The following is a 113446-nucleotide window of genomic DNA, read 5'->3' on the forward strand; positions in this document are numbered from 1 at the left end:
AGCAGACGGCCCGGATACTGGCCGGCCAGCGCCTGCAGCGCCGCCAGTGCGGCCGCGTTTTTCCCTGCCAGCACGATCAGCTGGAAGTCGCCCGGCAGCGCCAGCAGGCGCGCGGCGACCGTTTCAAGGCTGCCCAGTCCCGCTCCGCCGCCCATCAGCAGAATCGTCGTGCGCCGCGGGTCGAGGCCAAACGCCTGCGCGCACTGCGCACGACCGGGCGCCTGCGCAAAGGCGGGCATGATGGGGATGCCCGTCACGTGGATGCGCTCGGCGGGGATGCCTTCGTGGCGCATGCGGAACGCCACTTCGTCGGTGGCGGCAAAATAGCCCTGCATTTGCTCATGCACCCACATGCGGTGCAAGTCGAAATCGGTGACCTGTACCCACACCGGGCAGGCCAGTTGCTGCTGGCGCAGCGCGCGCGACAGCAGTTCGGCCGGCAGGAAATGCGTGCAGATGATCGCATCGGGCTGGAAGGCGGCGATCTGCGCCATCAGCGCGCGCGTGTTGAGGCGCTCGACGGCGCGACGCAATCGCTGCATCGAGCTGTCGCGCGGCGCGTCGTGGGTGGCATGGTACAGATAGCCCCACAGCGCGGGCGCCTTGTTGACCAGCTTGATATAAAAATCCGTGTACAGCTTGCGGAATGCGGGCGTGACGAAATCCATCACGTCGAGATGGCTGGCCAGCGCCGCAGGGCCGGCGCCGTCATCGCGCGCCGCGTATGCCTCGATGGCTTGCGCTGCGCGCATATGGCCGGCGCCGGCCGAGACGCTCAGGATAAGAATTTTTTTCGGTGTTTGCTGCGGCATGCGCTGGTGCTCCACTGGAAGCCCTGATCGGGAAAACAGGCACAATACCATTTTCCGCGCCGCGCACATTGCAAATTAGCAAGGCGCGCGGCTTCCCTTACTTCAGCGCCGGCGCGACATCCGTGCGCAGCACCGGGTACAGATTCAGCCGCTCATCCCACGAGGCGTGGCGGCGGGCGAAGAATTCCAGGCGCGCGGCCGGGCTTTTTGCAAACGCAGGGTCGCTGGCCAGCTTTTCGTGGAACTGCGCCGCCAGCGCCGGATCGGCCGCCAGCTGGGCGCGCGCCACGTCTTCGGCCACGTATTCTTCCATGTATTCCTTGCGCTCGAAGGCCGTATTGAAGCTGCCCCAAGCCAGCAGGGAATCGGGCGCGCGCGGCTCGAGCAGGGCCACGACCAGGCGCGCCTTGGCCTGATTGACGGGCACGTACAGCGCACCTGCACCGACTGGACGCTCCTCTTTCTGCCACTCGCCCTGCACGGCCGCCGTCTGGCGCCCCTCGAACGACTGCGCGCCGAATTTCACCAGCGTGGCGCGGAAGGTTTCGACGGGCAGCGTGCCGGGCGCGGTGGCCAGCACCTGGTACGACACGCCATGCTGGCGCAGCTTGGCCGCCACCATCTGCGCCTGCGCGGCGGGCACGAGGTAGCCGGCCTTGGGCGCAGCCTGCTGCAGGTCGGGCACGATCTCGTCGCGCAGGGGCACGTTCCAGATCTGCGGCGTGGTTTCATCGTAGCGCGTCATCAGCGCGCCCGACACCTCGGATGGCGTGCGCGTGTAGGCGTAGCCGCGAAACGCGATCATGCGGCTCTTGTCCGTCGTTTTATACGTGAGCGGCAAGGTGGCGCCGGCCAGCTGCGCGGCGCGCGCGTCCGCCTCGAGCGCCGTTTGCCGCCACTGCGCGCCATGCTGCGCCACTTGCGACAGCAGCGAGACGATGGTGTTGCGCGTGATGCGCACGCGGGTCGGATAGTCCTTCCACGAATGGGTTTCCACCAGCATGCCGAAGCGGTTGCGCAGCTGGAAATAGCCATGCGAGAAGCGCGGATTCGGCGCCGAATCGACAAAGCCCGACTGCGGATTGTCGTTCTCGGCAAACGAAATATAGAACGGTTTCGGGTCCGAGCCCTGCTTTGCCAGGTCGGCCAGGACCTGATCGCGCAAGGCCGTGCCGGCCACGCGCAGGGCCGCGTCGCCCGCATGCACGGGTTCGACCTGGATCGAGATATCGGGTTCGAACTGTGCGCCATCGGTGACGTGCAAGTCGACATAGGCCAGCGGATCCCAGGCGTTCACCAGCGCCAGCATGTGCTGCATCTCGGGCGTATCGGCCTTCATGTATTCGCGGTTCAGATTGTAGTTTTGCGCCGTGCTGCGCCAGCCCATTTCGACGGGGCCGCGCTGGTTCGGACGGTTCCACGCACCGAAGCGCTCGTGGCCGTCGACATTGAAGACGGGCACGAACAGCAGCACTTGTTTATCCAGCGCGCCGGGCGCCGCCTTGCCCCCCAAGACTTCGCGCAAGGCCAGGAAACCGGCATCCTTGCCATCGATTTCGCCCGCATGGATGCCGCCCTGCACCAGCAGCACGGGCAGCTTGCGGCGCGCCGCCTCGGCCGGCGTCAGCGCGCCCGTGTTGGAGACGGCCAGTGCCAGCATGGGGCGGTTTTCCGGCGTGCGGCCAAATTCCACGCAGCGCACCTGCTTCGGATAGCGCGCCTGGAACTGGCGGCACAGGGCTTCCACTTCCGCATAGCGGCCGGTGCTGACAAAGCCCGAGCGTTCGGCCACCGTGGTCAACGGCGCGCCGGCTTGGGCGGGAGAGGCAAAGACGGACAATATGGCGGCGGACAGCAGTGCGAGGCGTAGCATGGGGGAGGCTCCAGCGGGCAGATGGGAAGCGGGGGATTATATGGCTAAATAAGCGAAAAAAATAAAAGCCAGGATAGCAATATGCGCTCCCGGCTTTTCTATTTACCTCCAACACCGCAAAGGCTGGGGTCAGACCCTCAATGCCGCTGACTCAGAGACTTGCGCCAACGTTCGCGGGGGTCTGACCCCGGGTTTCAGCTACCGAAGTGGTAATTGAATTCGACCCATCCCTGGCGTCCCTGCGGGCTGTAGCTGCCCACCGGATAGTACGGCCAGCCGCCGCTGTCGTCGCGCTTGATCTTGTCGAATACGTTGTTGACGATCAGCGACAACGTGGCGCGGTCGTTGATGCGGTACACGGTGCTGATATTGGCCAGCGCCGTCGGCGTCAGATAGGCCTTGCCGGCGGCGTTCGGGATCTTGCTGTAGCGGCTGACCAGCAAGGTGTTCGACCAGTCGCCAGCGCTCCAGTTCACGCTCAGGTTGAGCTTGTCGCGCCAGTCCGAATTGTTCAGCGATTTGAGCTCGTCGATCTCTTCGTCGCCGACGAATTGCTGCGATTTATTGCTCAGCACCTTGGCGTAGTTGGCCTTGAAGGCAAAGCGGCCATAGTCCGTCGTGCGCAGCAAATACTTGACGCTGATGTCGATGCCGCTGCTGCTCTGCTTGGCCGCGTTGATCGGATTGACGGTGATGGTCTTGATCTCGCCGGCACGGTTCAGCGCATTGGCGGCAAAGCGCTCGACGCGGCCCAGGGTATCGACGCAGGTCGGCGAGTTGATGTCGGTCTTGCCCAGGCGGCAATCGGCTTCATCGCGCAGTATCTTGTCGGAGCTCAGGTTGGTTACCAGGTCGTCGATCTTGATATTCCAGTAGTCGACCGAGACGTCGAAATTGGATGTCGGCGACCAGACGGCGCCCACGCCGAACGACTTGCCCTTCTCCGACTGCAGATCCTTGCTGCCGTTCTGCACATAGTCGGCGCCCGGCGATTTGTTCGCGTAGTCGCAATCATCGATGGCCTGCCCAGCGACGCCGCAGCGGTAATAGTCGGTGGTGCTCGAGTAGTAACCGGTGCCGCGCGCCTTGTAGATGTAGTTCATGTCCGGCGCGCGGAAGCTGGTGGCGTAGTTGGCGCGGAACAGCAGCTCCGGCGCGGGACGCAGTTCCAGGCCGCCGTTATAGGTGAACTTGCCGTCATGGCGGCCGGCAAAGCTGTAGCGGTCGTAGCGGCCGGCCAGGGTGCCGGTCAGCTTTTCATGCAGCGGCAGGTTCACTTCCGCCCCCAGCGCATAGCGGGTGCGCGTGCCGGCCGTGATGTCGGACTTGGTGGCGACGTTGAAGTAACCTTCGTTCAGGCGCGCGTCGGGCACGTTGCTGAAGCCCTGCTTGCCCACTTCGGCGATGGTGGCGATCTTCGCCACGCCAGCGGGAAGCTGGAACAGGTCGCCGTTGGTAGCCAGACTCAGGGTATTCGTCCAGGCCTTGTCGTCGCTGTCGGAATTGCCCGTGATGCTGTCGAACTCGGCCGCCGTCACGCGGCGCGACAGGCGTGCCGGATCCGGCGCGTAGACCGGCACGCCGGCGGCATCGGTGCCCAGTTTCGGACCCAGGAAGAAGCTGTCGATATTGGCCAGCGCGCGCGGCGTGTGGCTTTCGCTCTTGTACACCGAGGCATTGTAATTGGCTTCGTATTGCCAGCTGCTGGTGCCCGGCACGCGGCCCTTGGCGCCCAGCGAGATGGCTGTGGCCAGGTCCTCCCACTTGCGGTTGTAGCGCTCCACGCCGCCCATTTCCTCGGGCGAGATGTAACGCGTCCACGCTTCGTAGCGATCGGTATTCTGGTTGCGGAAATAGCTGCTGCCCGTCGACGACGACGTCCACGTCGGGCCGCGCGTGTTGTTCTCGGTCGAGTTCTTGCCGATCAGGAAGTCGGCGAACAAGGTCGTTTCCGGCGACAGCTCATAGTTGGCGCTGCCGAACACGTTCTGGCTGCGGTTCTTGGTTTGCGTGGTCCAGTAAGTGGGGCCCACTTTCGGGCTGGCGCAATAGCTGCCGTTCTTCGCCTGATACTTGACGGTGCTGCCGCCGAACAGGTCGCCGAACTGCGTGCAGGTGTCGCCCAGGTCCACATAGGTGCCGGAAGTCCCCGCCTTTACCACGCGACGCGACGCGATATTCGTCGGCGTGCCCGAGCGGGTGGCCATGAAGTCGCGCTGCAGGCTCGACAGCGGATCGCGCTGGCTCAGCTCCACGCTGAACAAGGTATGCAGCTTGTCGAAATTGCCGCCGCCCGTCAGCTGCACGCGCTGGTTGCCGGCGCCGCCGCGCGTGGTGCCGCCCGCCTTGACGTTGATATCGAAACCTTCCGTCTGCTTTTTCAGGATGACGTTGACCACGCCGGCGATCGCGTCGGAACCATAGATGGCCGAGGCGCCGCCGTTGAGGATCTCGATGCGGTCGACAATGCTCGACGGGATATTCGCCAGGTTGGTGAAGTTGACCGTGCCTTCGTAGGCGACGGGGAAGTCGGCCAGGCGGCGGCCATTGAGCAGGATCAGGGTATGGTTCGGACCGAGGCCGCGCAAGCTGATGGTATTGGCCGACGGCGTAAACGTGTTGCCGAAGTCCTCGCCTTGCGTAAAGCCGCTGTTCTGTACCTGGTTGGTCAGCGCATCGAAGACGTTCTTGTACCCTTGCTTGGTGATTTCATCACCCGTCAGGATGGTGACGGACGATGGTCCCTCCAGGCTGGCGCGGGGAATCCGCGAACCGGTGACCACGACGGCTGGCGGGGTGGCCGCCGGCTGCTGATCCGCTGCGGGCGCTTGCGTCTGCGCGTGCGCCTGCCATGCGGAACCGCCAAGGATGGCCAGTACGGCTACGGTGAGCGGTGGTAACTTGAATTGTATAGGCATCTTTGCGCTTCTCAAGGTTAGGGAGAAGGCGAAAGATATCAAGATGCCAGCAATTACAGAACGAATGGATTCGTCTTTCTATATATCATAATTGTTATATAGAAATATTTATGAGAAGAAAGATGCCCCACCCTCATCCAGGAAGGGGGGCAACATGGGGTTTTATCATTTCAATACAGCAATTTCCTTGTAGGCCGGGCGCAGCAGCCGCGCGGCCGTTTCGGCCGGACTCGCCATCGAACCCGGCAGCCTGAGCGCGCCCGTGGCCGGGGTACAGCTGCCGCTGCTGCGGTAGCGCAACGCCGCCGCCAGCATGGCTTCGGCAGGATCGCCCAGCGCGTGCTGGTAATCGTCCGTCACGTCGCACGTTGGCGCCATGCCATCGGCAAAGTCGCCAAAGCCCTTGGCGTTGACACCCTGGAACTGCACGGCGAAATACGTGGTGCCGCAATTCGGCGTGGGATAGAAACCATAGGGCTTGCCGCACGTCGTGCCGCCGATCAGGTTGACTTGCACGTCGACGCCGCGCAAGCCGTTGATGATGGCTTCGCTGGCCGAACAGGTATTGCCCGTCGTCAGCAAGGTCACGCGCTTGAGGCCCAGCGAAGGCAAAGGCGTGCCCTTGGGCAAGGGATTCGGCCCGGCAAAGCCCTGGCTTTGCGTGTGGAATGGCACGGGCGCTTCCGGCCGCGTCTTGTCATTGGCCAGCACCTGCTCGAAGGTCTTGCCGGTGGTGACTTGTGGACCGGCAATCATGTAGGCGAGCTCGCTGGCGACATCGAGATAGCCGCCGCCGTTGTAGCGCACGTCAAGCACCAGGTCGCTGATGCCGGCCGCCTGGAAGCGGCGCATGGTCTCGACCAGCTGGCGTTCGGCCACGTTGTTGTGGGTGTTGAAGGTCAGGTAGCCCACCTTGCCCGTGGGCGTGTCGATGATGCGCTCGTTTTGCACGGCGCTCGTGCTCACTTCCACCGCCTGCAGGTTCGCCGAGAGGGGCGAGCCATTGCGGCTGAACGCCAGCGTGTGCGTGCCTTGCGCTGCAGGGAACAGGCCGGCGTTAATGATCTTCACGCTGGCAGCGTCGGGGGCATTGACGAAATCGGTGCCATCGACGGTTTGCAGCTCATCGCCGCGGCGCAAGCCCGCCAGGTCGGCCGGCGAGCCTGGCTCGACGATCGAGATCACGGCCTTGCGCGGCGGCGTGGTGCGCGTCAGCGCCAGCAACATGCCGTAACCGAGCTCCACGCCGTTGAGCGAGGCTTCCCATTCGGCCGTCGTATACGTGAAATGGAACTGGTCCTTCGGCTTGCCGGACGCCGTCGTGGCCGTTGTTTTGAGCACATCGAAATACGCCTTGGCCGTGGAAAAGCTTTGCGGCAGGTAGGTGGTCGGCACTTCGCGGTACCACAGATACGTTTCATCGATCCAGCTGCGCACCCACGTCTGCTCATCGAGCAAGCTGCCCGGCTTGTCGATGCTGCTGCCGCTGCGCGGCGCCTCGCAACGGTTCGCCACCGTGGAGGAGGCAACCAGCGCCGTCGGCCCTGTCGGAGTCACGGGCGGGACGACGGGCGCGCTGTCGCTGCTGCCGCCTCCGCCGCCGCAGGCACTCAACACACATACGAGGGAAACAGCGAGGGAGCCAAGTCGCAGGGAATGCATGAGAAACTTTCCATAAAGAAATTATCGAAAAATTATAATGCGTTTCGCCAGCAAGCGTTGCTTTCTTTGATACAAAAAAAATGGCGCCCGCAGGCGCCATTGCTACAGCGAGGAACTCACCCCATCACGCCACGGTGGCCGCCACGGGTGCTGCCACGACGGGCGGCAGCGGCGTCGGCGCATTGAAGGCGATCAAGAGACTCGCTTCCTTCTCTTTCGCCGCCTTCAAATGACGCTCCTTCACGTGGCCATAGCCGCGGATGTCTTCCGGAATGCTGGCGATCGCCACGGCTTGCGCCAGCTTGGCCGTCGTCAGCTTCGGCAGCAAGCCGCCCACCGTCGCGCGGTATTCCGCGATCAGCGCACGCTCCATCTTGCGCTCGGCCGTATGGCCGAACACGTCGAAGGCCGTGCCGCGCAAGCCCTTGAACTTGGCCAGCACGCCGAAAGCCTTCAGCATCCACGGGCCATATTCCTTCTTGATCAGATGACCCTGGGCATCCGTTTTCGCCATGATCGGCGGCGCCAGGTGGAACTTGAGCTTGATGTCGCCTTCGAACATGGACGCGATCTTCGCCTGGAAGGCGCCGTCCGTGTACAGACGCGCCACTTCGTACTCGTCCTTGTAAGCCATCAGCTTGTAGAAGTAACGGGCCACGGCTTCCGTCAGGCGCAAGTGCGGACCGTTCAGTGCGCTTTCGGCGGCGCGCACCTGGCCGACGAAGTCCAGATACTGCTGCGCATACGCGCGGTCCTGGTAAGCCGTCAGCAGGGCCACGCGCTTTTCGATGATGTCGTCGAGCGTGTCGATGCGCTTGAATTCCACCACCTTCGCTGGCGTGGTCATGCGCACCAGGCTGGCCGCATCGTGGGCGCCCGCGCGGCCCCAGTTGAAGGCCGCCTTGTTGAATGCCACCGAGACGTTGTTCAAGTCGATGGCCTTCATGATGGCCGCTTCGCTCAAGGGCACCTTGCCTTTTTGCCAGGCGTAACCGAGCATGAACATATTCGTCGCGATGGAGTCGCCCATCAGCGCCGTGGCGATCTGGCCCGCGTCGATGAAGTCGACGTGGTCGCTGCCGCAGGCCTTTTCGATTTCCATGCGCGCCGAAGCGCCGGGGAATTGCCAGTCCGGATTCTTCACGAAGGCGGCCGTCGACGAGCTGGTCGAGTTGATCATGGCCCAGCTGCGCCCCTCTCCCATGCGCGACAGGGCGTCGCGGCTGGCCGTGACGATCAAATCGCAGCCGATCACCAGGTCGGCCGCACCCGTGCCGACGCGCGTCGAGTGGATGTCTTCCTGGCGGTCCGCCAGGCGCACGTGCGACATCACGGGGCCGCCCTTTTGCGCCAGGCCGCTCATGTCCAGCACGGAACAGCCCTTGCCTTCCACGTGGGCCGCCATGGCCAGGATCTGGCCGACGGTGACGACACCCGTGCCGCCGATGCCGGTCACCAGAATACCGAACGGCTCGGCCGTCGAAGGAATGCTTGGCGTCGGCAAGGCCGGCACGGCTGGCGCATCCTTGTCGGCGGCAGCCGCCTTCTTCGGCTTTTTCAGGCCGCCGCCTTCCACCGTGACGAAACTGGGGCAGAAACCCGTCGTGCACGAGAAATCCTTGTTGCAGGACGACTGGTTGATCTGGCGCTTGCGCCCCAGTTCCGTTTCCAGCGGTTCCACCGACAGGCAGTTCGATTGCACGGAGCAGTCGCCGCAGCCTTCGCAGACGGCTTCGTTGATGACGGCGCGCTTGGCCGGGTCCGGGTATTCATTGCGTTTCCGGCGGCGGCGTTTTTCCGAGGCGCAGGTCTGGTCGTAGATCATGGCCGACACGCCCGGCATGTCGCGCAGTTCGCGCTGCACGTCCATCAGTTCCGAACGGTGGCGCACGGTGACGCCTTCGGCCCAGGCATAATCGTCCGGGTATTTTTCCGGTTCGTCCGTGACGACGATGATGGGGCCCACGCCTTCGGCGGCGATCTGGCGCGAAATGATGGCCGGAGACAGGGGGCCGTCGAATTCCTGGCCGCCCGTCATCGCCACCGCATCGTTGAACAGAATCTTGTAGGTGATGTTGACCTTGGCCGAGACGGCCGCGCGGATGGCCAGGATGCCCGAGTGGAAATACGTGCCGTCGCCGAGGTTGGTAAACACGTGCTTTTCATTCGTGAACGGCGCCTGCCCCACCCAGGTGACGCCTTCGGCGCCCATGTGGGTAAAGGTCGACGTTTCGCGGTCCATCCACAGCACCATGTAATGGCAGCCGATGCCGGCCAGCGCGCGCGAGCCTTCCGGCACCTTGGTCGAGGTATTGTGCGGGCAGCCGGAGCAGAAGAACGGCGTGCGGTCCTTTTGCGGATCGGGTTTTACGCTGATGGCCTTGAGGACGTTTTCCTTCGCTTCCAGGTAGGCGATGCGTTCCTTCACGCGCTGCTCGACGGGGTGGCCCGCGTAGTAGCGCGAAATGCGGCTGGCGATCGCGCGGGCGATCATGGCCGGGTTCAGTTCATACGTGGCCGGCAGCAGCCAGTCGCCGTGCCCCGTGCCCTTCTGGTTGCTCCACTCGCCCGTGTCGTCGAACTTGCCGACCACGCGCGGACGCTCGCCATCCTTCAGGTTATACAGCTCTTCCTTCAGCGCGTATTCGAGGATTTGCCGCTTTTCTTCCACCACGAGGATTTCGTCGAGGCCCTTGGCGAATTCATGCACGCCGTCCGCTTCCAGCGGCCAGGTCATGCCGATCTTGTACAGGCGGATGCCGATGTCGGACGCCGTCTGCTCGTCGATGCCGAGATCCGCCAGCGCCTGGCGCGTATCGAGGTAGGATTTGCCGGCCGTGATGATGCCGATGCGCGCCTTCGGGCTGTCCCAGATGATTTTATTGAGCTTGTTGGCACGCGCATACGCCAGCGCCGCATACCATTTGTAGCTGTTCATCCGTACTTCTTGTTCCAGCACCGTGTCGGGCCAGCGGATGTTCAGGCCGCCGGCCGGCATCTCGAAGTCGGTCGGCAAAGTGATCTGCACGCGGTCCGGGTCGAAATCGACGGCGGCGCCCGACTCGATGATGTCGGTCACGCATTTCATCGACACCCACAAGCCCGTGTAGCGGCTCATGGCCCACGCATGCAAGCCGTAATCGATGTATTCCTGCACCGACGACGGATACAGCACGGGAATACCGCAAGCGTTCAGGATATGGTCGGACTGGTGCGCCGTGGACGAGGATTTGGCCGCATGGTCGTCGCCGGCCAGCACCAGCACGCCGCCGTGTTTGGCGGAACCGGCGTTGTTTGCGTGCTTGAAGACGTCGCCGCAGCGGTCAACGCCGGGGCCCTTGCCGTACCACATGCCGAACACGCCATCGTACTTCGCGTCTTCGAACAGATTCGTCTGCTGCGTGCCCCAGACGGCCGTGGCGGCCAGGTCTTCGTTCAGGCCCGGGTGGAACTTGACGTGGTGTTCATCGAGGTACTTTTTTGCCTTGATCGCCGTCATGTCGACGGACGTCACAGGCGAACCGCGGTAACCGGTGATGTAGCCGGCCGTATTCAGGCCAGCTTTTACATCGCGCTCGCGCTGCAGCATGGGCAGGCGGATCAGCGCTTGCGTGCCCGTCATGAAGGCGCGGCCACGCTCGAGCGTGTATTTGTCGTTCAGGGAAATTTCGGACGCGTGCGCGCCCGGCTCAAGACTCGAGCCCTTGATTGGTGCATTCATTACTTGTCTCCATTATTCTCTGTGCTACGCGTGCAGGTCGGTTGAACTCACACGTACCGGCCGCGCTTTATGAGCAATGCCGGTGCGGAAAAATGACTTGTTTGTCGTAGACTACCACAGGAAGGCGCGCAGTTCTTTGCTGCGCTGCACTCCCGTGTTTTACCTTTTTGCTGCTTCTTTTTCTGGCAAAGTCGGCAATGTCGGATGACGCTGCGCTAATCCCACCTACAGATATTGGCCGCTTGCTGGCAATGTCGGATGACGCTGCGCCTCGGCGGCCCCGCTCATCCGACATACAGCCAGGATCAACCCTGTAGGTCGGCTTAGCCGGAACGGCGTAAGCCGACAAACAGCAGCCCCCGGCTTAGGCCGCGTTCGTATCTTTCAGCACGCCACGCTTGATCTGGTCCAGCTCGATCGACTCGAACAGCGCGCGGAAGTTGCCTTCGCCGAAGCCCTGGTCGCCCTTGCGCTGGATGATCTCGAAGAAGATCGGGCCGATCACCGTCTGCGTGAAGATCTGCAGCAGCAGTTCGCGTTCGTTTTCCGTGCTGTGGCCATCGATCAGGATGCGCAGCCGGCGCAGTTCTTCCAGCTGCTCGCCGTGGTTCGGCAGGCGGCGGTTGACCAGCTCATAGTACGTTTCAATCGTGTCCTGGAAATCGATACCCGTATCGCGCATGCCTTGCACGGACGCATAGATATTGTCCGTGCCCAGGGCGATGTGCTGGATGCCTTCGCCATGGTACTGGTCCAGGTATTCGGCGATCTGCGACTTGTCGTCCGACGATTCGTTGATCGGGATGCGGATCTTGCCGCACGGCGAGGTCATGGCCTTCGATTTGAGGCCCGTCAGCTTGCCTTCGATGTCGAAGTAGCGCACTTCGCGGAAGTTGAACAGGTTTTCATAGAAGCTTGCCCATTCCTTCATGCGGCCACGGTGCACATTGTGCGTCAGGTGGTCGATGTAGGTCAGGCCATGGCCGACGGGGTTGGCGACGGCGCCGGGAATGGCGACGAAATCGACGTCATAGATACTGATGTCGCCGATGCCGCCCGGTGCGGCCGCGTCCGGCTTGTCGGCGCCCTTGCCGCGCCAGCGGTCGACGAAGTACAGCAGCGAATCGCCCACGCCCTTGATGGCGGGGATATTCAGCTCCATCGGACCCGTTTTGTTATCGAAACCCCAGGCGCCCAGTTCCAGCGCGCGGCGGTACACGAAGGCCGCGTCGTCGACACGGATGGCGATGGCGCACACGGACGGGCCGTGATGGCGGGCAAAACGCTGCGCGAACGAATCTTGTTCGGCATTGATGATGAAATTGATGTCGCCCTGACGGTACAGGGTGACATCCTTGTGACGGTGGCGCGCGATGGCCGTGAATCCCATGTTCTCGAACAGCTTGCCCAATGCTTTTGGGTCTGGTGCTGCATACTCGACGAACTCGAAACCATCGGTACCCATCGGGTTATCCCAAGGCTGAAATTGCATGATGTCTCCTCCAAGAAGTAGCGCACAGTATAGGCGTGGGTCACGGGCATTAAATGCCAAAGATCTCCCGAACAATCATGATTTGCGCAATAATATTGCGTGAAATACGAACCACCGGAGGAAGCATGAGCAAAATTACGCTGGATAAAACGGATCGCAAGATCCTCGCCGTCCTGCAGGCCGATGGCCGCCTGTCGAATCAGGACGTGGCCGAGCAGGTCAGCCTGTCGCCGTCGCCATGCTTGCGCCGCGTCAAACGACTGGAAGAAGCGGGCGTGATCCGCCAGTACGTGGCCCTGCTGGACCCGGAAAAGATCGGCCTGGGCTTGCTGGCCTACGTGAACGTGCGGCTGGAAAAGCACAGCGACGCCACGGCCCACAGCACGGCCCGCGTGCTGGCGCCGAATCTGGTGACGAATACCTCGCCGCGCGCCGACTTCGCCGTGGCCGTGGCGCATTGGCCGGAAGTGGTGGCCTGCTATGCGATGACGGGCGAAATGGATTATCTGTTGCGCGTGCACGTGGAAGATATGGAGCACTTTTCGCGCTTCATGATGGCCACCTTGCTGCGCCACCCGGCCGTGCTGGACGTGAAATCGAGCTTTGCCTTGCAACGCATCAAGGATACGACGGCCCTGCCCTTATTGTGATGGAGGCCCGGGCTGCTTCTTGCGCCCCGGCAAGCGTTCGAACAGTTTGCTGGCGGCGCGCGCATTCGCCTTGAAGGTGTAGTCGAACATGGCGAACTGCTCCTGCACGGCTTCCTGCAGCATGCTCGTCGGGTTCGGCGGCAACAGTTTCAAATAAGCATCAGCTTCGCCATAGTCGCGCTGGATTTCCATGCCCGCCTTCTTGGCGATATGCATCATCGTCTTGTTCGACGACAAACAATGCATGTACAGGGTATCGACATCGTTGTTGCGGCAGTGAATTGCCGCCCGCTCGAACAGTTTCGAACCGACGCCCATGCCGCGCATCGATTTCGACACGGATACGCCAAACTCGGCCACCTGCTCCTTGTCCGTCACCACGCTTTTCGCCGGCGACTGGTCCTTCGGCGCGAACGCCAGATGGCCCACGCCCACCAGCTTGAACAGGCTGTTGTAGACGCCGTAGATCATGTCGCGCGAGAAATCCATCTTTTGCACGTACTGCGCGACGAGTTCATCGGGCAAGGCGCTGCCGAAGCGCAGCAAACGGTCGCTTTTCTCGAGCGACAGAAAATGCTTCATCATGCGGCGCCGGTCGCGCTCATGCAACTGCTTGACGAGCACGGTCGGACGCCCGCCGCCGCTACGGCTGAGCCAGCGGCGAAACGGGTTTTGAAACAGCTTGGGTAAGGTCACGTCGACTCCTGGAAGCGGTGCTGCGGCACGTCAGGCCGTTATTGTGCAGTGCAGCATCTGCCGTATTGTAGCCTATTCCCGCCGTTCAAGCCTGGGCCAGGAAGGCCGCCACGGCCGCCACCCGCGCCGCATGGATGACTTCGGGAATGCGTTTCGGCTCCGTACAGCCTTGCGCCAGCGCACCCGCATTCACGCCGCGCGCCGCGTCCAGCCCGCCCTGCAGCCGCGCCGCCTGGGGAAAGTCGCCGGTGACCAGTCCGTCGCAAGCCACGGCCTGCAGCAGTTGCACGAAGCGCTGCGGCTTGCGCAAGCCGTCGCAGCGTTCGCACAGACTGACGATGGCCTCGGCGCCCAAGTCCAGCGCGCCGTTGATATTGTCCAGCTCGCGCGCTGCCATGACGGCCAGTTCGCGGCACTCGTTGGGCACGCGCAGGCGCTCGCTCAGCTGCTCGATGGCATCCTTGCTCAAATGCAGCATCAAGGCGGCAAAGCGCACGGGCAAGTCATGACCTTGCGCGGCCGCGTGGTCGACGACCTGCAGCAAGCGCTCGCTGATGGTAATTTCCCCCATGATGCGCGCCAGTGCGCCGCACTCGTGCAGCACCGTCAGCATGCGCGCAGGATGGCTTTCCATCAGTCCCTTGGCCACTTCCTGCCACACGCGCTCGGCCACCAGGGCATCGACTTCGCCATCAGCCACCATCTGGCGCATCAGCGCCATGGTGGCCGGTGCGACAGTGAAAGTATGAAAACGGGCAGCAAAGCGGGCCAGACGCAGGATGCGCACGGGGTCTTCGCCGAACGCGTCGGAGACGTGACGGAAGATCTTGTTCCCGATATCCGCGATGCCGCCGAACGGGTCGGTCAACGTCCCATCCTCGGCCCGGGCGATGGCGTTGATGGTCAGATCGCGCCGCACCAGATCGTCTTCCAAGGTGACGTCGGGCGCCGTGTGGAAGACAAAACCGCGGTAGCCGGGGGCCGTCTTGCGTTCCGTGCGGGCCAAGGCGTATTCTTCCTGCGTCTTCGGGTGCAGGAAGACGGGAAAATCCTTGCCGACGGGCCGGAAACCCTGGCGCAGCATGTCTTCCGGCGTGGCGCCGACCACCACGTAATCGCGGTCTTTCACGGGCAAGCCCAGCAGTTGGTCGCGCACCGCGCCACCGACCGTGTATATCTTCATAACACTCTTTTCTTAATCAGGCAGTTCCGCGTCGTGTTTGGGCGCCGTTTCCGTTTCCGCCAGCGCTTCCGCGATCCAGCGGGCCACGGCCGGGTGCGCCTGCACGCGCTCGCAGTAGGCGTTCAGGGCTGGCGCCAGCGACACGCCATACGTGCGGAAACGCATGACGACGGGTGCGAAATACGCATCGGCGATGGAAAACTCGCCAAACAGGAACTGGTGGTGGCCAAAGCGCGACAGGCACTCTTCCCAGATTTCGCTGATGCGGCCGATGTCCGCCTGTGCGGCGGCCGTGCGGCCCCGCCCCGGCAACTTCGCCTTGATATTCATCGACATGTCCGTGCGCAAGCCCATGAAACCGGAATGCATTTCCGCGCAGACACAACGCGCCATGGCGCGCGCGGCCACGTCTTGCGGCCACATGTGTTTGTCAGGAAACTGCTCGGCCAGGTATTCGCAGATGGCCAGGCTGTCCCAGATCGTGATCTCGCCCGCCAGTAGCACGGGCACCCGGCCGCAGGCCGAATATTCGGCAATTTTGGTGGCCGTATCGCTCTGGTCGAGCAGCACGCGCACTTCATGGAACGGAATGCCGAAGGCCGTCATGGCCACCCACGGGCGCATCGACCATGACGAGTAATTCTTGTTGCCGATGATGAGGGTCAGGCCCGGCTCGCGGGCGGCGGCCAGGGTTTGCGTCAGGCTGGGATCAAGGATGGTCGTTTGCATGGTCGGCTAGCTTTAGTTGGATGATGGCAAATCGGCAGAAACGGCGCTATTCTTCGGCCCCACGGTGCCCAGGCGCGCTTTCAGCGATTGCGGGCTTTTTTCGAACAGGGCCGCGTAATACGTGGCGTTGGCCATCACGTTTTTCACGTAGCCGCGCGTTTCCGTGTAGGGAATGATCTCGGCAAAGATGGCGCCTTCCAGCGGACGCGTCATGGTGGCGCGCCAGATGCGCAAGCGCCCCGGCCCCGCGTTGTAGGCGGCGCTGGCCAGCACTTGCGAACCGTCCAGGCCACCGAGCACCATGTTCAGGTAGTTCGTGCCCAGCAAGACGTTGGTGCGCACATCGCTCAAGGTTTCCGTGACGAAATCGGTCAGGCCGATCTTCTTGGCGACATAACGGGCCGTCGACGGCATGACCTGCATCAAACCGGACGCGCCCACGTGCGACTGCGCATCCATGATGAAGCGCGATTCCTGGCGGATCAAGCCGTACACCCAGGCCTTATCCAGGCCCAGGGTTTGCGTGGCCGGATGCATGACGTCGTCGTGCGGCGTCGGATAGCGTTGCGTATAGTCCACTTCCAGGCGCGTGCGGTCCGAGGTGTTGACCATGCGGTCGAGCACATTGTTCTGGCGCGCAAATTCCGCGGCGGCCAGATGTTGCCGGTCCGTCATCGAACGCAACTCCCAGTTCCACTCGCGCGTGCCCTCGAAGCGCAAGCGCATATTGAAAAACTTCAAGGCACGCTGCAAGCCCGGATTGGCGGCCATGGCGGCGATTTCCGCCGGCGTGACGGGCTGGCCCGGCGGCGGCAAGACCAGATGGTTGCCCAGCTCTTCGTTGGCCAGCAAGCCGTAGAAATTCGATTGATCGCTGATCGTGCGGTACAGGGCGTCAGCCTGCGCATTCGGGCGGCCCGGCGTTTCCGCCTGCTGCGCGCGCGCCAGCCAGTAGACCCAAGTCGGGTCCGTGCGCAGCGAGGCCGGCATGGCCTGAATCGCCGCCTTCACCTGGGGCCAGTTGCCTTCACGCAAAGCGATACGCGCCTTCCATTGCATCTGCTCCTGGGTCAACGGTGCGCCATTGGTTTTTTGCCAATATTCAAATGCTTCCGGCGCCAGCGAATACGACGCCTGCAAGGCCAGGCTGGCCCAGCCGATGGCCTGTTCCTGCGCCGTCAGCTGCGCACTCGCCTTTTGCAGCGCCACCACGCCCAGTTTTAATGTGCTTTTCGCCATGCGGCCGACGGCCACGAGGTACATCTCGTGGTCGGCGCGACTGGCGCCCGGGCCTTTGGCCAGCACCAGCGCGGGCAGGTCGATCGCTTGCGCCATCTTCGCGTCGGAGGCACCCAGCAGCAGCGCGATGCGGCGCGCCGGGCCCGTGGCGTTGGTCTGGCCCGCCAGGCGGATCTGCGCCCACAGGTCGTTCGCGTCGAACTGGCCGTTTTGCGCCAATGCCGCGATCAGGCTGCCGCACGCTTCGCCATAGCCCGGTGGCGAGACGAGCAGCTTGCGCGCCTCGGACGCCACGTTCTGGCCCTTGGCGGCGCGCGACATCAGCGCATAGCACTTGAGCTGGGTATCGTCGTCGAGGGCGAATTGCGGATATTGTTCATCGAACACGACCCAGTCACGCTTGCGGCCGAGTTCCAGCAGCCAGTCGTTGCGGAAACGGTCGGCGATGGCGCTGCCCTTGTAGCGGTTCAGGTAATCGCGAAATTGCGCCTCGGTCAGCAGTTTGATGCGCGGTTTCAGCCGATAATAGTCAACATACGATGGAATCTGGTAATTCGTCAGGCGCCCCGCATAAAAGTCGGCTTTTTCGGCGTCATCCTTGCGCGCGGCGTCGCGCAGCAGCAGGAAGGCATCGTCCTCGCTGCGCGTGTCGGGGGCGGCTGGGGAGACGGTGGTCGATACCTGGGCCAGGGCGGCCAGGGGAGACAAGGCCGATGCAACACACAGCATCGTGCCGGCAATCCATTTCAGTGGGGAAATCAATGTACGACTCTCAATCTTAACTTGATGGTGATATGAATAGCGACCCTAGAATAACATGCGATCCGGCTACACGGCCACCCATTGCGCCACAGGAAAAAGCCGGCTTGCGCAAAGCCTTGCTGGCGGCCAGGCGCGCCCTGCCCGAGACCACGCGAGCAAGGTGGGATGCGGCCATCGCGCAGCGGCTGCTCGACTGGTGCGCGCAAGAAAACGTCAAGGAACTGGGCGTGTACTGGCCCCTGCACGGCGAGCCGGACTTGCACGAGGCATATGCGCAGCTGGCCGCGCGCGGCGTGCAATTAAGCTTGCCGGTGGTGCTGGAAAAACATGCGCCGCTGGCATTTTCCGACTGGACGCCGGGCGAGCCCATGGTCAAGGATGGCATGGGCGTGGCCGTGCCCGAGCAATTGCGCCTGCGCCCGGCGCCCGCCACCCTGCTTGTGCCCTGCCTGGGTTTTAACCAGGAACGCTTTCGCCTCGGCTATGGCGGCGGCTATTACGACCGCACCCTGGCGGCCACGCCCCGTCCGCGCACCCTCGGCGTCGCCTATGCCTGCCTGGCGGCAAATTTTCCCAACGGCGAATACGACATCGCCCTCGATCACATCGTGACCGAGGGCGATCTGCTCTAACGCATCAGAACGGTTTATTTCACCAGGCGCTGCCACAAGGCCGTCGTGGGCGCCGCCTGGTTCATGCTATAGAAATGCAAGCCTGGCGCGCCGCCTTCCAGCAAACGCTCGCACAGGCCCGTCACCACGTCCAGGCCAAAAGCCTTGATGGACGCGCTGTCGTCGCCGAAGCTGGCCAGTTTCAGACGCACCCAGCGTGGAATTTCCGCGCCGCACATGTCCGAAAAGCGCATCAGCTGCGTGTAGTTCGTGATCGGCATGATACCGGCCACGATAGGCACGTTGATGCCCATCTTCTGCGTCTGCTCGACAAACTGGAAATACGCGTCGGCATTGTAGAAGTACTGGGTGATGGCGGCATTGGCGCCGGCCTGCACCTTGCGCGCGAACGCGTTCAGGTCATCCTGCGGCGAACGGGCTTGCGGGTGCACTTCCGGATAGGCGGCCACTTCGATATGAAAATGGTCGCCCGTCTCGGCGCGGATGAATTCCACCAGCTCGTTGGCGTAGCGGAACTCGCCCGAGGCGCCGTAGCCGCTCGGCAAGTCGCCGCGCAAGGCCACGATACGCTTCACGCCGGCCGCCTTGAAGTCGGCCAGCACGGCGCGGATCGATTCGCGCGAGCCGCCGACGCAAGACAGGTGCGGCGCGGCCTGTTCGCCGGCCGCCAGGATCTCGCGCACGGTGTCCAGCGTGCCCTGCTGCGTGGTGCCGCCCGCGCCGAACGTCACCGAGAAATACTTCGGATGCAATTCAGACAACTTGACACGCGTGGCGCGCAGCTTTTCCGCCCCTTCCAGGGTTTTCGGCGGGAAAAACTCAATACTGAAATTATGCTTTTCCATCGTCATTACTCAAAAGTAAGGTCGACAAGGCCCAGGAAATGATGCTGTACAGAATGGCGCCGCCCACGGCAGACCAGAAACTGGCGACATGGAAACCATCGATCACCTGCGCCACCAGCCAGAACAGGAATCCATTGATGATCAAAATGAACAGGCCCAGCGACAAGAACGTCACGGGCAGGGTCAGCAGGATCAGCAAAGGGCGGATCAGCGCATTGACCAGCCCCAGCACGGCAGCGGCCAGCAGCGCGGTCCAGCCGCTGCTCATCGTCACCGAGTGCATCAAATACGGGACGGCAAACAGGGCTGCCGCATTGATAAACCAAATCAGTAGCAAGCGCATTTCTCTAGCCTGTCAAAAAAGAGGGGCAAGCCGGCCGCAGCCGGCTTTCAATGTAGTCCGCGAAGTATCGTTGCTTCGGGAGCCGTAGCGAGCAGACGTGCGGCGTGGCCGAGAAGCGCAGCTGTACTTTATGTACAGCGAGCATCGCCGGCCGCGCCCCGCGTCGCGCAGTAGGCTCGCGGAGCAACCAGCCAAATTAATAGCGGTAGTGCTCTGGCTTGTATGGGCCTTCCGTGCGCACGCCAATGTAGTCGGCTTGCTCTTGCGTCAGTTCCGTCAGCTGCGCATTCAACTTTTTGAGTTGCAAACGGGCGACTTTTTCATCCAGGTGTTTTGGCAGGGTGTACACGCCGACCGGGTAGTTGGCCGTGTTCGCGTACAGCTCGATCTGGGCGATCGTCTGGTTGGCAAACGACGAGCTCATCACGTACGACGGGTGGCCCGTGCCGCAACCGAGGTTGACCAGACGGCCTTCGGCCAGCAGGATGATGCGGCGGCCCGACGGGAAGATGATGTGGTCGACTTGCGGCTTGATGTTTTCCCACTCGTATTGTTTCAACGAAGCGACGTCGATTTCATTGTCGAAGTGACCAATGTTGCAGACGATGGCCTGGTCTTTCATGCGCGTCAGATGATCGTGCGTCAGGATGTGATAGTTGCCGGTGCAGGTGACGAAGATGTCGCCGTGTTCGCACGCGTAATCCATCGTGACCACGCGGTAGCCTTCCATTGCCGCCTGCAATGCGCAGATCGGGTCGACTTCCGTCACCCATACTTGCGCCGACAGGGCGCGCATGGCTTGCGCCGAACCTTTACCTACGTCACCGTAACCGGCGATGACGGCCACTTTACCGGCGATCATCACGTCGGTGGCGCGCTTGATGCCGTCGACCAGGGACTCGCGGCAGCCGTACAGGTTGTCGAATTTCGATTTCGTGACGGAATCGTTGACGTTGATCGCAGGGAAAGCCAGCTTGCCTTCCTTGTGCATCTGGTACAAACGGTGCACGCCGGTCGTCGTTTCTTCCGTCACGCCCAAGATTTCCGGCAGGCGCTTCGAGTACCAGGTCGGATCGGCCAGCAAGTGCTTCTTGATCGAGTTGAACAGGCAGATTTCTTCGTCCGAACCGGGGTTGGCCAGCACCGACAGGTCGGTTTCCGCGCGCACGCCCAGGTGCAGCAGCAGGGTCGCATCGCCGCCATCGTCGAGGATCATGTTCGAGTAGACAGCCTTGCCGTCCGCATCCGGCCATTCGAAGATGCGGTGCGTGTATTCCCAGTAGTCGTCCAGCGACTCGCCCTTGACGGCGAACACCGGCGTGCCGGCGGCAGCGATGGCGGCGGCAGCGTGATCTTGCGTGGAGTAAATGTTGCACGATGCCCAACGCACTTGCGCGCCCAGTGCTTCCAGGGTCTGGATCAGCACGGCGGTCTGGATGGTCATGTGGATGGAACCGGTGATGCGCGCGCCTTTCAGAGGCTGCGCCGCCGCGAATTCTTCGCGGATGGCCATCAGGCCAGGCATTTCCGTTTCAGCAATCTTGATTTCTTTGTCGCCCCATGCGGCCAAGGTGATATCGGCGATGGTGTAGTCGTGTTGCGATTTGAGTACGGCGTTCATCACGCCCTCCTTTCAGTTGAAAAAGGTACGTGAGCGCAGTTGCAGGATATTCCGAGCCTGGCGAATTTCTTCGTCGCAACGCTCCTCGGACGGTGGATTTTAACATCGTCAATGCCGGCGCGCCAGCTTGTTCGCCATGCATTGCCAACTAACAACATATAAAAAAAGCGCCCGCGGCCAGCTGGCCGGGGCGCTTCTTTTGCAAGCGGGCTAGATTACTTCAGGCCGGCAGCGTCGCGCAGCAGGGCGACCTTGTCCGTGCGCTCCCACGTGAATTCCGGCTCTTCGCGGCCGAAGTGGCCGTAGGCGGCGCTCTTCTGGTAGATCGGGCGCAGCAGGTCGAGCATTTGCACGATGCCTTTTGGACGCAGATCAAAGTGCGCCAGCACCAGCTTGGCGATTTCCGCGTCGGGAATTACGCCCGTGCCTTCCGTGTAGACGGTGATGTTGATCGGCTTGGCCACGCCGATGGCGTAGCTGACCTGCACCTGGCATTGACGCGCCAGGCCGGCCGCGACGATGTTTTTCGCCACATAGCGGGCCGCATACGCTGCCGAACGGTCGACTTTCGATGGGTCCTTGCCCGAGAACGCGCCGCCGCCGTGCGGGGCCGCGCCACCGTAGGTGTCGACGATGATCTTGCGCCCGGTCAAGCCGCAATCGCCTTGCGGACCGCCGATGACGAAACGGCCCGTCGGGTTGACGAGGAATTTGGTCTCCGTCAGCCATTCGCGCGGCAGGATGGGCTTGATGATTTCTTCGATGACGGCTTCTTCGATCTGCTTGTGCGAGATTTCCGGCGCATGCTGGGTCGACAGCACCACCGTGTGCACGCCGACGGGGCGGCCATCGACGTAGCGCAGGGTTACTTGCGATTTCGCATCCGGACGCAGCCATGGCAGACGGCCATCCTTGCGCAGTTGTGACTGGCGCTCGACCAGGCGGTGCGCGTAGTGGATGGCGGCGGGCATCAGCTCGGCCGTTTCATCGCAGGCGTAGCCGAACATCAGGCCCTGATCGCCGGCGCCTTGATCCAGGTCAATGCCAGCACCTTCATCGACGCCTTGCGCGATGTCCGGCGACTGCTTGTCGTAGGCCACCAGCACGGCGCAACCCTTGTAGTCGATACCGTATTCCGTGTTGTCGTAGCCGATGCGTTTGATGGTTTCGCGCGCAACTTGAATATAATCAACATTGGCGTGCGTGGTAATCTCGCCAGCCAGTACCACCAGACCCGTGTTGCACAGGGTTTCGGCGGCCACGCGGGCGCTCGGATCCTGGGCCAGGATGGCGTCAAGGATGGCGTCGGAAATTTGATCGGCAACCTTGTCGGGATGGCCTTCCGAAACGGATTCGGAAGTGAAGAGATAGTCGTTTGACATTGCAAGCTCCTGATTACTATGTGAATGTTCTGTCGCAGTAAAGAGGATTTTGCCTGCGACGCTTTAGCGATATTTATATTCCGCTTCGCAAGTTGTCTATTAACTCAGCGGTTACTGCATACGTGGTATTTTACGCTTCTTAAAAAATTTTGGCACGGCAACACGCCATTCCTGGAAACAGCTTATACATGTTAGTCCCAATTTTCCGCTTCTTGTCCGTCTTTCCCCTGCCCGTCCTGCATGGCCTTGGCGCTGTGCTGGGATGGGTGATTTACGCCATTTCCCCGTCCTACCGCCGCCGCATGCGCGAGAACATGCAAGGTGCGGGGTTTTCGCAACACTTGCACACGGCCGTGGCCGAAGCGGGCAAGAGCGTGCTGGAACTGCCCTTCATCTGGTGCGCCCCCGCCGAGCGCGTGGCGCGCCATGCGACGGTGGAAAACTGGGAACTGGTGGAAAAAGCGCTGCAGCATGGCCGCGGCATTGTCTTCCTGACACCACACCTGGGCTGCTTTGAAATCGTCGCCCAGCAGATCGCGCTGCGCACGCCGCTCACCGTGATGTACCGCCCGCCCAAGCGCGCCGCCCTGAAACCGCTGATCGAAGGGGCGCGCGCGCGCGAAAACCTGATGCTGGCGCCGGCGAACATGTCGGGTGTGCGCATCTTCGCCAAATGCCTGAAAAAGGGACAACCGATCGGCCTGCTGCCCGACCAGGTGCCGCAGGAAGGCGAAGGCGTATGGGCCGATTTCTTCGGCCGCCCCGCCTACACCATGACCCTGCCCGCCAAGCTGGCGCAGATGGGCGGCGCCGAAGTCATCATCACCTACGCGGAACGCCTGCCGGGCGGACGCGGCTATGTCGTGCATTTCGTGCCGTTTACCGAGTCGCTCGACAGCAGCTCGGCCGAACAGGCGCGCACCATCAATGCGGCCATGGAGCAATTGATCGCCCGCAGCCCGGCGCAATACCTGTGGAGCTACAACCGCTATAAAGTGCCGCGCGGCGCGCCGCCGCCCACGCCTGCCACGACCGCTGCCACCGGGGAGCAGGCATGAGACTGCTGATCGCCTTCATGTGGCTGCTGCACTGGCTGCCTCTGCCCATCCTCGGCCGCTTCGGCGTGGCCGTCGGCAGCGTGCTGTTCATCGCCATGCCCACGCGGCGCAGGATCGCCCTGACGAATCTGCGCCTGTGCATGCCGGAACTGACGGAAGCCCAGCGCGTGGCGCTGGCGCGCCAGCATTTCCAGGCCTATTCGCGCAGCGTGTGGGAACGCAGCATCCTGTGGTGGTCATCGGAAGCGCGATTGAACCGCCTGATCAAAAAGGTACCCGCCTTCCCGGGCCAGCAGATCGCCGCCAAGCCCACCATCTTGCTGTGCCCGCACTTCGTCTGCCTCGACGTGGCCGGCGCCGCCACGGCCATGGAAATTTCCGCCTCGTCGATGTACGTGCAGCAAAAAAACGCCGCCTTCGACCAGGCCTTGCGCAACGGCCGTTCGCGCTTCAAGCCGCCCAAGCTGTTTACGCGCCAGGACGGCATCAAGACGATTTTGCGCGCGCTGCGCGACGGCTTGCCCTACTTTATGTTGCCGGATATGGATTTCGGCGAAAAGGATGCGGAATTCGTGCCCTTCTTCGGCGTGCCAGCCGCCACCCTGACGGCCACGGCGCGCCTGGCGCTGGCCGCCAAGGCGCAGGTGATTCCCGTCATCGCCACTTTTTTACCCAATTACCAGGGCTGGCAAGTGACCTATTACCCGGCCTGGGACGATTATCCGGGCGACGACATCACGGCCGCCACGCGCCGCATGAACGAATTCATCGAAGAGCGCGTGCGCGAAGCGCCGGCCGAGTATTTCTGGACGCATAAACGCTTCAAGACGCGTCCGGAAGGCGAAGCCTCGTTCTATAACCAGCACAAGTGATACGGCAGAACATGAAACTCCACTTTACCAAGATGCATGGTGCGGGCAATGACTTCATCGTCATCGACGCCATCAATCAGGACATCGACTTCACGCCGGCCCAATGGCAGCGCCTGGCCGACCGCCGTTTCGGCATCGGCGCCGACCAGATCCTCGTGGTGGAGAAACCGCGCCTGCCCGGCTGCGATTTCCGCTACCGCATCTATAACAACGATGGCGGCGAAGTGGAACAATGCGGCAACGGCGCGCGCGCCTTCGTCAAGTTCGTCAGCGAAAAAGGCTTGTCCAGCAAGGCCAGCATCCGCGTGGAAACCATGGCCGGCGTCATCGCGCCGCGCCTGGAACTCGACGGCAGCATCACGGTCGACATGGGCGCGCCCGTGCTCGAGCCACAGCTGGTACCGTTCGATGCGGCCGGCCTCGCCGGTGTAGCGCAAGGCAACGACACCTTATGGCCGCTGGACCTGGCCTTGCCGGGCCACGCAGCTTCCGTGCTGGTATCCGTCGTCTCGATGGGCAATCCGCATGCCGTGCAGGTGGTCGACGATGTTGATGCGCAAGACCTGGAAGTGACGGGCCCGCTGATCGAGCACCACCCGCGCTTTCCCCGCCGGGTCAACGCCGGCTACATGCAGATCGTCGACCGCCAGCACGTGAAACTGCGCGTGTTCGAGCGGGGCGCGGGCGAAACCCTCGCGTGCGGCACGGGCGCCTGCGCCGCTGCCGTGGCCGGCATCCGTCGCGGCCTGCTCGATTCCCCCGTGCGCATCAGCGCGCGCGGCGGCGAACTGTCGATCGCCTGGCAAGGCCCCGGCCAGCCCGTCCTGATGACGGGCCCGGCAGTGACCGTGTTCGAGGGCACGATCGAGCTGTAGACGGGTGAAGGTCAGAAGTAAAAGTCAGGCGGCCAGGAACTGCTGTTCCTGTACCACATCGAGTTCCGCCAGATAGCACTTCAGGCGATACAGGCGCTGCCGGTAATTGCCTTCCGGCCCCGCCACGCCGCAATCGACGCGCTCGAACAGGCGCACTACCTGATCGAGCAGCTGGCGCTCCTGCGCCGTGCGGATCAGCACGAGGCGCCGCTTGCCACGGCCATGCGTGGCGCTGATATCGATCAACAGACAATGGCCCTGGTCGGCCGCGTGGATGTCGAGCAGCAAGGCCTCGGCACGCGACAGATGAAAGCAGCGCGCCAGTTCCAGGCGCGCCGCCAGCAGGGGGTGGTTCTGGCCCAGCTGGCGCCCATGCCCGTCGGCGTGCATGGCGGCGCACTGGCCCCAGTCGCCGGGCTCGCCTCGAGGCGCGATTTTCGCCAGCGCCGCCTCCGCTTCACGGCTGCCTTGCGCCTGCGCCTGCAGCAGCCAATACGCGGCGCGCACATCGTTGTTGACGCCATCGCGGCGGTTACGCCAGGCATGCATGCCGCACTCGAGCTGCGCCGGCCCATGCCCCAGGTCGGCCGCGCGCTCCAGGCAGAAATGCGCTTCGACGACATTGCGCTGGGAAAATTCCGGTTTCGTATAGATGCGCGACAGCACGAACCAGGCTTCGGCCAGTCCCTGCTCGCCCGCCTGCGTCAGCCAGCGCACGGCACGCTTGAAATTGGCGGCGCCGTTGCGCGTGGCCAGGCGCTGGCCGTGCGCATCCATGCGCGCATAGCCGAGTCCCAGCTCCAGCTGCGCCGTGCGGTCGCCGCCATGCGCGGCCAGCTCGCAGCACTGCCAGCCCTCGGCATCGCCGCCTGGCGCCAATGCCTGGGCGCAACGCGACAGCAACAGCACCTGCTGAGCGTCGAGGGCGATCGTGCGCGCCCCGGCGACGGCCTGGCGCTGCAACAGCTCGCGCGCCAGCGGCAAGCCTTGCGACAGAAAACCCGCATGGTTGCCCTGGCGCCAAGCCTGCTCCAGCCAGGCGTGCAGCGGCGCGTCGCCATCGAAGGCCTGCTCGCCAGCCACGCTGGTGGCCGGCCCCGGTGTTGCCGATGATTTTTCTTGTAGCGACAACAACCATTGCGCATCGGGCAAGCCGGCGCGTACGGCAGCGTCCAGCGCCACGCGCGCCTTGGCGCGCAAGGCTTCACAGTGACTGGCGGCGTTGCCCAGCACCAGTTGCGCCAGTACCAGGCCCGCCTGCACCAGGCCCGCATCGAACGCTTGCGCGTAATACGGAATCAGCGCCTTGGCTGCCGGTTGCGCGACTTCAAAAGGCACGTGGGTGCCAATCAGCCGGCACGCTTCCTCGCTATCCTCCTGGGCCGCCCGCGCCAGCCAGTGCAAGGCCGTCGGCAAGCTTTGCGGCACACCCTGTCCAAACAGATACACGCGTCCCAACGCCAGTTGGCAAGCCACGTCGCCAGCACGTGCCCCCTTGATCAATCCTAATGTTTCGCGATTTGCCATCGATTCTCGATATTGAGTCAATGATTCTAATAATAGTGAGTCGTCTCCAGGCCCATCAGTGCAGGCCGTCCCTTAGTGTAACGTCCTTGTGTCGTAAATCCGCCAAAGCGACCGCAAGAACTTGATTCAACGCAACAATCCCTCGGCCTGGACATGCCAAGATTGCAAGGCGCCGCTACGGTGGCGATGGGAGAACCTTGTCCATCGGCGCAGGACGGGCAGAAATCGCGCGTTACAAAAATACAACAGGGGCATGCAGTTATGCCGCTTTTCACCAATCTTTTTACGCATATTTGACCAATCCCGCGCGTCTTGCGCGCCGACGAATTAAGGTTCATTCATCGAAACGCGACAGTCAGCGCATTTCAATCTGCTCGGATCTCGGACGGAACTCACTTTTAAATAGGGAAGAAGACATGAAAAAATCACTCGTTGCCCTCGCACTCTTCGGCGCCTTTGCCGCAACCGCACAAGCGCAGTCGTCCGTCCAAATCTACGGCACGATCGATGCAGGTCTGGGCAAAGCGACTGGTTCGACCACCGCTGTCACGAAGCGCGACAACAACAAACTGGGCTTCAAGGGTACGGAAGATCTGGGCAATGGCTTGAAAGCTATTTTCCAACTGGAAATTCGCTATGAATCCGACACCGGCACCGTAGAAAACACGTCGGGCGTCAATTCGCGTCCGCTGTTCCAGGGTCAAAGCCGCGTCGGCCTGCAAGGCGACTTCGGTACCGTACGCCTGGGCCGTGGCCTGACCGCATACCAGGAAGTGAGCACCTCGTTCGAACCATGGTCGGGCATGCCTACGCCAGCCGGTTTTCAGACCGACCTGACCGTCGCCGGCTACACCAGCGATCCGCTGAGCGCACCAGGCAACTCGCGTAACCGCTTCTCGAACGCCGTGTTCTACAACACGCCAGTGTTCAATGGCTTCCAGCTCAACGCCACCGTTGCTGCCAAGGAAGCTAATAACAACAGCGCAGTGCCAGCGCGCGCGCCGGGCAACTCGGTAACATTTGCTTCGGGCAACCGTGCCGTGGCAGCCAACGTGGCGCCGACGTCGACCCCGTACTCGATCTCCGCAACGTACACCTCGACTGGATTTGCTGCCATGGCTGCCTACGAGCGCAATGGCTTGCAAGCCAAGCTGTGGTCGGTTGCTGCCTCGGTCAATCCTATTCCTGAGCTGAAAGTCATGCTGTCGATCCAGCACCAGAAAGATGATGACTTCAAAATCATCAATACCGGCACCAAATCGTGGGTACTGGGCGCCAACTACGACGTAGGCCCAGGCAAGATCCGCGCCGGCTATGGCCAGAAAACGCCCGATGGCGTCGTCAAAACCAAGCAAGCATCGCTGGGCTATGACTACAATCTGTCGAAGCGCACCTACGTCTATGCAGATATCTCGAACAAAAAAGCCGCTGTTGCTGACAGCATCAACTACAACGTTGCGAAAAGCGTCAACTACGTCGGCATCGGCGTACATCACAACTTCTAATGGCATCGCGCGTCTCCCGCGACGGGTGACGTGACTCGCCAGACGGAGCAAGGCGGCATGGGCAACCATGCCGCTTTTTTCATGGGCGCGCGCTTTTGCTCCATATTGCGGCGCACTCTCGGTTAGAATCAAGTGTTCATCCTTCTCTCTTCTGACACTATCAATGACCGCCACACTCGATTCCAGCACCGTCGCCCAGTACCTGAGCGAGCATCCGACGTTCTTCGAAGAGCATACCGCGCTGCTCGGCGAGGTCAAGCTGAGCAGCCCGCTGACGGGACGCACCATCTCGCTGCAGGAGCGGCAGATGGAAGTGATGCGCGACAAGTACAAGGCGCTCGAACTGCGCATGTCCAAGCTGAGCCGCCTGGCCGAGGAAAATGGCGATATCGCCAGCAAGTTCCACGGCTGGAACCAGGCCATGCTGCAAGTGCGCAACGATGCAGACATGCCGCGCGTGCTGGTCGATGCCTTGCAAAGCAATTTCGACGTGCCCTACGTCAGCCTGCGCCTGTGGCAAGTGCTGCCGGAACACGCCGACGGCTGGTTCACGGAAGATGTGACGGCCGATGTGCGCATGTTCGCCAACAGCCTGCAAACGCCGTACTGCGGCAGCAACCGCGATTTCGAAGCCGTGCACTGGCTGCAGGCGGACAAGATCGAATCGACCGTCATGATCGCCCTGCGCGCCCCGAACACCACGGGTACCTTCGGCTTGCTGGTGCTGGGCTCGCCCGACAGCGAACGCTTTACCTCCAGCATGGGCACGGACTTCCTCGTGCACATCGGCGCCACAGCCGGCGCCGCCCTGGCCGCGCTGCGCGCCGGCTCGCCGGCCTGAATCAGCCATGCATGCGGCGCGCGGCAAGGCCGAGTGGCTCGATGCCTACCTGGCGCAGCTGGCCACGCAGCGCAAGCTGTCGCCGCATACGCTGGACGCTTACGGGCGCGACTTGCGCGCCTTGCTGGAACTGAGCGGCAATACGCCGTGGACGGCGCTGGCGCACAACGACGTGCGCCGCTACACGGCCAAGCTGCACAGTGGCGGCCTCGATCCGCGCTCGATCGCGCGCAAGCTGTCGTCGTGGCGGGGCTTTTACAACTGGCTCAGCGGTGAAACGGCGCTCGACGCCAATCCCGTCGACGGCATCCGCGCGCCCAAGCGGGCCAAAACCTTGCCCAAAGCCCTGTCGGTGGACGACGCCGTGCGCCTCGTGGCGCCCGCGCAACACCAGCAAGGCGCTGCCGAGCCGGAGCAACTGTGCAACCGCGCCATGTTCGAGCTGCTGTATTCAAGCGGCTTGCGCGTGTCCGAACTGACCAGCCTGGACACCCATTACTGCAAGGCCGAGAACGGCCGGGAGGCCTCGCTGGGCTGGCTCGACATGGCCAGCTTCGAAGTCATCGTCACAGGCAAGGGCAACAAGATGCGCAAGGTGCCCGTCGGCAAGGCGGCCCTCGTGGCGCTGACGGCCTGGCTGGCCGTGCGCCCGCCAGCGGCCGATGGCAGCGCTGCCTTGTTTCTCAGCACGCGCGGCACGCGCATCTCGCCGCGTGTACTGCAGCTGCGCCTGAAGGCGCACGCGCTGGCGACCGACATTCCCGCCAACGTGCACCCGCATGTGCTGCGCCACTCGTTTGCCTCGCACGTGCTGCAATCGTCGGGCGACTTGCGCGCCGTGCAGGAAATGCTGGGCCATTCCAGCATCACCTCGACCCAGGTCTACACGGCCCTCGATTTCCAGCACCTGGCGCACGTATACGACCAGGCGCACCCGCGCGCCAAGGTCAAGTAGGCCGCGCTCGTTGGCCAGCCTGATCCATATCAAGCGGATCGGCGCGCATTTGCAAGCTTTTGCAAAATTCCGGCATAATCGTCCGCATTCTTCCGCTTGCGCGGCGGCACCATCGATTACAGCATAGGCATCTCTCATGGCACTGATTCCAACCACCATCCTCACCGGTTTCCTCGGTGCCGGCAAAACCACCTTGCTCAACCGCATACTGCAGGAAGACCATGGCATGCGCATCGCCGTGATCGAAAACGAGTTTGGCCAGGAAAACATCGACAATGACATCCTGGTGCAGGATAGCAACGAGCACATCATCGAGATGAACAACGGCTGCATCTGCTGCACCGTGCGCGGCGACCTCATCGTGGGCTTGACGGAACTGGCGCGCAAGCGCGACGCCGGCCTGCTGGCGTTCGACCGCGTCGTCATCGAAACGACGGGCCTGGCCAATCCCGGCCCCGTGGCGCAGACCTTCTTTGTCGACGAAGAAGTGGGCAGCCACTACATGCTCGACGCCATCATCACGGTGGTCGATGCGCGTCATGCGATGAAGCAACTCGATGAATACGAGGAAGCCCAGCGGCAAGTGGGCTTTGCCGACAAGCTGCTGCTGTCGAAAACCGACCTCGTCAGTGAAGACGACGTGGCCGCCCTGACGCGCCGTTTGAAACGCATCAATCCCCGCGCCCCCATCGCCAGGGTCGATTTCGGCCGCGCGCCGCTGGCCGAAGTACTCGACATTCGCGGTTTCAACCTGAATGAAAAGCTGGAACTGGACCCGGATTTCCTGGAGACAGAGACGGCGCACGTCCACGATCACGACCACGCGCACGGCCATGAGCACGCGCATGAGCACAGCGACGCCTGTGCCGCCAATTGCGGCCATGCCGACCATCACCATGCGCAGCACAGCGACGACATCGCCGCCTTTGTTTTCAAGAGCACGCAACCGTTCGACAGCGCCAAGCTCGACGAGTTCCTCGGCGGCCTGGTGCAAGTGTATGGACCGCGCATGCTGCGCTACAAGGGCGTGCTGCTGATGCAGGGCGCCGAACGCAAGGTGGTCTTCCAGGGCGTGCACCAGCTGATGGGCAGCGACCTGGGCGCCAAATGGGGCGAACACGAAGTGCGTGGCAGCAAAATGGTCTTTATTGGCAAAAATCTACCAAAAGACATTTTTATTCGCGGACTCGAACAATGTTTGGTATAAACTAGCCGGGTTTTGCAAAGTATCCTTTGCAAAGCAGAAACAAAAGGGAAAGTTAAGCACGCTTTCCCGCTGCCCGACACCGATCTTGCTGGCATAAACCAACAAGTAGCCGTCCCTGATCGGCTAGTCAACAAATCGGGATGGCAATATAAGGCAAAGCGTGCCAAAATCAGCGACGAAAACGGCCCATGTCGTTAGCCTGTCATGAAATGCTGGCAAACTGCCGCTGGCCGCATGCCAGGCATGCAAGCGATCCACCCAACACGCCCGTTGTCGCGCACAGAGCGCGATTGGCATAGAGCGGTAAAAAGTTATCAACATGGCACCATGGCCGGCCGGTAGTCCTGGCTTTCGCCGGCAAGCCAAGGTCGCACGCAGTACAGCGGGACAGCAATGCCAAGCGGAACCTGTACAGTTGCTCGGTATCGCCGCATCAACTGATCAATTTGAAAACTCTGTCGTATCGAAGGTAAGCGAAGTTATGACCAAAACTAATAAATCGACCCCGGCCGCCAACCAAGACATCCCTCTCATCAGCGAAGACCAAATTCGCGCCATGAGCGAAGATGACTACATGAATCCGGCACAACTGGCATTCTTCAAGGCGCGCCTGCAGCAGCTCGAGAAAGACCTGCTGAAAAACGCCGGCGAAACCACGGAACACTTGCGTGAAACCGTGCTCGTACCGGACCCTGCCGACCGCGCCACCATCGAGGAAGAGCATGCGCTGGAACTGCGCACGCGCGACCGCGAACGCAAATTGCTGAAGAAAGTACAGCAATCGATCGCCAGCATCGATGCCGGCGACTATGGCTGGTGCGAAGAAACGGGCGAGCCTATCGGCATCCCGCGCCTGATCGCCCGTCCGACCGCCACCCTGTCGCTGGAAGCCCAGCAACGGCGCGAACTGAAGCAAAAGCTGTACGGCGACTGATCACCCCTCCCCTGGCGCGGCCGCCCAAGCGGCCCCGCGCTGGCGATAAAAAGCACACGACTCCGGTTGCGTGCTTTTTTTTCGTCCCGCGCCGACTACACTGAAGCAAGCACGACAGCGGCACATGCCGCTTGCAATTGCCTTTTCCATCCCCACGTTTGAACCATGGGCGCGCAATCGCATGGCCTTGCACGCATCGGCACGAATCTTTTGAGGTCACTATGGAACAATTTCACGGCACCACCATCCTCTGCGTCCGGCGCGGCAAGCAAGTCGCCCTGGGTGGCGACGGCCAGGTAACGCTCGGCAACATCGTCATGAAGGGCACGGCCCGCAAAGTGCGTAAGTTGTATCAGGGCAAGGTCCTGGTCGGCTTTGCCGGCGGCACCGCCGACGCTTTTACCCTGCTCGACCGATTTGAAGGCAAGCTGGAAAAACACCAGGGCAATCTGCTGCGCGCCTCCGTCGAACTGGCCAAGGACTGGCGCACCGACCGCGTGCTGCGCCGCCTGGAAGCGATGCTGCTGGTGGCCGACAGCGAGTCGACCCTGGTCATCACGGGCAATGGCGACGTGCTGGAACCGGAAGACGGCATCGGCGCCATCGGCTCGGGCGGCACCTATGCCCAGTCCGCCGCCAAGGCGCTGCAGGAAAACACGGATTTGTCGCCGGCCGAGGTGGTCAAGAAATCGCTGACCATCGCCGCCGAGCTGTGCATTTATACGAATATGTCGCACATCATCGAGACGCTCGACTAAGCGTCCGCGAGCAAAGAATAGAAAGCCAACTATGATCATGAACATGACCCCGTCGGAAATCGTCACGGAACTCGACAAGCACGTGGTGGGCCAGGCCAAGGCCAAGCGCGCCGTCGCCATCGCCCTGCGCAACCGCTGGCGCCGCCAGCAGGTGGCCGAGCCTCTGCGCCATGAAATCACGCCCAAGAACATCCTCATGATCGGCCCCACGGGCGTCGGCAAGACGGAAATCGCGCGCCGCCTGGCCAAGCTGGCCGAGGCGCCCTTCATCAAGATCGAAGCGACCAAATTTACGGAAGTCGGTTATGTGGGCCGCGACGTCGACACCATCATCCGCGACCTGATCGACATCGGCATCAAGCAGACGCGCGCGCTGGAAATGAAAAAAGTGCGCGCGCGCGCCGAAGATGCGGCCGAAGACCGCGTGATCGACATTCTCGTGCCGCCGGCGCGCGACTTCGGCTTCACGCCGAATACGGCAGCGGCCGTGGACACGGGCAGCGGCGACAGCACGCGCCAGACCTTCCGCAAGCGCTTGCGCCAGGGCGAGCTCGATGACAAGGAAATCGAGATCGAGCTGGCCGAGGCGGGGCCGCAGATGGAAATCATGGCGCCGCCGGGCATGGAGGAAATGACGGAGCAGATCAAGTCCATGTTCTCGGGCGTGGGCGGGCAGCGCAAGAAGGCGCGCAAGGTCAAGATCAAGGAAGCCTTGAAACTGCTGGTCGAGGAAGAAGCGGCCAAGCTGCTCAACGAAGATGAGCTGAAACAGAAGGCCATCCAGAACGTCGAGCAGAACGGCATCGTGTTTTTGGACGAAATCGACAAGATCGCCTCGCGTTCGGAATCGGGCGGCGCCGACGTCTCGCGCGCCGGCGTGCAGCGCGACCTGCTGCCGCTGGTCGAGGGCACGACCGTCAACACGAAATATGGCATGATCCGCACGGACCACATCCTGTTCATCGCCTCGGGCGCCTTCCATTTGTCGAAGCCGTCGGACCTGATTCCCGAGCTGCAGGGGCGCTTCCCCATCCGCGTGGAGCTGGAATCGCTGTCGATTGCGGACTTCGAGCGCATTTTGACGAGCACCGACGCCTGCCTGACGATGCAGTACGAAGCCTTGCTGGCGACGGAAAACCTGAAACTGCAATTCGCGCCGGAAGGCATCACGCGCCTGGCGGAAATCGCCTATTCGGTCAACGAGCGCACGGAAAACATCGGCGCGCGCCGGCTGCACACGGTGATGGAAAAACTGCTGGAAGAAGTGTCGTTTACGGCCAGCGAAGGCAGCAGCAGCACGGAAAACCTGCTGGTGATCGATGCCGCGTACGTCAACGAACGCCTGGAAGCGCTGTCGGTCAACGAGGACCTGTCGCGCTACGTGCTGTAATCAAGGAGGGACCGATGGCAAACAAGGCATTGGCGACGCGGCAGAAAATGCAGTTCCGCGTCGAACCCTCGCAAAAACCGCGCAACCCCGTCGCCACGGCCGCCCTGCAGCGCACGGCCGGGGCGCACGTAAAGACCGTGTCCGGCCAGCGCCAGCAGGAAAAACGCCTGCTGGCGAAATTGCTGTTGAAAGTCGAGACGGACAAATAGGCCGCCCGCGGACACCCCCGTTGGGGCGTCCGCCATCAGGCCACTCTCTGCCGCAGCATCATCCCCTTAGAAACGGTAGGACGCGCCCAGCGAAAACATGTCGACCTTGGTCGTTTGCTTGCTGCTGTATTTGACCGGCACGCGGTCCCAGTCGAGGTGCAGCGACCAGTTCTGGTTCAGCGCATACGCCGCGCCGATGCCGTAAGTCAGGCCGATCTTGTCCTTCTTGTCCGAACCGCCGCCCAGATAATCGACCTTGCCCTGCGTGTACGCCGCGCCGGCGCGTCCGCTCAGGGTAAAGGCGTCGAACTGGTAGCCGAGCACGCCCTGGATGCCGAGGCCCGTGAACTTGCCGCGGCCAGCGCGCTTGCCGGCGTCCGTATCGAAGCCGGACTTGACCTCGCCGCCCATGTACCCCACCAGCTCAACCGAAGGCAGGGCCACGCCGCCCTGAAACGGCAACGCGTCGAAACTGTAACCCAGGTAGGCCTTGCCATTGCGCTTGCTGCTTTTGTCGCAATCGCTTTGTCCGGCGATGCAATCGAGGCCTGTGCTGGCGCGAAAGCCGTAGCTGGCGCCCGCATAGAAGGGACCCGGCGCCGGTTCGGCGGCGGCGGCGTGCAAGGGAGCGATGGCGGCCAGCGCCAGCAGCGCTGCGGGGAAACGGAAAGATGGGAACATGGATAACCTCTACAAGTGGATGGATTGCCTGGTTGTAGCGCGCTGCGCGAGCCACAAGCGGGAGTGTCATCGCTTTTGCCGAAAAGTACTATCACCTTGTGCAAAGTTCCATTAAGGGCTACATTCGGTACCGCCATCCGCTACCAAACTTACCAAAAAGGATATTCCGTGAGTTCACCTGAACTGGTTTTGCGCGTGCTGCGCACCCAACTGCGTGCCGCCGGCATCACGTACAAGGTATTGGCCGAACGCATCGGCATGAGCGAGTCGAGCGTCAAGCGCATGTTTGGCCAGCACGACATGTCGCTGTCGCGCCTGGCCCTGATCTGCAAGGCATCGGGCATCGCCATGGAAGACGTGCTGCGCGGCGCGGCCGACATCACGCCGCATGCCGACACGCTCACCCTGGTGCAGGAAAAGTCGCTGGTGGCGCATCCGCGTCTGCTGCTGGTGGCGATCTGCTGCCTCGGCCACTGGAGCCTGGAGCAGGTGGTGGAAACGTATGCGCTGACGCAGGCCGAATGCATCGGTTGCCTGGCCGAACTGGACCGGTTGGGCTTGATCGAACTCAAGCCGCTGAACCGTTACAGCCTGCGCGTCTCGAACGCTTTCCACTGGCTGGCCGACGGCCCGGTGCAACAGTACTTCCGCGAATATGTGGTGGCCGATTATTTCAGCGGGCATTTTGACGGCGCCGGTGAAACCCTGATGTGCATCCCGGCGCGCCTGTCGCTGTCGAGCGCACAGGAGCTGGTACAGAAGATCCGCCAGCTGGCCGAGGAACTGGCGCGCCTGCACCAGAACGACCGCCGCCTGCCGCCGCAGGAACGCGACGGCTTTACCCTGCTGCTGGGCTTTCGCTCATGGGAATTTGCCGCCTTCACGGCCCTGCGCCGCAGCTCGGCGTCCGCCGCCCCGGCGGCGCCTTACCAGACCGGTCCCAGGAACAGGTAAAGCGTGCTCTCGCCGCCCTTCGATGCGCCCGAGGCCACATACACGGGACCGAAGCGCGTATCGACCGAGATGAAGGCGCTGCTGGCCTGCGTGAACTTGGTGGCTTTCCAGCGCTCGCTCTGATCGAAGCCGCCGCCCATTTCCAGCGAAAAGCCGGCCCGCACGGCGCCACCCAGGGTGCTGGGCAGGGAACCGATGCGGCGCGCCATCACGAAGCGCGCCAGGGCCACGCTGCGCCCCGTCACCGACTCGAACTGCGTGCCGGACAGGCGCAGGAAGCCGCCCAGGCTGAGCGGCGCCTCGCCCCGTTGCGCGCGCGCCCATTCGCCATACACATGGCCGGCCCAATTGCCGCTGCCAAACGCCTTCAGGCCCGTGATGGCGGAGCGCCCCAGGCCCGACTCGCCCGTACCGGTGGTCGCGGAGCGCGTCCAGGTGGCGTCGAACAGCACGCCGCGCGTGGGGAAACCGGGCGAATCGAGCGTATCGACGCGGAACTGGACGAACTGGTTGGTGCCCAGCGCCCGCTCCTTGGGGTAGGACGGGTCGGCGGGGATGCTGACGTCCGCCTTGACTTCGCTGCGCGTGACGCCGAACTGCAGATCGCCCCAGAAACCGAACTGGCGCCCCAGCACCAGGCTGGCGCCCTGGCCGCTGTAGGCGACGCGCGCATTGCGCCGTCCCTTGTCGAACAGGTCGACCGCCTGGGAGGTGTACTGGAACGATGGCGCGATATACCACGGGTTGCCGGCGCCCAGCGGCTGCCAGTACTGCACCCCGAAATTGCGCGCCGTGCCGATCTGCACCATGCTGCGCAATTCGCCGCCCCAACTGTTCAAGTTCGAGCGCACATGCAGCAGCTTCAGGGCAAAGGTATTGCTGTCCCTGAAATCGCTGGCCATTTCCAGACCCACGCGCAAGCGGCTGCTGGCCCACGGCGCTTCGACCGCCTTGATGGTGACGGCGCGCTGCTCGCCTGCGTCGACCACTTCCGTCTCCACGCGCGCCACGTCGCCGCGGCCATACAACCTGGCCGCCGCCTTGAGCACATCTTCCTGGCTGACGGCCTGCCCTTCCACCAGGCCCGATTGCGCCTGCAGGATGCGCGGATTGATATCGCCTTCGCTTTCCACGGCCAGGCGCGTGAGCGGCAAGGCCACGTCCAGCAGGGCCGGCGCCGCCAGGCGCAGCTGCTCGCGCGCCGCATACTGTTCCGGCGACAGCGCCAGCGGCGCCAGGCGGGCGGCCAGTGCCTGCGCCGCCTGTTCGCCGGCGCGCATGGCGCGCGCATAGTTTTCAAAGTCGAGGAAACTGACGCCCGTCAGGTCGGGCGCCACCAGGATGTCCTGCGGCTGCAGCTCCTTGAGCGAGCGCTGCACGTTCTGCTCCGTGAGGATCTGCAGCATCTGCTGCGCCACGCCGATGGCGCTGCCCAGCTCTTTTTCCGGCGCCAGCGGCGTGCCCACGTTGACGGCAATGATGATGTCGGCGCCCATGGCGCGCGCCATGTCGACGGGCAGGTTGCGCACCAGGCCTCCGTCGACCACCAGGCGGTTGTTCACGCGCACGGGAGCAAACACGCCCGGCACGGCCAGCGAGGCGCGCATCGACAGGAACAGGGGCGTATCGACCAGCTCCACCAGCTCGCCATTGACCAGGTCCGACGCCACCGAGCGGAAAGGCAGCGGCAGCTGGCTGGCGGGACGGTCGCGCATGCCGGCCGGCAGCAGCCGGTTCAAGGCCATTTCCAGGGCCGCATTGCTGGCCGCTGCCGGCGGCGTGGAAATGCCGTTGCGGCTGGTGCCAAATTCGATGCGCGACGGCAGCAATAAATCTTCCTCCCGGCGGCGGAACGCCAGTTCGTCGCGCGGCGGCCGGTCGGCCACCACGCGCGCCCAGTTGGTCTCGCGCGCCATCTTTTCCAGGTCCGCCACGGAAGCGCCGGCCGCATACGCCCCGCCCACCACGCCGCCCATGCTGGTGCCCACCACCATGTCGATCGGCACGTGCAGCTCCTGCAGCACTTTCAATACGCCGATATGCGCGAGACCGCGCGCGCCGCCGCCCGACAGCACGAGGGCGATGCGCGGACGCGCCGGTGCCGGCGCAGAAACGGCCAGTGCGGGAGCGGAGGAAGCGGCGGCGGGAACGTCAGCGGCGGCGCCGGCTTGCGGCAAGACGCACAGCGCCGCCACGCAGCCCGCCAGGACGGCACGGATCGAGAACATGAAGACTCCTGTCGCGACGGCGGCATGGCGCCATCGGCAAAATACGATAAGAACAGCGTTAATTGGCGTTAATTCGACGGCGGCGGCGTACTGGTCGTCACCTGCGGCGGCGCCGGCATCACGGTCGCCGGACGCTGCTGTTCCATCGGCAGCGGCGGCGGCACCAGGTTCGTTGCCGGCGCGGGGGCTGGTGCCGGCGCGGGGGTGGCGGACACTGGCCCCGGCAAGGCCAGTGCCTTGTCGTCGGCCACCAGGTCGATGCGCTTGCTTACGCCGCCATCGCGCAGCAGCACGTGGCGCGCATGCACTTCCAGCACCGTCACGCCAGGCACCACCTCGGCGCCTTCCGGCAAGGCCACGGACGGCTTGCCATCGGTCGAGATGATGGCCACGCTGCCGCGGCCATTGCCGGCGGCGACCACGCCCTTGAGCTGGTAATTGCTGGCCGTGGCCACGCTGACCTGGCCGCCGAACAGCGAGGCGCCCGCCTCCACGCTGGCATCCTGCACCACCGGTACGGCCGGTGGATTGATGGGGCGCTGCGGCGCCTTGAACAGCTGCATGGCCCAGTAGGCCAGCGACACGGACAGCGCCACGACGGCGAGCAAACTTGTAAATTGAGGCAAACGCTTCATGGCTTCCTTGGTTTTCTTATCTGACGAGCTGATTGATTTCGATAATCGGCATCAGCACGGCCAGCACGATCAGCAGCACCACCACGCCCATGGCCAGGATCAGGGCCGGCTCCAGCAGGCCGGCAATGGTGAGCGTGCGGCGCTCCAGGTCCTGCTCCTGCGCGCTGGCCGCGCGTTCCAGCATGGCCGGCAGCTCGCCCGTGATTTCGCCCGCGCGTATCATGTGGATCAGCATGGGCGGAAAATGCTTTTGCGCCGACAGCGCGCGCGCCAGGCTCACGCCTTCGCGCACGGCGCCGCTGGCATCGCTCACCAGTTCCTGCATCGCCACGTTGGTCAAGGTGTCGCGGCTGGTGTCGAGCGCGCGCAGGATAGGCACGCCGGAACCCGTGGTAATGGCCAGGGTGCTGGCAAAGCGCGCCGTATTCAGGCTGCGTTCGAACTTGCCGTACAAAGGCGCCGTCAGCAGCCAGGTATGCCAGCGCCGTTTCAATGCCGGCTGCTGCAGCGCGCGGCGCCAGGCGAACCAGGCGCCGGCAAGGGCGATCGCCACGACGATGCCGTAGTTGCGCACGAAGTCCGACAGCGCCAGCATGATCACGGTCAGCATGGGCAGCTTTTGCTTGGTATTGGCGAACACGGAGACGATCTGCGGCACCACGTAGGTGAGCAGGAAAATGACGATGGAAAACGCCACCACCGTGACGATGGCCGGATAGGTAAACGCCAGCTTGACCTTCTGCACCAGCGCATTGCGCCGTTCGATATAGTCGGCCAGGCGCGAGAGCACGCGCGACAAATGGCCGATCTGCTCGCCCGACGCCACCAGCGCCCGGTAAATCTCGGCGAAATCGCGCGGATGGCGCGCCAGCACGTCGGAGAACGCGGCGCCGCCGATCACTTCCGAACGGATCGAGGCGATCAGGTCGCGCAGATACGGCCGCTCGGCCTGTTCCAGCAGCGCGGAAAAGGCCTGCTCCAGCGGCAGGCCCGCTTCGAGCAAACTGGCCAGCTGGCGCGTAAACAGGGCCAGCTCGGTGCTGGACAGGCGCTCGCCGAAGCCGCGCCGTCTGGTGACGCCGGCGGCGTCGACCTGCGCGGCGATCGGTTCGACGGCCAGCGGCACCAGGCCTTGCACGCGCAACTCGGCGCGCGCGGAACGGGGACTGTCGGCATTGAGCACGCCCTTGCGGGTGGCGCCCTGGGCGTCGACGGCTTCATAGCGGAATGCGGGCATGGTGGCGGGCCTAGTCTTTGGTCACGCGCAGCAATTCAGCCTGCGTGGTGGTGCCGTCGCGCAGCCAGCGTTCGCCATCCTCGCGCATGCTCGTCATGCCGTCCTGCAGGGCGACGGCGCGCACTTCCGCTTCCGACGCACGGTTGTGGATCTGCGCGCGGATCTGCTCCGTCGTGCGCAGCAATTCATACACGCCCACGCGGCCCTGGTAGCCCGTCTGGCCGCAATGTTCGCAGCCGACCGCCTGCCAGTACTGGCCATCGAAGGTCTTGCACGCGCCGCACAGTTTGCGCACCAGCCGCTGCGCCAGCACGCCCAAGAGAGACGACGACAGCAGGAACGGTTCGATGCCCATGTCGAGCAAGCGCGTGACCGCCGCCGACGCGTCGTTCGTGTGCAGGGTCGCCAGCACCAGGTGGCCCGTCAGCGACGCCTGCACGGCGATCTGCGCCGTTTCCAGGTCGCGGATCTCGCCGATCATGATCACGTCGGGATCCTGCCGCAAAATCGCCCGCAGCGCCTTGGCAAAGGTCATGTCGATGCGCGGATTGACTTGCGTCTGGCCCACGCCGGCCAGGTCGTACTCGATCGGGTCTTCCACCGTCAGGATATTCGTCGTCGTGGCGTTGAGCATCGACAGCGCCGCATACAAGGTCGTCGTCTTGCCCGAGCCGGTGGGACCGGTGACGAGCACGATGCCGTGCGGCTGCGTGATCAGGCCATCGAACTGCGCCAGCATGGGCGCGCTCATGCCCAGGTGCTGCAGGTCGAGGCGGCCCGCTTCCTTGTCCAGCAAGCGCAATACGGCCCGTTCGCCATGCCCCGTGGGCAGGGTCGAGACGCGCACGTCGACGGGTTTGCCGCCCACGCGCAGGGTGATGCGGCCGTCCTGCGGCAGGCGTTTTTCCGCGATGTCGAGCTGCGCCATGATCTTGATGCGCGAGATCAGCGAGCCGTGGATGGCTTTGCGGGGACGCACCACGTCGCGCAGGCTGCCGTCGATGCGGAAGCGCACGACGGACGTTTGCTCGAACGGCTCGATATGGATGTCGGACGCGCCTTCGCGCAGCGCCTGCGTGAGCAGCGCGTTGATCATGCGGATGACGGGCGCGTCGTCTGACGATTCGAGCAAGTCCTCGATGGCCGGCACGTCCTGCAGCAGCTTGGTGAGATCGAGGTCGGCGTCGAATTCATCGGCCATCTGCGACGCATCGCCGCCGCCGCCCGCGTAGGCGCCGGCAATGGCCGCATCGAGCTCGCCGCGCGGCAGCACCGTCAATTGAATCTGGCCGAAACGGCGCGACACTTCGGCAATCGCCGCCGGCGCCGTCGATGCGGCCACCAGTACCTCGACGGGGGCGCCGTCGACGGCGCCGGGCCGGGCCAGCAGGCCGAAATCGCGCGCGTAGGCGTAGGGAAGCAGATTGCTCATGACTGCCCCATCACTTCTGCGGCTGTTGCTGATACTGCTGCAGCAGCGGCTGCGGCGGCGTAGCGGCATTGGCCGGCGCGCCTGGCGGCGGCGTCGGTGCCGGCGGCACGGGACGCGTCACCATGTTGCCGCCCACGGGCTGGCCATCCTGCAGGGCCGGCAGCACGGGCGTACCGAGGTCTTTCAGCATCAGGTTGCCCGTGGCCGGCACGGCGGCCGTCTCGGCCGAGCGCATGTAGTCGTAGCGGTCGGCCGCCAGGCTGCCGCTCTGCTCCTTGTTGCGCACGATGACGGGGCGCAGGAAGATCATCAGATTGGTTTTCTTGCGCTCGCGCGTCTGGTACTTGAACAGGTTGCCCAGCACGGGAATATCGCCCAGGCCGCGCACCTTCTCGGCATTGTCGCCCGTGCTGTCCTCGATCAGGCCGCCGAGCACGATGATCTGGCCATCGTCGGCCAGCACATTGTTTTCGATCACGCGGTTGTTGATGGTGATGCCGCTGACGGCCGACGCCGTGGATTTGTCCACGCTCGACGTCTCGTGATAGATGCCCAGCTTGATCGTGCCGCCTTCGGAAATCTGCGGACGCACCTTCAGGGTCAGGCCCACTTCCTTGCGGTCGATGGTCTGGAACGGATTCGTGTTGGTGCCGGCCGTGCTCGTGTACTGGCCCGTCAGGATAGGCACGTTCTGGCCCACCTTGATGGTCGCCAGCTCGTTGTCCAGGGTGATCAGGTTCGGCGTCGACAGGATGTTGGCGTTGCCGTCCGATTCCAGCGCATGCGCCACGGCGCCCAGGCCCAGCGCGCCGTTGATCTGCTTGAAGATGCCCAAGGTCAGGCCGCCCGTCGGCAAGACCTTGCCGCCGCCCGTGGCGATGGCGCCGATGTTGTTGGTGGTGCCGCTGGCGAACGACTGCAGCGCGCCCACGCGGTAGTTGCTGGTGCTGTCGCCGGAAAGCCCCAGCCACTGCACGCCGAATTCGGACGCCTTGGCCGACGTCACTTCGACGATCAGCGCCTCGATGTAGACCTGGGCGCGGCGCACGTCGAGCTGGTCGATCACGGCGCGCAGGTTGCGGTAGACGGCTTCGTTGCAGGTCAGGATCAGGGTGTTGGTAGAAGCATCGGCCTGGATGAAACCGGCCGCCCCGCCCGACGACAGCTGCTGCGGCCCGTTGCTCAGCGATGCGCCGCCCGTGGTGCCGCTTTGCGTATTGCCGCCCAGGCCAGTGCTGTTCATGCCGCTGTTGTTCTGGCTGATCTGGTTATTCGTATTCTGGTTGCCGACGCCCTGCTGCGCCGTGGCGGCCGTGCCGTCCGACGTCACCACCGAGCGCAGGGTCTGCGCCAGCTTGGTGGCGTCCGCATTTTTCAGGTACACCACGTGCACGTTGCCCAGCTGCGTGGTGGGCTGGTCCAGCTTCGAGATCAGCGACTTGGCCAGGTTGGCGCGCGCCGCCGACGGCGCGCGCAGCACCAGCGAATTGGTGCGCGGGTCGGCCAGCACGGAGACCTTGCCCGCGTCTGCTCCTGCGGCGGCGCCCGCATTTCCGCCTTCCATCAGTTTGTTCACCATCGAGGCCAGGTCGGATGCGATGGCATAGCGCACGGGGATCACGTCCAGGTCCGTCGAGGCGGGCACGTCGAGCGCGGCGATGATCTTCGCCAGGCGCTTGAGGTTATCGGCGTAATCGGTGATCACCAGCGAGTTGTTGCCCGGGTTGGCGTTGATCGTGTTGTTCGGCGAAATCAGGGGGCGCAGCACGGCCAGCAGGTTGGCCGACGATTCGTAGTTCAGGTAAAACACCTGGGTGGCGATCTGGTCGCCCTTCACCTGGCTGGCGCCATTGCCCACCTGGGTCGGCACGGATTGCAGCTTGGCGTCCGCTTCGGGCACTACCTTCGCATAGCCGTCGCCGGAGACCACCGCGTAGCCCTGCAGGCGCAGCGCGGAAGCGAGCAGCCCGAAGGCTTGCGACTTGCTGATCGATTTTTCCGACACCAGGGTGATCGTGCCCTTGACGCGCGGGTCGATGACGAAATTGATGTTGGTGTAATGGCCCACCGCCTTGATCACCGATTCGATGTCGGCGCCGACGAAATTGAGCGCCGCCTCATCGCCGGGCGCGGCCCAGACGGGCGCCGGCATGCCGGCCACGGAACAGCACAGCAAGGCGGCGGCCGACAGGCGGCGCAGCGAGAAGGAGGAGGTAATTGGGCTCACGGATGGTTTTTTCATTGTCTGAACTCTAAGGCGATGATGTTTTTTTCGCTATTGCTACGGCGCTGTCCCAGCAAATTCAACAAACTCGCCAAGGTCTCTTCATATCCTGCTGCGGCCTGGGCCTGGCCGGAAAACTGCATGCGCCCCTGTTGCAGGCTGCCGCTGCCGTCAAGCAGCAGCGGTCCCTTGATGGAGCGCAAGGTCAACGTCGCCTGCTGCCCCTGCCAATCGAAATCGAGCTCGTAGCTGCCCAGCGGACGCAGGGACGACAGGCGCGACGCCATGTCCGTCATCTGCAGGGTGGTGCGGCCGACGGCGGAAAACTGCCGCTGCTCCAGGGCCAGCTGCAAGGTGCTCCACGACAGGCGCATGCTGCCCGTCGGCGCCACGGTATTTAACGGCGCACCGAGACCGCCGAGGCCATCGGCCGGCAGCAGCAGGGCTGCCGGGCTGACTTGCCAGTGCGACCACGAGCCGCGCAGGTTCACCGGCTGCGACAGCGCCTGCGGGTTCTGCAGTTCCACGTCCGCCGATCCCCACAGCACCGAGGGAGAAATGCGCCAGCTGAAACGCCCCGGCAGCAGGGGCGTCACGGCGCCATTCGCACTGGCCGCCCCGCCGATAAAGGCCGAGCCGCGCCACAGGGTACCTTGCGCGTCGCCCAAGGTCAAACGTCCGCCCGTCTGCTTTTCCACGATGCCAGCGACCCAGCTGGCCGGGAAAAACACCAGCAGGGTGACGCAGACGCTGACGATGATGGCCAGCAGCCAGCCAAGCAGGCGCATCATCGTGCCGCGCCCGGGCTCTGGTGCAGGGTCAGGCTGGCGTCGACCAGGCCCGCCACCGCCTTGTCCTGCACCGTCTGCGCCGTGATCTTCGCTTCCTGCACGGCGATGCGGCCTTCGCGGCGCAAGCCGTCCAGCCACAGCATGACGCTGGCGAACGGCACGCCGTTCAACTGCACGCGCGCATACTCTCCCGTCAGCGACAGCGATTGCGGCGCCAGGCCGCGCGCCTTGAGCGAGGCGTCGAGGCTGTCGCGGCTCATGGGCGCCACCTGCACGGGCGCCTGGCGCGCCAGCTCGCCCGCTTCACGCGCCAGCGCCTGCAGCTGGGCCGCGTTCTGGCGCAGCTCGGGCAAGCTCTTTTGCAAGGCGATGCGGCCCGTCCAGGCCGGCTCGAAAAACACGGCGTAGACGAGGGCCAGGCCCGCCACTACGCCGCCGATGCTCAAGAGCTTGCGCTCCTGCTGCGTGCGCTCGGCCCAGAAGGCCTGCACGGCCTGCTGCCGCCCCATCCACGCGGCGCGCGCCTTGTTCACTGCTGCACTCATGCTTTTGCTCCCGTGGCCGGCGTGATCTTCCACACGCCAGGCGCCGTTTCATTCAAGGCCAGCTTGCGCGCGGCCAGGCCGTCGCGCACCTGCGCCTGGGCGCTGGCGTCGACCATGTCCGGCTTCAGCTTGACGATCAGGCTGCGCTCGCGGTATTCCAGCGAGGCCACCACGCCGCGCCCGGCCAGGCCGCCCAGCGCCTCGCCCAGGGCCGCGCTCATGCTGGTGAAGTCATCCATGCTTGCCTGCCCGCTTTGCAGGCGGGCGGCGGCGATATTACGCCGCATCTGCTCCGCTTCCAGCCCATACACGGGCGCTTCGTTCGGATACGCGGCCTTGAAGGTTTGCTGCATCGAGGTGCGCACGGTGGCGGCCTCGCGCTTCAAACGCATCCATTCGATATTCATGCCGGCCAGGTTGACGACCACGGCCAGCAGCGCCAGACGGATGGGCCAGCGCCAGCGGCGCCACTCGGTGGCCGATCCCGTCGCCGTGCCCAAGGCAGGAGCCAGGTCCAGCCCCACGCCCTTTGCGCCGGCGATCCAGTGCGCCCAGTGGTCGGATTCCACCGTCACACCATGCATGCCGGCGGCCAGCTGTTGATACTGCGCCAGCTCGGCCTGCGCCACATAAACCGTCAGGGGCACGTCGCCGGCAAACGCGCGCGTCGTCAGCAGCGCCTGCTGCGGCTGGGCCGGCAAGACCAGGCCCAGGCCCTCTTGCGGCGCCTGGCGCAAGGCCAGTTCCAGGCCGTCGCCGGCCGCGTGCAAGGATGCCGTCACGCTGCCCGGCTGCAAGGGCAGGCACAGCTGCGAAGGCAGCAGCGCCACCTTGCGCGCGCCCTGCGCCAGCAAGGCTTTCACGAGTACCTCGGCCCAGGCGCGCTGCGCGACGGCCACCGTGCGCATGCCGGACGCGTCGGGCGCGCCGGCGGCCAGCAGGCAATCCTGGGCGTCGCCGAGGATGTGTTCTTCCACCAGTCCCGGCAAGGCCGCGCGCAAACGGGCGCCGGCCAGCGGCGGGGCTTTCAGGCGCAGCAGGGTCACGTCGGCCGCCGCCAGCAGCAGCACCACCTGCTTCGCGCCGGCGATCAGCTGGCCCAGGCTGCCCAGCGGCGCGCTGCCCTGCTGCAGCAAGGCGCCGCCGTCGCCGGCCAGCACGAAGGAGCAGGCGGGCGCGCTGTCAGTGGACGCCTTGGCCGGGTGACGGATATACAATATTGTCAAAGTGACTCGCTTTCAGCTGTTAATTTTCCCGCAGCCAGACCAGGCTGGTGGTGCGTTGCGGATCCGTTTTTCGATTGACGAGCGCCACGGCATCGAGGGCGGCACGGTCCAGCCGCACGCGGATGACGGTAAGGAAGTAGCGGCTCTTCACGTCAAGCTCGACGCCCTCAATCAGTGCAGCATTAATATTATTCTGGAAATTTAACTTATCGACAAACTTTTTACGCGGATTGCTCAAGGTCAGGGCACTGGCCTCGGACAAGGACATCATCGTCACGGCCGCCAGCACCTCGGCCGGCGCCGTATTCACGTTCACGGGCGTGAGCTCCGGCAGGACGATGACGAAGTCGCGCAGCTTCTCGATGGCCTGCGGCGTATAGCCGGGCACGGCCAGCAAATCCTCGACCTGGGTGAACGCCACCGGCTCGCTGCCGCCGCCCGTGGCGGGCTTGGCGGCGGGCGTCTTGCCGTCGGCGCCGCTGTCGGCGGTGCGTGGTTTCGGCCGCGCGCGCAGCACGGCATCTGCCGTCGCCTGCGCCAGGGAACTATCGAGCTGCAAGTTAGCCAGCAAGCGCTGGTACGCCTGCACGTTGGGCTGGCTGACGATGCCCGTCGCGGTGGCCAGGTTGGTGATATTGAAACGCGCCTGCGCATCGAGCGCGCGTCCCGAGACGGTGGCATCGAATTTTTCCGTGTCGACCTTTTCGCGGTCCACGTAATCGTCGAGCCGCGCTTCCTCGATGGGCGTGGCCCAGACGCCATCGAGCGCCGTCAGCATGGGATTGTCCTGGCGCAGCCAGAAGCGGGCGAAGTCGACCATGCCGCGCATGGCCCACTGCGTCTGCAGGCGCAGGCGCTGGTTTTCCATCGAACGCACCTGCACCTGCTGCTGCCAGAACAGGCTGGCGACGACGGTAATGGCCAGCGCCGTCAGCAGCAAGGCCGTGATGACGGCCACGCCGCGCTGGCGCACGGGGCGAATAAACGGCTTCATCCCGGTCCCAATAAAAAGACTTTGGACAGGCCCGCATCCTGGCCCGGCATCTGCAAGGTCACTTCCAGACCCGGCACTTGCGTGGAAATGGTGGCGCCCGCCGTCAGCACGTTCCAGGCGCCATTGTTCCAGCCGCGCATGACCATGCTGTCGACGCCGCGCATCAGGGTCACGTCGGCGCTGGAGGTATCGGTATCGTCGCGCGCCGCCTGCCACAGGGTGTCGAGCACGGCCAGGTCGCGCGTGCCGTTCGACTCGCGCCGCGTCAGCACGCCGCCGCGCAGGCGGTAAGTGACCACTTGCAACTGCTGCGGCTCCTGCTCCGACGCGGCCAGGCGCACCAGGGTCAGGCGGTCGGTCTCGGCCGTCAGGTTGGTGCGGCCATTCAGCAGATTGTTGTTCTGGCCGGCGCCGGCCAGGTGGTCGCAATCGCTCTGCATCTGGGCAAACGCCAGCTGCATGCCGCGCGCCTGCTCGAGCTGGCTGGTCAGCACTTCGCGCGAACGCATGATGCTGTCCAGGCCGCGCCAGCCCAGCACGGCGACCATGGCCAGGATGCCGATCGCCACGAGCAGCTCGATCAGCGTGAAACCGTCAGCAGGAACAGGGCGGCGCGCCATCAGTCGTTAAAGGAAAGCAAGACCAGGCGCACGATGCGCCGGGCCGGGTATTGCACGTCATATACGTTCACGCGCACCTGGCGGATGCGGGGATTCGGCGTGGCCACCACTTCTTCCTCGCAGATGAGTTTTAAGTCGCCCTGCGGGCAATCGACCGTGCGCTTGCCCGTCTGCGGGAACGTCTTCGCCAGGCGCAGGCGCACCAGGTGGTTTTCCGCCGACCAGGTGGCCATCATGGCGCTGCGCAAGCCGTCGCTGTTCTGCGTCAGGCTGCCGACGGCGCGCAGCGAGGCGCCCAGGGCCGTGCCGACGATGACGAGGGCGACCAGTACTTCCAGCAAGGTGAAGCCGCGCTGGCGGCGAAACGAGCGCCGCATCATTGCTCGACCGTGAAGTGGCCGATGCCGTCGGCGCGGATGGCCACGCTGCGCTCGCCGCTGGCCAGGGTCAGCACAAAAGGCTTGTCGACCGGTTCACGGCCGAAGATGATGCGCAGCGGCTGGGCCACGCTGCTCGACGGCTGCACGCTGAGCAGCATGGGGGTATTCGCAAACGCGCGCTCGCGCAGCAAATCGTCCTGCGTCACGGGTTGCCACAGCTTTTCATTGAGGACCAGGAAACGGTATTGATTTTCGTCCGCCTCGAACGCCACTTGCCGGCTGCGCACGATGGCTTCATCGCGCGCCAGCTGCAGCAGCAGGGCGATGCGCTCGGCTTCCTTTTGCAGCGCCTGCTGGCCGTTCGGCATGGCATTCAGCGACACCAGGCCCAGGGTGACGCCGATGATGACCATCACCACCAGCAACTCGATCAGCGTGAAGCCGCTGGCGCGTGGCCGGGGCAGTGCGCGACCGGTGGTCATGGCAGGCATGCAATGGAAAACTTACAGTTCCCAGGAACCGATATCGGCATCGTCCCCGCTACCGCCAGGCTGGCCGTCGGCGCCCAGCGAGATCAGGTCAACTTCGCCCTTCACGCCAGGCGACAGGTACTGGTAAGGATTGCCCCATGGATCTTTCGGCATCTTTTCCAGATAGCCGCCCGCTTTCCAGCCATTCGCGGCCGGTCCCGTGGTCGGTTTTTCGATCAGCGCCTGCAAGCCCTGCTCGGTGGTCGGGTAGCGCTGGTTATCCAGACGGTACAGTTTCAGGGCTTGCATCACGGTGGCGATGTCGACTTTCGCCGCCGCCACTTTCGACTCGCCCGTGCGGGCGATCAGCTTGGGCACCACCAGCGAGGCGAGAATGCCCATGATCACCACCACGACCATGATTTCGATCAAAGTGAAGCCGCGCGCGCGGCGCTGGCGTATCGGATGGTTTGCTGCGTTTTGCATATGAAAGAGAGAAGAAGGTGAGTAATGAGAGCAGAGTATAAAGCGGAAATATGACAAAGCCTGTCATATGGGGAAAAATTTGTGCGGCGGCCGTCAGGCGGGCAAGACCACTTCGCCGCAAACGGCGCAGCCGGGGTCGCGCGCGACGCGCATGCTGCTCCATTCCATGTGCAAGCCGTCGAGCAGCAGCAGCCGCCCGGCCAAGGATTCGCCCACGCCCATGATGAGTTTCAAGGCCTCGGCCGCCTGCATGGCGCCCACCACGCCCACCAGCGGCGCGAACACGCCCATGGTCGAGCACGCCTCGTCCGTGAACTGCTGCTCCTGCGGAAACAGGCAGGAATAACAGGGTTGCGTGCCCGTGCGCGGGTCGAACACGCTCACTTGCCCGTCGAAACGGATCACGGCGCCCGACACCAGCGGCACCTTGTGCGCCACGCAGGCGCGGTTGACGGCGTGGCGCGTGGCGAAGTTGTCGGTACAGTCGAGCACCACCGTGCTGGAGCAGACCAGTTCGGCCAGGCGCGCGCCGTCCAGACGCTCCTGCAAGGCGATGATGGCTATCTCGGGGTTGATGCCGGTCAAGGTTTCGCGCGCCGACAGCACTTTCGGCTGGCCCACGCGGGCCGTCGTGTGGGCGATCTGGCGCTGCAGATTGGTCAGGTCGACCGTATCGTCATCGACCAGGGTCAACTTGCCGACGCCGCTGGCGGCCAGGTACATGGCCGCCGGCGAGCCGAGCCCGCCCGCGCCGATCACCAGCACATGCGCGTCGAGCAAGGCTTGCTGGCCTTCGATGCCGATCTCGTCTAACAGGATGTGGCGCGAATAGCGCAGCAGTTGGGCGTCGTTCATGGCGGCGACTACGGTTTGCGCACGGGAATCTTCTTGTCGTCCGCCTTGATGTCGGAAGCGATTTCCGGCTTGGCGCCGATCTTCTCCACCTTCGGGTCCACCTTGGCCAGCTGCACCGGCAAGCCCTGGAAGTGGTTCAGGGCTTGTTGCAGCTGGAAATCATCCTTGGCGCCGTATTCGAGCGGCTTGCGCTTTTTCGCCGTGGCGATCAGGCGCTGCTCTTCTTCCAATTGATCCTGCATGCCTTCCATGGTCGGCTTGGCCGCTTCCGGCTTGCCATCGTCGCTGCTCAGATGCTTGTCCAGGTCCGCCTCGCGCACGCGCAGGCTGTTCCAGCCGTCGCCTTCGGCCGTTTCATCGACCAGCAAGTCGGGCACGATGCCGCGCGCCTGGATGGCCCGGCCTTTCGGCGTGTAGTAGCGGGCCGTCGTCAGCTTGACGGCCGTGTCGGCCGTGATCTGGCGCAAGGTTTGCACGGAACCCTTGCCGAAGGTCTGCGTGCCGATGACGGTGGCGCGCTGGTAATCCTGCAAGGCGCCGGCGACGATTTCCGAGGCGGACGCGGAGCCGGCATTGACCAGCACCACCAGTGGCACGGTTTTCAGCGCGGCCGGCAGCTTGGCCAGCGGGTCGGCCTTGGTACCCGGCGGCGCATAGAATTCGCGGCGACCATAAAACACCTGTTTCGATTCCGGCAACTGGCCCTTGGTGGACACGATCACGGAATTCCCCGGAAGAAATGCCGTCGCCACGCCGATCGCCCCCGGCACGACGCCGCCGGGATCATTGCGCAAGTCCAGCACCAGGCCCTTGAGCTTGGGGTCTTGCGCATACAGCGCGTTGATCTTTTTGACCATGTCATCGACGGTCGGTTCCTGGAACTGGGCGATGCGCAGCCAGGCATAGCCGGGTGCGACCATCTTGGCCTTCACGCTTTGCACGCGGATTTCCTCGCGCACGATGGGGAAGACCAGCGGCTTGCTTTCGCCCTTGCGCGACATGGTCAGCACCAGCTTGCTGCCCGGCTGGCCGCGCATCTTCTTGATGACTTCTTCCAGCTGCATGCCCTTCAGCGGCAGATTGTCGAGACGGGTGATGAAATCGCCCGCCTGGATGCCGGCCTTGGCGGCGGGGCTGTCTTCGATGGGCGAGACGACTTTCACGTAGCCGTCTTCCATGCTCACTTCGATGCCGATGCCGACAAACTTGCCCTGCACGCTTTCGCGCATTTCCTTGAAGGCATTTTTATCGAGGTAGACGGAATGCGGGTCCAGCGAGGACACCATACCGGAAATGGCTTCCGTCAAGAGTTTCTTGTCTTCCACCTTCTCGACGTAATCGGTCTTGATCAGGCCGAAGACGTCGGACAGCTGGCGCAGCTCGTCGAGCGGCAGCGGGGCATTCGTGATTTTCTGCGCCACGGCCGGGAACTGCAGCGACATGCCGATGCCGGCCAGTACGCCCAGACCGATCAGGCCGATACTTTTGACTTTGATACCCATGTATTCTTCGCAATCTACAATTTTGCTGCCGCAGCAATGGTGGGAACTTAAAACTTCACCCAGGTGGCGGGGTCGAAGGCGCGGCCCTGATGACGCAATTCAAAGTATAGCCCTGATTCCTCGTTGCCGCCGCTGTTGCCCGCGCTGGCAATGGCGTCGCCGCCCTTGACGGCATCGCCCACGCGTTTCAGCAAGGATTGGTTATTGCCATAAATACTCATGTACTGGCCGCCATGGTCGACGATGATCAAATTGCCGAAACCGCGCAGCCAGTCGGAAAACACGACGCGGCCGCCGGCGATGGCGTGGATTTCGCTGCCTTCGCCCGTGCGGATGAACACGCCCTTCCAGCTGGGGCCGTCACCGCGCTTGCTACCGAAGCGGGCGGCGATCTTGCCCGCCACAGGCGCGCGCAGCTGCCCCTTCATGCTGGCAAAGGCACCGGCCGGCGCGGCCGGGCCCAGGCTTGGGCGTTCCGGCTCCGGTTCCGGCTTCGGTTCGGGCTTGGGTGCCACCTTGGCCACTTGCGGCGGCTCGTCGTCCTCGATCGGTTCGAGCTTCACGGGCGGCGCTGGCGGCGTCTGCGGCTTGATCTTGCCCGATTTGTTTTGTTGCTCTTTCGCAAGGCGTTCGCGCTCGGCCTGCGCCTGGGCGGCCTTGGCGCGCGCGGCCAGCAGGCGTTCGCGTTTTTCCGCGGCAATCCTGGCATCAGCGGCGGCCTTGGCGGCGGCGCGCTGCTCGGCCAGCAATTGCTGGCGTTTCTTTTCGGCCGCGGCGGCGGCGGCCTGCTCTTCGATCAGTTTGGCCAGCTTGTCGACCAGGTTGCCCATGCGCTGTTCGTCGCGCTCGACATTGCCCACTTCCTTGCGCTGCGCCACCAGGCGCTGCGACAAGCTCGTCAGCAAGGCGGCACGGCGCGCCTTCTCCTGCACCAGCAAAGCCTTCTGGTCGCGCTCTTCCTGCGCGATTTCTTCCAGCTCATCCTTGGCGTTTTGCACGTCCGCCTGGTTTTTCTCCACGGCCAGCAAGTTGGCGCGCAAGGCATCGAGCAGGCGCGCCTGCGCCTGCGACACATACGCCATCAATTGCAAGTCGCGGTTGATGCGGTTCGGGTTATCGCCCGACAAGAGCAGCTTGATGCGGTCTTCGTTGCCGGCGACATATTGTTCACGCAGCAACTTTGACAGCTGCGTCTTTTGTTTCTCGACGGTGGCCGTCAGCTGCTGGTGCTCCTGCCCCAGCGCCGTCAGCTTCACGCCCGTCTCGCTTTGTTCCTGCGCCAGGTCGCGCAAGGCGCGGTTGGCGTTGGAAATGGCCTCTTCCGACTCGGCCAGGGTATCGGCCGCGTCATCCTTGGCGCTTTCCGTGCGGCTGATGTCGCGCTTGAGCGCCGTCAGCTTTTGTTGCAATCCAGCACGTTGTGCTTCCGCGGCCGCTTTCTGCTTGCTGCGTTCGGTGGGCTTGGCACCCTGTGCGGCACCGCTCGAGAAGAGCAGCGCTGCGCACAGCATGGCGCCGGCGCGCCACGCCGGCAGGGGTCGTTCAGCAGAGGGGGCGATCGCTGTGCCGCGGAAGAAAGACAACAAGTTACTTGGCCTTCCCTTGGTTCGCCACGGCAGCTTGCGCTGCCGCAATCGCTGCCGGGTCGCCCAGGTAGTAATGACGGATCGGTTTCAGGTCGGCATCCAGTTCATACACGAGCGGCTGGCCGTTCGGGATGTTCAGGCCGACGATGTCGCTGTCGCTGATGCCATCGAGCATCTTGATCAGCGCGCGCAGGCTGTTGCCGTGGGCCGAAATGATGATTTTCTTGCCGGCGCGGATGGCCGGGGCGATTTCCTCATCCCAGGCCGGCATCACGCGCGCCACGGTGTCTTTCAGGCATTCGGTCAGCGGGATAGCCGCTTTCGGCAAGCCGGCATAGCGCGGGTCGTTGTACGAGGCACGGTCGTCGTTCGCTTCCAGCGGCGGCGGCGGCGTGTCGTAGCTGCGGCGCCACACCAGTACTTGCTCGTCGCCATACTTGGCGGCTGTCTCGCCCTTGTCCAGGCCTTGCAGGGCGCCGTAGTGACGCTCGTTCAAGCGCCAGTCGTTCTTGATCGGCAAATACATCATGTCCATCTCGTCGAGCGCCAGCCACAGGGTGCGGATGGCGCGCTTCAGGACGGAAGTGTAGGCCACGTCGAACGTAAAACCTTCCTGCTTGAGGATCTGGCCGGCGGCCTTGGCTTCGTTGACGCCCTTTTCCGTCAGATCGACGTCGGTCCAGCCGGTAAAGCGGTTATCGAGGTTCCAGGTGGACTCGCCGTGACGCATGAAAACGATTTTGTACATAGTTCTATCTTCTCAAGGGGTTCAAATCAAAAAAGCAAAACGTAAAAAGACCTCGTCCAGCTTCTATTTTATAATGCGCGGATTGACTTAAACCATTGGACCCTACGTGAAATTCATTATCGACCACATTTTTCTGTTTGCCATCGTCATTATTTCCGGCGGCGCCCTCCTCTGGCCACTGCTGTCGATGCGCGGCAAGCGCGCGACCGTGCTGGAAGTCACGCAACTGATCAACCGTGGCAAGACCATCATCGTCGACGTGCGCAGCGCGGAAGAATTCGCCACAGGCCACTTGCCTGACGCAAAAAATATTCCGCTGCCGGAACTGGCAAAACGCCTAAGCGAGCTGGAAAAATTCAAAACGCGCCCCATTGTAGTGGTTTGCCAGAAAGGTTCGCGTTCGGCAACCGCCGTCGGCCTGCTGGGCAAAGCCGGTTTCGCTGAGGCAACAAGCCTGGAAGGCGGCCTCGACGAATGGAAAAAGCAGGGTTTGCCATTGAAAACCCTGTCGCTGGCGAAGTAAGCCGGCATTTAACTAGAAGGAATCATCATGACCGTCCCCGTAATTGTGTATAGCACCGCCGTGTGCCCGTATTGCGTGCGCGCCGAGCGCCTGTTGGAAGCCAAGGGCGTCGCCGTGCAAAAGATCCGCGTCGACCTCGACCCGGAAGAACGCATCAAGATGATGGAACGCACGGGCCGCCGCACGGTGCCGCAAATCTATGTGGGCGACACCCACGTGGGCGGATTCGACGATTTGTATGCGCTCGATCAAGCTGGCAAGCTCGACCCCTTGTTAAATGGCACGGCAGCCTGATATAAAGCGGGTTCGAGAAATTGCTTGGTTTTTTGTCGTATTGTTTTGATACAATTGCCCTCGCACCTGATCTGGCCGCGCCTATCCGGCGCGGTTTGAATACCGCAAGCACCATATTTGAACGGTGTGCCGTTCTTGTCCTTTACAACGAAAGCGTTCCATGTCTGACGAAAACCTGCAACCAGTCTTCCAAATCCAACGCGTCTACCTGAAAGACATGTCGCTGGAACAACCAAATTCCCCAGCTATTTTCCTGGAACAAGAAGCGCCAGCGATCGAAGTAGCTCTGGACGTGGGCGCTGCACCTCTGGCCGACGGCATCTTCGAAGCCACCGTGACCATCACCGTCACCGCCAAAGTCGGCGATAAAGTCGCTTTCCTGGTCGAAGGCAAGCAAGCCGGTATCTTCGAAGCACGCAATATTCCTGCCGATCAACTCGATCCGCTGCTGGGAATCGGCTGCCCGAACATCATCTACCCTTACCTGCGCGCCAACATCGCCGACGTGATCACCCGTGCCGGCTTCCCGCCAGTGCACCTGGCCGAGATCAACTTCGAAGTGTTCTACCAACAACGTCTGCAAGCTATTGCTGACGCCGCTGCAGCAGCACCAGCAGCCAGCGAAACGCACTAAGCTCTTGCAAGACCCCGCCGGCCGTCAAGGCTGGCCTGACACGGCGGCCTGGCCGCCGTGTTTCGTTAAGGTTCAAAATATCATGTTGAAAAGTGCGCTCTTGAGCAAGTTCCGCTGGATGGCCGGCGCCGTACTGTTGCTGGCGACCGCCGCCAGCCACGCCGTCGATTTCAAAACGGTGGGAGCCAACCCCGTGATCCTGTATGACGCGCCGTCCTCAAAGGGCGGCAAGCTGTACGTGGCGCCGCGCGGCATGCCGCTGGAAGTCGTGCTCAGCTACGGCGACTGGGTCAAGGTGCGCGACGCCAGCGGCGAAATGGCCTGGACGGAAGCCAAGGGCTTGTCCGCCAAGCGCAACGTCGTGGCGCGCGCCGCGAACCTCAAGGTGCGCGCCAGCCCCGACGACACCGCCTCCGCCATCATCCTCGTCGACAAGGGCGTGCTGCTGGAAATGAGCGAGCAACCGAGCTCCGGCTGGGTCAAGGTGCGCCACAAGGATGGCCAGAGCGGCTACGTCAAGACCAGCGAAGTGTGGGGCCTGTAAGCCCCGCCCTGCGCACCGGGCGACCGGCCCGGGCGCCGCACCCGTTTCTTCCGCCCCACTGAGGTTGCATGCAAGTTTCTCCAGATACATCTCCCGCCGCCAAGGCCCTGCCCCGCACGATCACCATCCTCGGCGCCGGCGCCTGGGGCACGGCCGTGGCCATGGCCCTGGCCGGCCGCCACGACGTGCTGCTGTGGGGCCGCAACGGCGAGGCCATGGCCGCCATGGCCGCCAGCGGCGAAAACAGTTATTTACCGGGCTTCCCTTTGCCGCCGCAGCTGCGCATCAGCGCCGATTTCGACGCCGCCGTCGCGCATGCCGGCGGCGAACATGACCTCCTGATCGCCGCCTGCCCCGTGGCGGGCCTGCGGCCCATGCTGCATCAGCTGAAAGACAAGGCCATCGGCAGCCTGGTGTGGCTATGCAAGGGGTTTGAAGGCGGCACGGGCTTGCTGCCGCACCAGATCGTGCAGGAAGTTCTGGGCGACAATATCCCCGGTGGCGCCCTGTCCGGTCCCTCGTTCGCGCAGGAAGTGGCGCGCGGCTTGCCATGCGCGCTGACCATTGCCTCGCACAGCGCCACCTTGCGCGGCGCCGTCGTCTCGGCCTTGCATGGCGGCACCATCCGCGTGTATGCGAGCGAAGACCTGGTAGGCGTGGAAGTGGGCGGCGCCGTGAAGAACGTGCTGGCCATTGCCACGGGCGTGGCCGACGGCCTGGGCCTGGGTTTGAATGCGCGCGCCGCGCTGATCACGCGTGGGCTGGCGGAAATCACGCGCCTGGGCACGGCCCTGGGTGGTCAGGCGGAAACGTTCATGGGCTTGACGGGCATGGGCGATCTGATTCTCACCTGCACGGGCGACCTGTCGCGCAACCGCCGGGTCGGCCTGGGCCTGGCGCAAGGCAAAGCCCTCGATACCATCGTGGCCGAACTCGGTCACGTGGCCGAAGGCGTGCCGTGCGCCAAGGCCGTGCGCGAACTGGCGCGCCGCATGGGCGTCGACATGCCGATCACGAATGCCGTGGCCGGCGTGCTGTTCGATGGCGATTTGCCGCACGTGATGGTGCAGCAGTTGCTGTCGCGCGATCCGCGCGCCGAGGCGGCCTGAGAATAAACCGGGCGGCGCCTAGCGGCCCGCCTTGTGCATGAGTATGGTGAGCAGCAATAAACTGTCTTCGCGCGCTTCCAGCGCGTGCGCCTGGCCGCCGAGCAGGTACAGCATCTGCCCCGGCCCCAGCAGGTGCTCGCCGCCATGCGCCGTCACCGCCACCTGCCCTTGCAGGCACAGCAAGGTGATTTCACCGAGCACATGATGCTCGGGCATGGTCTTGCCCTTGGGCATGCACATGCGGATCAATTCCAGTTCATCCGTCCTGGCCAGCGCGATGGCGGAAAACTGCGACAGGTCGTCGCCATCCCGGCGCAGCACCTCGATCACCTGTCCTGAACTTGCGTGCTCCAGTGCCATCATGTGCTCCTTCGGCAATTACTCGGTGACTTCCTCCGGCTCTTTCGCGCCGCGCATCCACTCGACCAGCGGCCACGCATCCTTCAAGCCTTCCGCCAGGGTCGGCAGCAGTTTCTCGGGTGCGTTCACGGGCAGCGGCACTTCAGTCCAGACAAAAAAGCTTTTCAGCTTGATGAATTCGATATGTTCGGCGTCCGCCTCGAAGCCCTTGGGCGGGCGCTGCAGCTTGCCCTCGTTCTGGATGGTGCCGAAACGGGCCTTCAAGCGCTTATTTTTCAGCACTTTGGAAAAACCTGGCGCGTCGTTGACCATGTGTTCGCGCAGCGCCTTCAGGCGGCCCGGCGGCGGCATGTATTCGCCGGCGCCGAACAGCAGGTTGCCCTGGCCATCGATCTGCAGATAATACGTGGGACCGCCCGCCTTGCTGGGACGGCGCATGTCGTTCGGCGCGATGGCGGCCGAAAAACGCGTTTTATAGGGACTCTTGTCGTGCGCGAAACGTACGTCGCGGTTGATGCGGAACAAGGCCTTCTTCGGATTGCAGTATTTCACGGCCGGATCGAACTTGCCCAGCTCGCCGATCAGCGACGTCACCAGCGCAAGGAATTCCTCGCGCAGGATGTCGTAGCGGGGCTTGTTCATGACAAACCAGGGACGGTTGTTGTTGTCGCTCAGTTCACGTAAAAATTGGGTCAAATCACGCACATGCATGTGTCAAATTCCGATCAGCAACTATTTGGAAAGCTCTTTCGGGATGGGGCGCTTGCCCACCATCACGTCGAGTGCCGCTTCGCGATTCTTGCGCAGCACCGTCATTTTAGCTTTTTCGCCGGGCGGCAGTTGGGCGATCAGGTTGAGCATTTCCGTCGTGTCGCCGACGGGCTTGCCTTGCACCGTCAGCAGGATATCGCCGGGCACGATGCCCGCCTTGTCGGCCGGGCCGTTGCGCACCACGCCGGCGATGATGGCGCCGCTGGTGCGCTGCAGGTTGAAGCTTTGCGCCAGCTCGGGCGTGATGTCCTGCGTTTCCACGCCGATCCAGCCGCGCACCACGTGACCATCCTTGATGATGGCTTCCATCACCGTCTTGGCCGTCGAGACGGGAATGGCGAAGCCGATGCCGACGGAGCCGCCGCTTTGCGAGTAAATCGCCGTATTGATGCCGATCAAGTTGCCGCGCGTATCGACCAGGGCCCCGCCCGAGTTGCCGAAGTTAATCGCCGCATCCGTCTGGATGAAGTTTTCAAAGCTGTTGATGTGCAGGTTGTTGCGGCCCAGGGCGGAGATGATGCCCATGGTCACCGTCTGGCCCACGCCGAACGGGTTGCCGATGGCCAGCACCACGTCGCCCACGCGCGCCAGTTCCGACTGGCCCAGCACGATGACGGGCAGCTTGTCGAGGTTGATCTTGATCACGGCCAGGTCCGTTTCCGGGTCCAGGCCCACCACCTTGGCGGGCGCCTTGCGGCCATCCGTGAGCACCACTTCGATTTCGTCGGCGCCTTCGACCACGTGGTTGTTGGTCAGCACATAGCCCTCATGGCTGACGATGACGCCCGAGCCGAGGCTGTTTTTCAAGTCCTCGTCATCCTCGCCGTCCGGGTCGCGGTCGCCGAAGAAACGTTTAAAGAAGGGATCGCGCGCCAGCGGATGGGCGCCGCGCTTGGGCACTTGCAGGGTGAGGATGTTGACGACGGCGGGCATGGCGCGCGCCGCCGCGTCGCGGTAGGAACCGGGCGCCAGGCTGCTCGACGCCGTTTCCACCACGGGCACCGGCTTGGCGGGAGAGCCCAGCTGCTGTACCCGGCTGGCCGGGCGCAGCGCGCCGTACACAAAGTACAGCGCCAACGCGATCGTCACGGTTTGCGCAAACAATAACCAGAATCGTCGCATACAGTTCTCTGCCCAGGTCAGCCGGCCGGTGCCGGAACGACTTATTTTGCCAGATTGTTGCTGTTGCGTGCGTTCTGCTGCAGGGAGTCGCGGATTTCACGCAGCAGCACGATGTCTTCCGGCGTGGCCGGTGCCGGGGCTGGCGCGACCGGTTCGCTGCGGCGGGCCTTGTTCATCAGGCGCACCATCTGGAAGATGATAAAAGCCAGAATGATGAAGTTGAGCAAAATGGTGAGGAAGTTACCGTAGGCCAGCACGGCGCCCGCTTTTTTCGCTTCCACCAGGGTCATCGTCGTCGCCTGTCCATTCAGGGGCAGATAGTAATTGGCGAAATCGAGGCCGCCGAAAATGCGGCCGATGGGCGGCATGATCACATCTTGCACCAAGGAATCGACAATCTTGCCGAAGGCGCCGCCGATAATGACACCAACCGCCAGATCGACGACGTTGCCTTTCATTGCAAATTCTTTAAATTCCTTCATCATTGCCATGAATTTCTCCTTCGGATATGTATAAAAAACATGCCGATCATACTATTGATTCCCAGTGCCACCAACTTGTGGTTGCCGGCAGGACCAATTCGTGCACAGCCGAGCGCATCTAGTTCGAAAGAACTAGCCACCTCCTGCAAAAGTATATAAATTATGGTACAAGCAACGTTTTTGTTTTATTCGTTGTTTGCTTCACTTATAATTTGCGGTTGCCAGAAGTGGCTTTTTCACTTCCGGATAATCAACAAGAAACTGGCACGGGCTGCGCCATAGTCCGAAGTTCCGCAGGGATGTTGCCACTTTACCGTACAAAGATGCGGGTTGCGGCAATCAGTGGGATAGAGCTTCGGCGACGGGTTTTTCGCGGCTGCCACTCATAATAAAGATTCGCATTTTGACTGATTGGGGTTTGCATGAGTAACGAAAAGCAGGTCGATTCAGGCCGTCGCGGCTTGCTCGTCGCCACGTGCGCGGCGGGCAGTGTAGTTGGATTGGCAACCGCGGGAGCCTTGGTAAGCACCTTCCAGCCGTCGGAGCGCGCGAAAGCGGCTGGCGCGCCGGTCGAAGTAGACATCACCACCTTGCAACCCGGCGAAATGCGCACCGTCGAATGGCGCGGCAAGCCGGTCTGGATCCTCAAGCGCACGCCGGAAATGGTCGCGTCGCTGAAAAAGACCGACGGCAAAGTCGCCGACGCCAATTCCCAGCGCAACCCCGCCGAATTCACGCCGTCGTATTGCATGAACGAATGGCGCTCGATCAAGCCTGAAATTCTCGTCGCCGTCGGCATCTGCACCCATCTGGGCTGCTCCCCTTCCTCGAAATTTGCCCCCGGCCCGCAACCATCGCTGCCCGATGACTGGGAAGGCGGCTTCCTGTGCCCTTGCCACGGCTCCACCTTCGACATGGCAGGCCGCGTGTTCAAGAACAAGCCGGCGCCGGACAACCTGCAAGTGCCGCGCCATATGTACCTGAGCGACACCAAATTGCTGATAGGTAAAGACGAGAAAGGCGAGGCTTGATCATGGCTGCTTTCAAAGAAACGAAATTTCCGGCAGACGCTCCCGCCGCCGAAAAAGCGCTGGGCTGGGTCGATGACCGCTTTCCCCTGACCAAGCTGTGGAATGACCAATGGGGCAAGTACTACGCCCCGAAAAACTTCAATTTCTGGTACATCTTCGGCTCGCTGGCCATGCTGGTGCTGGTCTTGCAGATCGTCACCGGCATCTTCCTGACCATGCACTACAAACCGGATGCGGCCCTGGCCTTCAATTCCGTCGAGTACATCATGCGCGAAGTGCCGTGGGGCTGGCTGGTGCGCTACATGCACTCGACGGGCGCCTCGGCCTTCTTCATCATCGTCTACCTGCACATGACGCGCGGCCTGCTGTACGGTTCGTACCGCAAGCCACGTGAACTGATCTGGCTGTTCGGTTTCGCCATCTTCCTGTGCCTGATGGCCGAAGCGTTCTTCGGCTACCTGCTGCCATGGGGACAGATGTCGTACTGGGGCGCACAAGTGATCGTCAACCTGTTCGGCGCCATCCCGTTCATCGGCCCTGACCTGTCGTTGTGGATCCGCGGCGACTACGTGGTGTCCGACGCCACCCTGAACCGCTTCTTCGCCTTCCACGTGATCGCCATCCCGCTGGTACTGCTGGGCTTGGTTGCAGCGCACTTGATCGCCCTGCATGAAGTCGGCTCGAGCAATCCGGACGGCATCGAAGTGAAGGAAAACCTGGGCGCCGATGGCCACCCCGTCGATTCGATCCCTTCGCATCCTTACTACACCGTGCACGACCTGTTCGGCGTCTCGATCTTCCTCGTCATTTTCAGCGCCGTCGTCTTCTTCGCGCCGGAAATGGGCGGTTACTTCCTGGAATACAACAACTTCCTGCCGGGCGACTCGCTGAAAACCCCGCTGCACATCGCGCCAACCTGGTACTTCACGCCGTTCTACTCGGTGCTGCGCGCCACCACGGCCGACTTCATGTACGTGCTGATGGGTGCCGTGGCCGCCTACGTGGTGTTCATCTGGCTCAAGTCGCGCCTGTCGACGACGGTCAAGTCCATCATCGCCGGCATCGCCATCGTCGCCATCATCGGCATGCTGCCGCAGGTGCTCGATGCGAAATTCTGGGGCGTGGTGTTCTTCGGCGGTTCCGTCGTGATCCTGGCGTTCCTGCCATGGCTCGACCATTCGCCCGTGAAATCGATCCGCTACCGTCCGACCTGGCACAAATATGTGTACGCCATCTTCGGCCTGTCGTTCCTGATCCTCGGCTACCTCGGTACCCAGCCGCCAACGGACTTCAGAACCATCGTGTCGCAAGTGTGCACCCTGATTTACTTCAGCTTCTTCCTGCTGATGCCATGGTGGAGTGCCATGGGCAAGTTCAAGACCGTGCCGTCGCGTGTGACGTTTCACCCGCACTAAGCCGCTCTCACGCCACGCTCAAAGGACATACATCATATGAAGATTGCAAAAAAACTGCTCGCCATCCTGGCACTCGTGCCCGCCATGGCTCTCGCCAGCGAAGGCGGCTTTCCGCTGGACAAGGCGCCTGACCGCCAGACCAACATGGCAGCGCTGCAACATGGCGCCAAATTGTTCGTCAATTATTGCTTGAATTGCCACGCCGCCGTGTCGATGCGCTACAACCGCCTGCGCGACCTGGGCTTGACGGAAGACCAGATCAAGCAGAATCTGTTGTTCTCCGGCGATAAAGTCGGCGACTTGATGACGACCAGCCTGGCACCGCAGGACGCCAAGGCCTTCTTTGGCGTCGTACCGCCGGATTTGTCGGTAATTTCGCGCGCGAAATCATCTTCCGCTGGCACAGGCGGCGACTACCTGTATACTTACCTGCGTACGTTCTATAAAGACGACACTCGTCCGACCGGCTGGAACAATATGGTCGTGCCGAATGTTGCCATGCCGCATGTATTATGGGAATTGCAAGGTGTCCAGACTGCCAAGTTCGTGGAAGAGAACGATCCGCACGAAGCTGGCAAGAAGATCCACAAATTTACCGGCTTCGAGCAGGTCAAGCCAGGTACGTTGAACAAGATCGAGTACGACAATGCGGTAGCCGACCTGGTCGGCTACATGGAGTGGATGGCCGAACCGGCACAGCAGACACGCAAGCGCCTGGGCGTTTGGGTACTGCTGTTCCTGTCGGTCTTTGCTCTGCTGGCATGGCGCCTTAACGCGTCGTTCTGGAAGGAAGTCAAATAAGTGAGGCGCCGGCCATAGGCCGGTTTATGCCTGTTTCTGCGTTGTCCGCATGAGTGGACAAGCGACCTGGGGTGAGCCGTTCGCGGCTTCACCCCCTTTGTTTCTAAGGAACTATAAAAAATGATGGTTCTCTATTCGGGTACAACCTGCCCATTTTCGCAACGCTGCCGCCTGGTCCTGTTTGAAAAAGGCATGGACTTCGAAGTGCGCGACGTCGACCTGTTCAACAAACCGGAAGACATTTCGACCATGAACCCGTATGGCCAGGTGCCCATCCTGGTCGAGCGCGAACTGATCCTGTATGAATCGAACATCATCAACGAGTACATCGATGAGCGCTTCCCGCATCCGCAACTGATGCCGGCCGATCCGCTGATGCGTGCCCGCGCGCGCCTGATGCTGTTCAATTTCGAGAAAGAACTGTTCGTGCACGTGCACGTGCTGGAAAGCGAACGCGCCAAGAGCAACGACAAGGCCCACGACAAGGCACGCGCGGAAATCCGCGACCGCCTGACGACCCTGGCGCCGCTGTTCCTGAAAAACAAGTACATGCTGGGCGACGAATTCTCGATGCTCGACGTGGCTGTCGCGCCGCTGCTGTGGCGCCTGGACCACTACGGCATCGAACTGTCGAAGACGGCTGCACCGCTGATGAAATACGCCGAACGCATCTTCTCGCGTCCTGCCTACATCGAAGCGCTGACGCCATCCGAAAAAGTCATGCGCCGCTAAAAGATATCCCCATAAAGCTGCTGCGCAGCCCGCTCTCGACTCGGCGTTACCCGCCGTACTGAAGTACGGCTGCGTTACTCAAGCCGATATCGGGCTTGCTCGCGACGCTTTCTGGGGCATCTTGGGCCACGTGTTAAAGTTGTTTTTTGCGCTGTCCCAGTCTTTTGAACTACCGGTGCGCCCGCCTCATGCTGACGGGGGCGCTCCCGCCTCACAGTGCCTATCATGTCTGAAATCTCAACCAAACCTTATATGCTGCGCGCCATCTACGAATGGTGCACCGACAGCGGCTACACGCCTTATCTCGCGGTCAAAGTCGATTCGCGCACCACGGTACCGATGGAATACGTGAAAAAGGGCGAAATCGTGCTCAACATCAGCTTCGGCGCCACCAGCGGCCTGAAGATGGACAACGACGCCATCCGCTTCCACGCCCGCTTTGGCGGCGTCTCGCGCGAAATCTACGTGCCGGTCGACAACGTGATGGCCATCTACGCCAACGAAAACGGCCAGGGCATGGCCTTCGAGCCCGTGCTGGGCAACGATGACCCCGACGCGCAACCGACGGACAGCCCCGCTTCCGCCGACGTCCCGCCGCCCGTGCTCGCCCCCGCCGCCAGCGGCCCGACCCTGTCGTCCGTGCCGGCCAGCTCCCCCGAACAACGCGACAACGCCACGCCCGGCGACGACGAGCCGCCAAAAAAAGGCGGCCGCCCGACCCTGACACGCATTAAATAGCGTATAATTCGCAACGCGCAGTTTTTGCCGACTTAGCTCATTTGGTAGAGCAGTTGATTTGTAATCATCAGGTGGCCAGTTCGAAACCGGCAGTCGGCACCAAGAATATCAAGGGCTTACAGAAATGTAAGCCCTTTTCTTTTGGATCAGTAGCAAGCAAGTGACAACGCCAACTTATAGTTGCGCCTCTCTTGATTACAAGCAATCACACCTCACGTACTACTTTCCAGCGTGGCTTCTTGTCGACGTTCCCGGCAAAGACAGGCATCAATCAGTGTGGTTTCCAGGCTGGTGCACGGTGGAACCCTTTTTGCCGCATGACGACATGCAGAAGCACGTTGACCGACCTCCCCGTCTAGCGGCAAAGCCATCCAGCCGATGCGCTGGCGCTTATCGATTTCGTTTGACAATTATCAAAACTACTGTACATTTATACAGCTAAACTGATCTCATCCACTTTCCGCACATGTTGCATGAGCCAGAGCATCATGCACGGCAATATGTTGACAGCGATGTACTTTGTGCGTAGATTGATCTCGAATAGCTATCCAAATTGCTCAAAATTGATGCGATGGAGGCTCAAAATTATGCAAAACTTATATTCCGAAAAGAAAGCCGCGCAGGTTGCCGCTTACTTCCTATTTCAAGCCCAAGGCCGCCTTCCTGTACTTAAGCTGATGAAGTTGCTTTATCTAGCAGAGCGGCGCTCATATGAGATGTACGGCGATCCGATCATTGGCGACAAGCTTGTTTCTATGGATCACGGACCTGTTCTGTCTCAAACACTGAATCGCATTAACGGAATGTCCTCATCTGAAGATAATGGGTGGGATGCGTGGATCGCGGATCGTGAGGATCATGCTGTGGCTTTGCGTGACGGAAGTCGGATTCGCTCGCCAGAGCAAGACCTTCTGGAATTATCTGAAGCCGAGTTTGAAGTTCTCGCAGAAACTTGGAAAGATTTTGGTCACTTGAGCAAATATCAGATTCGCGACCTCACTCACAAAATTTGCCCTGAGTGGGAAGATCCTGAAGGCTCATCAGTACCCATCACGTTAGAAAAATTGTTCGAAGTACTTAAATTTAATAATGAACAGACACGGTTACTGAAAAAACAATTACGCGAGCAGCAGGCGATCAACGCCGCTTTTACATCGGCGGCATGATGCCCGGCTGGTTACCGCGAGCCAAGGAAACACTCCTCATACCATCTGGTCCTGGTGGTATGTTTCATTTATTTATAGTACTAAATGACCCAGCGCCCATCGATGGCTATCCTGACAATATGTGCGCGCTGGTATGCGTTTGTTCGACCTATCCGAACGTCCCGTTCGATGCAACTTGTGAGCTTCAGGTCGGAAGCCATCCTTTCGTAGAGCATCACAGTCACATCGCCTACAAGCATACTCGACTGGAGCCTGCGGCAACATTGTCGCAATTGGTGGAGAGCGGGGTGTTTCGTGTGCACCGTCCTTGCGGAGACCCGCCTTTTTCAGAGATCAAAGCCGGGCTGAATGCATCGAAGTTCACGAAGGGTGCCTTCAAACGACTACCCATTTAGTTGTGTAGCTAACCTTTTTCTTCCCAGGCGCCTGCAGGATGCTCCTGGTGCCATTGACGCTCATCGCGACCCGAAGTGAGCGCATAGCGTGGGACGCAACGCGGACTATCTCCACCCACACGCCGACAAGACCAACTGAAGTCCCGGTTTTAACCGACAGCAATGTTGCCAACATGATGGCAGCCTTCGCCAGATTCGCAATCGCCTTGCTGCACCGCGCAATGACTATCAGCACATTTAGGCGCAAGATGAGCACGTGCCTGCGCAATGCAGGCTCCCGATGTCTGGCTTGCCTACCTGGGGAAATATCATGTCCGCACACACTTACAAGCTGATCGAACTGGTCGGCACGTCGACCGAGAGCAGCGATCAGGCGATACGCGATGCCATTGCCAAGGCGGCGCTGACGGTCAAGCACATGGACTGGTATGAAGTGACGGAATCGCGCGGGCATATCGTCGATGGCAAGGTGGCGCACTTCCAGGTCACGCTGAAGGTCGGCTTCCGGCTCGAATAGCGTACTGCGGCGCATTCACCGCCGCCCGGCTACTGCCCGGCTCTCCAGCCACTCCCGGCCGCCGGCCTCCAGCGCGGCCTCGATAACCTTTTCCGGCAAGCTGTAGACGGTCGCCCAGCTGGCGCGGCCGTCCTGCGTATTCGCGGGGAAGCTGTGCGTTTCAATCGGCCAGTGGTATTTGCGTTTCAGCGCTTTCACGATGGCGGCCAGCGAGACGCGGCCTTGCAGCGGTTCGGCGCCGGACTGGTCGCGGTTCGACAGCAGCACGGCCAGGACCTGGCCGCGGCCCGTGCGTGCGCCGGGGAAAGTGGGGGTTTTGTTTGCCATGGCCTATTTTACCGGGCAAGCCATGATGTGCCGCACCTTTGATCTGGCGCAAGCGCCGCAACGGCGTTGCGGCCACGATGAGCATTTCGCCAGGCGTGCCGGCGCCCCTCCGGCAGCCTGGGCTAGCGACAAGGGGCACAGGAGAACATCATGCACAGCCTGAACATCCACGCCATGCAATGGCAGCCCGTCGCCGATATTTCCGCCGTCGATCCGCTGCTGCCCGACGACCTGGCGTGTTTTCGCGAACTGCGCGACGTGCTGCAGCGCTATGGCGCGCTCGACCGCTTCGGCATTTCCCTGATCCACCGCCATTTCGACATCGCCGACGACGAGGAGCTGATGGAGTACACGGATGCGGCCGCCCGCACGTTGACGGTGAAGCCTGTCAAGAAAAGCGACATCGACTGGCAGCACACGACGATTACCAACTGGAAATTGACGGAAGGCGAGGAAGTGGCGCGCATCGGCTGCGGCTGCGCGCGCAATTCGGGTGGCCACCTGGGTTATCACCGGGGCACCTGAAAGCGGCGTCGGCCTTTCTTACACTTTGCTTCCACCGGCTCAGTCTGCTTTACGCAAGCACTTGATTCCATGTGCTTTTTTTGTGTGGCATACAAGCTGCTTATCACTGTCTACGAGATGAATTCAGACAAGTCATTCTGGACATTCTGGATTCTTTCTCCCCCGGATTTCCCGAGACTGACTACGATAAGAGGCTGCGATGAACGTCGATCACACACGAAACAAGACCCTGGGTTGGCTGGGCGCACTGGCGGCGGCAAGTCTGCTGGCCAGTGGTCAGGCGCAGGCAGGTGCGTACGGCCTGGCCGTCAACGAGTTGAACAATTTCCGTATCACCACCAGCGCTGGCGCGCTGTCGCTGGCTGGCGCCAACCGCAATGCCAGCGACAGCGCCTTTTTCCAGGGCGGCGTGGCCGTCAATCCGCGCGCCGTCAATACGGGTCCGGCTGCCAACGCCGACGTGCTGCAAGTGTGCTCCGGCACCGGCTGCAGCGCCTCGCCGCAAAACCACTACGCGCCCACCGCTGCACTGGAGTTCGCGCGCGGCGATGCGCATTCCTTCGGCAATATGCTCACTGCCGCCGGCTCCACCGTCAGCGCCGTGTCAGAAGCGCAGCGCAACACGGTGGGGGCGGCGTCCTCCACGGCCGGCGACACGCTGACCGGCTCCGTCAACCTGACCCTGTCGAGCGCCGGCTTCATCACCTTCAGCTTCATGGGCCGACGCGACCTGCGCACCAGCGTGACGACCATGGGCGACAAGTCGAACGTGTCGATCATGGATATCTTCAATATCTCGTGCAATGCCGCCAGTCCCGTCGGCTGCCTGTCGCATGCGAATGCCGACGGCGTGATCTTCCAGTTCGCGCCTGATGGCGATGCCAGCAATGGCAGCGACATCAACGGCAACCATACGGTCGGCAGCCTGGACCCGTTCAGCCTGAACATGACGGCCGGCACCAACGACCCGGCCACCGGGCGCGCCTTCACGAATGGCTTCGCGATGTTTTCCCTGACCTCGAATTTCGCCCTGCCCGCCGGCAGCTACACCTTGAATTTTTCCAAGTCCACGCGCACCGACATCGTCGTCATCGATCCCTTGCAAGTGCCGGAGCCAGGCACCCTGTTCCTGCTGGGGACGGGATTGGCCGCCCTCGCCTTTACGCGCCGCCGCCAGGCTAAATAAGCACTGGCACGCTCAAAAGCACGCGGCGCCCGCAAAAGGCGCCGCGTTTTTTTATGCCAGCCGATGCGTGTTAACCGAGCCGTGCCAGCGCCTGGCGCGCCAGCTGCAATTGCTGCAGATAATAGCGGTGCAGCATGGCGGGGTCGCTCAAGTCGCGCCCCAGTACCAGACGCAGCTCGCTGGCGGGGCAATCGGCGGCCTGGGTCTGCACCTGGGTCTGCACCTGCGTACCCAACTGGCGGGCCAGCTGGCGCGCCGCCTGTTCCTGCGCGGGCCGGTACTCGACGCGCGTGCGCGCCACCTGGAAGCTGGCTTCATTGGCCAGGCGCACCACCTGCACGGGCGCACCGGCCAGACTGCGCGCCAGCGCGGCGGCCAGGCCCGGCACGCCGTTGCCGTTGACAATTTCCAGGCGCGGACGCGGCGTGCCAGCCACAGGCGCAGCCGGCACCAATGGGCTAACGGTCAGGCTGCGCACCGCCGCCGGCACGCGTCTCAGGCGGGCCATGCCATCGCTCTGCGTGATCTCCACGCGCGCCATGGCGGGCGCATCGGGCACCGGCGCGGGCACGCCCTGCGGCGGCGCCTCGCCGCGCAACAAGGCCAGATCGCGCCGCACATCGTGTTCCTGCAAGCTGGCCGCCTGGCGCCGCATGACGGCGGCGCGCTCGTGCTGTCCCAGCCGTTCCAGTACCTGCGCCAGGTGCTGCCAGGCCAGCGCATTGAGCGGATCGAGCAGGCATGCCTGTTCCAGCACGGGCAAGGCTTGCGCGTCGCGTCCGCTTAAATAATAGGCGTGGCCGAGATTGCTGAACAGATAGGCCTGCTGCGGCTGCCGTGTACCCGCCTCCTGCGTCAAGGCCAGCCAATGGGCGATCGCCGCGTCATGCTCGCCCCGCTGCGCGTGCAGCACGGCCAGTCCGTTGCGCGCGTTCACGTGGCGCGGCGCATGGCGCAGGGCTTGCTCATAAGCCGCTTGCGCCGCGGGCAGGTCGCCCCGCTCGACATGCTGGCGCCCCGCCGCATAGGCGGCATCGGCGTCAGGCCACTGCGGCGCCGGTGCATGGGCCAGCTGCGTGGTACAGGCGGCCAGGCCCAGACAGGCGCAGGCGGCGGCCAGGCGGGATATCGTCAAGCGCATGGTGAGACTCCTTTCAGCGGCTGGCCATGGCCGGCACGAGCACGCGATAGACTTCGATCACGGCCGGCCCCATCAGCACCAGCATCAGGGTGGGAAAGACGCAAAAAATCAGCGGGAACAGCAGCTTTAACGCGATCTTCGCCGCCGCCTCCTCGGCCAGCAGGCTGCGCTTGCCGCGCAGGTTTTCCGAATGCACGCGCAGCGAATCGCCCATGCTGGTGCCGAAGCGTTCCGACTGGATCAGCATGGCGACCAGGGTATCGACGTCTTCCACGCCGCTGCGCAAGGCCAGGTTGCGCAGCGCCTTTTCCTTGGAAAAACCGGCGCGCATTTCCATCAGCACCAGTTGCAATTCCTGCGCCAGTACCACGCTTTTGATGTGGATCTCGCCCGACACCTTTACCAGCGCGCGCTCCAGGCTCAGGCCTGCTTCCACGCACACGGTCAGCAAGTCGAGCGCATCGGGGATGTTTTCGAAAATGTCGCGCTGGCGCCGCTTGGCCGTACTGGCCAGCACCAGGTTGGGCAGGTAATAGCCGATGGTGGCGCTGACGCACAGCAGCAACAGCAGCACGCTGCGCAGCTGCGCCGCCATGGCGCTGGCCGCATACAGGCCCAGCACGGTGGGAAACAGCAGGGCCAGCACGCTTTTCGCCGCAAAGTACAGGGCCGGCGCGCTCGCCTGGCGCCAGCCCGCGTTCATGAAACGCGTGCGCAGCGGCGAGCGCTCCCAGCCCTCTTCCGGCAGCGACAGCTTGCTGAACGGCTGCGCCACACGCACCACCCGCTCGACCCAGCCAGTATCGGCCACCGCCTCGCTGGCGGCCGACGCCGTGGCGCCGAACAGACGCTGGCGCAAGGTGCCGGGAAAGAAGATCAGCCACGCCAGCAGGGCCAGCGCCACCACCACGGCAAAGACGATCAACAAAAACAGCAGTTGTGCACCGGTCATGAAGTATTCCTCCTCTGATCGACTGAAAAAACGTTCAGGGCTAGGCGCGTCGCCGAAGACAGTACAGACGTACGGCGAGGCGACGCAACAACGCCATGGACTTTTTTTCAGGCGCGCCCTTCAAATACGGATGCGGATGACGTTGCGCATCCAGACGACGCCCAGCGCCACCATGCCAGCCGCGTACCACAACAGTTTGATGCCGCTGGGATCGGTCCACAGCAGGCGGATGTATTGCGGGTTGACCAGGGCCATGACACCGATCATCACCACCGGCATCAGGCCCAGCACCCAGGCCGACATGCGCCCCTCGGCCGACAGCACGCGCACCTGTCCCAGCAACTTCAAGCGGGCGCGGATGATGCGCGCGATGCTGACCAGCACCTCGGCCAGGTTGCCGCCCGATTCGCGCTGCACCAGCACGGCGATGACGAGGTAGCGCAAGTCCGTCAGCGGGATGCGCGCGGCCAGGTTTTGCAGCGCCTCGTTCATCGGCACGCCGTAATTGATCTCTTCGTGCGCCGTCTTGAATTCGCCGCTGATCGGCTCATTGAGTTCGTCTCCCACCATCTGCAGCACGTTCGAAAACGAGTGCCCGGCGCGCAGCGCGCGGGCCAGGAAATCGGCCGCTTCCGGCAGTTGCGCCTCGATCTTTTTCAGCCGCGCCGCGCGCGCGCGCAGCACGAACAAACACGGTGCGCTCACGGCGCAGGACAGCAGCAGCAAGGCGCCGGGCAAGGGCATGGACCAGGCCGCCAACAGCAGCAAGGCCGCCAGCAGCAAGGCGCCCGTGCCGCCCAGGAATTGCGCCACCGACCAGGACAAGCCCGATTGCAGCAGCAAATGGTCCAGCCGCGCCGCCTGCGGCATGCGCCGCAGCAGCCGCTCCAGGCCGGGCGAACGCGCATAGCGGCGCTGCTTGAGGATGGAGACGCGCTCGCCGCCCGCCTCGCCGCGCGCCGCCATCAGCCGCAGGCGCCGGTTGATGCGCCGCGCCGCGCTGCCATGCGTGCCCGACCACCACAGCCAGGCCCCTTCCACCATCAGAATGCAGGCGGCGAACAGCAGCACGGCAAAGCCGTAGAACACCAGGTCCATGATCCCTCCCCCTTACTCATAAATTCGGTCCGGGTCGAACACCGTGTCCGGCACCGGCGCGCCGAACATGCGCAAGCGCTCCGTAAAGCGGGGCCGCACGCCCGTGGCGCAAAAGTGGCCCTGCACCTTGCCGTCGGCATCGACGCCCGTCTGCTCGAAGCGGAAGATTTCATGCATGGCGATGATGTCGCCTTCCATCCCAGTCACTTCCTGCAGGCTGACCAGCTTGCGCGCGCCATCCGTAAGGCGCGACACTTGCATCACCACCGTCACGGCGGAACATATCTGCTGGCGCGTGGCGCGCGGCGTCAGGTTCACGTTGGCCATGCCGACCATGTTTTCCAGCCGCGCCAGCGCGTCGCGCGCCGTGTTCGAATGGATGGTCGCCAGCGACCCTTCATGGCCCGTGTTCATCGCCTGCAGCATGTCGAGCGCCTCGGCGCCGCGCACCTCGCCCAGGATAATGCGGTCGGGCCGCATGCGCAGCGCATTGCGCACCAGCGCGCGCTGGCTTACTTCCCCCTTGCCTTCGATATTCGGCGGGCGTGTTTCCAGCCGTACCACGTGCGGCTGGCGCAGCGCCAGTTCGGCCGCATCCTCGATGGTGACGATGCGCTCGCTGCCGGGAATGAAACCGGACAGCACGTTGAGCAGGGTCGTCTTGCCGCTGCCCGTGCCGCCCGAGATCAGGATATTGATCTTCGCCTGGCCCAGCGCCTGCAGCACCTGCACCATGGGCGGCGTCAGGCTTTTGTAGTCGAGCAGGTTGGCGATGCTCAAAGGCTGCACGGCAAAGCGCCGGATGGACAGGATCGGGCCATCGACGGCCAGCGGCGGAATGATGGCATTCACGCGCGAGCCGTCCGGCAGGCGCGCGTCGACCATCGGGCTCGATTCATCGACGCGCCGTCCCACGCGCGAGACGATCTTTTCGATGATCTTCATCAGGTGCGCATTGTCGTGGAAGGTCACGTCCGTCAGCTGCAGCCGCCCGCCCCGCTCCACATACACCTTGTCGCAGGTATTGACGAGGATGTCGGACACGCTGGCATCGGCCAGCAGGGGTTCGAGCGGACCAAAGCCCAGCATCTCGTGCTGGATGTCGAGCACCAGGCTGTGGCGCTCGTGCTGGTTGAGGGCGATGCGCTCTTCCTCGATCACGCGCTGCACCAGCAGCGCCAGCTCATGCTTGAACTGCTCGGCCGTCAGGCGTTTCAGCCGTTCCAAGTCGATACGGTCGAGTATCGTCTGGTGCATGGTTTTTTTCAGTTCCTGGTAGGCGTGCAGCGCCAGCGCGCCTTGTCCATTGCTGGCGGGGCGCACCGTTTCATTTGCCGCCAGACGTTCGCGTAAAGTCATCTCGGCTCCCATGATGGCTCCCGGCGGGAGCCTTGACATATGTTTCTGTCCTAAACCTCGCTGCGGCTGAACAGGCGGTCGAACAGGCCGCGGCTTTCCGTCACGCGGCGCGCCGTCACCAGCTCCACCAGCTCGGCCAGGCTGCGCGCCACGGCGCTGGTGCGCGACAGCTGCAGCAGCGGGATGCCCTGGTTGACGGAATCGGTGGCGGCGATGTAATCGTTGGGCACCGTGTGCACCACTTCCGCGCCCAGCGCCTGCTCCAGGTCCGCCAGGCGCAGGCGCCCGCCCTTCTCATAACGGTTGACGATCAGGCGCAGGCGCTCGCCCGGATAGCCGAGCGAACGGAAAATGTCGAGCAGGCGCCGCCCGTCGCGGATGTCGGGCAAGGCCAGCTGCAGCACCGGATAGATGGCGTCGGCGTTGTCGAGCGCACGCAACGACAGCGCATCGATCTGGCGTCCCACGTCGAGCACGATGTAGTCGTAGTGCTGGCGCGCCACGGCCAGGATGCGGTCCATGTGCTCGGGCTGCATGTCGACCTTGTGCGCGGGGTCGTCGGCCGCCGCCAGCACGCCGAAGTTCGGCGTCACGTGCACCAGGCACGAGGCGAGGAAGGCGCCGTCCATGCGCGCGATCTGGGCACAGATGTCGGACAGTGTCATCGCCGGCTTCTGGTCCGAGACATACAGGGTGGCGTCGCCGAACTGGCCATGCAGGTCGATCAGCAGCACCTTGCAGCCGGCCAGGCTGGCCAGCGCGTAGGAAAAATTCGTCGATAGAAAGGTGGCGCCGCTGCCGCCCTTGCACGAGATGAAGGCGAGGACTTTACCGTCGCGCATCTGCGTCACGCCGGCCTGGATATCGACCCGGTCCATCGCCTCGTGGAAGGCCTTGTGCACCAGCGGCAGCTGCAGCACTTCGCGCATGCCGGCGCGCATGGCGCGGATCAGCACATCCTGCTGCTGTCCGCGCGTGAGCAGCATCAGCACGGCCAGCGGATACTGGCGCGCCAGGCGCTCGAGCAGGTCGGCTTCATCGGCATCGATACCGCTGGCGTCGACGATCACCAGTTCCGGTGCTTCCGGCAGCATGCGCTCGACGGCGTCGCGCAGGCCGCTGCGCCGTTCCAGCAGCCGCAGCACGGGCATGCGGGCCGCCCCCTGCGCGGCAATTTCATCGTGCAAGCTGGCGTCGCGGCTAATCATCAGGGCTTTCATCGCACTTCCTCGCTTCTTTCAGGTCTACACAGTCGGCTGCGCCGCCAAGTGGCGCTCAAGGACAAAAACCGGGATTGTCCGGATAACCCAGCGACTCGGCCACCGCCATGGTGGCGCCGTTGGGCAAGCGCACGGCGCCTGCGCCGGAAGGAAACATCGCTGCCAGCAGCGGCAGGATGGGCCGGTACGGCACGCTCTCGCAGCGTCCGCCATCGCCGGGCACGCACAGGCGCGCGCGCACGAAACGGATGCAGCTGGCGCCATGCGGATCGTCCAGGCAATTGATGCGGTTACGCTGCGGACAACCGGGCATCACCGTCACCGGCAATGCCGCCAGCGCGGCGCCGCCGCTGGACTGCGACAGATAATCGATGCGCACATACGCGTCGCTGATGCCGCCGCCCAGCGGCAGCACGCCAGGCGCGGCGCGCAGCACCGCTTGCGCGCGCACGGCCTGCAGCGCACTTGCATTGCTGAAATCGGTAACGGCGGCGCCGCGCGCGGCACGCCGGGTAATCTCGTGCACCATATTCCATAGATACACGGCGCGCGCCACTTCCAGCATGGCGAACAGGAACAGGAAGAACAGCAGCGCCAGCATGGCGAACTCGACGGCGAAGACGCCGCCCTGGCGCTGCCGGCGGGGGCGCAGGTTAATTAACATAGCGTACTGTCGCATTGGCGCGCAGCGGGATCGGCGCCAGCTGCGGCAGCCACTTGCGGGTCAGTTCGGGCAGGAAATCCACAGGCATGTCGACGGACAACTTGATGCGCACCTGCAGCGGCGCCGCCGCATAAGTGCCGCAGCTGTAGGAATCGTCGGCATACACGCATTCCACGCTGATCAGGTATGGCTGCATGGCCGGCCAGCTTTCCGCCATGGCATCGACCACCATCTGCCGGGCAAACACGGCACCCTGGTTCGCCGTGTCGCCCCTGGCCATCTGCGACAGCGGCATGGTGGCCAGGTAGCGCGCCGCATCGTGCGTACTTTTTTGCAGGGCCGTGTACACCAGCAGCGCGCGGCCGAACAGCAGCACGAAAGGCAGCAGCGCCATGAAAAACAGCAGGATCAGCGCCAGCTCGATGGCGGCGACACCCTCCTGGCGGCGTCGCGCGCGGCAGGGCGGCCTCATTGCAGCAGCTCCGCAGGGCCCGCCAGCGCGCCCTCGGCCACGAGGCCGTCAAATTCGGCGCTCAACACGCCGTTGCTGGCCGGCGCCGTCATGAAGAAGCGGCCGATGCCGCGCACCTGCGCCAGCACGTCGCTGCCGGCCGGCACCGGGCAGGCCAGCAGGGCAATATGCAGCAGGCGCCGCTGCGCCACGCCCGTATTGCCGGTCGGCGCCGTCTGGTAAGCCAGCGTCTGGTATGGCGGCGTGGCAGGGTAGCCGGGCTTGGCGGCCGGCGCGGCAGGGCTAGCCGGATACAGCCTGGCCCAGTCGCTGGTGGCGAACGGCACGTAGCCGCCGGCCGGCTTCACACTGCTGTACTTGACCGCCTTGCCAAACGACCACAGCGGGCCGTAACTGCCAACGGCAGGCGGCGTCGCGTTCGATTCCGGATCGGCCACGGACAGCAGCGGATTGCCGGTGCTCAGGGCGCTCGGCGCGTCGGGCGAGTTCGTCATCCACCAGTTCGTGGCCGTATTCGGATAGGCGCGGATATTCGTGTCGGGCGGCGCCGTGACGGGATGACAGCCGCTGCCCGCATGCAGGTTGAAGCGCGCGTTGAAGGCCGGCCACAAGGCGGCGGGAAACGGCCGGTGCACATGCACTTGCGCGCTGCCGATGCGCGGGTACAGCACCGTGCCGTTGCACACAAACGGCAGCACGCTGGACTCGCCGACCTGCAGCGACGAGCCCACCACGCCCGGCTGGCCCAGGGGATTGAGCACGAAGTGTTCGGCCGCCGGACCGTGCGGATTGAGTTTCAACAGGTTATACGCCACGCCGCGGCGAAAACCATATTCCAGCAGCTCGACGGCCGGCAGCAGCGCCGCATTCGTGCGCGGGCTGGCCGCGCTGGCCGACAGCGCGCACACGGCCAGCGGCGTCAGGTTCAGGCTGGTACGTCCTGCCACGGCGCGCCCCCCCGTGTCCAGGGTGCGCAGCGCCGGCGACAAGGCGCCCAGGAACGCCGTCGCCACCCGCCCCAGCGACGGTGCATTGGCCTGCGTATCGACGCGCACGAACAGCGCCGTGGCGGCGTCGGGCACGGCGCCCGCCGCATGCCATTCGCTGGCGGGCGCGCCGGGCGCGCTGGCGAAGCGGATGCTGGCGTCCGACAGGATCGCGCCCTGCATGCGGCGCCGCCACGCGCTCTTGTCGGCCGCACTCTGCTTGGCCTTGTCCACGGCAGCGAGCAAGCCTTCGGGCGTGCCCACCAGTTCGGCGGCCGCCGCCAGCGCCGCGTTGTCGGCCAGGTTCTGCAATTCCGTCTTGCGGCCGATGACCTGTCCCACGTCGAGCGCCAGGCCGATAAAGCCCAGCACCAGGATAAGCAGGATGGAAAAGGCGATCAGCATCGCCCCGCGCTCGCGCCGGCGTCTATTTGCCATTGGCGCCTCCCAGCATGAACTGCACCGGCTGCGGCGTCTGGCCGTTCGGTTCGGCGAACGAGGCGCGGTAGCGCTGCATGACGGCGTGCGCGCTGGGGCCGTCAAGCCCGTCGGCAGGCTGGCGATTGTCCGCGCTGGCCGGATCGCGCACCTGCTGCGCCATGGCCAGACGCACGGCGTCGCCGAAGCGCGGGTCCAGCTGCGGCGTGCTGCTACTGCTGTGCGCGCAGGCTGCCAGCTGCAGCGCCAGGGTCAGCGCGGCCAGGCGCCGCAGCCCTATCAGGAGCGAATTCGGCATGGCGTGTCTCCCCGTCTCATTTCAACTCGAAGCCGTTGGCCGCGCGCGGCGGCGGCACGGACGGCGGCGCTGGCGGCACGGTGGCTTCCATCTTGCCGCGCAACATCAAGTCCGTGCGCGAAGGCGGCGCCAGCTGCGCCGTCGGCAGCACCACATCGGCCGGCAAGGGTTTCACCAGGTGCGCGGTAATGACGAACAACAATTCCGTGCGGTCATGCTGGAAGTCCGTGCTGCGAAACAGCGCGCCGAGGATGGGCAGTTCGCTCAGCCACGGCACGCCCGCGATGTTGCTCACCTGGTTGTTCTTGATCAAGCCGCCGATGGCGTAGCTCTGGCCGTCATACAGCTGCACCGTGGTCGAAGCGCGCCGCGTGGTGATGACGGGCAAAATAGAACGTCCGCTGACGCCGGCGGCGGAAATGCCCACCCCTTCGCGCGACAGTTCCGACACTTCCGGCGCCACCTTCAGATTGATGCGCCCGCCCGACAGCACGGTGGGGGTAAATCGCAGGCCGACGCCATACTCGCGCTCTTCCAGCGTGATCTTGTTGTTGTCCTGGCCGACGGGAATGAATATCTTGCCGCCGGCCAGAAAACTGCCCTCCTGTCCGCTGATCGCCATCACCGTCGGCTCGGCCAGGATGCGCACCAGGCCATCCTGTTTCTGCGCCTCGATGGTCAGCTGCTGGCCATTCGACTTGCGCACGTCGAGCAAGCCGTTGGCCGTGCCGCTCAAGAAATTCGACAGCAAGGTGGTGGCCCAGCTGCCGGAGGCGAAGCGCAGGGTGGCGCCCACTTCCAGCCGTTCCAGCAGCGACTTCGACACTTCGGCGATCTGCACGGCCAGCATCACCTGCTGCGGCGCGCTGACGTCGAGCATATTGATGACGCGGCTGTTCGCGCTGCCCGCGCCGCCGGGTGCAGCGGCCGCGAGCGGCAAGGCGGCGCCATCGGCTGGCTTGGGCAGCGCCAGCGGTGCGGTGGCGCGGCGCACATACGCATGCGCCAGCTCGACGGCGCGCAGCACGGCGCCCGCATCCTGCACCGTGCCCGACAGCACCAGGGTATCGGCCACGGCCGTCACGCGGATGGCTTTTTCTTCCGGCATCAGGGCCGCCAGGGTCGTTTGCAGGCCGGACGGGTCCATGCTGACACTGACGTTCACCACGCTGCACACGCCGCTCCTGCCCTGGATGATCATATTCGTGCTGCCCACGTCGACACCGACTACATACAAGGTGTCGGGTGCGACCAGCATGGCTTGCAGCATGGCCGGATTGCCGACGCTGCGGGCCAGCACCGCCTCGGGCAGGTGCAACATGCTCGACTTGCCCACCTGCAGCTGCAAGTTGCCGGGCGTCGCCGCTTCGCCGCCGCAGCGGGGGCCAGGATCGGCTGCCGCGCCGGCAAGCGGCAACAGCAGGCAGCACAGTGTCAGCAGGGCGCGGTTCATGAGCGTGTCCATGGTTGATCAAGGCAACAAGGCTAAAAACATTCGCGCGACTGGCGCGTCCCATCGATGACGCCGCTGCACTGGCGCTTGGGCTCCGGCGGCGCCTTGGCCACGCGCACGGGACGCGGCGCCACGGCCGGCACGGGCGCGGCGGCGGGAGCAGGCTCGGCTTCATGCGGTCCGCCCAGCAGGGTCAGCTTGGTGGCACCCGCCGTCACGCCCGGCTGCGGGTCGACCTGGTTGCGCAGCACCAGCGACAGGCTGCCCACGCTGCGCGCCAGATCCAGGTTTTCCGCCTGTTCCGGCGTCACTTCCAGGGTCACGGCATTGACCACGCGCGGCTTGGTCTCGTCGCGTCCCACTTCCTGCGCCACGGCCAGCACGAGGATGCGTTCGAGCACGATCTTGGAAATGTTGCGGCTTTGCGGAAACGCGCGGTCGCCGGCATCCTGCTGGGTACTGACGATGATGTCGACATAATTGCCCGGCAAGGCGAAGCCGGCCACGCCGATCACGTCGTTGACGCGCACGGTGATGGCGCGCCGCCCTTCCGTTATCAGGGCCGACAGGCCGCCCAACGTCCCCACGGGCGCCAGCTTGGCTTCGCTCAGCGGCTCGCCGCGCAGCACGCTCGTTTTCAGTACCCGTCCCGCCAGTTTCGCCGGGTCTTGCAGCGCCCCTTGCGGCAAGCTTTCCGCCGGCCATTCGGCCAGGCGCAGCATCTCGGGCGTCAGGCGCTGGCCCAGGTTGACATCGCTGGCGGCGACGACGATCTTGCCCTTGCCGGCCGGCGTCTGGCGCAGCAGCCAGTGCGAGGCCAGCAGCACGGCCAGCAGACCCAGCACCACGGCCAGGCCCATCATCAGCAGGGCGCGCCGGTTTTTCATGCGATGCGCTCGCACAGGCTGGCGGCCGGCATGTCGCAACTGGCAAACAGACTGCTCCAGGCCTGCTCCAGGGCGCCCACCGTCAGGCGCGCCTCGCTGCCGGCAAAGCCGGCGAAGTCGCCTATGCGCGCCAGCAATTCCTGCGGATAGCTGGCCAGCAGGGGCCGTCCCTGCGCGCCATGCAGCTGCAGCAGATGGTTCAGGGCCAGCTCGTCGATGGTCATGCCGGCCAGGCGGCATTGCTGGCGGAACAGGGCGCGATAGGCGTTCTCGGCCAGCGGCCCCACCTGCACCTTGTAGCCGATGCGGCGCAGCAAGGCAGGATCGAACAGCTCGCCTGGCGGCACATTCGTGGCCAGCACGAGGGCGTTATCGAAGGGCACGCTGATCTGCACGCCGCCGGGCAGGCCCAGCTGATCGCTGCCCCGTGCCAGCGGCTGCATCAGCCGCGTCAGCAGTTCTTGCGCGCCCAGGCGCTGGCGGCCCAGGTCGTCGATGATCAGCATGCCGTTGTTGGCCCGCACATGGGGCGGCGCCTGGTAGCAGCCGCCGCTGGCGTCGAGGCGCAGCTCCAGCGTGCCGGCGTCGAGCTCGGCGCCCACGTGGATCACGGGACGCTGGCACAGCACCCAGCGGATATCCGTGCTGCGCCGCTCCAGCGCCTGGCGCGCATGGCTGACGTGCTGCGGCGCGGGCGGCAGGTGCTGGGCCGGATCGTACAACTGGATGATGTCGTGGCCGACGACGATGGCGTAGGGCACGGCGACCAGCCCGTGCAGCAATTGCCCCAGTTGCAGCGCCAAGGTCGACTTGCCGCTGCCGGGCGGACCGTACAGCAGCAGCGAGCGCCCCGAATGCAGGGCCGCGCCCACCACGTCGAGCATGCCCGGGCCCGCATGGGCGCCGCCGAGCACGGCGGCCAGGTCATCGCTGCCGACGCGCTGTTCCTGCGCCAGCCACGACTGGCGCGCCACCATGGCGCGGTACGCTTCCAGGGTGACGGGCGCGGCGCCGATATACGCGCAGCGTTCAAGAAAAGCGCTGGCGCGCTGCTTGCCGGCGCCCGTCAGCTGGTACTGCACGTCGATGTCGGACTCGCCGCGCCAGGCCACTTCGGCCATCTGCTCCGTCACCATGAAATCGAGCACTTCGCGCAAGACATTGATCGACAGGCGCAAGCGCGTCGTCAGCGCGGACAGATGCGTCTTGCCGCCCACAAACATCAACTTGGCAATCAGTTCGACGACCAGCGGCCGTTCCAGCCCCGTTTCACGCAAGCTCTTCGGCTGCGGCGGCAAGGGCGGCATCAGGTTCGCGTCGGCGGGGCGCGGAACGCTGTCGGTGCTCATGGAATAGTCGACCTCGGTCATGCTGCGTCTCCTAGCCGGTTAAGACTGCATTGAACAGAATTCATTCTAGCGAGCGGGCACTGGCGCCCATTGATTCAGAGCAATGAATGCCAATCAGAAATAATGCTGCCCTTGCACCACCAGGCAGCCCAGGGCAATGGCCAGTCCGTACGGCATGTTGCCCACGCTGGCATGGCTGCCCAGTGCGGTCGGCGCCAGGGGAATGCCGGCCATGCGCGCGATCATCGGCCACAGCAGCTGGCGCAGATTGCCGAGGCAGGCGCGCCACTTGCCCTGGTACGTGATCATCAGCACGGCCATCAGGCCGCCCAGGACAAACGTGGCGAAACAGATCTGCAGCACGGGCCAGGGACCGGCAAAGGTGCCCACCATGGCGATCAGCTTGACGTCGCCGGCGGCCATGCCGCGCAGCACATACAGAGGCAGGAACAGAAAGAAGCCCGTCGCCATGCCGCCCAGCACCAGCTGCGGCACGCGGTGCGGCCACAACCACAAATGCAGCGCCAGCGCGGCGAGCATGCCGGCCAGCACCAGCCAATTCGGAATCTTGCGTTGGATCAGATCACTGACGGCGGCCCCCGTCACGAAGCACAGCAACAGCAGGTCGCACAAGGCAGTTGCAGGCATGGCACACCTCCCGAAAAAAACCCGCTGCCGGCCGGCCAGCAGCGGGCACCCGCTTAGGGCGTCAACACCAGGTTCGACGAGATGTCGGTGAGGACGGCCAGCAAGTTGGTCTTGATCAGCAAGAATCCGGCCGTGATGGCGGTGGCCATCAAGGCCGCAATCAGGCCGTATTCGATTGCCGTAATGCCATCCTCATCCTTGACAAACTGCTGTACTGCCGACAGGAAGGTATGCATGACAAGCTCCCAAAAGTGAATCACAAGTCCCTGGCGCAATCGGGTGTGAAACATTGCCCTTTCCTGCTAATATGTTTCCTGCCGTAAATTTCTGCGCCATTGCATTGACTATAAAGCGTCCACGTTTTGGCAAATTGACGCGCCACAAGTTTCCATATGGAAATTATCAAACCTTGTCGACATGGCGGCTGGCGCAAACAAATGTTGCGATCCGGATTGAAAGCCTTCGTCAGGGCAAGTTTTTTGCAATGTAGTGCATGAATCTCATGTATTTACATGAAATATTGCATACGTTAATTGCCTATTAGGCAAAAAGACATTATCCTGCTTAGCTCTTCTTTGGAAAGGCCTCTCGCCCGGCGGTACAGAGCGTCATGCCACCAAATAAATCTTGGCTTCTTGTAGACGGACGCGAACATGCTCTTGCTTGATGCAATGCTGGTATGACGACACTTGTGTGACTACTTTCCAGAGAACGACAATGGATTCCCTACTGAAACACATGGTGGACATGACCGGGCACCGCGACCACACGATGCTCGACATTTCCGTGATCTCGGCAGTGCAGGAACTCGCTGCCGCGTCGCAGACCCGTGTGCTGGCCCTGACCACCGTGCGTGGCCAGGTGTTCGTGCGGTCGCGGGCCATCATCGTGGCGGGCAGCGTGGCCCGCATGGAAGAGCATACCGACCCAACCCTGCCAGGAGAACCGCTGTCCGACTACCCGGCCCTGGCCGCCTGCATCAAGCGCCATGAAGCGAGCGCCGACACCTTGTGCGCCGACGGCCGCCACCTGCTGTGGCTGCCCATCTGGATCGGCGACCAGGTCACCACCTGCCTGGAAATCACCAACCCCACGCCCTACACGGGCGCCACCATCCAGGTGATCGGCGGCATCGTCAGCGTGTACCGCAATTTCCAGAACCTGCTCGACTACAGCGAACGCGATTCGCTCACCGGCCTGTTGAACCGCAAGACCTTCGACGACCAGCTGGCGAAAATCCTGCACAGCCGCGGCGAACCGGAAGCGGACAAGCCGCGTCCCGTCGATGAAGAGCGGCGCCACCATACGGACACGGAACGGCAATGGCTGGCCGTGATCGACGTCGATCATTTTAAACTGGTCAACGATAAGTTTGGCCACCTGTATGGCGATGAAGTGCTGATCCTGATCGCCAACCAGCTGCAATCGTCGTTCCGCTCGCAAGACCGCATCTTCCGCTTCGGCGGCGAGGAATTCGTCGTGCTGCTGCGCTCGATCACCCTGGAAAATGCGCAGAAAATCATCGACCGCTTCCGCACCAATGTCGAGGCGCACGACTTCCCGCAAGTGGGCAAAGTCACCGTCAGCGTGGGCTTCGTCAGCATCAACGCCTACGAGGCGCCCGTCATCATCCTCGGCCGCGCCGACCAGGCCTTGTATTACGCCAAGAGCCATGGCCGCAACCTGGCTTGCCATTACGACGAGCTGGTAGCGAAAGGTTTGTTAACGACCATTGCCTCGAACGATACGGCGGAATTTTTCTAGGCATCCGCCAGCGATAAAAAGCGCATGGGATCGACCTGCCACTTGGCCGCCGACTCATGGCCGACGATCTTGTCGGCGCCGCCAAAACCGAAGCCGCGCGACAGGTCCACCGTCTCGGGCTTGATGTAGGTCTTGCTCTTCGTACTGAAAAACACATTCACTTTCGGCGCCAGCAGATTGCTTTCGTGCGCCTCGACGACGACGGCCAGGCGGCCCGATTCCAGCATCACCATGGTGCCCACCGGATAGATGCCCACGCAGCGCATGAAATCCTGCGCAAACACGGGGTTGAAATGGAATTTGCTCCATTCATAAATCTTGCGCAGGGCTTCGGCGGCGGGAATGCCCTTGTGATAGCTGCGGTCCGACGTCAGCGCGTCGTACACGTCGACGATGGCGGCCATCTGCGCCAGCTCGCTGATGGCGTCGCCGGCCAGCTGGTCAGGATAGCCGCTGCCGTCGCGCCGCTCGTGGTGATGCAAGGCTATGTCGAGCGGAATGGCGCCCAGGTCGGGCGACTGCAGCAGGATCTCGTAGCCATCGCGCGGATGGCGCTTGATCAGGGCAAATTCCTCGGACGTGAGGGGACCCGGCTTGTTCAGCACGCTATCGGGCACCAGCGCCTTGCCCGTGTCGTGCAGCAAGCCACCGAGGCCCGCCTGGTGCGTGGTGGCCGCATCGATGCCGCGCGAGCGGCAAAACGCCACCAGCAGCGCGCACACGCTGACGGAATGCAAAAAGGTGTAGTCATCCTTGGTCTTGATGCGCAACAAGCCGACGAGGGCGCCGGGATTGCGCAGGATCGATTCGGTAATATCTTGCACCGTGTGCTGCACGCGGTCGAGCTCGACCGCCTTGCCCAGGCGCACGTCGGCCATCACCGTACGTACCAGGCTCGCGGCCTGGCGCCGCACCTGCGCGGCGCGCGCCAGTTCCATGCCCAACGACACGCGCGTGACCACCTGCGGCGCTGCGGCGATCTGCACCAGTTCGCGCTCGGTCTCGGCGCGCGCCTGCGCCACGGTGGGCGCATCCTGCACGTCGAGGCCCTTGCCGCTGTCGATCACCACGTCATGGATGCCGGCCTGCACGATCTTGCGGATTTCATCGTCGCTGCGCAACAGAAAACGGTTGCGCACGAACGGATGCGTCATCCAGTCACAGCTGAGGTCATGAATGTACATGCCCACTTTTAATTGAGACGAATCAACTTTCTTGAGCATGCTGTCATCCCACAAATACGCGGCTGGAGCACCGAAGGCGCTAGAATGAGTATAACAAAATTGTTATTCTGCTGGCCGCGTTCGGCGCTGCGGCGCAACACCCTGTTTTTCCGCTCACCGCACCGCTATTGGGACCCATGGAACTGCGCCAATTACGCTACTTTGTCGCCATCGTCGACCACGGCTCGCTGTCGCGCGCGGCCCTGATCCTGCACGTGGCGCAGCCGGCCCTGACGCAGCAGCTGCGCCAGCTGGAAGAGGAACTGGGCGTGCAGCTGCTGCACCGCTCGGCCCAGGGCGTGCTCAGCACGGATGCGGGCAAGGTGTTTTACGAACATGCGCAGGCGATCCTGAAACAGGTGGCGGACGCCCGCTCGGCCGTTACGCAAAGCGCCACGCGGCCGTCCGGCAATGTCACCCTGGGCTTGCCGCACAGTATCTCCGGCGCCCTGGCCCTGCCCCTGCTGCTGGCCGCGCGCGAACGCTATCCCGAGATCACCCTGCAACTGACGGAAGAAATCACGGGCAACCTCAATGCACAGCTCAAATCAGGCCGCATCAATCTGGCCGTGCTGTTCGACGATGGCCAGCTGACGCCGTTTTCCTGCTGCCCCCTGGTGGAGGAAGAAATGCGTTTTATCTGCCGCAGCGATTCGCCGTTCGCGCCCCCGGGCACGGCGCTGTCATTCGCGCAGGCATTGAGCGCCACCCTGATCCTGCCGGGCCTGCAGCATGGCGTGCGCCCCCGCATCGACAGCCGCGCCCGCGAACTGGCACTGGAGACGGCGAACGTGATCGAGATCAACTCGATCGCCATCCTGAAATCGGCTATCCTGGCCGGCATGGGCGCCACCATCCTGCCCGCCGCGCCCCTGCTGGCCGAACTGGACAGCGGCGCCATGCGCAGCTACGCCATCCACAGCCCCGTGCTGTCGCGCACGGTGGCCCTGTGCGCCTCGAAAAACATTCCCCTCACCAATGCAGGCAACGCCGTGAAAAACCTCGTGCTGCAAGTGGCCGCCGAACTGTGCGGCAGCGGACGCTGGGTGGGGGCGCACGTGCTGTAGCGTGAATTATTTTTCCAACAATAATTTCTCAAAAGAAATAAAATGATGGTCTTGTTCATTTCACCATCGTCATCATGTTCTTGCTTACCACTTCCTTGCGCCGTCTGGCGGCAAGCGCCGTCCTGCTGCTACTGATGCAGGGCGCTCAAGCCGCGCGCCCTCAATCCGAATTTCCCTTGCGCGAGGTGCTGCTCAGCGATGTTGCGCAGCCTATCGAAAGAAAAGAAATCGAGGTGGTGGTATTTATTGCGCCGGAAAGTTGTACGCCCAAGACCCATGAAAGTACCTGGGGTACCATCGTCTCGTCGGACAACACCTCCCTGTTCAAAAGCTGGGCTTGCCGTGCCTATGTCGACGCTGCCAAGGATCCGAAAGAAGAATTCGCCTTCGTCCCCATGCCACCCGCGTTCAAGCGACCATCCATCCTCCACACCGTGCAGGGACTGCCTGCCAGCACGACGGGGCGGCGCTACGTGGCGTTGATCGACTGGAAATATGCCGATACCACGCTAGGAAAATGCAATAGCTTTGGCTGCTACTCCAGCCTCGTCATGCTCATTGAAACGGTGGTATACGACCGGGTTGCAGCCAAAACGATCTGGCATTCCATCGAAACGACACGCGCCGCGATGAAGGGACTCAGCTACGATGTCAAAGAGGCAAATCGTATAGGGCCACTGCACGTTGCCATTACGCTGAACGCGATCATTGAGCGCAAAACCGTGCAACAAGCCGAGGAACAAGGCATGCGCCGTACGACCGCCCTCGAGCCGTCGAATGTGCCAGGACAGGCGGGCACGGCACTCAACAAAAAAGCCAATCTGATCTTCTTTAACCGCATGCCGCAAGAAACAGTGGATAGCGAGAAATTCGACAGTGGCAGGAAATTCTATGATATCCAGTCCAGCCATCTGCAGGGCCGCGCGAAAAAAACCTCTTACTATAATGACTCCAAGACCCATGTGGCGCTGGAACTGCCGCCGGGCACGTACGAAATCGCCTTCTACAAAGACCGCAAGACCTTCGATATCAAGGAAAATGGGCCTCCCGTCTACCTGAGCTTTGATAACGGTATCTTCAGCACCATCAGTATCAATGAACTCAGTCCGCAAAAAGCCCTGGAACTGACGCAAGACTCGCTCAATGCCCTGCTGCCCGAGTTGACGCCCGTCGCCTATCCCTTGCGCGCGCGCAAGCAGCAATGGACGCAGCCCTAAGCGGGCACGGCAGACAGGGCCTGTCTTGCGGCGCAAGGCAGGCCATCATTTTTTCTTATACCCCCATCGTCAAAGCGTATTTGCCCCTTCCTCACGGTCGTTCTACACTGACCACATTAACTATTTTAAATTTAAACTAGTTATGTGCCGCCCACACGCGGCCATCCCGTCTGCACAGTACGCGCCTTACCGGGCGCGTCCTTGGTACAGCCGATATCTGAAACACCCTTTTGGAGACAGCCATGTCCGTGACCACGGAAAACGGCTCCGCAGCGTTCGCTAGAAACGCCGGTGCCGCGCCATCTACGCCCCCCGACACATCCCGTTTGACCACCGTCAGCCTCGACGACAAATACACGGCCACATCCGGCGCCATCTTTCTGTCCGGCATCCAGGCCCTCGTGCGCCTGCCCATGATGCAGCGCTTGCGCGACCAGGCCGCGGGCCTGAACACGGCCGGTTTCATTTCCGGCTACCGCGGCTCACCGCTGGGTGGCCTCGACGAAAACCTGTGGAAAGCGAAAAAGCAGCTGGAAGCGCACCACGTGCAGTTCGTGCCCGGCGTCAACGAAGACTTGGCCGCCACGGCCGTCTGGGGTTCGCAGCAGGTCGACCTGATCGGCCCGGCCAAGTACGACGGCGTGTTCGCCATGTGGTACGGCAAGGGCCCGGGCGTGGACCGCTGCGGCGATGTCTTCAAGCACATGAACCATGCGGGCACGTCCAAACTGGGCGGCGTGCTGCTGGTGGCCGGCGACGACCATGGCGCATACTCATCGACTCTGCCGCACCAGTCCGACCATTTGTTCTCCGCCTCGATGATCCCCGTCTTGTATCCATGCAATGTGCAGGAATACCTGGACCTGGGCATCCACGGCTGGGCCATGTCGCGCTTTTCCGGCTGCACGGTGGCCTTCAAGGCCCTGGCCGACACGGTCGAATCGTCGGCCTCCATCGATGCCGACCCGTTCCGCGTGGAAGTCAAGGTTCCGCAGGACTTCGTCATGCCCGAAGGCGGCCTGAACGCGCGCCTGTCGAGCATCCCGCTGGGCCAGCAGGCGCGCAACCAGGAAGCGCTGATGCAGGACTACAAGATCTATGCGGCCCTGGCCTACGCGCGCGAAAACAAGCTCAACCATACGACCATAGACAGTCCGAACGCCAAGCTGGGCATCATCGCCTCCGGCAAATCCTACCTGGACGTGCTCGAAGCGCTGGAAGAGCTGGGCATCGACGAGCAGATGGCGGCCAATGTCGGCATGCGCCTGTTCAAGGTGGCCATGCCGTGGCCGCTGGAACCGGACAGCGTGCGCGAATTTGCGCAAGGTCTCGATGAAATTCTCGTGGTCGAAGAGAAGCGGCAAATCGTCGAATACCAGCTCAAGGAACAGCTGTACAACTGGCGCGACGACGTGCGCCCTAGAGTCATCGGCAAGTTCGACGAAAAAGGCGAATGGGTGGCGCCGCGCGGCGAATGGCTGCTGACCTCGAAGGCGGATTTTTCCGTCTCGCAAGTGGCGCGTGTCATCGCCAGCCGCATCGCGCGCCTGATTTCCGATCCCGTCACCTGCGACCTGATCAAGGCGAGACTCAGCTTCCTCGACGCCAAGGATGCGGTATTGAAAAAGGCCGTGAATACGCCGTTCCGCCCCGCGTTCTACTGCTCCGGCTGCCCGCACAATACCTCGACCAAGGTGCCGGACGGCAGCCTGGCGCTGGCCGGCATCGGCTGCCACGTGATGGCGACCTCGATCTATCCGGAAATGAACAAGCTGACCACGCACATGGGCGGCGAAGGCGCGCCGTGGATCGGCCAGGCCGCGTTCTCGGAATTGCCGCATGTGTTCCAGAACCTCGGCGACGGCACCTACTTTCATTCGGGCTACCTGGCCATCCGCGCCGCGCAGGCGGCCAAGGTCAACATCACCTACAAGATTCTGTACAACGACGCCGTCGCCATGACGGGCGGCCAGCCCGTGGACGGTCTGATCACCGTACCCATGATGGCGCAGCAGGTGGCCGCCGAAGGCATCGCCCGCATCGCACTGGTCACGGAAGATCTGTCACGCTACAGCGACCGCAGCAACCTGCCCGCCCACCTGACCTTGCACGACCGCAAGGATATGGATGCCGTGCAGCGCGAATTGCGCGAAGTACCCGGCGTGTCCGTGCTGATCTACGACCAGACCTGCGCGGCCGAGAAACGCCGTCGCCGTAAAAAAGGAGAGTATCCCGATTTGCCCAAGCGCATGGTCATCAACGACGCCGTCTGCGAAGGCTGCGGTGACTGCGGCGTGCAGTCGAACTGCGTGTCGATCTTGCCGAAGGAAACGGAATTTGGCCGCAAGCGCACCATCGACCAATCCTCGTGCAACAAGGATTACTCGTGCGCCAAGGGTTTCTGCCCCAGCTTCGTCACCGTCGAAGGCGGCAGCCTGAAGAAAACCAAGACGGGCGCCGGTAAAGCGGGCGAGACGGACAACTTCGGTCCGCTGCCGGAACCTGTATTACCCGATTGCGACGCGCCTTACAACATCCTGATCAACGGCATCGGCGGCACGGGCGTCATCACCGTGGGCGCGCTGATGGGCATGGCCGCCCACCTGGAAGGCAAGGGCGCGTCCGTGCTGGACATGACGGGCATGTCGCAAAAGAACGGATCCGTCACCTCGCACGTGAAGATCGCCAAGTCCCCGGCGCACATCCGCGCCCAGCGCATCGCCACGGGCGAAGCGGACCTGATCCTGGGCTGCGACATGCTGACGGCCGGCGCGCAGGATGCCGTGTCGAAAATGCGTCCTGGCCGCAGCCTGGCCGTCGTCAACCTGCACGAGCAACCGCCGGGCACGTTTGCGCAAAATGCGGACTGGCAATATCCAGCGGCGGAAGTGCGCCAGCTGATCGAGGAATCCGTGGGCGGCGCGGACGCGGCCGACTTCATCGACGCGACGAAATTGGCCACCGCGCTGATGGGCGACTCGATCGCCGCCAACCTGTTCATGCTCGGCTACGCCTGGCAAAAGGGCCGCATTCCGTTGACGGAGGCGGCCCTGCTGCGCGCCATCGAATTGAACGGCGTGGGGATCGAATCGAACAAGAAAAGCTTTTTGTGGGGCCGCCGCGCCGCCGTCGACGTGCGCCGTGTCACGCAAATCGCCACGCCGGCGCAAGCGATCATCGTGCAAATGCCGCAAAGCCTCGATAGCGTCATCAAAAAGCGCGTGGAATTCCTCACCGCGTATCAAAACGCCGCGTATGCGGATGGTTATGCCACCCTGGTGAAGCAGGTGCGCGACCGCGAAAACACCCTCGGGCTGGGCCAGAAGCTGTCGACGGCCGTCGCCAGGAGCTATTTCAAGTTGCTGGCCTACAAGGACGAGTATGAAGTGGCGCGTTTGTACACGGATGGCCGTTTCGTGGAGCAGTTGCAGCAGCAGTTCGAGGGTAATTTCTCCGTGAAATTCAACCTGGCGCCGCCGCTGTTTGCCAAGAAAGATACGAAGGGGCACCTGGTGAAAGCGGAGTTCGGTTCCTGGATGTGGCGCGCCTTCAAGTTGCTGGCCAAAGCAAAAGGCTTGCGCGGCGGCACCTTCGACGTCTTCGGTTATACGGCCGAGCGCAAGATGGAACGCGCCCTGATCGTCGAATACCGCGAACTGCTGGCGGGACTGCTGGTGAACCTGACGGCGGACAACCTGGCCACCTGCGTGGAACTGGCATCCCAGCCCGAGAAAATCCGCGGCTTCGGCCACGTCAAGGAAGCGGCCGTCGATACTTACCGCAAGGACAAGGCGAGGTTGCTGGCCGTGCTGGCGGATGGAAGCAAGCACGCGGCATAAAAGACAACGCAGAGCCTCGGCTCTGCGTTTTTTTATTCGGGGCAGCGCCCCACCGTCGCCCCCGGCAACAGCACCGGTTGCCAGATTTCCTGCAAGCGTTCCGGCGGCGTGCCGGCCAGCAGGGATTGCAGCATCTCCACCATCTTGGCGCCGGCGCGGCGCAGGTCGGGCTGGTCGATGGTGGTGACGTTGATGCCGATCAAGGTATCTTCCACATTGCCCCAGACGATGACGGAGATCTCCTTGCCGATCTCGATGCCCGCATCCATCAGCGCGCGCACCACGCCCACGCCGGACAGGTGGTTGTCGACGATGACGGCCGTGGGACGGGGCGAGCAAGCCAGCAATTGCTGCATGGCCTGGTAACCGCTGCGGCGATCAAAAGTATTGTCGAGCAGATAGTTGGGGTCCAGCGGCAGGCCCGCTTGTGCCATGCAGCGGATAAAGCTTTCCTTGCGCTCGTAAGCAAAGTGCAAGTCCAGCGGCGCGCTCAGCAGGGCGATGCGCTGGTGGCCATGGGCCGCCAGGAAAGACACGGCCAGGTCGATGCCCGTATCGTTGTCGTAATCAAAATACGCGTACGGCGCGTCGATGCGCGTGCGGCCGTTCGCGACAAAGGGAAAGCCGACTTTCGTCAAATACGCGATGCGTTCGTCGACCACCTTGGTGCGGCCCACCACGAGGCCATCGACCTGGCGCCCGCGCACCATGTTTTCATATGACGGCTGTTCGTTCTGCGGCGACACGGGGGCGATGATCAGGCTCATCTTCGACGCTTCGACGGCGTCGGACATGCCATTGACCACGGAAAGAAAAACGCTGTCGCCCAGGTCGCTGGGCAGCAGGGGATAGATCATGCCGAGCACATTCGTGCGGCCGACGGCCAGGCTGCGCGCCAGGGGGTTGGGCCGGTAGCCGACTTTCTTGGCGGCGGCCAGGACGATTTCACGGGTGCGGGAATTGACTTCCGGATAGCCGTTCAACGCCCTGCTGACTGTCGTTTTCGACATGCCGAGGGCAATTGCGAGGCTCTTGAGATTCATGTTAACTACCTGTCTGTATGGCAAAAGAAACCAACTCTGACCGTCCATTATAGCCCAGAGCGCCAAACAGGCGGCACATGAGCGTGCACCAACATGGTAGAAAAACAACAACTTATTAGATTTTTAAAAATTGTCTTTTGAAAAACGAACGTGTTTGCCGCGTCAGCAGCATGGCATGATGAATGGCACGAAAACAAATGCTGTTATCGATAGCGTGTACTTACTTTACTCTCTATCGCGCCACGTGCGGCATGCCGCTTCGGCACGGCATAGCGCGCACGATAAGATTATCAAGAAAACATAATTCACTGGAACTGTGCGAGAATTTATCCTACTCTTGACTAAGGTAAAGATTGCCTGCAGACATGCCGCAGCGCCTGGCCTGCATTCTTCCTCTTGTGTACACGCCTGGGCATACTTTCAAAGGTGAACAATGTGGTATCGCTAACGTCCGTCAACAATCTGCAAGCCTCGCTGGCCACGGCGCAGCGCCGGGTCGAACAAGGCCAGAACCAGGTCCAGCGCGACAGCGAACAGCTGGCGCAAAGCCGCCAGTTGCTGGCGCGGGAACAGGAATCGCTGAGCCAGACCCAACGCAGCAGCCAGCAAGCGCAGGCCGATGCCCCGGCCGCCATCAAGACGCCGCAGCTGGACCAGGCGATCAAGGTAGCCGTGCCGCAACAAGCAGCCCCCGCCGCACCGAAAAGCACGCCCCAGCTGAACGGCTATGGCCAGACCCTGGGACGTCTGATCGATGTGACGGCTTAAGCCAGCTTACTTCGCCATCTCCTCTTCCAGCATCGCCAGCCACCACTTTTCCCCCTTCTTCGGCTGCGCCAGGTCGACCGCCTCGCCCATCTGCGGCGTGGCCAGGTTGACGCCCTGCCTGGCCGCCAGTCCCGTGATGCGGTCGAACGGTTCGTGCCAGGCGTGCAGGCCCAGGTCGAAGGTGCCGTTATGCACGGGCATGAGCCACTTGCCGCGCAAGTCCAGGTGCGCTTGCAGGGTTTCCTCCGGCTGCATGTGCACGTCCGGCCACAGCTTGTCGTAGGCGCCCGTCTCGATCATGGTCACGTCGAACGGGCCGTACTTGTCGCCGATCTGCTTGAAACCGTCGAAATAGCCGGAGTCGCCGCTGAAAAACACGCGCACCTCGGGCGCGTCGATGACCCACGACGCCCACAGGGTTTGATTGCTGTCAAACAAGCCCCGCCCCGAGAAATGCTGCGATGGCGTGGCGACGAGTTTCACGCCCCCAATCGTCGTCCCCTGCCACCAGTCGAACTGCTGCACCTTGTCCTTCGGCACGCCCCATTCGACGAGGGTGTCGCCCACGCCCAGCGGCGCGACGAAGTGTTCGGTCTTGGCGGCCAGTTGCAGCACGGCGGCATGGTCGAGGTGGTCGTAATGGTTATGCGACAGGATGATGGCCTTGATCGGCGGCAAGTCGGCGATGCTGATGGGCGGCTGGTGGAAACGTTTGGGTCCCGCCCACTGCACCGGTGAGGCGCGCTCGGAAAACACGGGGTCGGTGAGGAAGAATTCGTTATTCAGTTTCAGCAGCAGGGTCGAATGGCCGAGGCGAAACAGGCTGTTGTCCGGCGCGGCCAGCAGTTGCGCCCGGGTCAGCGCTTGCACGGGCACGGCCGCAGCCGGTACCGTGCTGTCGGGCTTATCAAAGAGAAATGTCCACATCAGCTTGAGCGTTGCCGCCGTGCCCAGCTTGTGCATTTGCACGGGATTGCGGAACTTGCCTTCGAGGCGTTGCGGTGATTCGGTCGGCGCGACGGGCGCGGCGCGCAAGGTGCAAGAACTCATGATGATCAGAACTCCCAAGAATAAGATGCGGTACATATGCAGCCCGGTCAATAAAATACAAGGATTAAATTACACTACACAGTGTAGTTCCTATTTCTGGCAAAGTAAACCAGGAGGTGTAAAATATTGTTTTCAAAGGAGATTTTCAGCCATGGCCGCACCGCAACGCCTCACCGACCGCAAGCGCGTCGCCATCGTCGATGCCGCCATCGCCGAGTTCCGCGAGCACGGTTTCGATGCGACCAGCATGGACAAGATCGCCGCCACGGCCGCCGTGTCCAAGCGCACCGTGTACAACCATTTCCCCAGCAAGGACGAGCTGTTCGCGGAAATCCTGCAGCGCATGTGGGAAAGCAGCATGGCCCAGCCCGCCGTGCCCTATGTGGCCGACCAGCCGCTGCGCCCGCAAGTGCTGGCCCTGGTCGAGCAGAAGATGGCCCTGCTGTGCGATCCGGCCTTCATCGACCTGGCGCGCGTGATCTTTGGCGAAACCATCCACTCGCCCGAGCGCGCGCAAGCGATGGTGGCGCGCCTGAATGAAAAGGAAACGGGCCTGAATATCTGGATCCGCGCGGCGCAGCAAGACGGACGCATCAAGGCGGGCGAGACGCTGGAAGTGGGACACCTGCTGATGGCTCCATTGAAGACCTTTGCCTTCTGGCCACAGATCACCCTCGGTGAACCGCTGCTGAGCCCGGCACGCCAGCGCGAAGTGACGGCACTGGCCGTCGATATCTTCCTGTGCTATTACGGCGTGGCAAAACAGACGGCATAAACGGGCGGCAAGTGGGCAGACAGCGTCTGCCAATGTTCGCCCTCGTCGCCCGAATACCAGGCGCCGCCCGTCGTCGACGCCATCAATAAACTGCGCCCGTCGTCGGCCAGCGCCAGCCCGTGGCGGTAGATGAGGTCGTAGCAATGCTGCTGCGGCAATCCCGCGCGCAACACTTCAAACGTTTTCCCGCCGTCGCGCGTGCGCGTCACGGCCAGCGCGCCGTCGATGGGTATGCGCAGCACGTCCGCCTGCGCCGGCACGAACCAGGCCGTGTCGCCATCGCGCGGATGCACGGCCACGGCAAAGCCGAAATGCGACAGCGGCGCCGTCGTCACTTCCTGCCAGTGCCAGCCCGCGTCAAGCGAGCGCCAGATGCCGTTATGGTGCTGGCACCACAACGCGTCCGGCGTGCCGGCGCTGCGCACGATGCGGTGCGGGTCTTGCACGGCCTCGTTTTCATCGAGTTCGGGCGGCATGTAGTCGGCGCGCATGCCCGTCGCGCTCAAGGCCCAGCTGGCGCCGCCATCAGCCGTTTGCCACACGCCGCCGCAAGATACGCCGACCAGCACGGTATTGCTGTCGCGCGGGTCGACGCAGATGCTGTGGATGCCGGGCACGTCGTAGCCGCCGCCAAACCACTGCGCCCGCTGCGGCACGTTCCACAACGCTTCCACCAGTTGCCAGCTGTCGCCGCGGTCGCTGGAACGGAACAGGCCGCCAGGTAAAGTCCCTGCCCACAGCACGCCGGGCTGGTCCGCGCCGCCGGCCGCCAGCGACCAGATCTGCCGCAAGGTCCAGTCCACGCTATCGCTGCTGCCCTCGGGCTTGGCGGGATAGGCGGGCACGGCGACTTCCTGCCACGCGCCGGCGCCCGCGTCGAGGCGGTGCAGCTTGGCGCCGAAGTGGCCCAGGTTCAGGGCTGCGTACACGGTGCCGTCGCGGCCATCGTGCAACAGCATGGAAACGGGATCGCCGGCAAACTGCACCAGCGCCAGCTGCCAGGCGCCGGCCGCATCGACATCGAACCGGAACAGCCCCTTGCGGGTGCCGAGATACGCGCGCTGCGCCCTGCCTGGTCCCATGATTAACCTCCGGAAAGTGCCTGCAAGATATAAACTTGGCTGTCGGGCCGCAAGGCGTCGTCCAGCACGCTGCGCTCGCGGCAGCGCACGCCGTCGATGAAGATCACCACATTGGGACGCAACGCGCCCTGTTCGTCGAGCACGTAGCCGCGCAGGCGCGGCTGCTGGGCAAAGACGCTGTCCAAGGCGGCACGCAGGCGTGGCGCGGACACGTCCACCGAGGGGACTTTCAGGAAGCGTGCCAGTTGTTGGGTAAAATGCAAGTGCGCCATGCTGCCTTCGACGTCATCGACCTGGACTCATTCTAGTCCGATTCGCCGACGATGCAACGGCGATACCGCTAAAATAGCGGCAAGCACACAAGGAGGCCAGGCATGACGATTACCCCGGAAGAACTAGCGGTGCTGATGCAGGAAGTGGAAGTGGCCGATCCCATCGATTTTGCCGACCTGCCCTTCAACGAGCAGGAATTGCGCGGACTGATCGCCAACCACCTGTGCGAGATGGCCGACGCCATGGAAAGTTTCAGCCCGGAAGACCGCAACCTGGCCCTGCTGGCCGTGGCGGCCAAGCTGGTGCTGGAAAACCTCGTATTGCACGTGCAGTTGCTGCGCCGCCACGGCTTGCCCGTCAGCGACGGCGTGGAAGCGCTGCTGCAGCGTTTGAAGAACCCGGGCAAGCCCTGACTACGGCGCGGCAAGCCGCTATTGCAGGTTGATGGCGGTCAACACCATGCTGCTGCCAGGTAAATCCGTGCCTTGGCGGATGTACAGCACGCCATGCCGCGACAGCGCCAGGCTGCCGCCCATGCGGTAGGTCCAGACGGTCTTGCGGCTGGCCAGGTCGATCGCATAGGTATTGTTGCGCCCGCCAACAAACAGCAGATTGCCGGTGACGATCAGATCGCCGCCAAAATACCCATCAAGGGCCGTATCCAGGGGCCAGCGCCATAGGAGCGCACCGTCAGCGAGCTGGCGTGCTTCGAGCGCCTGACCGGCCTGGTTTCCCACGTACACGACGCCCCGCGCCACCACTGGCTGCGTGCTGAACTGCCCCTGCACCGTCCAGCGCACGGCGCGGCTATCCACGTCAACCAGGCTCAAGCTGTTATCCGCCGCCTCGCCGGCCAGCGGTCGCTGATTGAGCACCAGCACGCTGCCCGCCTCGGCCAGCACGGGCGCCTGGCGCAGGCTGCTCTTGTTCAAGCCGCCCAGCACCTGGCCCGGCACCGCCACGCTGAAGCGCGTCGTGCCATCGGCGATATTGAACGCCGTCAATGCCCCTGCCGCATGGCTGTACACCGTGCTCGCATTGACGGCGGGTGTCCACTCATCAACATTGCCCAGCTTGGACAAGCCCAGGCTGGCAGACCAGCGTGTCTGGCCCGTCGCCGCACCGATGGCACTCACGTCGTTATTCCCGCCCAGGTAGACATTGCCGTCCAAAAAGGTGGGCGCCGTCGCCAGGGAAACACCCAGCAGTGCGCCATTCGTATTCGGCGGACGCACGCCGAGCGGCACGCCACCAGCAAGCGCGTCAAAGACATACACGGTATCGCTGCCCGCCATGGCCAGCTTGCCGCCCGACACGGCCGGCGCGCCCAGGTAACCGTCCGACGTGAGCGACTGGGTCCAGCGCGCCTGGCTGTCGCTCTCGCTGAGCGCCGTCACCGTCGACGTGGTCACATATTTGCTGCTGCCTTCCGCCGGCGCGGCGGACTGCTGGCTGACATACACGAGGCCGTTGGCCGTCACCACGGGACTGCCGACGACCGCGCGCGGGGAGCTCGCGCCCAGCCAGGTCCAGCGGCGCGTGAAGCGGCGGCTGTCGAAGGTGGCCGGCACCAGGCCCGTATGCGCGGCATTGCCATTCACGCCTTCCCAGTCGTCCACGCCGGGCAGGGCTTGCAAGGCGCCCATGCTGCCGGCGAGCGGCGCGACAATGACCTTGTAATCCATGCTTTCCGTCCTGTACAGGCCTACCGTGGCGGGCAAGGACAGCTCGATCTTGCCCGTGTACTCGCCGGGAAGCAGACCAGGCACCGTTTTGAACGTCAGCCGCCAGCTGCCATCGGCCTGCTTCTGGCGGTCGGCCGCCTGCAGCACGAGCGCCGTGCCGCTGGCGGGTTTTTCCTGCGGCTGGGGACGCGCATCGCTCACGCCATCGGCCAGGCGCACTGTCACGCGAATATCATCGCAGGTGGCGCCAGGCTGGGCCGTGCAGCTGCCGCTCACCTCCGCCAGCGTCATGCCGGGTTTTTCCTGCAAGCCAGGCGGCACGCCAACGGCGCTGCCGGAACCGCCGCCACAGGCGGACAAGGTAGTCATGATGGCCAACGCCAATGCGGCGGCCTGCCACAACGAAGGGAATAATGTGCGCATGCAATGTCCATGTTGAGGTTTCATTTCCTCCCCAATGGAGGTGTGCTGGAAACCTGGACTGAATGTTATAGCATGAGAAACATTGTTAAAATCTAACAGATACTCACAACAACGCTTTACTTGCGCACGGCGCGCGCCTGGATGGTGATATCGCTTTCGGCCACGGCCACGCAGGGCAGGATGTAGCCGTCGAGCCGTTCATCGGGGCTGATGCCGGGCCAGTCCACCGTGTAGCGGATCTTTCCTTCGGGCATGTGACAAATGCACGTGCGGCACGTGCCGTTGCGGCAGGAACTGAGCAGGCGGATGCCGGCCAGCTCGGCGGCGGCCAGCACGGTGGTGCCCGCCTCGGCCCGGAATTGCCAGCCTTGCGGGACGATGGTGACGGTAAAGGTGGGGATGGTGAGGGGCGCGCTCATGCGCCCAGTGTAACAGTCAGCTTGCCAGGGTCGTCCAGCGCCCCCCTCCCGCATGGCTGCGCAGCACGGCCTCGGCAAAGGCCAGGCCCGCCACGCCATCGGCCACCGTCGGCAGCCAGCGCGCCGCTTCCGGTATCGGCGTCCCCGCCTGCAGGGCGCGAATGGCCAGGGCCGCATCCAAGTACAACTGGGCGAACGCTTCCAGGTAACCCTCCGGATGGCCGGCCGGCACGCGCGTGGCGTGGCGCGCGGCGGCGCTGTCGACCCGGCCCGGGCGCAGCAGCTGGCGGTTGCCGCCCTGCGGCGTACACCATAACGCATTCGGTTGTTCCTGGTCGAAATCCAGCTGCGCCTTGCTGCCGAACAGGCGCAAGCGCACCGTGTTTTCACACCCGGTCGCCACCTGGCTGGCCCACAACGTGCCTTTCGCCCCATTGGCATAGCGCAGCATCACCTGCACGTGGTCGTCCAGGGTGCGGTGCGGAACAAAGGTCGACAGTTCCGCCAGCACGGCATGCGGCGTCAGGCCGCTGACGAACTGCGCCAGGTGATACGCGTGCAAGCCCACGTCGAGCAGGGTGCCGCCCGGCCCCGCTTTCAGCGGGTCGTTATGCCAGTTGCCTTCGCTCATGCCGCCGGCAGCAATCGAATCGGCCAGCCAGTCCTGCGAGTACTCCACTTGCACGAGGCGCAATTCGCCGATCTCGCCCGCCTCGACCATGGCTTTCGCATGGCGCAGCAGCGGGTAGCCGCTGTAGGTATGCGTGAGCGCAAACAGCAGATTTTTCTGCCTGGCCAGCGCCGCCAGCGCCTGGCCTTCCGCCAGCGAGATGCCCAGCGGCTTGTCGCAGATCACGTGGATGCCCGCTTCCAGGAATGCCGTGGCGACGGGCGCGTGCAGGTGGTTCGGCGTGACGATGGCCACGGCCTCGATGCCGTCCGCCCTGGCGGCCTCCGCCTGCGCCATGGCGCGGTAATCGCTGTAGCAACGGTCGGGCGCCAGGTGCAGCGCCGCGCCGCTGTCGCGCGCGCGCTGCGGGTCGGACGACAGGGCGCCCGCCACCAGTTCGTACTGGTCGTCGATGCGCGCCGCGATACGGTGCACGGCGCCGATGAATGCGCCCTGCCCGCCCCCTACCATGCCCAGCCGTAAGCGTCGCTGCATGTCGTCTCCCTATTTCAATCCCAACAAATGGTTGATCTGGCCCTGGTCTACGGCGCTGCCCGCGAAATCGTCGAACGCATGTTCGGCCACGTGGATGATGTGGTCACGGATGAAACGTGCGCCCTCTGCCGCGCCATCTTCCGGGTGTTTCAGACAGCATTCCCATTCCAGCACGGCCCAGCCGGGGAAGTCATACTGCGCCATCTTCGAGAAAATCGCCTTGAAATCGATCTGCCCGTCACCGAGCGAGCGGAAGCGTCCGGCCCGGTCCTGCCAGTCGCCATAGCCGCCATACACGCCCTGGCGCCCGTTGGGCCGGAATTCCGCGTCCTTGACGTGGAAGGCCTTGATGCGCGCATGATAAATATCAATGAACGCCAGATAATCGAGCTGCTGCAGCACGAAGTGGCTGGGGTCGTACAAAATCGACGCGCGCCGGTGATCGTGGACGGCGGCCAGGAAACGCTCGAACGTCACGCCATCGTGCAAGTCCTCGCCCGGATGCAATTCATAGCAAAGGTCCACGCCGGCCGCATCGAACGCGTCGAGGATGGGCAGCCAGCGCCTGGCCAGTTCCGCGAATGCCGTTTCCACCAGTCCGGCCGGGCGCTGCGGCCACGGATACAGATACGGCCAGGCCAGCGCGCCGGAAAACGTCACGTGCGCCGTCAGGCCCAGGCGTTGCGAGGCGGTGGCAGCCCACAGCAGTTGCTGCGCGGCCCAGGCCGTGCGCGCGGCAGGATCACCGCGGACTTGTTCTGGCGCAAAGCCGTCGAACAGCGCGTCGTAGGCCGGATGCACGGCGATCAGCTGGCCCTGCAAGTGCGTCGACAATTCCGTCACCTGCAAGCCATGGCGCGCCAGCAGGGCGACCACGTCGTCGCAGTACTGCTGGCTGGTAGCCGCCTGCTCCAGGTCGAACAAACGCGGCGCCGTCGGCAGCTGCAAGCCCTTGTAGCCCAGGCCGGCCGCCCATTGCGCCAGGTGCTCGAGCGAGTCGAACGGCGGCTCGTCGCCGAGAAACTGGGCCAGGAAGATGGCCGGGCCCTGGATGGTTTTCATGTCAATGTCCTGTTGGAGAAAGCCGGGGTCAGACCCTCAATGCCGCTAACGCAAAAGTCATTGCTGGCGGGCGAGGGGGTCTGACCCCATAATTTAAAAAGGCGAGTTCGGAAAGTAAAACTGCTTGGCGTTCTCGCGCGTGATCAGCACCGAGGGAATTATCGTATTGGCCGGCAATTTATCACCTTTCAGACGCGCTTCCGTCGTCAGCTTGATGGCGTCGTACATGAACTTCGGCGAGTACGACACGTCGGCCACGATCAGCGGGTCGGAACCGTCCATGATCTTTTTCACGGCGCCCTTCGCGCCGGCGCCGCCGAACACCTGCTTGATGTCCGTGCGCTTGGCTTGCGCGATGGCTTTCTGCACGCCGATGGCCATGTCGTCATCGGCGGCCCAGACGGCGTCGATCTGCTTGAAACGGGTCAGATAATCCTGCATGACCTTGAAGGCATCGTCGCGGTTCCAGTTGCCGTACTTGGCGTCGAGCACCTTGATATCGGGATGGCCCTTCATCACGGCGGAAAACGCGTCAAAGCGCTCGTTGTCCAAGGTGGTCGGCATGCCGCGCAGCACGACGACATTGCCCTTGCCATTTAAACTTTTCGCCAGGTATTCGGCCGGCAGCTTGCCGAAGGCCGTGTTGTCGCCCGCTATATAGGCATCCTGCGACTGCGTGTTCGTCAAGCCGCGGTCCACCACCGTCACATACACGCCCTTGTTTTTCACTTGCGCCACGGGCTGCGTCAGCGAGGCCGATTCGATGGGAAAGATCACCAGGGTGTTGATCTTATTCACCGTCAACATATCCTGCAACTGGTTCGCCTGTTCGGGCGCCGTGGCGGCCGTCTTGACGATGATTTTCAGCCCCGGATGGGCCTTTTCCAGCTCCGCCTTGGCCTGGTTGGCCCACCAGACGATGCCCGAGGTAAAACTGTGCGTGGCCGTGGGAATGGCCACGCCGACGACCAGCTTGTCAGCGGCTTGCGCCGGCCCCATCGGCAGCGCCCACGCCTGCATCACCAGCACCGCCATCCCTGCTACCCGTATAAAGCTCTTCATGCTGCTCTCCTCCAAGGTTGTGGGCGCCCGTTGGCCGCCCTTTCAGAACGCCGCTCTTGTTTTATTTGCGGCCTCGCTGCAGGAAGGCGACGGCGATGATCACCACGCCTTGCACTGCGGCATTCAGGTAGACACTGATGATGCTGGTCAAATTCAGGATATTGCTGATCACGGAGAGCAGGATGGCGCCGATCACGGTGCCGACGATGCGCCCTTCTCCCCCTTTCAGGGCCGTGCCGCCCACGACCACGGCGGCGATCGCTTCGAGTTCCCACAGCAAGCCCGTGGTCGGCGTGGCCGAACCCAGGCGCGGCACGTACAGCACCGTGGCGATGCCCACGCAGATGCCCAGCAGCATGTAGGTGGCGATTTTCACTCTGTCGACATTGATGGCCGCATAGCGCGCCACTTGCTCGTTGGAACCAATCGCCTGCACGTGCCGGCCAAACGTGGTGCGGTTGAGGATGACGGCGCCAGCCGCGGCGACGAACAGAAAGATCCAGATCGGGATCGGTGCGCCCAGCACGCTCGTGTAGTAGACGGGGCTGTACAGCTCGGACAGCGTGACGTCCAGGGTCAGTGCGCCGCCATCGGCCAGATATGTGAGCACGGCGCGGAAGATGCCCAGAGTGCCCAGAGTGACGATGAACGGTTCGATATTGCCCTTGCTGATCAACAAGCCGTGCATCAGGCCGAAGCCGGCACCGAGGATCAAGGCCATGGCGATGCCCAGCACCAGCATGGTGATCGGTGCCAGGTCGCCGCCCGCGCCTTGCGCCAGCGCATTCATGAAATAAATCATGCAGCCGGCGATCAGCGCCGCCATGGAACCGACCGACAGATCGATGCCGCCCGAGATGATGACGAAGGTCATGCCGACGGCGATGATGCCGATGAAGGCCGTGCGCGTAAGCACGTTCATCAGGTTGTCCACGGTGGCGAAGTCGCCATTGAGCAAGGTGCCCGCGATGCACAGAGATAACAAGCCCAGCACGGGGCCGAAGCCCTTGATGCGCGCGCCGAATCGGGAGATTGGGGATACGGTGGTGTCAGTGCGTGCCGGTTGCATGGGCAATCAACTCCTCTTCGGTCAGGTGGTCAGCAGACAGGGTGGCTTGCAAGGTGCCGGCGCGCATCACGGCGACGCGGTGGCACAGGCCGATCAATTCGATCAATTCCGATGAAATCACGATCACGGCGCGCCCTTCGGCGGCCAGGCGGTGGATCAAAAAGTAAATGTCGCGCTTGGCGCCCACGTCCACGCCACGGCTCGGTTCATCGAGCACGACGACGCGGGGGTCCGAATGCAGGTATTTCGCCAGCGCCAGCTTTTGCTGGTTGCCGCCGGACAGCATGCGCGCGCGGCTGTCCAGGTCGCCCGTGCGGATATTGAAATCCTCGACAGCCCTGGCCAGCGCCTGCTTCTCTCCGGCAACATCGAGCCACGGCCGCGCATAGCGCTCCATCGTCATCATGGTGAGGTTTTCGCGCAAGCCCAGGTTCACGTGCAGTCCTTTTCCCTTGCGGTCTTCGCTCAGATAGGTCATGCCGTGCTGCATCGCTTGCCTGGGCGTGCGGATATCCACGGGCTGGCCATTCAGATGGATCGTGCCCGCGCTGCGCGGACGCAAGCCCAGCAGCGCCTCGAACGATTCCGTGCGCCCCGCGCCCACCAGGCCCGCAAAGCCCAGCACTTCGCCCCCGCGCACCTCGAACGACAGCGCTTTCGCCCAGCCGGGCACGCTCAAGCCATCGACCTTCAGCAGGATCGGGGCATCCGGCGCCAGCGGCACTTTCGCGGGGAACATGTCGGACAATTCGCGCCCCACCATCAGGTTCGCCATCTGCTGGCGCGTGAGGCTGGCCGTCGGCTCGCGCGTGACGAAACGCCCGTCGCGCATGACGATGACCTCGTCCGTATTGCGCTCCACTTCGTCGAGCTTGTGGGAAATGTAGAGGATAGTCACGCCATCGCTTTTCAGCTGCGCCATGACGGCGAACAGGCGCTGGGTTTCCGACGACGTCAGGGTGGCGGTCGGTTCGTCCATGATCAAAAAGCGGGCGCGGCGCGACAGGGCCTTGGCGATTTCCACCAGCTGTTTCTCGGCGACGATCAGGTCGCGTATTTTGGTGTCGGGCGAGACGTCCAGCCCCACCTGTTTCAGATAGCGCGACGCTTCTTCGCGCATGGCCGCCTCGTCCAGCAGCCAGCCGCGCGTCTTTTCGTGGCCTAAAAACATGTTTTGCGCCACCGTCAGGTGCTCGGCCAGGTTGAATTCCTGGTGGATCAGCACGATGCCGGCGCTCTCCGCCGCGCGCGAACTGGCGAAGCGCCGGGGCTGGCCATCGATCAGCAGCTGGCCTTCGCTCACGCTCTCGTAGCCGGCGAGGATTTTCATCAGGGTCGACTTGCCGGCGCCATTTTCACCCAGCAAGCCATACACGCGTCCCGGCGCCAGGGTAAAACTGACGCCATGCAAGACGCGCACGGGGCCGAAATCCTTGCACACCCCCTCGAAACCGACGGCAACGCTCACTATGCACTCCCTCGCAAGACCAAGTTATGTTCCAGCAACACGCCCGGCACGCTGGCTGCCGGGTCCGCCAAGCGCTGCAGCAGCAGGCGCGCCGCCGTCTCGCCCAGTTCGCGCATCGGCTGCGCGATGGTGGTCAAACCCGGGTCGATCTGCGCGGCGATGGCGATATCATCGAAGCCGATGACGGCCACGTCTTCGGGCACGCGTTTTTTCAGCTGGCGCAGCGCGCTCAGCACGCCAATGGCCAGGGTGTCGGAGACGGCAAAGATGGCCGTCGGCGCATCGGGCCCCGCCATCATGCGCAACGTGGCGGCCGTGCCAGCTTCATAGTCGAGGCTTTGCACCGTGTGCACCCATTGCGGCTGCACGGGCAAGCCGGCCGCCGCCAGCGTGTCCAGATAGCCTTGCTGACGTTGCCGCGCGTACAGATAGCGTTCATCGGAGTTGATCAGGCCGATACGCGTATGGCCGCGCGACAGCAGGTGCGCGACGGCGTCGGAGGCGGCCCGGTGGTTGTCGATGCCGACATAGGGCACGGCCACGGCGGGGTCGAATTCGCAACACGCCACCCACGGCAGGCTGACGGATTCATGCGACAGCGCATGCTGCACCGTGTCCGGGTCCAGGCAGATGGCGCCGTCGGCGCGGTGCATGCGCAGCAAGTCGAAATACGAGCGCTCGCGGCCTGCGTCGGCGCCCGTGTCGCACAGCAATACAAAATAGCCGTGTTCGCGCGCCACCGTGTCGATGCCGCGCACGATCTGCGCATAGAAAGGGTTGCCCACGTCGGGCACCATGGTCAGCAGCATGCGGCTCTCGGCCGTGCGCAGGCTGCGCGCCAGGTGGTTCATGCGGTAGCCGAGCGCCGCCACGGACGCGAGCACCTTGTCGCGCGTGGGCGCCCGCACGCCTGCCTGCTCGTTCATCACGCGCGAGACGGTGGCCACCGACACGCCCGCATGCGCGGCGACGGCGCTGATGGAGACGGTTTCGGTCGGCAAGGAAGACGGGACGGCTGGCGGCATGGGGTTTTTCATATAAATGTAATCGATTACATTTATAGGCCAGTCACGCGCGCGATGCAAACATTATCGATGCTGCGATGCGCAAAAAACAGGCAGGAAAAGAGAAAAAACGGAGACCGAACGGGGATAAAAACGGCCCTGTGCGGGCCGACTGACGCAGCTACTTCTGGACTTGGAAGGTGTTCTGCTGCACGGCAAAACCGGCGCGCACGGCGGACAGGGCCGCCACCCACAGGATCAGGCCGGCACCGAGGCAACCGATAGGATGGATGGGGCCGTGGCGCACGGTGAACGGATAGCCGATGGCCCACACGCACAGCGCCATGCCGATGGCCACATGGCGGCGCGCCTTGAACAGCCAGGCCAGCGGAAAGAAATGCAGGCCCACGATCAGAATGACGGCGGGAATGAACCACGCCTGCAAGCCCACGTTTTTCAGGACATTGCCGACGATAAAGATGGCGATCCATTGCCCCGCGTTCACGATATTGAACAGCCGGCCCGCGCGCTTCGCTTCCGGCGTCTGTTCCGCCGCCGCATGTGCGGCCCGGTGACGGCTGAACTGGCGCCACGCCAGCATGAACAGCAGGACGGTGATGGCGGCAATGGGTAGCAACCTTAAGGGATGCGCGCCATACGTCTGCACGCACCAGGCGGCAACCCACAGGCCGCCAAACACGGAAAAGAACATGGCGCCGATGGCGCTGCGGGCAAGGGCGGCGGCAGGGTCGGTCTGTGCGGTCTGTGTCAGGGTCATGGCAGGGTCTCCCGGTCAATCAAAGTGATTACTTCATCATCGCGCAAAACGTTTCCGGATTGCCGTCAAGGATGACGCCGCTTGGCCAGCGGTGGCTGCGCTGCTGGGCGCGCAGCAGGGACGCGGCCAGGGCCGAGTCGCCGTCGATGGCATACACGAAGACGGGCATGTTCAGGCTGGCCGCATCGGCCAGCAAATTCGGATTGGCGTCGAGGCTGCGCGCGTCCACGTGCACGCCCGTCGGCATGCCGATCTGCTGCTGCACGCGCTGCAGCCAGGGCTTGTCCAGCTTGGGCGGACGGGCATTTTTCGCGATATAGCGGCTGACCCGGTTGGCGCCGGCCGCCTGCGCATTGCGCGCATCAAACACGAGCAGACCGAGGTAACCGTGCGGATCGGCGCGGCGCGCACAGGCCAGGTTGTTCGGCACGCCCGACGTCAAAAACCAGTTGCCATGCTTGATGTTGGCGCGCAACTGCGCCACCAGCGTATTGATGGGCGCGCACGACGGCACGACATCCTTGATTTCCGCATTCAGGGTCTTGGCCGGGAACGCGGTGGCCAGGTCGGCCACATCGCTAACGAACGGCGGCGTTTCCGGCGTGGCCACGCCACGGTTCTTCATGCTGGCCGCGCGCCAGTCGTCGGCCGTCAATTGTTTCACGGTGCGGGGCGATCCCGTGTCGACGACCCGGCCCGTGAGCAGATCGTGGTGCACCACCCAGCTGCCGTCACCGAGCAGCTGCAAATCCGTCTCGACGCCGTCCCAGGTGCCGAAATACGTGTTGCGCAGGGCACTCAGCGAGTTTTCCGGCGCATTGCCGGCGCCACGGTGGGCATGCACCTTCATGCCCAGGCAGTCGGCCTGGACGGCCGTGCTGGCCATGCACAGCAGCAAGGCCAAGGCGGCCGCCTTATTTCTTTTCCGGGTGATAACCATATTCGAGTCCCTGCAAAATATTGATGCGGATCGCTTCGTTGACGGGGTAGCTGTAGCCCTGCCCCACCGCCACGACGTGCGTGATATTGGCCAGCAAGCCCTTGCCGGCGATTTGCCAGCGCGTGCTGTCGCCGTCGGCCTGGCGGTTCCAGTCCAGCATCTGACGGAACAGCTCGCTCTTCGTGACATTGTTGTCCGACAGGGTAAAAATGCCCCAGGTTCCCAGGAAAGCGCCGGCCAGCACGCCCGTGGCGATCCACGCGGAACGGCGGCTCAGCTGGCCATCGGCGCCCGCCTGCTCGCCCCGGCGCGCCGCCAGGACCAGCAAGCCCACAGTGGCGATCAGGTACAGCAGTTTCGAAAAGTGGCCGATGGCGCCCAGGAGCGAAAAGAACAGGGCCACGGGCGGCACGATGGCCGCGCGCGCCGCTTCCTTGCCCTCCGCATAATACTTGCCATGCACTTCAAAATCGCTGCGGCTGGCGCGGTACTCCACCAGCTTTTCCGCCGTCTGGCGCGCGGCGAACTGGTCGAACAGGCGGCTGAACTCGGCCGGGCTCGCATACGCGTCTTGCACCACGGCGCCCTTGGGCAGCCGCAAGCCCTTGCCCGCTTCGCTGCCGTCGCCGCCGTCCGGCCCGTCGCGCAGGACGGCCTGTATGCCGGGGCGCGCCACGAAGGCGGGGAAGGACAAGCCCGGCGGAATGCGGTCGCCCTTGATAGTCAAGCCCTTGCCGGCCGCTTCCGACGCATAGCGGCGCTTGACGGCCAGGCGGAACGATAGCTGGTCGGCCGGGTGCCAGTTGGCCGACACGGGCACCTTTTTACGCACATTGTTGACCACGGCCGCCTTGCGCCGCGCCGGCACGGAATGCGGCTGCCAGCCGTGGCGCGACAGGCTTTGCCGGTAATCGTTCCACGCCGATTCCTGCTGCTGGCGCAAGCCCGCATCGTCGTCGGGAATGATACCCGAATACAATTTCCACTTGTCATGCACTTCGCCGATCGCTTGCTGGTACTTGTCGTAGTACCCGGCCGCGCCGCCTGCGATCTTGCGGACATTGAAATTGATCAACTGCTCCTTGGCCGGCTCCATGCGCTCATCGAGGTGGCCCACCGACACGGCCAGGAAGGGGAACAGGGCCAGAAAAGCCTTGCCTTCCGGCTTGGCAAACAGGGTGGCATCATCGACCAGGCCCTGCAGTTGCAAGCTGCCGCCCACCAGCGAGCGCTGCATCAGGGTGGTATTGAAGGCCAGGCGGCGAAATTGCGCATCGCGCGTTTCGACCAGCACCGTGACCGTCGTCTTCAGAATGCCGAACACGACCGCGGCCGTGGCGACGCAGCAAAAGACGATCTTTTTCCAGCTGGGGCCGCTGCCATTGTTCTTCAGGCGGCGGCGCCACATCAGTTGCAGCACCACCAGCGCGGCGGCGATGCCCGACAGGCTGCGGCCATAGAATTCCACGCCTTCCACGTCGTGCGGCTTGACGTCGCCGCCCACCACATCGAGCAAACGGGCATTGAAGCCCAGCTCGCAGCACAAATAAATGATCGTCAGGACGATCAGGATCAAGGTCTGCCGGATTTGCAGACTGCGCAGACTCGCGGCCATCTTATTTCCTCAGATCGATGACGACGGGCTTGATCTCTTCAGCCTGGAAGATCATCGGCGCGGCCGCCGGCGCGGCACCGCGCGGGGCGGGCACGCTGATGGCGGGTGCCGCCGCCTTGGCCGGAGTTTCCTGGCGGCGCGGCTTGGCGCTGGCGCGGCTGCCCGCTTTCGGCGCGGCGGCCGGGGCCGATGCCGGGGCCGGCGGGGCCGGGATCACGCGCCCGCTGTCGCTGCCGCTGCCAGGCAGGGTGGCAATGACGGGGCCGGTACCGCGCAAGCCGTCGTCGGCAAACGGCTGGGCGCGGGTATCGACGCCGGGCGGCACGGCCACGCTGGCGTTGAGCAGGCGGTTGTCCGTGTAGATCATGCGCGACAGGCGGTTGTAGTTGGGAAAGTCAATATTCAGCGATTTCGCGTCCGCCGCCAGTTCCACGCGGGGGCGGTCCTTGCAATTGCCCACCGTCCACTGCAGCACGTCCGTGCCCTGGAAAGCCAGCACTTCATAGCGGTAGGCGCAGCCGCGCTCCTGGGTTTCCACGATCACCACGGTGCGCTCGCCCACGTTTTCCACGCGCGCCACGCGGGCCGTGATCGCGTTGGCCAGCGGCACGACGCGAAACGCCTGCGACAGCTTGATCGAATACTTGCCTTGCGGATCCTTGCGCAAGGTGCCTTCCATGCCGTCGCGCAGGCGGAAGGTGGACAGCGGCGTGCCGAACAGCTCGGCCGTATCGAGGCCCATCACCACGCCGCCACGGCCGTTCGGCGTCATGGCGCAGCCCGTCAACAGCATGCCGGCGGCCACGCCCATAGCCAGTTTGCGCCAGTGCGCGGATGCAAAATTCTTATACGTTGTCATGCTTGATAACTTTCTCTTATTTCAGGATTCAGGGATTGATGACGGCCAGCGGATTGCCCGGGCCTGGCGGCGGCAAGACTTTCTGGCGGTTGCGCGACAGCACGGTGAAGGCGCCCAGGGTGTCCGGTCCGGCGACGATTTCCAGCTGCTCGCGCTGCAGCCAGGTGCGTATCTCCGCCTCCGTCGCCTCGGCGCGGAACAGCACGCGCGTGCGCACGCCCGTCTCGACGCCGCTGCCACTGCCGCTGCGGAATTCCGCATTGCCGACGACAGCCTGATCTTTCGGCAGGAACAGCCAGGCCGATTGCACCACCATCACGCTGGCGGCCACGGCCGTGACAATTTTCAGCCAGCGGTTCGCATTGGCTGCCTTGATTGGCGCCGCCTGTGGCGCGGCGGCATCGGCCGAAGCGATCTGCAACTGCTGCAAGCCCTGGCGCAGCAATTGCCGGTAGGCCACGCGGCCATCCTTGCCCAGCTCGCTCGACAGGGGCGTGCCCGTCAGCGCATAGCCGTCGCCAGGCAAGGCCACGCGGGCGATCACGCCGGGCGCCGCCGTGGCCCCATTGGAACGGCCATGCAGCTCCAGCCAGCGCGCCGCCTGCAGGCGCTCCTGGCTGAACACGCCCAGGCAGGCGCCCAGGTCCGTCACGGCCACAGTCACGGGCATGTCGCACAGCACCAGGCCCGCGCGGGGGTCGGCGGGCGCGTCGCGCTCCTCGACCACGAGGCCGCAGGCATCCGCATACGCCGCGTCCGGCGTGACGAGCCAGCCGCGCCAGCGCTGCCGCGTGCTGTCCCAGGCATCGAGCAGCACGGCGCCAAAGCCGGGGCAACGCGCCAGCAGGTGGATTTGTCCGCCCGCGATGGGCCGCCCGGCCAAGGGCGCCGCGTCGCTGCGGCGCGCAAAGCGTTCCATCAAGTGTTCCGGCACGGCAATGCCGCGCCAGTCGGGGGGAGTACCCGCCACGTCCGCGTCCAGCAGCTCGGCGGAAGTCGGCGGCGATGGCAGGCGCGCGGCAACGATGGCCAGCGAGGGCGTCAATGCAGTCATGCCGGTGGCCTTTCATCAGGGTTCGGGTGGGTGGACACGGGGTCCATGTGCAGGGATAACGCGGCCACGCACAGAATATCCAAAACTATTTGCGCCGCCTGCATATCGCGCGCGGTCAGCGCATCGCCCACGCGCAGCTTGAGCAGGGTCAAGACCCAGCTGCCCAGCAAGGTGGCGCGGTGGGCCGGCTCGACGATCTGCCGTCCCGCGCTGGCGGGATCGCCCTTCTGACGGTGCACGAGACCTAATTTTCCGCCGTGATAATGCGCGGAAGCGATCTGCTCGGCCAGTTCCTTGACGGGCATGCCGCCGCAGCCGCAATGACGCAGCAGCAAGATCAAATCGCGGGGCAAGGTGGAGATAAACAGGTCGGCCGCGTCGCGCACTTGCTGCGGCGTGAGCTGGTAGTCGCGCAGCGGTTCGGCATAGGCGTCGGGCGCCTGCAAGTCGCAGCCCTCCTGCGCATCGGCGTCGTCGTCATCGCGCTGCTTGCGCAGCTGGTCGATGATGAAGCGCTTGAAGTACAGGAACAAGGCACCGACGTGGTGGGGCGCGGCGTCGCTGTCGCTGTGCAGGACTTTTTCGATGAAGAACTGGTGACGCAAATCGGCCAGCGTATCGCCGAGCGAGGCCGCCTCGCGCGGGCGGCACGGCGTCAGCGCGGCGATGACGCGCTGGTAAAACTCGCCCAGTTCGCCCTGTGTCAGCCGCTGGCGGCGCGTCCAGAAGTCATGAATCCGTTCAAATTGTTCCGATTGCAAAGCCGGTCCGATCGTGTGTTGGGCGGCACGCGCCACTGGCCGGCGGCGATACCCACCGTGCGCTGGCCAGACAAGAGAAACTTGTCAGTAAGGTAAAATGCATTTAGGCAATTTTCTCATATCACAGTAAAAATCGCTAACTTTTGTTACTTTCACGACAATTCCCGAGACGCCGATGCATCGCCTGATTTCCCTGTTTTTCAGCCTGTTCTTTTTACTGCTCAGCAACGTGGCGCACGCCGCCGCGCCTGCGGCTCCGGGCAAGCGCATCGCCCTCGTGATCGGCAACGCGGCCTATCCCCAGCCCCTGTTAAACCCCGTGAACGATGCGCGCGCCATGGCCGAGCGCCTGCGCCGCCTGGGCTTTGAAGTGCTCTTGCGTACGGACATCAATGCGCAACAGCTGCAAAAGGCGTCGGCCGAGTTTTCCACGCAGGCGCGCGGCGCCGATATCGCCCTCGTGTTTTACGCGGGCCACGGCGCGCAGGCGGGCGAAGCCAATTACGTGCTGCCGCTGGGCGCGAACATGAATGCGCTGAGCGCGTCCGCCATCGCCGCGCAGGGCGTGTCCGTGTCCAGCCTGGCGGGCGACCTGCAGCGCACGGGCGCGCGCGGCGCCGTGCTGATCCTCGATGCTTGCCGCCAGGAATATACGCGCGGCGGCGCCGTGATGGTTCCGGGCGGCGGCAACGCGGCCAGCCACGGTTTTGCCGACACGCAAGCGCCACGCGGCGTGGTGATTGCCTATTCGGCGGGACCGGGCGCCCTGGCGCGCGATTTCTGGTCGCCCGATTCGCGCAACAGCCCGTACACGAGCGCCCTGCTCGACGCGCTCGACGCCCCGGGTCTGCCCATGAGCGACGTGTTCTCGCAAGTGGCGGCCAGGGTCGCCGCCATGACGCACGACGTGCAAAAACCGCGCGTGTCATTTGGCGAAACGTCGGCGCGCCTGGTGCTGAACATGGGCAGCGGCAAGGGCGTCAGCCCGCCGGCGCCGGGCGTGCTGGCCGGCGCACAAGGACAGGGCGGCATGCGCGCACCGGTCCCGGCGCCTGCGCCAGCGGTGGAAAAGCCGGCCGCACCGGGGGCCAGGGTGTGGCCAGGCAATGTGCTGCAAGACATCAACTATGAAATCCGCATGCAGATCGCGGCACGGCCGTTTCCCCGCCAACAGCTGGAAAAGCGCGCACGGGGCGGCGACCTGGTGGCGCTGACGGCGCTCGGCTACGGCATCGGCGGCGGCGACGCGGGCATCAAACAGCCGAAGGCGGGCATGCAGTGGCTGGAAAAAGCGGCCGCGAAAGATTTTCCTATCGCCCAAACCTACCTGGCCGAATTGCTGATGGTCAAGGGTGACCCGGCCTCATTGAAACGGGCCGGCGTGCTGCTGGACGCCGCCTCGCAAGCCGGCTACAGCCCCGCCCATGCGTATAAATTCGACCTGGCGCGGCGCACGGGCGCACCGCCGCAGGACGCGGCCCGCCATCTGCAGGACGCTTTCATGGGCTTGATGAAGGATTACCAGGGCGCCGCCAAGGACGTATTACAGCCGCCGAAAAAATAACTCAAAATAATTTTGGATTTCCCTGAACTGCCCCCGTTATCCGTGGGTACATGCAATACAGCATGACAGTGACCAGGGAAATCTTATGCACACATCCAGCCCGGCAGCAACCATTACCACCGGCCAACGGGGCCGCATCCTCGCCTATCAACCGAGCGGACAGGGTTCCGTCAGCGTGGCCGGCATCCAGCATGCCTTCGACGTGGCCACCCACTGGCGCTCGGACGTGGCGCCCGCCATCAACGCCGTCGTCGACGTGCGCTTCGACGACGTCGGCGGCCTCGCCACCGTCACGGCCATTCCCGCCCAGCAGCTGGCCCAGGAAGACATGGCCGGTGCCGCCAAGCTGGCGCGCGACAAGGGCCAGCAACTGTGGGGCCGGGCCGTCTCGGCGCTCGGCGTCAAGGTGCTGGGGGCTCTTGGCGTGCTGATCGCCGGCGCCTTCATCTTCAACACCATCGGCATCCGTTTGTTCGCCTCCGTCTCGCGCACCTA

At 63.5% G+C, this 113446-nt stretch carries 108 protein-coding genes, 1 tRNA gene and 1 riboswitch (2 of these 110 only partly in view); of the genes, 38 read left to right on the forward strand and 71 right to left on the reverse strand.

All coding sequences use genetic code 11. From position 1 onward, the window contains the following. From OX462_RS26550 to hppD, 6 genes are all read right to left on the reverse strand, one after another. Positions 1-812 carry the 5' portion of an MGDG synthase family glycosyltransferase gene (locus OX462_RS26550; RefSeq protein ID WP_409027391.1) on the reverse strand. Its footprint begins 328 nt before the window's first position, so 812 of the gene's 1140 nt are visible here — the first part of the coding sequence; its start codon is at positions 810-812; the stop codon falls past the left edge of the window. A 97-nt stretch (positions 813-909) separates the two neighbouring features. Beyond that, complete coding sequence (locus OX462_RS26555; RefSeq protein WP_409027392.1) at positions 910-2685, reverse strand: M14 family metallopeptidase; 1776 nt, start codon at positions 2683-2685, stop codon at positions 910-912. Positions 2686-2879: 194 nt separating this feature from the next. Beyond that, complete coding sequence (locus OX462_RS26560; protein ID WP_409027393.1) at positions 2880-5603, reverse strand: TonB-dependent receptor plug domain-containing protein; 2724 nt, start codon at positions 5601-5603, stop codon at positions 2880-2882. Between the two features lie 165 nt (positions 5604-5768). Beyond that, positions 5769-7265, reverse strand: coding sequence for a S41 family peptidase (locus tag OX462_RS26565; protein WP_409027394.1), 1497 nt, complete (start codon positions 7263-7265; stop codon positions 5769-5771). A 124-nt stretch (positions 7266-7389) separates the two neighbouring features. Further along, entirely contained in the window at positions 7390-10986 is a 3597-nt protein-coding gene (locus OX462_RS26570) for an indolepyruvate ferredoxin oxidoreductase family protein (RefSeq protein ID WP_070313025.1), read from the reverse strand. Positions 10987-11350: 364 nt separating this feature from the next. Continuing rightward, complete coding sequence (gene hppD, locus OX462_RS26575; protein ID WP_070313026.1) at positions 11351-12478, reverse strand: 4-hydroxyphenylpyruvate dioxygenase; 1128 nt, start codon at positions 12476-12478, stop codon at positions 11351-11353. A 125-nt stretch (positions 12479-12603) separates the two neighbouring features. Between hppD and OX462_RS26580 the strand changes: the two genes are divergently transcribed. Beyond that, positions 12604-13128, forward strand: coding sequence for an Lrp/AsnC family transcriptional regulator (locus OX462_RS26580; protein WP_070220829.1), 525 nt, complete (start codon positions 12604-12606; stop codon positions 13126-13128). Here the strand turns inward: OX462_RS26580 and OX462_RS26585 are convergent. From OX462_RS26585 to OX462_RS26600, 4 genes are all read right to left on the reverse strand, one after another. After that, a complete protein-coding gene (locus tag OX462_RS26585; RefSeq protein WP_070220830.1) occupies positions 13120-13824 on the reverse strand; it encodes a GNAT family N-acetyltransferase in 705 nt (234 codons plus the stop codon). The two genes, OX462_RS26580 and OX462_RS26585, sit on opposite strands and share 9 nt — an antisense overlap. Positions 13825-13909: 85 nt before the next feature. Next, positions 13910-15007 carry a multifunctional CCA addition/repair protein gene (locus tag OX462_RS26590; RefSeq protein ID WP_409027395.1) on the reverse strand — a complete coding sequence of 366 codons (1098 nt, stop codon included), beginning with the start codon at positions 15005-15007 and terminating at the stop codon, positions 13910-13912. Between the two features lie 12 nt (positions 15008-15019). After that, complete coding sequence (locus tag OX462_RS26595; RefSeq protein WP_409027396.1) at positions 15020-15736, reverse strand: glutathione S-transferase family protein; 717 nt, start codon at positions 15734-15736, stop codon at positions 15020-15022. Positions 15737-15748: 12 nt separating this feature from the next. After that, positions 15749-17704, reverse strand: coding sequence for a lytic transglycosylase domain-containing protein (locus tag OX462_RS26600; RefSeq protein ID WP_409027397.1), 1956 nt, complete (start codon positions 17702-17704; stop codon positions 15749-15751). Between the two features lie 137 nt (positions 17705-17841). Here OX462_RS26600 and OX462_RS26605 point away from each other — a divergent pair, with 137 nt between their 5' ends. Beyond that, a complete protein-coding gene (locus OX462_RS26605; protein ID WP_409027398.1) occupies positions 17842-18369 on the forward strand; it encodes a 5-formyltetrahydrofolate cyclo-ligase in 528 nt (175 codons plus the stop codon). 14 nt (positions 18370-18383) lie between these two features. On the opposite strand, the gene metF is transcribed toward OX462_RS26605, so the two are convergent. From metF to metK, 4 genes are all read right to left on the reverse strand, one after another. Beyond that, positions 18384-19214 carry a methylenetetrahydrofolate reductase [NAD(P)H] gene (metF, locus tag OX462_RS26610; RefSeq protein WP_070313029.1) on the reverse strand — a complete coding sequence of 277 codons (831 nt, stop codon included), beginning with the start codon at positions 19212-19214 and terminating at the stop codon, positions 18384-18386. Next, positions 19201-19557 (reverse strand): phage holin family protein, encoded by a 357-nt coding sequence (locus OX462_RS26615; RefSeq protein ID WP_034783534.1) that lies wholly within the window; start codon positions 19555-19557, stop codon positions 19201-19203. Before OX462_RS26615 ends, metF begins: the two co-directional genes overlap by 14 nt. A 196-nt stretch (positions 19558-19753) precedes the next feature. Next, positions 19754-21178, reverse strand: coding sequence for an adenosylhomocysteinase (gene ahcY / locus OX462_RS26620; RefSeq protein ID WP_070289496.1), 1425 nt, complete (start codon positions 21176-21178; stop codon positions 19754-19756). A 24-nt stretch (positions 21179-21202) separates the two neighbouring features. Next, a riboswitch (S-adenosyl-L-homocysteine riboswitch) is annotated at positions 21203-21271 on the reverse strand. A 122-nt stretch (positions 21272-21393) separates the two neighbouring features. Next, a complete protein-coding gene (gene metK / locus OX462_RS26625) occupies positions 21394-22560 on the reverse strand; it encodes a methionine adenosyltransferase (protein WP_070220840.1) in 1167 nt (388 codons plus the stop codon). A 188-nt stretch (positions 22561-22748) separates the two neighbouring features. Between metK and OX462_RS26630 the strand changes: the two genes are divergently transcribed. Genes OX462_RS26630 through dapF form a run of 3 tightly spaced genes read left to right on the forward strand, consistent with a single transcriptional unit; the run spans position 22749 to position 25365 of the window. Next, positions 22749-23618 carry a lysophospholipid acyltransferase family protein gene (locus OX462_RS26630; RefSeq protein WP_121670881.1) on the forward strand — a complete coding sequence of 290 codons (870 nt, stop codon included), beginning with the start codon at positions 22749-22751 and terminating at the stop codon, positions 23616-23618. Continuing rightward, entirely contained in the window at positions 23615-24490 is an 876-nt protein-coding gene (locus OX462_RS26635) for an LpxL/LpxP family acyltransferase (RefSeq protein ID WP_070220844.1), read from the forward strand. Before OX462_RS26630 ends, OX462_RS26635 begins: the two co-directional genes overlap by 4 nt. Positions 24491-24501: 11 nt before the next feature. After that, a complete protein-coding gene (dapF, locus tag OX462_RS26640) occupies positions 24502-25365 on the forward strand; it encodes a diaminopimelate epimerase (RefSeq protein WP_070289493.1) in 864 nt (287 codons plus the stop codon). Between the two features lie 24 nt (positions 25366-25389). On the opposite strand, the gene OX462_RS26645 is transcribed toward dapF, so the two are convergent. Then, the gene (locus tag OX462_RS26645; RefSeq protein WP_409027399.1) at positions 25390-26892 is read right to left on the reverse strand and encodes a tetratricopeptide repeat protein; all 1503 of its coding nucleotides are present in this window, start codon (positions 26890-26892) and stop codon (positions 25390-25392) included. Between the two features lie 197 nt (positions 26893-27089). Between OX462_RS26645 and OX462_RS26650 the strand changes: the two genes are divergently transcribed. The 8 genes from OX462_RS26650 to OX462_RS26685 all read left to right on the forward strand — a co-directional run bounded on the left by OX462_RS26650 (position 27090) and on the right by OX462_RS26685 (position 34691). Then, the gene (locus tag OX462_RS26650; protein ID WP_409027400.1) at positions 27090-28397 is read left to right on the forward strand and encodes a porin; all 1308 of its coding nucleotides are present in this window, start codon (positions 27090-27092) and stop codon (positions 28395-28397) included. A 163-nt stretch (positions 28398-28560) separates the two neighbouring features. Continuing rightward, on the forward strand, positions 28561-29238 hold the full coding sequence (locus OX462_RS26655) for a DUF484 family protein (protein ID WP_070220852.1): 678 nt from the start codon (positions 28561-28563) through the stop codon (positions 29236-29238). 7 nt (positions 29239-29245) lie between these two features. Next, positions 29246-30193, forward strand: a complete 948-nt coding sequence (locus OX462_RS26660) for a tyrosine recombinase XerC (protein WP_070313030.1) — start codon at positions 29246-29248, stop codon at positions 30191-30193. 136 nt (positions 30194-30329) lie between these two features. Further along, positions 30330-31400, forward strand: a complete 1071-nt coding sequence (locus tag OX462_RS26665; protein WP_409027401.1) for a CobW family GTP-binding protein — start codon at positions 30330-30332, stop codon at positions 31398-31400. Positions 31401-31881: 481 nt separating this feature from the next. Further along, entirely contained in the window at positions 31882-32334 is a 453-nt protein-coding gene (gene dksA, locus OX462_RS26670; RefSeq protein ID WP_034753066.1) for an RNA polymerase-binding protein DksA, read from the forward strand. A 221-nt stretch (positions 32335-32555) separates the two neighbouring features. Continuing rightward, positions 32556-33092: an ATP-dependent protease subunit HslV gene (gene hslV, locus OX462_RS26675; RefSeq protein ID WP_010394217.1), complete on the forward strand. Its 537-nt coding sequence runs from the start codon at positions 32556-32558 to the stop codon at positions 33090-33092. A 37-nt stretch (positions 33093-33129) separates the two neighbouring features. After that, positions 33130-34482, forward strand: coding sequence for an ATP-dependent protease ATPase subunit HslU (gene hslU, locus OX462_RS26680; protein ID WP_070220905.1), 1353 nt, complete (start codon positions 33130-33132; stop codon positions 34480-34482). A 14-nt stretch (positions 34483-34496) separates the two neighbouring features. Beyond that, positions 34497-34691 (forward strand): hypothetical protein, encoded by a 195-nt coding sequence (locus OX462_RS26685; protein WP_070220858.1) that lies wholly within the window; start codon positions 34497-34499, stop codon positions 34689-34691. 66 nt (positions 34692-34757) lie between these two features. Here the strand turns inward: OX462_RS26685 and OX462_RS26690 are convergent, their stop codons facing one another. Further along, entirely contained in the window at positions 34758-35372 is a 615-nt protein-coding gene (locus tag OX462_RS26690) for an outer membrane protein (RefSeq protein WP_070220860.1), read from the reverse strand. A 168-nt stretch (positions 35373-35540) separates the two neighbouring features. On the opposite strand from OX462_RS26690, the gene OX462_RS26695 reads away from it, so the two are divergent. Then, entirely contained in the window at positions 35541-36326 is a 786-nt protein-coding gene (locus OX462_RS26695; protein ID WP_070220862.1) for a helix-turn-helix domain-containing protein, read from the forward strand. Here OX462_RS26695 and OX462_RS26700 read toward each other — a convergent pair. From OX462_RS26700 to gpmA, 17 genes are all read right to left on the reverse strand, one after another. Continuing rightward, the gene (locus tag OX462_RS26700) at positions 36299-38554 is read right to left on the reverse strand and encodes a patatin-like phospholipase family protein (protein ID WP_070220864.1); all 2256 of its coding nucleotides are present in this window, start codon (positions 38552-38554) and stop codon (positions 36299-36301) included. The genes OX462_RS26695 and OX462_RS26700 overlap by 28 nt on opposite strands. Positions 38555-38622: 68 nt before the next feature. After that, positions 38623-39189, reverse strand: coding sequence for a type II secretion system protein N (locus OX462_RS26705; protein ID WP_099408037.1), 567 nt, complete (start codon positions 39187-39189; stop codon positions 38623-38625). 16 nt (positions 39190-39205) lie between these two features. After that, positions 39206-40426, reverse strand: coding sequence for a type II secretion system inner membrane protein GspF (gene gspF, locus OX462_RS26710; RefSeq protein ID WP_070289485.1), 1221 nt, complete (start codon positions 40424-40426; stop codon positions 39206-39208). A gap of 10 nt (positions 40427-40436) precedes the next feature. Next, positions 40437-41858: a type II secretion system ATPase GspE gene (gspE, locus tag OX462_RS26715; RefSeq protein ID WP_070289484.1), complete on the reverse strand. Its 1422-nt coding sequence runs from the start codon at positions 41856-41858 to the stop codon at positions 40437-40439. A gap of 10 nt (positions 41859-41868) precedes the next feature. Beyond that, positions 41869-44100 carry a type II secretion system secretin GspD gene (gene gspD / locus OX462_RS26720; protein WP_409027402.1) on the reverse strand — a complete coding sequence of 744 codons (2232 nt, stop codon included), beginning with the start codon at positions 44098-44100 and terminating at the stop codon, positions 41869-41871. Continuing rightward, the gene (locus OX462_RS26725; protein ID WP_034753051.1) at positions 44097-44873 is read right to left on the reverse strand and encodes a type II secretion system protein N; all 777 of its coding nucleotides are present in this window, start codon (positions 44871-44873) and stop codon (positions 44097-44099) included. The genes gspD and OX462_RS26725 overlap by 4 nt, the downstream gene beginning before the upstream one ends. Next, a complete protein-coding gene (gene gspM / locus OX462_RS26730) occupies positions 44870-45418 on the reverse strand; it encodes a type II secretion system protein M (RefSeq protein WP_070289481.1) in 549 nt (182 codons plus the stop codon). The genes OX462_RS26725 and gspM overlap by 4 nt, the downstream gene beginning before the upstream one ends. Beyond that, the gene (gspL, locus tag OX462_RS26735) at positions 45415-46644 is read right to left on the reverse strand and encodes a type II secretion system protein GspL (protein ID WP_409027403.1); all 1230 of its coding nucleotides are present in this window, start codon (positions 46642-46644) and stop codon (positions 45415-45417) included. Before gspL ends, gspM begins: the two co-directional genes overlap by 4 nt. A 19-nt stretch (positions 46645-46663) precedes the next feature. Next, a complete protein-coding gene (gspK, locus tag OX462_RS26740; protein ID WP_070220878.1) occupies positions 46664-47638 on the reverse strand; it encodes a type II secretion system minor pseudopilin GspK in 975 nt (324 codons plus the stop codon). Then, complete coding sequence (locus OX462_RS26745; protein WP_070289478.1) at positions 47635-48258, reverse strand: PulJ/GspJ family protein; 624 nt, start codon at positions 48256-48258, stop codon at positions 47635-47637. Before OX462_RS26745 ends, gspK begins: the two co-directional genes overlap by 4 nt. After that, complete coding sequence (gene gspI, locus OX462_RS26750; RefSeq protein WP_070289523.1) at positions 48258-48635, reverse strand: type II secretion system minor pseudopilin GspI; 378 nt, start codon at positions 48633-48635, stop codon at positions 48258-48260. The genes OX462_RS26745 and gspI overlap by 1 nt, the downstream gene beginning before the upstream one ends. After that, on the reverse strand, positions 48635-49129 hold the full coding sequence (locus OX462_RS26755; RefSeq protein ID WP_051991350.1) for a GspH/FimT family pseudopilin: 495 nt from the start codon (positions 49127-49129) through the stop codon (positions 48635-48637). Before OX462_RS26755 ends, gspI begins: the two co-directional genes overlap by 1 nt. A gap of 12 nt (positions 49130-49141) precedes the next feature. After that, complete coding sequence (gene gspG / locus OX462_RS26760) at positions 49142-49594, reverse strand: type II secretion system major pseudopilin GspG (RefSeq protein WP_070220887.1); 453 nt, start codon at positions 49592-49594, stop codon at positions 49142-49144. A gap of 93 nt (positions 49595-49687) precedes the next feature. Next, the gene (locus OX462_RS26765) at positions 49688-50449 is read right to left on the reverse strand and encodes a HesA/MoeB/ThiF family protein (RefSeq protein ID WP_070289477.1); all 762 of its coding nucleotides are present in this window, start codon (positions 50447-50449) and stop codon (positions 49688-49690) included. A gap of 8 nt (positions 50450-50457) precedes the next feature. Then, a complete protein-coding gene (locus OX462_RS26770) occupies positions 50458-51951 on the reverse strand; it encodes a carboxyl-terminal processing protease CtpA (protein WP_070313037.1) in 1494 nt (497 codons plus the stop codon). A gap of 47 nt (positions 51952-51998) precedes the next feature. Continuing rightward, positions 51999-53462 (reverse strand): murein hydrolase activator EnvC family protein, encoded by a 1464-nt coding sequence (locus tag OX462_RS26775; protein WP_409028787.1) that lies wholly within the window; start codon positions 53460-53462, stop codon positions 51999-52001. A gap of 76 nt (positions 53463-53538) precedes the next feature. After that, complete coding sequence (gene gpmA, locus OX462_RS26780; protein ID WP_070313039.1) at positions 53539-54285, reverse strand: 2,3-diphosphoglycerate-dependent phosphoglycerate mutase; 747 nt, start codon at positions 54283-54285, stop codon at positions 53539-53541. Between the two features lie 106 nt (positions 54286-54391). On the opposite strand from gpmA, the gene OX462_RS26785 reads away from it, so the two are divergent. The 5 genes from OX462_RS26785 to OX462_RS26805 all read left to right on the forward strand — a co-directional run bounded on the left by OX462_RS26785 (position 54392) and on the right by OX462_RS26805 (position 57389). Then, positions 54392-54808 (forward strand): rhodanese-like domain-containing protein, encoded by a 417-nt coding sequence (locus OX462_RS26785; protein ID WP_070313040.1) that lies wholly within the window; start codon positions 54392-54394, stop codon positions 54806-54808. Positions 54809-54835: 27 nt separating this feature from the next. Continuing rightward, on the forward strand, positions 54836-55102 hold the full coding sequence (gene grxC / locus OX462_RS26790; RefSeq protein ID WP_070220900.1) for a glutaredoxin 3: 267 nt from the start codon (positions 54836-54838) through the stop codon (positions 55100-55102). Positions 55103-55262: 160 nt separating this feature from the next. Then, positions 55263-55736 (forward strand): protein-export chaperone SecB, encoded by a 474-nt coding sequence (gene secB, locus OX462_RS26795; RefSeq protein WP_010394167.1) that lies wholly within the window; start codon positions 55263-55265, stop codon positions 55734-55736. A gap of 82 nt (positions 55737-55818) precedes the next feature. Next, positions 55819-56280 carry an SH3 domain-containing protein gene (locus tag OX462_RS26800; RefSeq protein WP_070289474.1) on the forward strand — a complete coding sequence of 154 codons (462 nt, stop codon included), beginning with the start codon at positions 55819-55821 and terminating at the stop codon, positions 56278-56280. Positions 56281-56348: 68 nt separating this feature from the next. Next, positions 56349-57389: an NAD(P)H-dependent glycerol-3-phosphate dehydrogenase gene (locus OX462_RS26805; protein ID WP_409027404.1), complete on the forward strand. Its 1041-nt coding sequence runs from the start codon at positions 56349-56351 to the stop codon at positions 57387-57389. 18 nt (positions 57390-57407) lie between these two features. On the opposite strand, the gene OX462_RS26810 is transcribed toward OX462_RS26805, so the two are convergent. From OX462_RS26810 to mscL, 4 genes are read right to left on the reverse strand one after another with little or no spacing between them, the layout of a single operon-like run. Then, a complete protein-coding gene (locus OX462_RS26810) occupies positions 57408-57752 on the reverse strand; it encodes a cupin domain-containing protein (RefSeq protein ID WP_227742087.1) in 345 nt (114 codons plus the stop codon). A gap of 15 nt (positions 57753-57767) precedes the next feature. Further along, entirely contained in the window at positions 57768-58460 is a 693-nt protein-coding gene (locus tag OX462_RS26815; protein ID WP_070223756.1) for a DUF2461 domain-containing protein, read from the reverse strand. Positions 58461-58481: 21 nt separating this feature from the next. Continuing rightward, positions 58482-59642, reverse strand: a complete 1161-nt coding sequence (locus OX462_RS26820; RefSeq protein ID WP_071650259.1) for a Do family serine endopeptidase — start codon at positions 59640-59642, stop codon at positions 58482-58484. Positions 59643-59683: 41 nt separating this feature from the next. Then, complete coding sequence (gene mscL / locus OX462_RS26825) at positions 59684-60133, reverse strand: large conductance mechanosensitive channel protein MscL (protein WP_070223752.1); 450 nt, start codon at positions 60131-60133, stop codon at positions 59684-59686. A 413-nt stretch (positions 60134-60546) separates the two neighbouring features. On the opposite strand from mscL, the gene petA reads away from it, so the two are divergent. From petA to OX462_RS26865, 8 genes are all read left to right on the forward strand, one after another. Continuing rightward, positions 60547-61155, forward strand: coding sequence for a ubiquinol-cytochrome c reductase iron-sulfur subunit (gene petA, locus OX462_RS26830; protein WP_070313043.1), 609 nt, complete (start codon positions 60547-60549; stop codon positions 61153-61155). 2 nt (positions 61156-61157) lie between these two features. Next, positions 61158-62570: a cytochrome b gene (locus OX462_RS26835; RefSeq protein WP_121671266.1), complete on the forward strand. Its 1413-nt coding sequence runs from the start codon at positions 61158-61160 to the stop codon at positions 62568-62570. Positions 62571-62606: 36 nt separating this feature from the next. Beyond that, positions 62607-63371, forward strand: a complete 765-nt coding sequence (locus tag OX462_RS26840; RefSeq protein ID WP_070223750.1) for a cytochrome c1 — start codon at positions 62607-62609, stop codon at positions 63369-63371. A gap of 120 nt (positions 63372-63491) precedes the next feature. Then, positions 63492-64103: a glutathione S-transferase N-terminal domain-containing protein gene (locus tag OX462_RS26845; protein WP_010394154.1), complete on the forward strand. Its 612-nt coding sequence runs from the start codon at positions 63492-63494 to the stop codon at positions 64101-64103. Positions 64104-64328: 225 nt separating this feature from the next. Then, entirely contained in the window at positions 64329-64841 is a 513-nt protein-coding gene (locus tag OX462_RS26850) for a ClpXP protease specificity-enhancing factor (protein WP_070223748.1), read from the forward strand. Between the two features lie 26 nt (positions 64842-64867). Then, positions 64868-64943, forward strand: a tRNA-Thr gene (locus tag OX462_RS26855). 371 nt (positions 64944-65314) lie between these two features. Then, on the forward strand, positions 65315-66007 hold the full coding sequence (locus OX462_RS26860) for a Panacea domain-containing protein (RefSeq protein WP_205602314.1): 693 nt from the start codon (positions 65315-65317) through the stop codon (positions 66005-66007). A gap of 705 nt (positions 66008-66712) precedes the next feature. Beyond that, a complete protein-coding gene (locus OX462_RS26865; protein WP_034753599.1) occupies positions 66713-66919 on the forward strand; it encodes a dodecin in 207 nt (68 codons plus the stop codon). Between the two features lie 15 nt (positions 66920-66934). Here OX462_RS26865 and OX462_RS26870 read toward each other — a convergent pair whose 3' ends face one another. Further along, positions 66935-67246 (reverse strand): hypothetical protein, encoded by a 312-nt coding sequence (locus OX462_RS26870; RefSeq protein WP_070289468.1) that lies wholly within the window; start codon positions 67244-67246, stop codon positions 66935-66937. Between the two features lie 150 nt (positions 67247-67396). Between OX462_RS26870 and OX462_RS26875 the strand changes: the two genes are divergently transcribed. After that, the gene (locus OX462_RS26875; RefSeq protein WP_070289467.1) at positions 67397-67771 is read left to right on the forward strand and encodes a hypothetical protein; all 375 of its coding nucleotides are present in this window, start codon (positions 67397-67399) and stop codon (positions 67769-67771) included. A gap of 199 nt (positions 67772-67970) precedes the next feature. Beyond that, the gene (locus OX462_RS26880; RefSeq protein ID WP_070289466.1) at positions 67971-68957 is read left to right on the forward strand and encodes an EDSAP-1 family PEP-CTERM protein; all 987 of its coding nucleotides are present in this window, start codon (positions 67971-67973) and stop codon (positions 68955-68957) included. A gap of 70 nt (positions 68958-69027) precedes the next feature. Here OX462_RS26880 and OX462_RS26885 read toward each other — a convergent pair whose 3' ends face one another. The 14 genes from OX462_RS26885 to OX462_RS26950 all read right to left on the reverse strand — a co-directional run bounded on the left by OX462_RS26885 (position 69028) and on the right by OX462_RS26950 (position 82158). Beyond that, positions 69028-70098, reverse strand: a complete 1071-nt coding sequence (locus OX462_RS26885; RefSeq protein WP_070219075.1) for a LytR C-terminal domain-containing protein — start codon at positions 70096-70098, stop codon at positions 69028-69030. Positions 70099-70111: 13 nt separating this feature from the next. Further along, entirely contained in the window at positions 70112-71050 is a 939-nt protein-coding gene (locus tag OX462_RS26890; protein ID WP_070289464.1) for a type II secretion system F family protein, read from the reverse strand. A gap of 120 nt (positions 71051-71170) precedes the next feature. After that, positions 71171-72148, reverse strand: a complete 978-nt coding sequence (locus OX462_RS26895) for a type II secretion system F family protein (protein ID WP_070289463.1) — start codon at positions 72146-72148, stop codon at positions 71171-71173. 12 nt (positions 72149-72160) lie between these two features. Next, positions 72161-73507, reverse strand: coding sequence for a TadA family conjugal transfer-associated ATPase (locus tag OX462_RS26900; RefSeq protein WP_409027405.1), 1347 nt, complete (start codon positions 73505-73507; stop codon positions 72161-72163). A gap of 50 nt (positions 73508-73557) precedes the next feature. Beyond that, complete coding sequence (locus tag OX462_RS26905) at positions 73558-74727, reverse strand: CpaE/TadZ family protein (protein ID WP_070219071.1); 1170 nt, start codon at positions 74725-74727, stop codon at positions 73558-73560. A 55-nt stretch (positions 74728-74782) separates the two neighbouring features. After that, positions 74783-75391, reverse strand: coding sequence for a TadE/TadG family type IV pilus assembly protein (locus tag OX462_RS26910; RefSeq protein ID WP_409027406.1), 609 nt, complete (start codon positions 75389-75391; stop codon positions 74783-74785). Then, positions 75381-75863 carry a TadE/TadG family type IV pilus assembly protein gene (locus OX462_RS26915; protein WP_070313047.1) on the reverse strand — a complete coding sequence of 161 codons (483 nt, stop codon included), beginning with the start codon at positions 75861-75863 and terminating at the stop codon, positions 75381-75383. Before OX462_RS26915 ends, OX462_RS26910 begins: the two co-directional genes overlap by 11 nt. Beyond that, positions 75860-77287, reverse strand: a complete 1428-nt coding sequence (locus OX462_RS26920) for a pilus assembly protein TadG-related protein (protein ID WP_070219069.1) — start codon at positions 77285-77287, stop codon at positions 75860-75862. Before OX462_RS26920 ends, OX462_RS26915 begins: the two co-directional genes overlap by 4 nt. Then, a complete protein-coding gene (locus OX462_RS26925; RefSeq protein ID WP_070289460.1) occupies positions 77277-77585 on the reverse strand; it encodes a hypothetical protein in 309 nt (102 codons plus the stop codon). The genes OX462_RS26920 and OX462_RS26925 overlap by 11 nt, the downstream gene beginning before the upstream one ends. A 16-nt stretch (positions 77586-77601) precedes the next feature. After that, the gene (locus OX462_RS26930; RefSeq protein WP_227742085.1) at positions 77602-79050 is read right to left on the reverse strand and encodes a type II and III secretion system protein family protein; all 1449 of its coding nucleotides are present in this window, start codon (positions 79048-79050) and stop codon (positions 77602-77604) included. Between the two features lie 20 nt (positions 79051-79070). Continuing rightward, positions 79071-79925, reverse strand: coding sequence for a Flp pilus assembly protein CpaB (gene cpaB, locus OX462_RS26935; protein ID WP_121670865.1), 855 nt, complete (start codon positions 79923-79925; stop codon positions 79071-79073). Further along, on the reverse strand, positions 79922-81295 hold the full coding sequence (locus OX462_RS26940) for an ATP-binding protein (protein ID WP_083287654.1): 1374 nt from the start codon (positions 81293-81295) through the stop codon (positions 79922-79924). The genes cpaB and OX462_RS26940 overlap by 4 nt, the downstream gene beginning before the upstream one ends. Positions 81296-81388: 93 nt before the next feature. Beyond that, positions 81389-81922, reverse strand: a complete 534-nt coding sequence (locus OX462_RS26945; protein WP_070219065.1) for an A24 family peptidase — start codon at positions 81920-81922, stop codon at positions 81389-81391. Positions 81923-81975: 53 nt separating this feature from the next. After that, positions 81976-82158, reverse strand: a complete 183-nt coding sequence (locus tag OX462_RS26950) for a Flp family type IVb pilin (protein WP_034752975.1) — start codon at positions 82156-82158, stop codon at positions 81976-81978. A 481-nt stretch (positions 82159-82639) separates the two neighbouring features. Here OX462_RS26950 and OX462_RS26955 point away from each other — a divergent pair, with 481 nt between their 5' ends. Next, entirely contained in the window at positions 82640-83686 is a 1047-nt protein-coding gene (locus OX462_RS26955; RefSeq protein ID WP_070219064.1) for a GGDEF domain-containing protein, read from the forward strand. Here OX462_RS26955 and OX462_RS26960 read toward each other — a convergent pair. Then, positions 83683-84909: an HD-GYP domain-containing protein gene (locus tag OX462_RS26960; protein WP_409027407.1), complete on the reverse strand. Its 1227-nt coding sequence runs from the start codon at positions 84907-84909 to the stop codon at positions 83683-83685. The two genes, OX462_RS26955 and OX462_RS26960, sit on opposite strands and share 4 nt — an antisense overlap. 137 nt (positions 84910-85046) lie before the next feature. On the opposite strand from OX462_RS26960, the gene OX462_RS26965 reads away from it, so the two are divergent. The 3 genes from OX462_RS26965 to OX462_RS26975 all read left to right on the forward strand — a co-directional run bounded on the left by OX462_RS26965 (position 85047) and on the right by OX462_RS26975 (position 91032). Continuing rightward, positions 85047-85976: a LysR substrate-binding domain-containing protein gene (locus OX462_RS26965; RefSeq protein WP_070219121.1), complete on the forward strand. Its 930-nt coding sequence runs from the start codon at positions 85047-85049 to the stop codon at positions 85974-85976. Positions 85977-86050: 74 nt separating this feature from the next. Beyond that, positions 86051-87193 carry a hypothetical protein gene (locus OX462_RS26970; protein WP_409027408.1) on the forward strand — a complete coding sequence of 381 codons (1143 nt, stop codon included), beginning with the start codon at positions 86051-86053 and terminating at the stop codon, positions 87191-87193. Between the two features lie 242 nt (positions 87194-87435). Continuing rightward, positions 87436-91032: an indolepyruvate ferredoxin oxidoreductase family protein gene (locus OX462_RS26975; protein ID WP_409027409.1), complete on the forward strand. Its 3597-nt coding sequence runs from the start codon at positions 87436-87438 to the stop codon at positions 91030-91032. A gap of 32 nt (positions 91033-91064) precedes the next feature. Here the strand turns inward: OX462_RS26975 and OX462_RS26980 are convergent, their stop codons facing one another. Further along, positions 91065-92075: a substrate-binding domain-containing protein gene (locus OX462_RS26980; protein WP_409027410.1), complete on the reverse strand. Its 1011-nt coding sequence runs from the start codon at positions 92073-92075 to the stop codon at positions 91065-91067. Between the two features lie 435 nt (positions 92076-92510). Here OX462_RS26980 and OX462_RS26985 point away from each other — a divergent pair, with 435 nt between their 5' ends. Next, positions 92511-92843, forward strand: coding sequence for a hypothetical protein (locus OX462_RS26985; protein ID WP_143449866.1), 333 nt, complete (start codon positions 92511-92513; stop codon positions 92841-92843). Positions 92844-92849: 6 nt separating this feature from the next. Here the strand turns inward: OX462_RS26985 and OX462_RS26990 are convergent, their stop codons facing one another. After that, a complete protein-coding gene (locus tag OX462_RS26990; RefSeq protein WP_409027411.1) occupies positions 92850-93893 on the reverse strand; it encodes an MBL fold metallo-hydrolase in 1044 nt (347 codons plus the stop codon). A gap of 151 nt (positions 93894-94044) precedes the next feature. Between OX462_RS26990 and OX462_RS26995 the strand changes: the two genes are divergently transcribed. Next, positions 94045-94668 carry a TetR/AcrR family transcriptional regulator gene (locus OX462_RS26995; protein WP_070219059.1) on the forward strand — a complete coding sequence of 208 codons (624 nt, stop codon included), beginning with the start codon at positions 94045-94047 and terminating at the stop codon, positions 94666-94668. On the opposite strand, the gene OX462_RS27000 is transcribed toward OX462_RS26995, so the two are convergent. Then, on the reverse strand, positions 94641-95750 hold the full coding sequence (locus OX462_RS27000; RefSeq protein WP_409027412.1) for a WD40/YVTN/BNR-like repeat-containing protein: 1110 nt from the start codon (positions 95748-95750) through the stop codon (positions 94641-94643). The two genes, OX462_RS26995 and OX462_RS27000, sit on opposite strands and share 28 nt — an antisense overlap. 2 nt (positions 95751-95752) lie before the next feature. Further along, positions 95753-96022, reverse strand: a complete 270-nt coding sequence (locus OX462_RS27005) for a MoaD/ThiS family protein (RefSeq protein ID WP_409027413.1) — start codon at positions 96020-96022, stop codon at positions 95753-95755. Positions 96023-96124: 102 nt separating this feature from the next. Between OX462_RS27005 and OX462_RS27010 the strand changes: the two genes are divergently transcribed. After that, positions 96125-96436 carry a hypothetical protein gene (locus tag OX462_RS27010; RefSeq protein WP_070219056.1) on the forward strand — a complete coding sequence of 104 codons (312 nt, stop codon included), beginning with the start codon at positions 96125-96127 and terminating at the stop codon, positions 96434-96436. An 18-nt stretch (positions 96437-96454) separates the two neighbouring features. Here OX462_RS27010 and OX462_RS27015 read toward each other — a convergent pair whose 3' ends face one another. The 14 genes from OX462_RS27015 to OX462_RS27080 form a co-directional block, all read right to left on the reverse strand. Continuing rightward, positions 96455-98131, reverse strand: a complete 1677-nt coding sequence (locus OX462_RS27015; protein ID WP_409027414.1) for a BamB-related PQQ repeat family beta-propellar protein — start codon at positions 98129-98131, stop codon at positions 96455-96457. A 116-nt stretch (positions 98132-98247) separates the two neighbouring features. Then, positions 98248-98550, reverse strand: a complete 303-nt coding sequence (locus OX462_RS27020; protein ID WP_409027415.1) for a 2Fe-2S iron-sulfur cluster-binding protein — start codon at positions 98548-98550, stop codon at positions 98248-98250. A 16-nt stretch (positions 98551-98566) separates the two neighbouring features. After that, on the reverse strand, positions 98567-99715 hold the full coding sequence (locus tag OX462_RS27025; RefSeq protein ID WP_409027416.1) for a Gfo/Idh/MocA family protein: 1149 nt from the start codon (positions 99713-99715) through the stop codon (positions 98567-98569). Between the two features lie 9 nt (positions 99716-99724). After that, a complete protein-coding gene (locus OX462_RS27030; protein WP_409027417.1) occupies positions 99725-100777 on the reverse strand; it encodes a sugar phosphate isomerase/epimerase family protein in 1053 nt (350 codons plus the stop codon). Positions 100778-100870: 93 nt separating this feature from the next. Next, the gene (locus OX462_RS27035; RefSeq protein ID WP_409027418.1) at positions 100871-101839 is read right to left on the reverse strand and encodes a substrate-binding domain-containing protein; all 969 of its coding nucleotides are present in this window, start codon (positions 101837-101839) and stop codon (positions 100871-100873) included. 61 nt (positions 101840-101900) lie between these two features. Further along, on the reverse strand, positions 101901-102908 hold the full coding sequence (locus OX462_RS27040; protein ID WP_409027419.1) for an ABC transporter permease: 1008 nt from the start codon (positions 102906-102908) through the stop codon (positions 101901-101903). Continuing rightward, positions 102889-104376 (reverse strand): sugar ABC transporter ATP-binding protein, encoded by a 1488-nt coding sequence (locus OX462_RS27045; RefSeq protein ID WP_409027420.1) that lies wholly within the window; start codon positions 104374-104376, stop codon positions 102889-102891. Before OX462_RS27045 ends, OX462_RS27040 begins: the two co-directional genes overlap by 20 nt. Continuing rightward, positions 104376-105401, reverse strand: coding sequence for a LacI family DNA-binding transcriptional regulator (locus OX462_RS27050; protein ID WP_409027421.1), 1026 nt, complete (start codon positions 105399-105401; stop codon positions 104376-104378). The genes OX462_RS27045 and OX462_RS27050 overlap by 1 nt, the downstream gene beginning before the upstream one ends. Before the next feature lie 160 nt (positions 105402-105561). Next, the gene (locus tag OX462_RS27055; protein ID WP_409027422.1) at positions 105562-106158 is read right to left on the reverse strand and encodes a hypothetical protein; all 597 of its coding nucleotides are present in this window, start codon (positions 106156-106158) and stop codon (positions 105562-105564) included. A 28-nt stretch (positions 106159-106186) separates the two neighbouring features. Next, positions 106187-107098, reverse strand: coding sequence for a glycerophosphodiester phosphodiesterase (locus tag OX462_RS27060; RefSeq protein ID WP_409027423.1), 912 nt, complete (start codon positions 107096-107098; stop codon positions 106187-106189). Then, positions 107073-108713: a hypothetical protein gene (locus OX462_RS27065; RefSeq protein WP_409027424.1), complete on the reverse strand. Its 1641-nt coding sequence runs from the start codon at positions 108711-108713 to the stop codon at positions 107073-107075. Before OX462_RS27065 ends, OX462_RS27060 begins: the two co-directional genes overlap by 26 nt. A gap of 1 nt (position 108714) precedes the next feature. After that, entirely contained in the window at positions 108715-109572 is an 858-nt protein-coding gene (locus tag OX462_RS27070) for a hypothetical protein (protein WP_409027425.1), read from the reverse strand. Between the two features lie 28 nt (positions 109573-109600). Next, positions 109601-110626 carry a hypothetical protein gene (locus OX462_RS27075; protein ID WP_070313057.1) on the reverse strand — a complete coding sequence of 342 codons (1026 nt, stop codon included), beginning with the start codon at positions 110624-110626 and terminating at the stop codon, positions 109601-109603. Beyond that, complete coding sequence (locus OX462_RS27080) at positions 110623-111387, reverse strand: hypothetical protein (RefSeq protein WP_409027426.1); 765 nt, start codon at positions 111385-111387, stop codon at positions 110623-110625. Before OX462_RS27080 ends, OX462_RS27075 begins: the two co-directional genes overlap by 4 nt. A 175-nt stretch (positions 111388-111562) precedes the next feature. On the opposite strand from OX462_RS27080, the gene OX462_RS27085 reads away from it, so the two are divergent. Together OX462_RS27085 and OX462_RS27090 are read left to right on the forward strand one after the other, a co-directional pair. Continuing rightward, positions 111563-112951 (forward strand): caspase family protein, encoded by a 1389-nt coding sequence (locus OX462_RS27085; protein ID WP_409027427.1) that lies wholly within the window; start codon positions 111563-111565, stop codon positions 112949-112951. Between the two features lie 85 nt (positions 112952-113036). Continuing rightward, positions 113037-113446 carry the 5' portion of a hypothetical protein gene (locus tag OX462_RS27090; RefSeq protein WP_409027428.1) on the forward strand. Its footprint extends 415 nt past the window's final position, so only the first 410 of its 825 coding nucleotides appear in the window; the start codon lies at positions 113037-113039; its stop codon lies beyond the right edge, outside the window.

This window comes from Janthinobacterium aestuarii, from assembly GCF_046113285.1.
In the GTDB taxonomy this organism is placed as follows: domain Bacteria; phylum Pseudomonadota; class Gammaproteobacteria; order Burkholderiales; family Burkholderiaceae_D; genus Janthinobacterium.

Coding starts and splice junctions, on each gene's coding strand:
- OX462_RS26555 (WP_409027392.1), bottom strand. CDS start 2,685: ATGCTACGCCTCGCACTGCTGTCCGCCGCCATATTGTCCGTCTTTGCC.
- OX462_RS26560 (WP_409027393.1), bottom strand. CDS start 5,603: ATGCCTATACAATTCAAGTTACCACCGCTCACCGTAGCCGTACTGGCC.
- OX462_RS26565 (WP_409027394.1), bottom strand. CDS start 7,265: ATGCATTCCCTGCGACTTGGCTCCCTCGCTGTTTCCCTCGTATGTGTG.
- OX462_RS26570 (WP_070313025.1), bottom strand. CDS start 10,986: ATGAATGCACCAATCAAGGGCTCGAGTCTTGAGCCGGGCGCGCACGCG.
- hppD (WP_070313026.1), bottom strand. CDS start 12,478: ATGCAATTTCAGCCTTGGGATAACCCGATGGGTACCGATGGTTTCGAG.
- OX462_RS26580 (WP_070220829.1), top strand. CDS start 12,604: ATGAGCAAAATTACGCTGGATAAAACGGATCGCAAGATCCTCGCCGTC.
- OX462_RS26590 (WP_409027395.1), bottom strand. CDS start 15,007: ATGAAGATATACACGGTCGGTGGCGCGGTGCGCGACCAACTGCTGGGC.
- OX462_RS26595 (WP_409027396.1), bottom strand. CDS start 15,736: ATGCAAACGACCATCCTTGATCCCAGCCTGACGCAAACCCTGGCCGCC.
- OX462_RS26600 (WP_409027397.1), bottom strand. CDS start 17,704: ATGCTGTGTGTTGCATCGGCCTTGTCTCCCCTGGCCGCCCTGGCCCAG.
- metF (WP_070313029.1), bottom strand. CDS start 19,214: ATGGAAAAGCATAATTTCAGTATTGAGTTTTTCCCGCCGAAAACCCTG.
- OX462_RS26615 (WP_034783534.1), bottom strand. CDS start 19,557: ATGCGCTTGCTACTGATTTGGTTTATCAATGCGGCAGCCCTGTTTGCC.
- ahcY (WP_070289496.1), bottom strand. CDS start 21,178: ATGAACGCCGTACTCAAATCGCAACACGACTACACCATCGCCGATATC.
- metK (WP_070220840.1), bottom strand. CDS start 22,560: ATGTCAAACGACTATCTCTTCACTTCCGAATCCGTTTCGGAAGGCCAT.
- OX462_RS26630 (WP_121670881.1), top strand. CDS start 22,749: ATGTTAGTCCCAATTTTCCGCTTCTTGTCCGTCTTTCCCCTGCCCGTC.
- OX462_RS26635 (WP_070220844.1), top strand. CDS start 23,615: ATGAGACTGCTGATCGCCTTCATGTGGCTGCTGCACTGGCTGCCTCTG.
- dapF (WP_070289493.1), top strand. CDS start 24,502: ATGAAACTCCACTTTACCAAGATGCATGGTGCGGGCAATGACTTCATC.
- OX462_RS26645 (WP_409027399.1), bottom strand. CDS start 26,892: ATGGCAAATCGCGAAACATTAGGATTGATCAAGGGGGCACGTGCTGGC.
- OX462_RS26655 (WP_070220852.1), top strand. CDS start 28,561: ATGACCGCCACACTCGATTCCAGCACCGTCGCCCAGTACCTGAGCGAG.
- OX462_RS26660 (WP_070313030.1), top strand. CDS start 29,246: ATGCATGCGGCGCGCGGCAAGGCCGAGTGGCTCGATGCCTACCTGGCG.
- OX462_RS26665 (WP_409027401.1), top strand. CDS start 30,330: ATGGCACTGATTCCAACCACCATCCTCACCGGTTTCCTCGGTGCCGGC.
- dksA (WP_034753066.1), top strand. CDS start 31,882: ATGACCAAAACTAATAAATCGACCCCGGCCGCCAACCAAGACATCCCT.
- hslV (WP_010394217.1), top strand. CDS start 32,556: ATGGAACAATTTCACGGCACCACCATCCTCTGCGTCCGGCGCGGCAAG.
- hslU (WP_070220905.1), top strand. CDS start 33,130: ATGAACATGACCCCGTCGGAAATCGTCACGGAACTCGACAAGCACGTG.
- OX462_RS26685 (WP_070220858.1), top strand. CDS start 34,497: ATGGCAAACAAGGCATTGGCGACGCGGCAGAAAATGCAGTTCCGCGTC.
- OX462_RS26690 (WP_070220860.1), bottom strand. CDS start 35,372: ATGTTCCCATCTTTCCGTTTCCCCGCAGCGCTGCTGGCGCTGGCCGCC.
- OX462_RS26700 (WP_070220864.1), bottom strand. CDS start 38,554: ATGTTCTCGATCCGTGCCGTCCTGGCGGGCTGCGTGGCGGCGCTGTGC.
- OX462_RS26705 (WP_099408037.1), bottom strand. CDS start 39,189: ATGAAGCGTTTGCCTCAATTTACAAGTTTGCTCGCCGTCGTGGCGCTG.
- gspF (WP_070289485.1), bottom strand. CDS start 40,426: ATGCCCGCATTCCGCTATGAAGCCGTCGACGCCCAGGGCGCCACCCGC.
- gspE (WP_070289484.1), bottom strand. CDS start 41,858: ATGAGCAATCTGCTTCCCTACGCCTACGCGCGCGATTTCGGCCTGCTG.
- gspD (WP_409027402.1), bottom strand. CDS start 44,100: ATGAAAAAACCATCCGTGAGCCCAATTACCTCCTCCTTCTCGCTGCGC.
- OX462_RS26725 (WP_034753051.1), bottom strand. CDS start 44,873: ATGATGCGCCTGCTTGGCTGGCTGCTGGCCATCATCGTCAGCGTCTGC.
- gspM (WP_070289481.1), bottom strand. CDS start 45,418: ATGAGTGCAGCAGTGAACAAGGCGCGCGCCGCGTGGATGGGGCGGCAG.
- gspK (WP_070220878.1), bottom strand. CDS start 47,638: ATGAAGCCGTTTATTCGCCCCGTGCGCCAGCGCGGCGTGGCCGTCATC.
- OX462_RS26745 (WP_070289478.1), bottom strand. CDS start 48,258: ATGGCGCGCCGCCCTGTTCCTGCTGACGGTTTCACGCTGATCGAGCTG.
- gspI (WP_070289523.1), bottom strand. CDS start 48,635: ATGCGGCGCTCGTTTCGCCGCCAGCGCGGCTTCACCTTGCTGGAAGTA.
- OX462_RS26755 (WP_051991350.1), bottom strand. CDS start 49,129: ATGCCTGCCATGACCACCGGTCGCGCACTGCCCCGGCCACGCGCCAGC.
- gspG (WP_070220887.1), bottom strand. CDS start 49,594: ATGCAAAACGCAGCAAACCATCCGATACGCCAGCGCCGCGCGCGCGGC.
- OX462_RS26765 (WP_070289477.1), bottom strand. CDS start 50,449: ATGAACGACGCCCAACTGCTGCGCTATTCGCGCCACATCCTGTTAGAC.
- OX462_RS26770 (WP_070313037.1), bottom strand. CDS start 51,951: ATGGGTATCAAAGTCAAAAGTATCGGCCTGATCGGTCTGGGCGTACTG.
- OX462_RS26775 (WP_409028787.1), bottom strand. CDS start 53,462: ATGCTGTGCGCAGCGCTGCTCTTCTCGAGCGGTGCCGCACAGGGTGCC.
- gpmA (WP_070313039.1), bottom strand. CDS start 54,285: ATGTACAAAATCGTTTTCATGCGTCACGGCGAGTCCACCTGGAACCTC.
- grxC (WP_070220900.1), top strand. CDS start 54,836: ATGACCGTCCCCGTAATTGTGTATAGCACCGCCGTGTGCCCGTATTGC.
- secB (WP_010394167.1), top strand. CDS start 55,263: ATGTCTGACGAAAACCTGCAACCAGTCTTCCAAATCCAACGCGTCTAC.
- OX462_RS26800 (WP_070289474.1), top strand. CDS start 55,819: ATGTTGAAAAGTGCGCTCTTGAGCAAGTTCCGCTGGATGGCCGGCGCC.
- OX462_RS26805 (WP_409027404.1), top strand. CDS start 56,349: ATGCAAGTTTCTCCAGATACATCTCCCGCCGCCAAGGCCCTGCCCCGC.
- OX462_RS26810 (WP_227742087.1), bottom strand. CDS start 57,752: ATGATGGCACTGGAGCACGCAAGTTCAGGACAGGTGATCGAGGTGCTG.
- OX462_RS26815 (WP_070223756.1), bottom strand. CDS start 58,460: ATGCATGTGCGTGATTTGACCCAATTTTTACGTGAACTGAGCGACAAC.
- OX462_RS26820 (WP_071650259.1), bottom strand. CDS start 59,642: ATGCGACGATTCTGGTTATTGTTTGCGCAAACCGTGACGATCGCGTTG.
- mscL (WP_070223752.1), bottom strand. CDS start 60,133: ATGGCAATGATGAAGGAATTTAAAGAATTTGCAATGAAAGGCAACGTC.
- petA (WP_070313043.1), top strand. CDS start 60,547: ATGAGTAACGAAAAGCAGGTCGATTCAGGCCGTCGCGGCTTGCTCGTC.
- OX462_RS26835 (WP_121671266.1), top strand. CDS start 61,158: ATGGCTGCTTTCAAAGAAACGAAATTTCCGGCAGACGCTCCCGCCGCC.
- OX462_RS26840 (WP_070223750.1), top strand. CDS start 62,607: ATGAAGATTGCAAAAAAACTGCTCGCCATCCTGGCACTCGTGCCCGCC.
- OX462_RS26845 (WP_010394154.1), top strand. CDS start 63,492: ATGATGGTTCTCTATTCGGGTACAACCTGCCCATTTTCGCAACGCTGC.
- OX462_RS26850 (WP_070223748.1), top strand. CDS start 64,329: ATGTCTGAAATCTCAACCAAACCTTATATGCTGCGCGCCATCTACGAA.
- OX462_RS26860 (WP_205602314.1), top strand. CDS start 65,315: ATGAGCCAGAGCATCATGCACGGCAATATGTTGACAGCGATGTACTTT.
- OX462_RS26865 (WP_034753599.1), top strand. CDS start 66,713: ATGTCCGCACACACTTACAAGCTGATCGAACTGGTCGGCACGTCGACC.
- OX462_RS26870 (WP_070289468.1), bottom strand. CDS start 67,246: ATGGCAAACAAAACCCCCACTTTCCCCGGCGCACGCACGGGCCGCGGC.
- OX462_RS26875 (WP_070289467.1), top strand. CDS start 67,397: ATGCACAGCCTGAACATCCACGCCATGCAATGGCAGCCCGTCGCCGAT.
- OX462_RS26880 (WP_070289466.1), top strand. CDS start 67,971: ATGAACGTCGATCACACACGAAACAAGACCCTGGGTTGGCTGGGCGCA.
- OX462_RS26885 (WP_070219075.1), bottom strand. CDS start 70,098: ATGCGCTTGACGATATCCCGCCTGGCCGCCGCCTGCGCCTGTCTGGGC.
- OX462_RS26890 (WP_070289464.1), bottom strand. CDS start 71,050: ATGACCGGTGCACAACTGCTGTTTTTGTTGATCGTCTTTGCCGTGGTG.
- OX462_RS26895 (WP_070289463.1), bottom strand. CDS start 72,148: ATGGACCTGGTGTTCTACGGCTTTGCCGTGCTGCTGTTCGCCGCCTGC.
- OX462_RS26900 (WP_409027405.1), bottom strand. CDS start 73,507: ATGACTTTACGCGAACGTCTGGCGGCAAATGAAACGGTGCGCCCCGCC.
- OX462_RS26905 (WP_070219071.1), bottom strand. CDS start 74,727: ATGAAAGCCCTGATGATTAGCCGCGACGCCAGCTTGCACGATGAAATT.
- OX462_RS26910 (WP_409027406.1), bottom strand. CDS start 75,391: ATGTTAATTAACCTGCGCCCCCGCCGGCAGCGCCAGGGCGGCGTCTTC.
- OX462_RS26915 (WP_070313047.1), bottom strand. CDS start 75,863: ATGAGGCCGCCCTGCCGCGCGCGACGCCGCCAGGAGGGTGTCGCCGCC.
- OX462_RS26920 (WP_070219069.1), bottom strand. CDS start 77,287: ATGGCAAATAGACGCCGGCGCGAGCGCGGGGCGATGCTGATCGCCTTT.
- OX462_RS26925 (WP_070289460.1), bottom strand. CDS start 77,585: ATGCCGAATTCGCTCCTGATAGGGCTGCGGCGCCTGGCCGCGCTGACC.
- OX462_RS26930 (WP_227742085.1), bottom strand. CDS start 79,050: ATGGACACGCTCATGAACCGCGCCCTGCTGACACTGTGCTGCCTGCTG.
- cpaB (WP_121670865.1), bottom strand. CDS start 79,925: ATGAAAAACCGGCGCGCCCTGCTGATGATGGGCCTGGCCGTGGTGCTG.
- OX462_RS26940 (WP_083287654.1), bottom strand. CDS start 81,295: ATGACCGAGGTCGACTATTCCATGAGCACCGACAGCGTTCCGCGCCCC.
- OX462_RS26945 (WP_070219065.1), bottom strand. CDS start 81,922: ATGCCTGCAACTGCCTTGTGCGACCTGCTGTTGCTGTGCTTCGTGACG.
- OX462_RS26950 (WP_034752975.1), bottom strand. CDS start 82,158: ATGCATACCTTCCTGTCGGCAGTACAGCAGTTTGTCAAGGATGAGGAT.
- OX462_RS26955 (WP_070219064.1), top strand. CDS start 82,640: ATGGATTCCCTACTGAAACACATGGTGGACATGACCGGGCACCGCGAC.
- OX462_RS26960 (WP_409027407.1), bottom strand. CDS start 84,909: ATGCTCAAGAAAGTTGATTCGTCTCAATTAAAAGTGGGCATGTACATT.
- OX462_RS26965 (WP_070219121.1), top strand. CDS start 85,047: ATGGAACTGCGCCAATTACGCTACTTTGTCGCCATCGTCGACCACGGC.
- OX462_RS26970 (WP_409027408.1), top strand. CDS start 86,051: ATGTTCTTGCTTACCACTTCCTTGCGCCGTCTGGCGGCAAGCGCCGTC.
- OX462_RS26975 (WP_409027409.1), top strand. CDS start 87,436: ATGTCCGTGACCACGGAAAACGGCTCCGCAGCGTTCGCTAGAAACGCC.
- OX462_RS26980 (WP_409027410.1), bottom strand. CDS start 92,075: ATGAATCTCAAGAGCCTCGCAATTGCCCTCGGCATGTCGAAAACGACA.
- OX462_RS26990 (WP_409027411.1), bottom strand. CDS start 93,893: ATGAGTTCTTGCACCTTGCGCGCCGCGCCCGTCGCGCCGACCGAATCA.
- OX462_RS26995 (WP_070219059.1), top strand. CDS start 94,045: ATGGCCGCACCGCAACGCCTCACCGACCGCAAGCGCGTCGCCATCGTC.
- OX462_RS27000 (WP_409027412.1), bottom strand. CDS start 95,750: ATGGGACCAGGCAGGGCGCAGCGCGCGTATCTCGGCACCCGCAAGGGG.
- OX462_RS27005 (WP_409027413.1), bottom strand. CDS start 96,022: ATGGCGCACTTGCATTTTACCCAACAACTGGCACGCTTCCTGAAAGTC.
- OX462_RS27010 (WP_070219056.1), top strand. CDS start 96,125: ATGACGATTACCCCGGAAGAACTAGCGGTGCTGATGCAGGAAGTGGAA.
- OX462_RS27015 (WP_409027414.1), bottom strand. CDS start 98,131: ATGCGCACATTATTCCCTTCGTTGTGGCAGGCCGCCGCATTGGCGTTG.
- OX462_RS27020 (WP_409027415.1), bottom strand. CDS start 98,550: ATGAGCGCGCCCCTCACCATCCCCACCTTTACCGTCACCATCGTCCCG.
- OX462_RS27025 (WP_409027416.1), bottom strand. CDS start 99,715: ATGCAGCGACGCTTACGGCTGGGCATGGTAGGGGGCGGGCAGGGCGCA.
- OX462_RS27030 (WP_409027417.1), bottom strand. CDS start 100,777: ATGAAAACCATCCAGGGCCCGGCCATCTTCCTGGCCCAGTTTCTCGGC.
- OX462_RS27035 (WP_409027418.1), bottom strand. CDS start 101,839: ATGAAGAGCTTTATACGGGTAGCAGGGATGGCGGTGCTGGTGATGCAG.
- OX462_RS27040 (WP_409027419.1), bottom strand. CDS start 102,908: ATGCAACCGGCACGCACTGACACCACCGTATCCCCAATCTCCCGATTC.
- OX462_RS27050 (WP_409027421.1), bottom strand. CDS start 105,401: ATGCCGCCAGCCGTCCCGTCTTCCTTGCCGACCGAAACCGTCTCCATC.
- OX462_RS27055 (WP_409027422.1), bottom strand. CDS start 106,158: ATGACCCTGACACAGACCGCACAGACCGACCCTGCCGCCGCCCTTGCC.
- OX462_RS27060 (WP_409027423.1), bottom strand. CDS start 107,098: ATGGTTATCACCCGGAAAAGAAATAAGGCGGCCGCCTTGGCCTTGCTG.
- OX462_RS27065 (WP_409027424.1), bottom strand. CDS start 108,713: ATGGCCGCGAGTCTGCGCAGTCTGCAAATCCGGCAGACCTTGATCCTG.
- OX462_RS27070 (WP_409027425.1), bottom strand. CDS start 109,572: ATGACAACGTATAAGAATTTTGCATCCGCGCACTGGCGCAAACTGGCT.
- OX462_RS27075 (WP_070313057.1), bottom strand. CDS start 110,626: ATGACTGCATTGACGCCCTCGCTGGCCATCGTTGCCGCGCGCCTGCCA.
- OX462_RS27085 (WP_409027427.1), top strand. CDS start 111,563: ATGCATCGCCTGATTTCCCTGTTTTTCAGCCTGTTCTTTTTACTGCTC.